104 protein-coding genes and 1 tRNA gene (1 of these 105 running past the window's edge) are annotated in these 115,343 nt (G+C 34.8%); 56 read left to right on the forward strand and 49 right to left on the reverse strand.

The features are described from left to right. The first annotated feature begins 270 nt into the window (after positions 1-270). Complete coding sequence (locus EKL95_RS06190) at positions 271-498, forward strand: hypothetical protein (protein ID WP_126563785.1); 228 nt, start codon at positions 271-273, stop codon at positions 496-498. A gap of 43 nt (positions 499-541) precedes the next feature. Here EKL95_RS06190 and EKL95_RS06195 read toward each other — a convergent pair whose 3' ends face one another. The 3 genes from EKL95_RS06195 to EKL95_RS06205 form a co-directional block, all read right to left on the reverse strand. Further along, complete coding sequence (locus EKL95_RS06195) at positions 542-1,066, reverse strand: hypothetical protein (protein ID WP_126563786.1); 525 nt, start codon at positions 1,064-1,066, stop codon at positions 542-544. 321 nt (positions 1,067-1,387) lie between these two features. After that, entirely contained in the window at positions 1,388-2,590 is a 1,203-nt protein-coding gene (locus EKL95_RS06200) for a pyridoxal phosphate-dependent aminotransferase (protein WP_126563787.1), read from the reverse strand. A gap of 99 nt (positions 2,591-2,689) precedes the next feature. Continuing rightward, positions 2,690-3,784: a fatty acid desaturase family protein gene (locus EKL95_RS06205; protein WP_126461676.1), complete on the reverse strand. Its 1,095-nt coding sequence runs from the start codon at positions 3,782-3,784 to the stop codon at positions 2,690-2,692. Between the two features lie 106 nt (positions 3,785-3,890). On the opposite strand from EKL95_RS06205, the gene rsmG reads away from it, so the two are divergent. Then, a complete protein-coding gene (gene rsmG, locus EKL95_RS06210; protein ID WP_126461679.1) occupies positions 3,891-4,520 on the forward strand; it encodes a 16S rRNA (guanine(527)-N(7))-methyltransferase RsmG in 630 nt (209 codons plus the stop codon). Positions 4,521-4,591: 71 nt separating this feature from the next. Here rsmG and EKL95_RS06215 read toward each other — a convergent pair whose 3' ends face one another. After that, entirely contained in the window at positions 4,592-8,143 is a 3,552-nt protein-coding gene (locus EKL95_RS06215; RefSeq protein WP_126563788.1) for a PAS domain S-box protein, read from the reverse strand. Positions 8,144-8,489: 346 nt separating this feature from the next. Between EKL95_RS06215 and dnaG the strand changes: the two genes are divergently transcribed. Continuing rightward, positions 8,490-10,472 carry a DNA primase gene (dnaG, locus tag EKL95_RS06220; RefSeq protein WP_126461690.1) on the forward strand — a complete coding sequence of 661 codons (1,983 nt, stop codon included), beginning with the start codon at positions 8,490-8,492 and terminating at the stop codon, positions 10,470-10,472. Between the two features lie 142 nt (positions 10,473-10,614). Here dnaG and EKL95_RS06225 read toward each other — a convergent pair whose 3' ends face one another. Both EKL95_RS06225 and nadE read right to left on the reverse strand, forming a co-directional pair. Next, on the reverse strand, positions 10,615-11,244 hold the full coding sequence (locus EKL95_RS06225) for a response regulator transcription factor (protein ID WP_126461693.1): 630 nt from the start codon (positions 11,242-11,244) through the stop codon (positions 10,615-10,617). A 94-nt stretch (positions 11,245-11,338) separates the two neighbouring features. Beyond that, a complete protein-coding gene (nadE, locus tag EKL95_RS06230; protein ID WP_126563789.1) occupies positions 11,339-12,142 on the reverse strand; it encodes an NAD(+) synthase in 804 nt (267 codons plus the stop codon). 100 nt (positions 12,143-12,242) lie between these two features. Here nadE and gldB point away from each other — a divergent pair, with 100 nt between their 5' ends. Together gldB and gldC are read left to right on the forward strand one after the other, a co-directional pair. After that, positions 12,243-13,199: a gliding motility lipoprotein GldB gene (gene gldB, locus EKL95_RS06235; protein WP_126461699.1), complete on the forward strand. Its 957-nt coding sequence runs from the start codon at positions 12,243-12,245 to the stop codon at positions 13,197-13,199. Beyond that, positions 13,199-13,534 (forward strand): gliding motility protein GldC, encoded by a 336-nt coding sequence (gene gldC / locus EKL95_RS06240; RefSeq protein WP_126452671.1) that lies wholly within the window; start codon positions 13,199-13,201, stop codon positions 13,532-13,534. The genes gldB and gldC overlap by 1 nt, the downstream gene beginning before the upstream one ends. An 82-nt stretch (positions 13,535-13,616) precedes the next feature. On the opposite strand, the gene yihA is transcribed toward gldC, so the two are convergent. Together yihA and EKL95_RS06250 are read right to left on the reverse strand one after the other, a co-directional pair. After that, positions 13,617-14,237 carry a ribosome biogenesis GTP-binding protein YihA/YsxC gene (gene yihA / locus EKL95_RS06245; RefSeq protein ID WP_126461702.1) on the reverse strand — a complete coding sequence of 207 codons (621 nt, stop codon included), beginning with the start codon at positions 14,235-14,237 and terminating at the stop codon, positions 13,617-13,619. A gap of 25 nt (positions 14,238-14,262) precedes the next feature. Then, positions 14,263-15,042 carry an alpha/beta fold hydrolase gene (locus EKL95_RS06250; protein ID WP_126461705.1) on the reverse strand — a complete coding sequence of 260 codons (780 nt, stop codon included), beginning with the start codon at positions 15,040-15,042 and terminating at the stop codon, positions 14,263-14,265. Between the two features lie 378 nt (positions 15,043-15,420). Between EKL95_RS06250 and mraZ the strand changes: the two genes are divergently transcribed. The 16 genes from mraZ (at position 15,421) to thiL (ending at position 33,771) form a co-directional block, all read left to right on the forward strand. After that, positions 15,421-15,894, forward strand: coding sequence for a division/cell wall cluster transcriptional repressor MraZ (mraZ, locus tag EKL95_RS06255; protein ID WP_126562845.1), 474 nt, complete (start codon positions 15,421-15,423; stop codon positions 15,892-15,894). Then, positions 15,869-16,777, forward strand: coding sequence for a 16S rRNA (cytosine(1402)-N(4))-methyltransferase RsmH (gene rsmH / locus EKL95_RS06260; protein ID WP_197037212.1), 909 nt, complete (start codon positions 15,869-15,871; stop codon positions 16,775-16,777). The genes mraZ and rsmH overlap by 26 nt, the downstream gene beginning before the upstream one ends. Positions 16,778-16,882: 105 nt before the next feature. Continuing rightward, entirely contained in the window at positions 16,883-17,230 is a 348-nt protein-coding gene (locus EKL95_RS06265; protein WP_126452681.1) for an FtsL-like putative cell division protein, read from the forward strand. After that, entirely contained in the window at positions 17,221-19,224 is a 2,004-nt protein-coding gene (locus EKL95_RS06270; RefSeq protein WP_126461714.1) for a peptidoglycan D,D-transpeptidase FtsI family protein, read from the forward strand. The genes EKL95_RS06265 and EKL95_RS06270 overlap by 10 nt, the downstream gene beginning before the upstream one ends. Beyond that, positions 19,221-20,684 (forward strand): UDP-N-acetylmuramoyl-L-alanyl-D-glutamate--2,6-diaminopimelate ligase, encoded by a 1,464-nt coding sequence (locus tag EKL95_RS06275; protein ID WP_126563790.1) that lies wholly within the window; start codon positions 19,221-19,223, stop codon positions 20,682-20,684. The genes EKL95_RS06270 and EKL95_RS06275 overlap by 4 nt, the downstream gene beginning before the upstream one ends. Before the next feature lie 98 nt (positions 20,685-20,782). Beyond that, complete coding sequence (gene mraY, locus EKL95_RS06280) at positions 20,783-22,012, forward strand: phospho-N-acetylmuramoyl-pentapeptide-transferase (protein WP_126461720.1); 1,230 nt, start codon at positions 20,783-20,785, stop codon at positions 22,010-22,012. 1 nt (position 22,013) lies between these two features. Then, entirely contained in the window at positions 22,014-23,345 is a 1,332-nt protein-coding gene (gene murD / locus EKL95_RS06285; protein ID WP_126461723.1) for a UDP-N-acetylmuramoyl-L-alanine--D-glutamate ligase, read from the forward strand. Between the two features lie 72 nt (positions 23,346-23,417). Then, positions 23,418-24,707: an FtsW/RodA/SpoVE family cell cycle protein gene (locus EKL95_RS06290; RefSeq protein WP_126461726.1), complete on the forward strand. Its 1,290-nt coding sequence runs from the start codon at positions 23,418-23,420 to the stop codon at positions 24,705-24,707. Between the two features lie 41 nt (positions 24,708-24,748). Continuing rightward, positions 24,749-25,852 carry an undecaprenyldiphospho-muramoylpentapeptide beta-N-acetylglucosaminyltransferase gene (murG, locus tag EKL95_RS06295; protein WP_126563791.1) on the forward strand — a complete coding sequence of 368 codons (1,104 nt, stop codon included), beginning with the start codon at positions 24,749-24,751 and terminating at the stop codon, positions 25,850-25,852. 51 nt (positions 25,853-25,903) lie between these two features. Next, entirely contained in the window at positions 25,904-27,253 is a 1,350-nt protein-coding gene (murC, locus tag EKL95_RS06300; protein ID WP_126562848.1) for a UDP-N-acetylmuramate--L-alanine ligase, read from the forward strand. Then, positions 27,240-27,962, forward strand: a complete 723-nt coding sequence (locus tag EKL95_RS06305; protein ID WP_126461735.1) for a cell division protein FtsQ/DivIB — start codon at positions 27,240-27,242, stop codon at positions 27,960-27,962. Before murC ends, EKL95_RS06305 begins: the two co-directional genes overlap by 14 nt. A 6-nt stretch (positions 27,963-27,968) precedes the next feature. Further along, positions 27,969-29,357 carry a cell division protein FtsA gene (gene ftsA, locus EKL95_RS06310; RefSeq protein WP_126461738.1) on the forward strand — a complete coding sequence of 463 codons (1,389 nt, stop codon included), beginning with the start codon at positions 27,969-27,971 and terminating at the stop codon, positions 29,355-29,357. Between the two features lie 51 nt (positions 29,358-29,408). After that, positions 29,409-31,352 (forward strand): cell division protein FtsZ, encoded by a 1,944-nt coding sequence (gene ftsZ, locus EKL95_RS06315; protein ID WP_126563792.1) that lies wholly within the window; start codon positions 29,409-29,411, stop codon positions 31,350-31,352. Positions 31,353-31,619: 267 nt separating this feature from the next. Continuing rightward, positions 31,620-32,069 (forward strand): GatB/YqeY domain-containing protein, encoded by a 450-nt coding sequence (locus tag EKL95_RS06320; protein WP_126563793.1) that lies wholly within the window; start codon positions 31,620-31,622, stop codon positions 32,067-32,069. Between the two features lie 71 nt (positions 32,070-32,140). After that, positions 32,141-32,214 (forward strand) — tRNA-Arg (locus EKL95_RS06325). A 510-nt stretch (positions 32,215-32,724) separates the two neighbouring features. Beyond that, the gene (gene thiL / locus EKL95_RS06330) at positions 32,725-33,771 is read left to right on the forward strand and encodes a thiamine-phosphate kinase (protein ID WP_126563794.1); all 1,047 of its coding nucleotides are present in this window, start codon (positions 32,725-32,727) and stop codon (positions 33,769-33,771) included. A 61-nt stretch (positions 33,772-33,832) separates the two neighbouring features. Here the strand turns inward: thiL and EKL95_RS06335 are convergent, their stop codons facing one another. From EKL95_RS06335 to EKL95_RS06350, 4 genes are all read right to left on the reverse strand, one after another. Then, positions 33,833-34,528, reverse strand: a complete 696-nt coding sequence (locus EKL95_RS06335; protein ID WP_126563795.1) for a response regulator — start codon at positions 34,526-34,528, stop codon at positions 33,833-33,835. Positions 34,529-34,552: 24 nt separating this feature from the next. After that, positions 34,553-36,457, reverse strand: a complete 1,905-nt coding sequence (locus EKL95_RS06340; RefSeq protein WP_233589389.1) for a tetratricopeptide repeat-containing sensor histidine kinase — start codon at positions 36,455-36,457, stop codon at positions 34,553-34,555. 224 nt (positions 36,458-36,681) lie between these two features. Further along, positions 36,682-36,867: a hypothetical protein gene (locus EKL95_RS06345; RefSeq protein WP_126563796.1), complete on the reverse strand. Its 186-nt coding sequence runs from the start codon at positions 36,865-36,867 to the stop codon at positions 36,682-36,684. Positions 36,868-37,041: 174 nt separating this feature from the next. Then, the gene (locus EKL95_RS06350; RefSeq protein WP_126461756.1) at positions 37,042-37,854 is read right to left on the reverse strand and encodes a LytR/AlgR family response regulator transcription factor; all 813 of its coding nucleotides are present in this window, start codon (positions 37,852-37,854) and stop codon (positions 37,042-37,044) included. Positions 37,855-38,326: 472 nt separating this feature from the next. On the opposite strand from EKL95_RS06350, the gene EKL95_RS06355 reads away from it, so the two are divergent. Next, a complete protein-coding gene (locus EKL95_RS06355) occupies positions 38,327-38,863 on the forward strand; it encodes a DUF3575 domain-containing protein (protein ID WP_126461759.1) in 537 nt (178 codons plus the stop codon). 52 nt (positions 38,864-38,915) lie between these two features. Here the strand turns inward: EKL95_RS06355 and EKL95_RS06360 are convergent, their stop codons facing one another. Further along, a complete protein-coding gene (locus EKL95_RS06360; RefSeq protein ID WP_126461762.1) occupies positions 38,916-40,457 on the reverse strand; it encodes a glycine--tRNA ligase in 1,542 nt (513 codons plus the stop codon). Between the two features lie 97 nt (positions 40,458-40,554). Here EKL95_RS06360 and EKL95_RS06365 point away from each other — a divergent pair, with 97 nt between their 5' ends. Both EKL95_RS06365 and EKL95_RS06370 read left to right on the forward strand, forming a co-directional pair. After that, positions 40,555-41,238, forward strand: a complete 684-nt coding sequence (locus EKL95_RS06365; RefSeq protein WP_126563797.1) for a ComF family protein — start codon at positions 40,555-40,557, stop codon at positions 41,236-41,238. Positions 41,239-41,568: 330 nt separating this feature from the next. Then, positions 41,569-42,177, forward strand: coding sequence for a superoxide dismutase (locus EKL95_RS06370; RefSeq protein ID WP_126461769.1), 609 nt, complete (start codon positions 41,569-41,571; stop codon positions 42,175-42,177). Between the two features lie 352 nt (positions 42,178-42,529). On the opposite strand, the gene EKL95_RS06375 is transcribed toward EKL95_RS06370, so the two are convergent. The 4 genes from EKL95_RS06375 to EKL95_RS06390 all read right to left on the reverse strand — a co-directional run bounded on the left by EKL95_RS06375 (position 42,530) and on the right by EKL95_RS06390 (position 47,751). After that, positions 42,530-44,428, reverse strand: coding sequence for an amidophosphoribosyltransferase (locus EKL95_RS06375; RefSeq protein WP_126563798.1), 1,899 nt, complete (start codon positions 44,426-44,428; stop codon positions 42,530-42,532). Positions 44,429-44,560: 132 nt separating this feature from the next. Then, positions 44,561-45,484 carry a PfkB family carbohydrate kinase gene (locus tag EKL95_RS06380; protein WP_126461778.1) on the reverse strand — a complete coding sequence of 308 codons (924 nt, stop codon included), beginning with the start codon at positions 45,482-45,484 and terminating at the stop codon, positions 44,561-44,563. Between the two features lie 144 nt (positions 45,485-45,628). Then, a complete protein-coding gene (locus EKL95_RS06385) occupies positions 45,629-46,165 on the reverse strand; it encodes an ankyrin repeat domain-containing protein (protein ID WP_126461781.1) in 537 nt (178 codons plus the stop codon). Positions 46,166-46,227: 62 nt separating this feature from the next. Further along, the gene (locus tag EKL95_RS06390) at positions 46,228-47,751 is read right to left on the reverse strand and encodes a catalase (RefSeq protein ID WP_126563799.1); all 1,524 of its coding nucleotides are present in this window, start codon (positions 47,749-47,751) and stop codon (positions 46,228-46,230) included. A 96-nt stretch (positions 47,752-47,847) separates the two neighbouring features. Between EKL95_RS06390 and EKL95_RS06395 the strand changes: the two genes are divergently transcribed. Then, a complete protein-coding gene (locus EKL95_RS06395) occupies positions 47,848-48,786 on the forward strand; it encodes a hydrogen peroxide-inducible genes activator (protein ID WP_126563800.1) in 939 nt (312 codons plus the stop codon). Positions 48,787-48,789: 3 nt separating this feature from the next. On the opposite strand, the gene rnhA is transcribed toward EKL95_RS06395, so the two are convergent. Both rnhA and EKL95_RS06405 read right to left on the reverse strand, forming a co-directional pair. Continuing rightward, complete coding sequence (gene rnhA, locus EKL95_RS06400) at positions 48,790-49,263, reverse strand: ribonuclease HI (protein ID WP_126461787.1); 474 nt, start codon at positions 49,261-49,263, stop codon at positions 48,790-48,792. After that, a complete protein-coding gene (locus tag EKL95_RS06405) occupies positions 49,260-49,835 on the reverse strand; it encodes a phosphoribosylglycinamide formyltransferase (protein ID WP_126554676.1) in 576 nt (191 codons plus the stop codon). The genes rnhA and EKL95_RS06405 overlap by 4 nt, the downstream gene beginning before the upstream one ends. A gap of 176 nt (positions 49,836-50,011) precedes the next feature. Between EKL95_RS06405 and EKL95_RS06410 the strand changes: the two genes are divergently transcribed. From EKL95_RS06410 to EKL95_RS06435, 6 genes are all read left to right on the forward strand, one after another. Next, on the forward strand, positions 50,012-50,248 hold the full coding sequence (locus EKL95_RS06410) for an acyl carrier protein (RefSeq protein WP_007137004.1): 237 nt from the start codon (positions 50,012-50,014) through the stop codon (positions 50,246-50,248). Positions 50,249-50,426: 178 nt separating this feature from the next. Further along, a complete protein-coding gene (fabF, locus tag EKL95_RS06415; protein WP_126461793.1) occupies positions 50,427-51,680 on the forward strand; it encodes a beta-ketoacyl-ACP synthase II in 1,254 nt (417 codons plus the stop codon). 6 nt (positions 51,681-51,686) lie between these two features. Further along, a complete protein-coding gene (locus EKL95_RS06420) occupies positions 51,687-52,427 on the forward strand; it encodes a ribonuclease III family protein (RefSeq protein WP_126461796.1) in 741 nt (246 codons plus the stop codon). A gap of 113 nt (positions 52,428-52,540) precedes the next feature. Beyond that, positions 52,541-53,029, forward strand: a complete 489-nt coding sequence (locus tag EKL95_RS06425) for an IPExxxVDY family protein (RefSeq protein WP_126461799.1) — start codon at positions 52,541-52,543, stop codon at positions 53,027-53,029. A 5-nt stretch (positions 53,030-53,034) separates the two neighbouring features. Next, positions 53,035-54,465, forward strand: coding sequence for a pyruvate kinase (gene pyk, locus EKL95_RS06430; protein WP_126562657.1), 1,431 nt, complete (start codon positions 53,035-53,037; stop codon positions 54,463-54,465). Positions 54,466-54,813: 348 nt separating this feature from the next. Beyond that, the gene (locus tag EKL95_RS06435) at positions 54,814-55,596 is read left to right on the forward strand and encodes an alpha/beta fold hydrolase (RefSeq protein ID WP_126563801.1); all 783 of its coding nucleotides are present in this window, start codon (positions 54,814-54,816) and stop codon (positions 55,594-55,596) included. Here the strand turns inward: EKL95_RS06435 and EKL95_RS06440 are convergent. The 7 genes from EKL95_RS06440 to EKL95_RS06470 form a co-directional block, all read right to left on the reverse strand. Then, complete coding sequence (locus EKL95_RS06440; RefSeq protein WP_126554682.1) at positions 55,593-56,264, reverse strand: ATP-binding cassette domain-containing protein; 672 nt, start codon at positions 56,262-56,264, stop codon at positions 55,593-55,595. The genes EKL95_RS06435 and EKL95_RS06440 overlap by 4 nt on opposite strands. Then, positions 56,261-56,500 carry a hypothetical protein gene (locus EKL95_RS06445; RefSeq protein WP_126461807.1) on the reverse strand — a complete coding sequence of 80 codons (240 nt, stop codon included), beginning with the start codon at positions 56,498-56,500 and terminating at the stop codon, positions 56,261-56,263. Before EKL95_RS06445 ends, EKL95_RS06440 begins: the two co-directional genes overlap by 4 nt. Before the next feature lie 66 nt (positions 56,501-56,566). After that, entirely contained in the window at positions 56,567-59,344 is a 2,778-nt protein-coding gene (locus EKL95_RS06450) for a PD-(D/E)XK nuclease family protein (RefSeq protein WP_126563802.1), read from the reverse strand. Positions 59,345-59,407: 63 nt separating this feature from the next. Beyond that, positions 59,408-60,760 (reverse strand): OmpA family protein, encoded by a 1,353-nt coding sequence (locus EKL95_RS06455; RefSeq protein ID WP_126562663.1) that lies wholly within the window; start codon positions 60,758-60,760, stop codon positions 59,408-59,410. Between the two features lie 112 nt (positions 60,761-60,872). Then, a complete protein-coding gene (gene kbl / locus EKL95_RS06460; RefSeq protein ID WP_126554690.1) occupies positions 60,873-62,066 on the reverse strand; it encodes a glycine C-acetyltransferase in 1,194 nt (397 codons plus the stop codon). A 47-nt stretch (positions 62,067-62,113) separates the two neighbouring features. Then, entirely contained in the window at positions 62,114-65,704 is a 3,591-nt protein-coding gene (locus EKL95_RS06465; RefSeq protein WP_126563803.1) for a UvrD-helicase domain-containing protein, read from the reverse strand. Positions 65,705-65,876: 172 nt separating this feature from the next. Continuing rightward, entirely contained in the window at positions 65,877-66,332 is a 456-nt protein-coding gene (locus tag EKL95_RS06470) for a DinB family protein (protein ID WP_126452751.1), read from the reverse strand. Between the two features lie 75 nt (positions 66,333-66,407). Here EKL95_RS06470 and EKL95_RS06475 point away from each other — a divergent pair, with 75 nt between their 5' ends. From EKL95_RS06475 to nadD, 5 genes are all read left to right on the forward strand, one after another. Further along, the gene (locus tag EKL95_RS06475) at positions 66,408-66,758 is read left to right on the forward strand and encodes an arsenate reductase family protein (protein ID WP_126452753.1); all 351 of its coding nucleotides are present in this window, start codon (positions 66,408-66,410) and stop codon (positions 66,756-66,758) included. After that, the gene (locus EKL95_RS06480; RefSeq protein ID WP_126563804.1) at positions 66,758-67,645 is read left to right on the forward strand and encodes a DMT family transporter; all 888 of its coding nucleotides are present in this window, start codon (positions 66,758-66,760) and stop codon (positions 67,643-67,645) included. Before EKL95_RS06475 ends, EKL95_RS06480 begins: the two co-directional genes overlap by 1 nt. Before the next feature lie 184 nt (positions 67,646-67,829). Then, on the forward strand, positions 67,830-68,690 hold the full coding sequence (locus tag EKL95_RS06485; RefSeq protein ID WP_126554698.1) for a YicC/YloC family endoribonuclease: 861 nt from the start codon (positions 67,830-67,832) through the stop codon (positions 68,688-68,690). A gap of 29 nt (positions 68,691-68,719) precedes the next feature. Continuing rightward, positions 68,720-69,295 (forward strand): guanylate kinase, encoded by a 576-nt coding sequence (gene gmk, locus EKL95_RS06490; protein WP_126461828.1) that lies wholly within the window; start codon positions 68,720-68,722, stop codon positions 69,293-69,295. Positions 69,296-69,382: 87 nt separating this feature from the next. After that, positions 69,383-69,994, forward strand: a complete 612-nt coding sequence (gene nadD / locus EKL95_RS06495) for a nicotinate (nicotinamide) nucleotide adenylyltransferase (protein WP_126563805.1) — start codon at positions 69,383-69,385, stop codon at positions 69,992-69,994. Here the strand turns inward: nadD and EKL95_RS06500 are convergent, their stop codons facing one another. Then, a complete protein-coding gene (locus tag EKL95_RS06500; RefSeq protein WP_126562674.1) occupies positions 69,995-70,891 on the reverse strand; it encodes a LysR family transcriptional regulator in 897 nt (298 codons plus the stop codon). Between the two features lie 86 nt (positions 70,892-70,977). Between EKL95_RS06500 and EKL95_RS06505 the strand changes: the two genes are divergently transcribed. The 4 genes from EKL95_RS06505 (at position 70,978) to EKL95_RS06520 (ending at position 74,469) form a co-directional block, all read left to right on the forward strand. Further along, positions 70,978-71,742, forward strand: coding sequence for a type 1 glutamine amidotransferase domain-containing protein (locus EKL95_RS06505; protein WP_197037211.1), 765 nt, complete (start codon positions 70,978-70,980; stop codon positions 71,740-71,742). A gap of 4 nt (positions 71,743-71,746) precedes the next feature. Beyond that, entirely contained in the window at positions 71,747-72,910 is a 1,164-nt protein-coding gene (locus EKL95_RS06510; protein ID WP_126563806.1) for an iron-containing alcohol dehydrogenase, read from the forward strand. Between the two features lie 309 nt (positions 72,911-73,219). Next, positions 73,220-74,215 carry an NAD(P)H-dependent glycerol-3-phosphate dehydrogenase gene (locus tag EKL95_RS06515; protein ID WP_126461840.1) on the forward strand — a complete coding sequence of 332 codons (996 nt, stop codon included), beginning with the start codon at positions 73,220-73,222 and terminating at the stop codon, positions 74,213-74,215. A gap of 38 nt (positions 74,216-74,253) precedes the next feature. Then, a complete protein-coding gene (locus EKL95_RS06520) occupies positions 74,254-74,469 on the forward strand; it encodes a hypothetical protein (protein WP_126461843.1) in 216 nt (71 codons plus the stop codon). 228 nt (positions 74,470-74,697) lie between these two features. On the opposite strand, the gene EKL95_RS06525 is transcribed toward EKL95_RS06520, so the two are convergent. The 3 genes from EKL95_RS06525 to EKL95_RS06535 form a co-directional block, all read right to left on the reverse strand. Beyond that, positions 74,698-75,105 (reverse strand): hypothetical protein, encoded by a 408-nt coding sequence (locus EKL95_RS06525; RefSeq protein WP_126461849.1) that lies wholly within the window; start codon positions 75,103-75,105, stop codon positions 74,698-74,700. A gap of 78 nt (positions 75,106-75,183) precedes the next feature. After that, positions 75,184-76,203 carry a phenylalanine--tRNA ligase subunit alpha gene (gene pheS, locus EKL95_RS06530; RefSeq protein WP_126563807.1) on the reverse strand — a complete coding sequence of 340 codons (1,020 nt, stop codon included), beginning with the start codon at positions 76,201-76,203 and terminating at the stop codon, positions 75,184-75,186. Between the two features lie 83 nt (positions 76,204-76,286). Further along, positions 76,287-76,643: a hypothetical protein gene (locus tag EKL95_RS06535; protein ID WP_126461854.1), complete on the reverse strand. Its 357-nt coding sequence runs from the start codon at positions 76,641-76,643 to the stop codon at positions 76,287-76,289. A 146-nt stretch (positions 76,644-76,789) separates the two neighbouring features. On the opposite strand from EKL95_RS06535, the gene EKL95_RS06540 reads away from it, so the two are divergent. After that, positions 76,790-77,293 (forward strand): CvpA family protein, encoded by a 504-nt coding sequence (locus tag EKL95_RS06540; protein ID WP_126554714.1) that lies wholly within the window; start codon positions 76,790-76,792, stop codon positions 77,291-77,293. Positions 77,294-77,544: 251 nt separating this feature from the next. Here the strand turns inward: EKL95_RS06540 and rpe are convergent, their stop codons facing one another. The 4 genes from rpe to EKL95_RS06560 all read right to left on the reverse strand — a co-directional run bounded on the left by rpe (position 77,545) and on the right by EKL95_RS06560 (position 84,318). After that, positions 77,545-78,207 carry a ribulose-phosphate 3-epimerase gene (gene rpe / locus EKL95_RS06545; protein WP_126563808.1) on the reverse strand — a complete coding sequence of 221 codons (663 nt, stop codon included), beginning with the start codon at positions 78,205-78,207 and terminating at the stop codon, positions 77,545-77,547. 474 nt (positions 78,208-78,681) lie between these two features. Beyond that, positions 78,682-79,545: an RNA polymerase sigma factor RpoD/SigA gene (locus EKL95_RS06550; protein WP_007137700.1), complete on the reverse strand. Its 864-nt coding sequence runs from the start codon at positions 79,543-79,545 to the stop codon at positions 78,682-78,684. Between the two features lie 216 nt (positions 79,546-79,761). Then, complete coding sequence (locus tag EKL95_RS06555; RefSeq protein ID WP_126563809.1) at positions 79,762-82,329, reverse strand: DEAD/DEAH box helicase family protein; 2,568 nt, start codon at positions 82,327-82,329, stop codon at positions 79,762-79,764. Between the two features lie 63 nt (positions 82,330-82,392). After that, positions 82,393-84,318, reverse strand: a complete 1,926-nt coding sequence (locus EKL95_RS06560; RefSeq protein ID WP_126563810.1) for a DNA methyltransferase — start codon at positions 84,316-84,318, stop codon at positions 82,393-82,395. A gap of 368 nt (positions 84,319-84,686) precedes the next feature. On the opposite strand from EKL95_RS06560, the gene EKL95_RS06565 reads away from it, so the two are divergent. Beyond that, complete coding sequence (locus tag EKL95_RS06565) at positions 84,687-85,364, forward strand: DUF433 domain-containing protein (RefSeq protein WP_126563811.1); 678 nt, start codon at positions 84,687-84,689, stop codon at positions 85,362-85,364. Further along, complete coding sequence (locus tag EKL95_RS06570) at positions 85,364-85,771, forward strand: hypothetical protein (RefSeq protein WP_126563812.1); 408 nt, start codon at positions 85,364-85,366, stop codon at positions 85,769-85,771. The genes EKL95_RS06565 and EKL95_RS06570 overlap by 1 nt, the downstream gene beginning before the upstream one ends. Before the next feature lie 153 nt (positions 85,772-85,924). On the opposite strand, the gene EKL95_RS06575 is transcribed toward EKL95_RS06570, so the two are convergent. The 4 genes from EKL95_RS06575 to EKL95_RS06590 all read right to left on the reverse strand — a co-directional run bounded on the left by EKL95_RS06575 (position 85,925) and on the right by EKL95_RS06590 (position 89,876). Then, positions 85,925-86,551: a hypothetical protein gene (locus tag EKL95_RS06575; protein WP_126563813.1), complete on the reverse strand. Its 627-nt coding sequence runs from the start codon at positions 86,549-86,551 to the stop codon at positions 85,925-85,927. 115 nt (positions 86,552-86,666) lie between these two features. Next, complete coding sequence (locus EKL95_RS06580; RefSeq protein WP_126452801.1) at positions 86,667-88,808, reverse strand: polyribonucleotide nucleotidyltransferase; 2,142 nt, start codon at positions 88,806-88,808, stop codon at positions 86,667-86,669. Positions 88,809-89,041: 233 nt separating this feature from the next. Beyond that, the gene (gene rpsO / locus EKL95_RS06585; protein ID WP_066079886.1) at positions 89,042-89,308 is read right to left on the reverse strand and encodes a 30S ribosomal protein S15; all 267 of its coding nucleotides are present in this window, start codon (positions 89,306-89,308) and stop codon (positions 89,042-89,044) included. A gap of 112 nt (positions 89,309-89,420) precedes the next feature. Next, entirely contained in the window at positions 89,421-89,876 is a 456-nt protein-coding gene (locus tag EKL95_RS06590) for a GAF domain-containing protein (protein ID WP_126461863.1), read from the reverse strand. 77 nt (positions 89,877-89,953) lie between these two features. Between EKL95_RS06590 and xrtF the strand changes: the two genes are divergently transcribed. The 7 genes from xrtF to EKL95_RS06625 all read left to right on the forward strand — a co-directional run bounded on the left by xrtF (position 89,954) and on the right by EKL95_RS06625 (position 95,731). Then, the gene (gene xrtF, locus EKL95_RS06595; protein WP_126461866.1) at positions 89,954-90,499 is read left to right on the forward strand and encodes an exosortase family protein XrtF; all 546 of its coding nucleotides are present in this window, start codon (positions 89,954-89,956) and stop codon (positions 90,497-90,499) included. After that, positions 90,480-90,923, forward strand: coding sequence for an exosortase F system-associated membrane protein (locus EKL95_RS06600; protein ID WP_126461877.1), 444 nt, complete (start codon positions 90,480-90,482; stop codon positions 90,921-90,923). Before xrtF ends, EKL95_RS06600 begins: the two co-directional genes overlap by 20 nt. Before the next feature lie 523 nt (positions 90,924-91,446). Further along, positions 91,447-91,716, forward strand: a complete 270-nt coding sequence (locus EKL95_RS06605; RefSeq protein ID WP_126563814.1) for a hypothetical protein — start codon at positions 91,447-91,449, stop codon at positions 91,714-91,716. A gap of 213 nt (positions 91,717-91,929) precedes the next feature. Further along, on the forward strand, positions 91,930-92,334 hold the full coding sequence (locus tag EKL95_RS06610) for an HYC_CC_PP family protein (RefSeq protein ID WP_126563815.1): 405 nt from the start codon (positions 91,930-91,932) through the stop codon (positions 92,332-92,334). A gap of 71 nt (positions 92,335-92,405) precedes the next feature. Continuing rightward, positions 92,406-94,418, forward strand: coding sequence for a TonB-dependent receptor plug domain-containing protein (locus EKL95_RS06615; RefSeq protein ID WP_126554722.1), 2,013 nt, complete (start codon positions 92,406-92,408; stop codon positions 94,416-94,418). 15 nt (positions 94,419-94,433) lie between these two features. Beyond that, positions 94,434-94,778: a metal transporter gene (locus EKL95_RS06620; RefSeq protein ID WP_317125142.1), complete on the forward strand. Its 345-nt coding sequence runs from the start codon at positions 94,434-94,436 to the stop codon at positions 94,776-94,778. Between the two features lie 272 nt (positions 94,779-95,050). Then, positions 95,051-95,731 (forward strand): DedA family protein, encoded by a 681-nt coding sequence (locus EKL95_RS06625; protein WP_126461885.1) that lies wholly within the window; start codon positions 95,051-95,053, stop codon positions 95,729-95,731. Positions 95,732-95,803: 72 nt separating this feature from the next. Here the strand turns inward: EKL95_RS06625 and groL are convergent, their stop codons facing one another. The 11 genes from groL to EKL95_RS06680 form a co-directional block, all read right to left on the reverse strand. Continuing rightward, complete coding sequence (groL, locus tag EKL95_RS06630) at positions 95,804-97,432, reverse strand: chaperonin GroEL (protein WP_126452813.1); 1,629 nt, start codon at positions 97,430-97,432, stop codon at positions 95,804-95,806. A gap of 59 nt (positions 97,433-97,491) precedes the next feature. After that, positions 97,492-97,767, reverse strand: a complete 276-nt coding sequence (groES, locus tag EKL95_RS06635; protein ID WP_126554724.1) for a co-chaperone GroES — start codon at positions 97,765-97,767, stop codon at positions 97,492-97,494. 140 nt (positions 97,768-97,907) lie between these two features. Continuing rightward, positions 97,908-98,255 carry a preprotein translocase subunit SecG gene (gene secG, locus EKL95_RS06640; protein WP_126554726.1) on the reverse strand — a complete coding sequence of 116 codons (348 nt, stop codon included), beginning with the start codon at positions 98,253-98,255 and terminating at the stop codon, positions 97,908-97,910. A 3-nt stretch (positions 98,256-98,258) separates the two neighbouring features. Next, entirely contained in the window at positions 98,259-99,110 is an 852-nt protein-coding gene (locus EKL95_RS06645; RefSeq protein WP_126563816.1) for a tetratricopeptide repeat protein, read from the reverse strand. A 103-nt stretch (positions 99,111-99,213) separates the two neighbouring features. Then, positions 99,214-99,717, reverse strand: coding sequence for an LptE family protein (locus EKL95_RS06650; protein ID WP_126461894.1), 504 nt, complete (start codon positions 99,715-99,717; stop codon positions 99,214-99,216). Positions 99,718-99,808: 91 nt separating this feature from the next. Next, the gene (locus tag EKL95_RS06655; RefSeq protein ID WP_126461897.1) at positions 99,809-101,065 is read right to left on the reverse strand and encodes a sigma-54 interaction domain-containing protein; all 1,257 of its coding nucleotides are present in this window, start codon (positions 101,063-101,065) and stop codon (positions 99,809-99,811) included. A gap of 88 nt (positions 101,066-101,153) precedes the next feature. Then, positions 101,154-102,599: a tRNA (N6-isopentenyl adenosine(37)-C2)-methylthiotransferase MiaB gene (gene miaB / locus EKL95_RS06660; protein ID WP_126563817.1), complete on the reverse strand. Its 1,446-nt coding sequence runs from the start codon at positions 102,597-102,599 to the stop codon at positions 101,154-101,156. A 161-nt stretch (positions 102,600-102,760) separates the two neighbouring features. Continuing rightward, entirely contained in the window at positions 102,761-103,546 is a 786-nt protein-coding gene (locus EKL95_RS06665) for a hypothetical protein (RefSeq protein WP_126461903.1), read from the reverse strand. Between the two features lie 23 nt (positions 103,547-103,569). Then, on the reverse strand, positions 103,570-104,301 hold the full coding sequence (locus EKL95_RS06670) for an MIP/aquaporin family protein (protein ID WP_126563818.1): 732 nt from the start codon (positions 104,299-104,301) through the stop codon (positions 103,570-103,572). An 18-nt stretch (positions 104,302-104,319) separates the two neighbouring features. Next, positions 104,320-105,816 (reverse strand): glycerol kinase GlpK, encoded by a 1,497-nt coding sequence (gene glpK / locus EKL95_RS06675; protein ID WP_126554734.1) that lies wholly within the window; start codon positions 105,814-105,816, stop codon positions 104,320-104,322. Between the two features lie 32 nt (positions 105,817-105,848). After that, the gene (locus EKL95_RS06680; protein WP_126563819.1) at positions 105,849-107,432 is read right to left on the reverse strand and encodes a glycerol-3-phosphate dehydrogenase/oxidase; all 1,584 of its coding nucleotides are present in this window, start codon (positions 107,430-107,432) and stop codon (positions 105,849-105,851) included. A 146-nt stretch (positions 107,433-107,578) separates the two neighbouring features. On the opposite strand from EKL95_RS06680, the gene EKL95_RS06685 reads away from it, so the two are divergent. The 6 genes from EKL95_RS06685 to gldM all read left to right on the forward strand — a co-directional run. After that, on the forward strand, positions 107,579-108,343 hold the full coding sequence (locus EKL95_RS06685; RefSeq protein WP_126461915.1) for a DeoR/GlpR family DNA-binding transcription regulator: 765 nt from the start codon (positions 107,579-107,581) through the stop codon (positions 108,341-108,343). A 341-nt stretch (positions 108,344-108,684) separates the two neighbouring features. After that, the gene (topA, locus tag EKL95_RS06690) at positions 108,685-111,213 is read left to right on the forward strand and encodes a type I DNA topoisomerase (RefSeq protein ID WP_126563820.1); all 2,529 of its coding nucleotides are present in this window, start codon (positions 108,685-108,687) and stop codon (positions 111,211-111,213) included. Between the two features lie 66 nt (positions 111,214-111,279). Then, positions 111,280-112,431, forward strand: a complete 1,152-nt coding sequence (locus tag EKL95_RS06695; RefSeq protein ID WP_126563821.1) for a formimidoylglutamase — start codon at positions 111,280-111,282, stop codon at positions 112,429-112,431. A gap of 127 nt (positions 112,432-112,558) precedes the next feature. Continuing rightward, a complete protein-coding gene (gene gldK / locus EKL95_RS06700; RefSeq protein ID WP_126562701.1) occupies positions 112,559-113,962 on the forward strand; it encodes a gliding motility lipoprotein GldK in 1,404 nt (467 codons plus the stop codon). Between the two features lie 41 nt (positions 113,963-114,003). Beyond that, on the forward strand, positions 114,004-114,651 hold the full coding sequence (gldL, locus tag EKL95_RS06705; RefSeq protein ID WP_126461927.1) for a gliding motility protein GldL: 648 nt from the start codon (positions 114,004-114,006) through the stop codon (positions 114,649-114,651). A gap of 46 nt (positions 114,652-114,697) precedes the next feature. Next, a protein-coding gene (gene gldM, locus EKL95_RS06710; protein ID WP_126562703.1) for a gliding motility protein GldM crosses the window boundary here: on the forward strand, positions 114,698-115,343 show its 5' portion. The gene runs 899 nt beyond the window's last position; only the first 646 of its 1,545 coding nucleotides appear in the window; its start codon is at positions 114,698-114,700; its stop codon lies off the right edge, out of view.

Here is a 115,343-nt window from a genome sequence, read left to right on the forward strand (position 1 = left end):
AAACCTAATTTTAAATACAATAAATAGCTGTAAATCAAAACAATAAAACCTTAACTTAATGACATTGGGGTCACGCCGAGTGATTGGATCTCTGAATTAAATTTTATTCTCTTCTTTTCTTGATTTATATTTTTAATGGAATTAATTATTTAAATTAGTGCACCAGTTATAAAACTAAATATTACCCAAATACTAGTTCTTTTATGTAAATTATAAAATTTCATATCAAATCTGATAATTTTTTCATTAAATTTAAAAAAAACAATTATAATGGAGTTCGAAGAAGTAACGCGATATTTAAAAGAGAACCTTAAAAGATTTGAAGAACAACATCCAAACAATATATTTGTTATCTCACCTTATCTACATAAGGATTTGATTAACTATATATGTGCAATTAATGAAAAAGGGATGCAATATGTAGATGTTAAAGATTATTCTTCTGATCAGGAATTTGGTATCCAAGCATTCCTTATTCAATCGATTAATGTTTTCTAAATTCCCATACTAATGCTATTGAGATTTGTAAAAATGATTGAAACTAACTATTTGTTTTTAAAATAATACCATCAATCATTTTTGAAAACTGGTCGTAAATTTCTTTAAACGTAGTGTCCTCTAAGTTTTCGAATATCAATTTATCGTTATGAGTATTAAAACTTTCACGATTAGATATTAAACATGAAATTTCAAGGTCAGGTTGAAAAATATAATTTTTTTCTCTTATAATATATTTTTTTCTGAATTTATCTGTTTCTGTTCTAATTATTGTCGTAAGCGCTACATCTTTTTCGAATTCATCTATAATAAGTTTATCAGTTGGGTTGTATTTACTCCTACTTCGTTCAGACATTAATATAATTGTATCTCCTTCGTTATCTTTGATTTTATCAATTAATTCTTTTACTTTAATTGAATTGTTAATTTTAACTAATTCTTGGTTAAGTGATGTGATTTCAGATTTTTTTTCTGTCTCAATTCTTTTTCTTAATTCTTTTTCACCATCTGCTTGGCTAGAATAGTATAAAATCGCCAAAATAACTACTATTAAAACGAATGAAATCATATAATTAGGTTTAATGTCCTATAACAAACAACTTTTGTTTATCAAATTTTTTATAATCAAAAATTAAAAATAGTGAATTTTTTATATAAATTACTACAATTGATAGCTTGAATGCTAATTAGTATTTTGGCAGGGTTTGCGTGAGGGATTAAAGTGAAAATCCTTTGTATTCCCGCAGCGATAGCGAAGGTAATAAAAAAGATTGCAACGGATAGCCCGACCCGCCTTTTCTGCGGGGCATGCCCCAAAAAAAATAGTTTAAAATTTAAAGCGTTAAAACTTTAAACCTTAAACTATTTTAAACTTTAAACAAATTTTATATTATGCAGGAACCTCAGTAAGAGCCACTGCTTCTTTGATTCGGCGTAAGGCTTCAATTAGCAATTCTTCGCTTGTTGCGTAAGAAAAACGGATACAGTTTGGGTTTCCAAAAGCGTCACCGGTTACGGTTGCTACATTGGCTTCGCCCAAAAGATACATAGAGAAATCATTGGCATCTTTGATAAACGTTCCTCTTAGTGTTTTTCCGAAGAAAGAAGAAACGTCTGGGAATACATAAAAAGCACCTTCGGGAACGTTGATTTTTACTCCTGGAATGTCTTTTAGCAATCCAACGACTAAATCTCTACGGCTATGGAAAGCGTCCACCATGTGTTTTAGAACACTTGGATCAGCATCAACAGCAGTAATGGTAGCACGTTGTGCAATACTATTGGCACCGCTTGTTACTTGACCTTGAATTTTTGTACACGCTTTTGCAATGAATTCTGGTGCGCCAATATATCCAATTCTCCAACCTGTCATGGCGAAAGCTTTGGCTACTCCATTTACGGTAATTGTTCGTTCTAACATTCCTGGGATGGATGCGATGCTGCAAAAAGTTCCGGAGAAATTGATGTGCTCGTAGATTTCGTCGGCAACAACATAAATGTTTGGATATTTCTCTAAGACTTTTGCCAATGCCGTTAATTCTTCTCTGTTGTACACCGATCCGCTTGGGTTACAAGGGGAACTGAACCACATCATTTTTGTTTTTGGTGTAATTGCTGCTTCTAATTGTTCTGGTGTGATTTTGAAATCCGTATCTACAGAAGTGGGTACTTCTACAGGAACTCCGCCTGATAATTTTACGATTTCGAAATACGAAACCCAGTAAGGAGCCGGTAAAATTACTTCGTCACCGTCGTTTAGCATTACTTGAGCAATGTTGTATAAGGATTGTTTTGCTCCGGTTGACACTACAATTTGAGAGGGTTTGTACTCTAAATTATTGTCTCTTTTGAATTTTCTGCAAATGGCTTCTTTTAATTCAGCATATCCTTCTACTGGAGAGTAGGTGCTGTAATTTTCGTCAATCGCTTTTTTCGCCGCTTCTTTGATGAAGTCTGGCGTATTGAAATCTGGTTCGCCTAAGCTTAAACTGATAATGTCTCTTCCTTGTGCTTTTAATTCTCTGGCCAAAGCTGCCATTGCTAATGTTTGAGATGTAGATAAATTGTTTATTCTATCGGATAATGGATTCATTGTAATAGGTTGTAGTTAGTTTATTAGTATATATACACTGTAAAGATGCAATGTAGAGATGCACTGCAGAGCATCTCTAGATGTTGTGATTTTGAATGATTATGTAAGTTCTGGTTTCATTCCCAATTCTTTCAAATGCTTAAAATGAGCAATAACAGCACTTCGCATCGTTTTGTATTCGTAATACGGCAAGTTGCATTCTTGGGCGGTTTGCTTTACGATACTCGCAATTTTTCCATAATGCACGTGACTGATATTTGGGAAAATATGGTGCTCTATTTGGTGGTTTAATCCACCGGTGTACCAGTTGACAATGGCATTTTTTGGTGCAAAATTGGTGGTGGTAAACAATTGGTGAATCGCCCAAGTGTTATCCATTTCTCCTAATTCATTAGGAGAAGGATTGGTCGTTTCTTCGACAACGTGTGCTAATTGGAATACAACACTTAATATGAGTCCTGCGGTATAATGCATGAGGAAGAATCCAATAAGAACTTTCCACCATGTGATTCCAATAACGATTGGTAACACGATCCAAATAGAAACGTAAATTATTTTAGTGATAATTAAAGTGGTCCAAAGTATTTTTGGGCTTTTTGCTTCTCCGTAAGATAATTTTCGCTTTAAATAGCTTTTCATCTGCTTGAAATCAGTTGTAATAGCCCAGTTGAACGTTAATAATCCATATAAAAATACCGAATAATATTGCTGAAAACGGTGAAAATTATACCATGTTGCTTCTTTTGTAAAACGGATTACTCGCCCGGCATCTAAATCCTCATCGTGACCTGGAATGTTTGTGTACGTATGGTGCAAAACATTATGTTGAACTTGCCAGTTGTAGACATTTCCTGCCAGAACATAAATAGTTCCTCCCATAAATTTATTGACCCAGTGTTTATTGGAATAGGAGCCATGATTTCCATCATGCATGACATTCATTCCCACTCCAGCCATTCCAATTCCCATAACAATTGTTAATAGAAGATGTGCCCAAAAAGGCATACCTAATGTCAGAATTAAAAAATAAGGCGCCAGGAAAACCGTAATCAAAATGATAGTTTTTAAATAAAGTTTCCAGTTTCCAGTCTTTTGGATGTTGTTTTCTTTAAAGTAAGTATTTACCCGTGAGTTAAGTGTTCTGAAAAATTTCAGGCTATCTTGTTTTGCAAATGTTGGTAGCGTATCTGTCATAAAAAAATCAATAAAGGTCAAAGGTAATTATTATAAATTTTTGGATATACAAAATTGAGATAAATATTTTAACTCTAAAGTATTACTTTTGTTAAAAAATTAAAAGATGAATGAGATTCTGAAGCATTTTCCTAATTTAACGGATATTCAAAAAGAACAGTTTGAAAAATTGGATTTTTTATACCATGATTGGAACGAAAAAATAAATGTTATTTCCAGAAAAGATATTGATGCCTTATACACCAAACATATCTTGCATTCGTTGGGGATTGCCAAAATCATACAATTTGAACCGGGAACGTATGTCCTTGATGTGGGAACAGGAGGTGGATTCCCTGGAATTCCATTGGCGATTCTTTTTCCGGAAACGCGTTTTTATTTGATAGATATTATTGCAAAAAAAATAAAAGTGGTTCAGGCTGTTGCCGAGGGATTGGAATTAAAAAATGTTAAAGCTGAGCAAATGCGAGCAGAGAATGTAAAAGGAGATTTTGATTTTATTGTGAGTCGTGCCGTGACCAATATGCCGGATTTTGTTTCTTGGGTGAAAACCAAAATCAAAAAGAACAACAAACACGAATTGAAAAACGGAATTTTGTACTTAAAAGGAGGCGATTTAACTGAAGAATTAAAAGATTTTCCTAAAGCGACGGAATATAATTTAGCTGATTTTTTTGAAGATGAATTCTTTGAAACAAAGAAAGTAGTCCACGTGCCGTTGAAGTTTGTGGTTTAGAAACATAGAATAATTTTGTCTCAAACGGCTTTTTTTCAGGAAATAGGAATCTCTGCTGGTTGAGATTCCTTCTAATTGTGTACTGGAAATTCAAGGGTTACCTTAGTTCCTTTTCCTAATTTGCTTTCAAGTTGAATTGTTCCTGAGTTTTTTTCTGTAAATGTTTTTACGATATAGAGGCCTAATCCAGTTCCTTGGATTCCATCGGTATTACTGGCCCTAAAAAAAGTATTGAATAATTTTGGTTGATCTTCGGCTGGAATTCCAATACCTAAATCAATAATCTCTAAACAAATAGTTTTTTCGATGACACATAAATTTAGCTCAATATCACCAAAGCCTTCTGAATATTTAAAGGCATTGTTTAATAAGTTGAAAATAGTATATTCCATCAGTTTTTGATCTGCCATAACTCGAAAATTATCGCCTTTGATGGAGGTTTGAACTTTTCTTCCAATTAATTGATCGGGATAACTTATTTCGATCACATCCAGGCAAATTTGTTTTAAATCAAATTCGGTAGGATCGAAATTCGTTTTTCCGGAGTCCTCTTTTGAGATCGTTAGCACGGCATTCATCAATTGAACAATGCGATCAATTTCTTCAATAATACAATCAATTCTTTTTTGCAAACGGGGAGCATTTTCTATTTTTTCATGTTCTAAGTAAAGACTTATTAGTTCAGCACTAGTTCTGATGGTTGTCATAGGCGTTCTGAACTCATGTGAAATTGTGGATACTAAATTCGTGCGAAGATCATTTAAATCGCGTTCTTTCAGTAATGCTTTTTCAATTTTTTCTTCGGCTTCTTTTTGGGTGGTAATTTCTCTGTTTGAGGAATGAAAGCTAATTGTAACACCATTTTCTTTAACTAAATTGGCCTTAATTTCAAACCAAATATAATCGCCGCTTATGTTTCTAAACCGGATCTGAATTGCTATGTCTTCCATTTCTGTTAGAAAGCCTATGATGTGACTTTGAAGTTCCTCAATATCGTCAGGATGGGCATAATCTACAGGAAATTTCCCTATTAAAGATTGTGGGGTGTATCCTAATAGTTTTTCAATAGAAGGAGAAACGTATTTGAAAGAGGTGTCTGTATTATGCAAGCAAACTAAATCAACGGTGTTATCAGCTAAAAGACGGTATAAATTTTTAGCTTTGTTGAGCTGAATGGTTTTGATCCTGTTATTTTCTTCGGATAATATTTTGTTTTGTTTTTCAATCCTTTTCCGATCTGTTATATTGATCATCTGGAAAATATGACGCTTCGTTTTGTTTCGACTGCTTTTAATTATTGAAGCAGATATATACATCCAAATGACAGATTTATTTTTATGAATAAATCTTTTTTCTAAATTGAAATTAGAGATTTTTCCGGAATTTAATTGCTCTTTCAAAATAAAATCATTTTTTAAATCTTTTGGATAAGTTATTTCTTGAGAGGTTAAGGACGCAAATTCCTTTTTAGAATAGCCTAATATTTCACAAAGTTTTTCATTGACTTCTACAAAATTATCATCAATGTCTATTAACGCCATTCCTGCTGCCGAATATTCAAAAGCATCTTTAAACTGTTCTTGGCTTTGTTGTAATTCATCTTTGAGTATCTTCTCCTTAGTGATCTCTTGCATTGCACCAATCATCCGTATGGCTTTACCTTCATTGTTTCGAATGATTATGGCCTTGTCATTTACGAATCCATAGGAAGTATCTGTTTTTTTATAACGATACTCATGGGACCATACATTATTTTGACTTTTAACAGCCACATCTAGACTTTCAAAAACAGCTTTTTTCTCATCCGGATGTAAAAAATTATTAAGCAAACTAGCTGCTAGTACATTTTTCTTAAATGTATAACCAAAAAGCGTTTTAAACCCATCTCCGACATAAATTTTGTCAGTGGTCAAATCCCAATCCCAAATGGCATCAAAAGTAGCCTTGCTAAAATAAGAAAAGCGCTCGTTACTTTCTTTTAAAGCATCTTCTGCTTTTTTCTGTGCCGATATGTCAATAAAGGAACATATTACGAAAAGTAATTCATTGTGTTTTCCAAGTACGGGTACGGCATCAACCAACAACCATACTAAATTTTTAAGTGTGGGATTATAGACTCCCATAATGACATTGTTTATTGGCTTTAGTGTCTGGATTGCTTGAGGGACTGCATGATCCTCCACTTTAAATAAAGTACCGTCAAGATGAATTGTCTTCCAGTGCTCGTCGTAGGATGTTTTTCCAAGTAATTGGTCTTCTGTGAGTCCTAGCATTTCGCAGGCTGCTTTGTTGTTTTCTAATATTTCTGAGTCAGGGCCTTGGACTATAATTCCCACAGCTATATTGTAGATTATACTTTTAGTAAGCTGTCTGCTTTTAATAATTTCTTGCTGGGTTTTTTTACTTTCAGTGATATCTACACCAAATCCTATCATCATTTCTAGGGTTTCATCTTCATGAAAAACAGGAGTTAGTTTTCGGGTATGATAGGTTTTTGTGCCATCAAGATGTTCTATAGTATCCTCCCACTCAATTGTATTCCTGGATTCTATGGCTTCTAGAAAATGGATGCGTCTTGTTTTTGCAAAGGCATCATCTCTGCCAGTATGTTTTGCATATTCAAAATCGTTTTTTCCTATAATGAATTTTCGTAGCTCCTCTTTTTTTATAGCGGCTGGATTTAAATACGTGTAGGTATGACTGCTGTCAAAAACGGCGACATCCGTTGGGAGCCTGTCCAATATTTTTTCATAAAATTCTTTTTGTAATACTAGCTTTTGTTGAATTTCAATATACTCCGTAATGTCTCTACAGTTTCCTATAAAAATTGGCAGACCATTTTTTTGAGATAATTTTAAACGTGTGGAATGCCAAACATAATAACCTTCTTGATGAAGAATTCTATAGGTAAATTCACTTTCGTTTTTTCCGGTTTCAATTGCTTCACTTAAATAAGTTTTACAATTTTCTAAATCGTCAGGATGTAAAAAAGAAGTATTGCTTTTGTCTAAAATATCTTTATTCTCATAGCCTAGGTATTTAGTCCAGTTGTCTGAAGCATAGGTGATTATTCCTTCTAGGTTAAGCTCGTAAGTAATTTCTTTTGAATTGTCAATAAATAATTGAAATTGAGTGTCCTGTTCTTTGATTGTTTTTTGTAAGCTCTGGTTTTCAATATGTAATTTTAATAAAGATTGGATTTGTAGCACAGTATATTTTAGATGTTTTAACTGCATTACAGAAAGCTCTCTAGGGCTAGTATCCATAATACAAAGAGTTCCAATGACTAGATTTTCATTAAAACATATAGGGAAACCCGCAAAAAAAGCTATTAAATTTAAATTTTCGGGAGGAGCATCAATGTCTTTATTAATGTCTGAGATAATTTTAATTTTATTTTGCTGGATGGTATTCTCATTAAGTGCAATAATAGTAGGAGAGATGGGAATATAATCAAAACCTATTTTTGTAACTATTATGGGACTAATAGAGTCTGTTAATGAAATAAATGCAAGAGGCATCTCGCATACCTCGGATGCAAATAATAAAACCGTATTGAATTCCTCTTGAATAGTTCTGTTTTCAAATAATTCGCTTATTTTTTTCTTGTCAAATACAGGCATAGGTTCTTGGTGTAATTGATTAATTAACAATTATTTTGCATCATAGATATAGGTTTTTTAAAGTAATTGTTTCTTTATCAATAAGTTGTAATGTAGATTGGGGGGGGGAATCAATTACAAAATAACGTCTAATTTATTAAATATAAAAGAATGTTAAAAACTAATAACTTTTTTAACTGATTTAAAATGATGATTTAGCGCGTTTCTTTGATTTGTAAAACATTAATAACTTCTTAAATTATCAAATGGAATGATTTATGAGTTTAACTAGGAGTTGATTTTATTTGTACTAACAATAATTTTTCAGGTTAAACTTTGTAACTTTGGATTTCAAAAAATAATAGATTTGATCACAAAAGCTACTATAGATACTGTTTTCGAAACTGCTCGGGTAGAGGAGGTTATCGGTGATTTTGTGCAATTAAAACGCGCAGGGAGTAACTTCAAAGGGCTTAGTCCTTTTTCGGAAGAGCGTTCTCCATCGTTTATGGTTTCCCCAGCAAAGGGAATCTGGAAAGATTTTAGTTCTGGAAAAGGAGGGAATTCAGTTGCTTTCTTAATGGAACACTCCCATTTCACTTACCCGGAAGCCATACGGTATTTAGCCAAAAAATACAATATAGAAATTGAGGAAACCGAGCAAACGGATCAAGAAAAAGCCATTACGGATGTACGGGAAAGTATGTATTTGGTATCGGAGTTTGCAAAAAGTTATTTTCATAACACCCTGTTCAATTCTGAAGAAGGCAAAGCAATAGGGTATTCTTATTTTAAAGAAAGAGGATTTACTGCGGATACAATTAAGAAATTTAGTTTGGGATATTCCCCTGAAAGTTGGGATGCCTTTACCAAAGAAGCCTTAGGGAAAGGTTATAAATTAGAGTTTCTAGAAAATACCGGACTCACAATTCCCAGAGATGACAGGCCTTTTGACAGGTTCAAAGGTCGCGTTATGTTTCCTATAGAAAGTATGTCAGGTCGAGTACTTGGTTTTGGAGGCAGAATTCTTACCAACGATAAAAAAGCGGCAAAATACTTGAATTCACCGGAAAGTGAAATTTACCATAAAAGTAAAGTGCTGTATGGTATTTTTCAGGCCAAACAATCAATAGCCAAATTAAATAATTGTTATTTAGTCGAAGGATATACTGATGTAATTCAGTTCAACCAATCCGGAATTGAAAATGTGGTTGCTTCCTCAGGCACGGCGCTTACACCAGATCAAATCCGTTTAATAAACAGATTGACAAAAAATATCACAGTGCTTTTTGATGGTGATGCCGCAGGTTTACGGGCTTCTGTGCGTGGAATTGATCTAATTTTAGAGGAAGGAATGAATGTAAAAGTGTGTACGTTTCCTGATGGGGAAGATCCGGACAGTTTTGCAAAAAAAACATCTTATGAAGCGTTAGTTTTATACTTAGAGAATAACGCAAAAGATTTTATTCAGTTCAAAGCCTCTCTTTTGATGAATGAAGCGAAAAATGATCCCGTCAAAAAAGCAGATCTTATACGGGACATGGTCGTCAGCATTTCGAAAATTCCGGACAGGATTCAACGAGAAATTTATATCCAGGAATGTTCCAGAATAATGGATATTTCAGAGCAGGTTTTACTAAGCACTTTGGCGCAATTAGTCCAAAAAGACGGTATCGAAATTGAAAAAAAACACAAACAAAAGCAATTGCAGAATGCCTTTGACTATGTTAAAAATGACGATACTGTCCAGACTGATAAAGTAGATTCACTGTATCGATTTGAACGTAAAATAATTGAAATCCTATTGCTTTATGGTAACAAGACGGAAAAATTTGAAGAAGTTTTATTAAAGTCAAATAGCGACGGAGAAATTGTGGACGTTACCGAAATAAAAGAATTAAAAGTTTTTCAGAAAATATATTTGAGTTTGCAAGATGATGAAGTAGAATTTGCAAGTCCTATATTTAGAGATATATACAAAAATTTAATCGATTATTATTTGCAAAATGAGGACTCTGGGCTTGATAAATATATAAATCACTACCAGTCAGGTGTTCCTGATGAAGTAACTAATATTATAATGGAAGAGGAAAAAAATGTTTTGCACAATTGGACTGGTCAAAATATTTTCCCTAAAAGTAAAGAAGAAATGTTAAATCAGGATGTTTCGGACACATTGCTTACTTTACGATGGTTTCTGCTTAGTGAGATTATTGAAGAGTTGAAAAACTCCGTTTCTAACGATCCGGAATCAGATAATATGGAGTCATTGTCTTTAGCAATGAGTTATATAGAGTTGCGAGGTAAGTTTTCAAAAAAATTAGGGCGAGTTGTGGTACGATACCATTAAAGGCTACACAATCTATAAATCAAAAAGCGCTGTATCTCTGAAATTTGATACAGAGATACAGCGCTTTTATTAATTGTAATGAATCAACATGTAATCCATTCTTTTTTTTAAATTGCCTAGACGTGGTTAGGCCTCAATGGTATTAAACGATTTCTAACGTTTTTGCTTTGTTTACTAAATCTACTAGATTAGTAACATTTAGTTTTGTTAACAATCGCAATTTGTACGTACTAATCGTTTTTTCATTTAGTTTAAGAATAGTCGCGATCTCGTGGTTTTTCTTTCCATCACTTAGATAACGCAAAACCTCCACTTCCCGGTTGGAAAGCTTACGATACAATCTTTCACTCTTGCTTTGTTTTGCAATTAAGGCTAAATTTTTCTTTACAGTCTCATTCATGATTATTTTTCCTTGGTGGACTTTAACAATCGACTGACCTAAGGTTTCTAGTTTTTCAGATTTGTGCACAAAGCCAGATACTCCGGCTTTAATGGCATTTGGCGCATAAATCTGTTCTGAAAGACCACTGAAGATAATGATTTTAGTTTTTGGAAAATTTTTCAAAAGTGCTTTCACTTCAAAAATACTGGAAAGACCTTCCAGTTCCAAGTCTAATATCAATACATCAATGTCTTTTGTTAAAAGTATATCCCGTACCATCAAAAAGTTACCAACATTGGCTACTATTGATATCTCGGCATTGTCTTTAAAGTAAGATTTTACTCCAAAATGCACAACGGGGTAATTGTCGGCTATACATACTTTAATCATGATTTTAGTTTTTTAGAATTATTTATTATTGGAAATGTAAAATTAATAAATAAATTCTGTAATTAATTGTAAATCAATATAAAATATCATTTCTTTAATCTTTTGGGATAAAACAAACTGGTATTGCGGTCATTTTATGTTGATTATTAGTGTTTAATCGTTTGTAGATTTCAAAAACAATTTTGTCTCTTCCGGTAAAATTTTTGATTGATTTTCCAGCGTGATCTTCTGCCATTGCCCACTCTAGCTCATTATAGCTGGCGCCTAATTGATCTTCATCGGTTCTTTCATCTCCAAATAATCCGTCGGTGGGCGGTGCTTTCAAAATAGAATCTGGAATTTTTAAATAGTTGCCTAAAAGATAGACTTCTGACTTCATTAAGTCGGCAATAGGGCTTAAATCAACACCTCCATCGCCATATTTAGTATAAAAACCAACGCCAAAATCCTCTACTTTATTTCCCGTTCCGGCAACTAATAAACAATGAATGCCTGCAAAATAATACAATGTGGTCATTCTTAAGCGAGCTCGGGTGTTAGCCAGGGATAGGTTTACTTTAGAAATATCTGAATGATTACCGGGCACTATTTTTTTGAAACTCTCAAAAACAGATGTCAAATCAGCTTCCACGCTAGTTACGTTAGGGAATCTTTTTTTTAATTGTTCGATATGTTCCCGGCCTCTTGTTACATGGCTTTGCGCTTGATGGATGGGCATTTCAATACATAAAACCTGCAGTCCGGTCTGGGCGCATAGTGTAGAGGTTACCGCTGAATCAACTCCCCCTGAAATCCCAATAACAAATCCGTTCACTTTAGCATTTTCAGCATATGTTTTTAACCAATTTACAATAAGAGTATTTATTTTTTCGACGGGTAGTGCCCTTTTTTTAGTCATAATAGTTTACGTTTTAAAAAGTAGGAATGTATATTTGCACACTAAATTAGTTGCAGATGGGTTTCCTTAAATTCTGTGGTAACAAATTTAATTAATAATTATGAAAATAGATCTGTTGTCCCTCGTCTTTTGCCTCTTTTTTTTGTCATGTGATAAGAAAAGTAAAGTAGAGAATACTATTGCTGCAATTCCTGTACAAGTAAAATTAGAACGATTTGATATAATATTTTTTGAAACGCCACCAAAAGACTTAGAGAAAATAAAAAAAGAGTTTCCTTTCTTTTTTCCTCCAGGAAATGACAACAGCGTTTGGCTGAATAAAATGCAGGATCCAATCTGGAGAGAATTATATACGGAAGTACAAAAAAAATATGCTGATATTGAACCGGTAAAAGAAGAATTAGAAGGTGTGCTTAAGCATATTAAATACTATTTTCCTGAAACAAAAATACCAAAAGTGATTACCGTAATTGCTGAGATGGACTATAATAATAAAGCCATTTATGCAGACAGTCTGGTTATTATCTCACTTGAATTGTATTTAGGGAAAGACCATAAATTTTATCAGTTTCCCAATTATTTAAAACAAAATTTTGAACAAAGACAGATTGCACCAGATGTAGTTTCGAGTTTTTCAACACGTAAAATTCCTCCTGTTTTAGATAAGGATTTGCTGAGTCAGATGATTTATTGTGGAAAACAATTGTATTTAAAAGACTTGCTTTTGCCAAAGTATACAGAAGCCGAAAAAATAGGGTATACGCCAGAGCAATTATTATGGTGTCAAGAAAATGAAAGTTACATGTGGCGTTATTTTATTGAGAAAGAATTACTTTACAGTAACGATCAAAAGTTAATTCCACGATTTATAAATCCAGCACCATTTTCTAAGTTTTATCTGGAAATAGACAATGAATCTCCAGGCCGGGTTGGTGCCTGGATCGGTTGGCAAATAGTGCGATCCTATATGAATAATAAGGACGCAGGTATTGCAGATCTGTTAAAAAAAGATGCGAAAGAAATATTTAAACAATCAAAATACAAACCTAAAAAGTAATGTCAAATACACACACCTCAGAAATTAAGTTTCTAATCGAATTAGATGAAAATAAGGTTCCGGAAAAATTAATGTGGACCGCTAAAGATGGCGGAGTTGAGCTGGAGGAAGCCAAAGCAATAATGTTGTCTATTTGGGATAGCAAAGCAAAAGAAAGTATGCGCATTGATTTGTGGACGAAGGAAATGCCGGTAGATGAAATGAAAATTTTCTTTCACCAGACTTTAGTAGCAATGTCTGAAACTTTCAAGCGTGCTACTGATGATGAAAAAATGGCGGATACGATGAAAGATTTTTGCGATTATTTTGCTGAAAAATTGGAACTCACAAAGTAAATTTTTGTGTTGTTTTGCAAAAAAAAATCCCAAGACTAAAGTGTAGTTTTGGGATTTTATTGCAATGCTCTTAGATTGTTTTCTAAAACTGGCTGTTGTTTTTAAAAACTTCCTGATTTACTTCTTCAATGTAATTTAATACGTCCTCTTTTCCGGTAGATTCAGTCGCTGATGTGACAAAGTAATGCGGCATTTCGGCCCAGTTATTCGCAAACATTTTCTTTTTATAAGCGGCTACGTGAGAGTCTATTTTTACCTTGCTGATTTTGTCCGCTTTCGTGAAAACTATACAAAAAGGAATTTCGCTTTCACCCATATACGACATGAATTCAATGTCGATAGTTTGTGCTTCGTGACGAATATCAATCAAAACAAAAGCACAAACAAGTTGCTCTCTGGTCTCAAAATAATCAGTGATGAATTCTTGAAAAATAGATTTTGTTTTTTTAGAAACTTTAGCATATCCATAACCGGGTAGATCGACAAGAAACCAATTGCTGTTAATTAAAAAATGATTAATCAATTGGGTTTTCCCTGGTCTGCCGGATGTTTTAGCTAATTTTTTTTGGTTGGTCAGCATATTTATCAAAGAGGATTTTCCTACATTTGATCGACCTATAAAAGCATATTCCGGTAAAAAGTCTTTTGGACATTTTGCCACATCAGAGTTGCTAATAACAAATTCGGCGGTATTAATTTTCATTTTTGCTAGGTATAAAATTCTCCTTTTACGATTTGTGTACGGATAAATGAGTGTTTGTAAGCCACTCCTCAAGTAAGCGATTGAATTCCTCCGGATGTTCCATCATGGCCGCATGACCGCAGTTATCGATCCAATATAAAGTAGAATTAGGTAATAATTTATTGAACTCTTCTGCTACATCTGGAGGGGTGACTTTGTCATTTTTCCCCCAAATAAGACAGGTTTGAACATGCATTTTAGGTAAATCTTTTGCCATATTATGGCGAATGGCACTTTTTGCAATAGTCAGTGTTTTGATCAATTTCATGCGGTCGTTAACAGACTCGTAGACTTCGTCTATAAGTTCTTTAGTCGCAACTTTTGGATCATAAAATACATCTTCTGCTTTTTTCTTAATGTATTCATAGTCCCCCCTTTTTGGGTAGCTATCGCCCATGGCACTTTCATAAAGACCTGAACTTCCGGTTATTACAAGACCGGCTACTTTTTCAGGATACATTTTAGTGTGGTACAATGCAATATGGCCACCAAGTGAATTTCCTAAAAGGATAACACGATCTAATCCTTTAAAAGTGATGAAATCCTTGACATATTTTGCAAAACTTTTCACGTTAGTTTTTAAAATATTTTGAGTATATATCGGTAAATCTGGAATAATTATTTTATATCCTCTTGTAGAAAAGTAGCTGGCAACGGTATCAAAGTTGCTAAGTCCCCCCATAAGTCCGTGTAAGATTACGATTGGAGTTCCTTCACCAGCTTCATAATAGCTGTATCTGCCTTCTTTTTTGTAGTGTTTTTCCATTTTTTGTAAATGCGGATTTTCAATTTTGACAAATATAGGATTTAATAAATAAAAATGGATTTTTAGAACAATTTTTAATTGTAAAATTATCCCACTTTAGATAAAATTTAGTTATTTTTTTTTAGGATTTAGCAACAAATTTCTATGTAAATGCCTTTTATTTTTACATCAAAAAAATTAAATTTCATTGGTTTTGGCAGTCTTTTTTCTATAACGATCTCTTTCTTACAAATTAAGCAGAATGGGTTAATGGCCTGATTGTCCAAAAAGTAAGGGTTTTTGTTTGAAAGTGGTTAAACTTATTAACAAAGTGGGGTATAGTGGTAGATAGTGGTAATATTTTTTATATTTTTGCTCAACATCATTTAATATTTTTTCTTGGATACAATTATTGGAACATATGAATGTAAAGTTGATGCTAAAGGAAGGGTGCTGTTGCCGGCGCCTTTGAAAAAGCAATTGGCACCTTCACTTCAAAACGGATTTGTTTTGAAGCGTTCCGTTTTTCAGCCCTGTCTGGAGTTATATCCCATGGAGGAGTGGAATGTAATGATGCAAAAAATCAATAAACTCAATCGATTTGTAAAGAAAAACAATGACTTCATCCGCAGGTTTACTGCAGGCGTAAAAGTGGTTGAGATCGATGCATTAGGACGATTATTGGTACCTAAAGATTTAGTAGTTTTTGCCAGTATTACAAAAGAGGTAGTGTTTTCGTCAGCCGTAAACATTGTGGAAATTTGGGATAAAGAATGGTATGAAAAATCAATAAATGGGGAAGATGTTGATTTTGCAGATTTAGCAGAGGAAGTAATGGGAAATATAAATGACAACGACGATGGAATATCATAATCCGGTTTTGCTTCAGGCATCAGTAGATGGTTTAAATATTAAGCCAGATGGCATTTATGTTGATGTCACTTTTGGGGGTGGCGGTCATTCAAAAGAAATTTTGAAAAGGCTAGGGCCGGATGGAAAGTTGTTTGCTTTTGATCAGGACGAAGATGCATTAGCAAATGCTTTGCCGGACGAAAGATTTACGCTGATTAACGAGAATTTTCGTTTTGTAAAGCGGTTCTTGCGTTTTTACGGTGTGAAAAGTGTGGATGGTATCTTAGCAGATTTAGGTGTTTCATCGCATCAGTTTGATGTTCCGGAAAGAGGGTTTTCGACTCGTTTTGATGCCGATCTGGATATGCGAATGAGTCAAAAAAATGATTTGAATGCCTATAAAGTGGTCAATGAATATGATGAAGCAAATCTAAAAAGAGTGTTTTTGGATTATGGCGAATTGAAAAATGCTCCTGTTTTGGCAAGAACAATTGTAGAGGCAAGAGAGCTGCAACCAATCAAAACAACAGATGAGTTGAAAGCCGTTTTGGCGCGATATTTACCGGAAAGAGTTCGAAATAAAATATTAGCCCAAATATATCAGGCCATTCGAATTGAGGTAAATCAGGAAATGGATGTTTTGAAAGAGTTTTTAGAGCAATCTCTGGAAATATTAAATCCAGCAGGGAGATTAAGTGTAATATCCTATCATTCCTTAGAAGACAGATTGGTAAAAAGATTTATCAAAAACGGAATGTTCGAAGGAGAGCCGGAAAGAGATTTTTTTGGTAACTTTTCTGTTCCTTTTAAAACCATTGGTAAACTAACAGTTCCGAATGCCGAAGAAATAAAAGCAAATAACAGAGCGCGAAGCGCAAAATTAAGAATTGCTGAAAAAATATAATCCCCACCCGGCCTCCCCAAAAGGGAGGAGCCAAACAGGAAAAATAAATATTAACTTTTAATATCTCGGCTCCCTCTCCTTTGGAGGGGGTCGGGGAGAGGACAAATGAAAAACGGAGTGTATAGCATATTGAAAGCGAAGTTTCTTATTGATGATGATGCTGTCAAAAACTGGCGGTTCATTGTTTTTATCCTTTTGTTAGCTATTGTTATGATTGCAAATACTCAGCGATTTGAGCAAAAAGTATTTAAAATTACGGAGCTCACCGGACGGGTTAAAGAGTTGCGTTCCGAATTTGTAGATCGGCGGTCTGAGTTAATGAAATTAAAAATGGAATCAACGGTTTCTGAAAAAATGATAGAAAAAGAAATCTTTCCTTCAACAGTTCCGCCAATTAAAATAAAAGTTAAAAAAGAAGAAGATAAAAGCTTCTTTAAAAAATTATGGCAGTAGAAGATAAATACATATCCTACAGAATTTATCTGGTCGCATTTGGAATTTTCCTGATGGCGATCGCGATAGCCGTAAAATTAACAAATATTCAATGGGTAGAGGGTGATTATTATAGAAAATTAGCCAAACAAAGAACCGTTAAAAATTTTATTATTCCGGCCAATAAGGGGAATATTTATTCTGCCGATGGAAGTCTTTTGGCTACATCAATTCCAAATTATGAAATACGCTTTGATGCACTTGCTTCAAAAACAGAATTATTTGAGAAGAATGTGAAACCATTATCAGACTCTTTGGCTCTATTGTTAGGGAAATCAGCAAATTATTTTGAAAATGAATTAAGAAAAGCCCGGGGCAATAAAAACAGATATTATTTAGTGGCCCGAGATTTAAGTTATACAGAATATGTTAGAATCAAAGGGTTTCCTTTATTTAATCTTGGTGCTTATAAAGGAGGAATTATTGTAGAACAGGAAACCATAAGAGAGCATCCTATTGGAAAAATTGCAGAACGTACTGTAGGGTATGAGCGAACATCAAACGGGCAATCGCTGGATGGAAAAGGAATCGAATGGGCTTTTAGGAACTATCTAAATGGTAAAGACGGCAAAATATTAAAACAGAAAATAGCCAAGGGACAGTGGAAACCCATACGTGATGTTAATGAAGTAGACCCTCAGGACGGCTATGATGTTATATCAACAATTGATGTTTATATTCAGGATATCGCACATCATGCTTTGCTTAAACAGTTGGAATTGTATCAGGCAGATCATGGTTCTGTAGTGGTTATGGAAACTAAAACGGGTCATGTGAAAGCAATTTCTAATTTAGGAAGAGCAAAAGACGGAACGTACTACGAAACCACTAATTACGCAGTAGCGGAGTCTCATGAACCGGGTTCTACCTATAAATTAGCGGATTTGATGGCACTTCTGGAAGATAAAAAAGCGGATACCAGTTCTGTTTATGACAGCAAAGGAGGAGTCGTTGTATATTCAGGTAAAAAAGTGCGTGATTCCCACAAAGGCGGTTATGGAAAAATTTCTTTAGCAAGAGGTTTTGAACTTTCGTCTAATACCATCATGGTTCAGGCGGTGTATGAAGCGTACAAAAATAACCCGTCGCAATTTGTCAATCATCTTAATGATTTTGGATTAAACAAAACTTTAGGACTCTCCATCAAAGGGGAGGGCGTGCCTTATATCCCTCAGCCAGGCGATAAAAACTGGTCAAATATTTCGCTTCCTTGGATGGCTTTTGGATATGGAGTCCACATAACTCCCATGCAGACACTGGCATTTTATAATGCGGTTGCCAATGATGGGGAAATGGTAAAGCCTCAATTTGTTTCTGAAATAAAAGAATGGAACAGAACCATCAAAAAATATGAGAAAGAAGTTTTGAATCCAAGAATTTGTTCCCCACAAACTATTTCCAAATTAAGGGCAGTTCTGGCAAATGTTGTCAAAAAAGGAACGGCTTCTAAATTATATTCAAAAGATTTTTCGATGGCAGGAAAAACAGGAACAGCGGCGGTGAATTACGGAAAGGCTGGAGGAACTGGAAAATATTATGCGTCGTCTTTTGTGGGTTACTTCCCGGCAGACAAACCAATGTATTCTTGTATAGTTGTGGTGCATAAACCAAGTACAGCGCTAAATAATTATTACGGTGCGGATGTGGCTGGTCCCGTTTTTAAGAGAATCGCACAAAAAATATTTACCGATGCCCCTTCGACAAATGAAATTAAAAATTTAGATAGAAAGATACCAAAACAAGAAAATAATTATGATTCTTATTTTGTGAAATCTCAGAACAAACAACAGTTTATACCCAATGTAAAAGGAATGCCAGGAATGGATGCTGTTGCTTTATTAGGAAATTTGGGAGTCAAAGTAAAGGTCGTAGGAGTTGGAAAAGTGAAAAAACAGTCGCTTGAAGCAGGTCAAAATATTCTAAAAAACACAACGATACTATTGGAATTATCATGAGTATACTAAAAGACATATTATACAAAGTAGCCATTGAAGCCGTAATGGGTTCGACGGATATTACTGTAAACAAAATAGATTTCGATTCTAGAAAAATTGAGTCTAACGATGTTTTTGTAGCAATTCGTGGGTCAATATCAGACGGTCATGATTTTATAGGAAAAGCAATCGCATTAGGAGCAGTTGCGGTGATTTGTGACACATTTCCGGAAATTATTGAAAAAGGAATTACGTACGTTCAGGTAAAAGATACGAATTCAGCCTTGGCATTTATGGCCTCTAATTATTTTGGGGATCCTTCTAAGAACCTGAAATTGGTTGGAATTACAGGAACAAACGGGAAAACCACAATTGCTTCTTTGTTGTATCAATTGTTTAAAAAGGCAGGGTTTAAAGTGGGATTGCTCTCAACAGTTAAAATTTTAGTTGATGATATTGAATATAAAGCCACACACACGACTCCGGATTCGATTACTATAAATTACTATTTGAATGAAATGGTCAAAAATGGAGTCGACTATTGTTTTATGGAAGTCAGTTCTCATGGTATTCACCAAAAAAGAACCGAAGCCTTGCATTTTGTAGGGGGTATTTTTACTAATTTGTCTCATGATCATTTGGATTATCATCCAACGTTTGCAGAATATAGAGATGTAAAAAAGGCCTTCTTTGATAATTTGCCTAAAACTGCCTTCGCATTATCGAATATTGATGATAAAAATGGGCAAGTAATGTTACAAAATACAAAAGCCAAAAAATGTACGTATGCCTTAAAATCGTATGCGGATTATAAAGCGCAAATCCTGGAAAATCAATTGTCCGGTTTGTTGTTGAAAATAAACGGAAATGAAGTTTGGGTTAAGCTGATAGGAACATTTAATGCGTATAATTTAGTAGCTATTTATGGAGCGGCAGTCGAATTAGGAATGGAAAGTCTGGAAGTACTTCGTTTATTGTCGGATTTAGAAAGTGTTTCGGGACGTTTCCAATTTATTGTTTCTGCTTCAAATATTACCGCTATTGTAGATTATGCCCATACGCCGGATGCTTTAGAAAATGTACTAAAAACCATCAATGACATTCGCACCAAAAATGAACAGTTGATCACCGTTGTGGGGTGCGGTGGTAATAGAGACAAAAGCAAGCGCCCTATTATGGCCGGAATTGCCGCTGAATGGAGTGATACAGCAATTTTCACTTCGGATAATCCAAGAAATGAAAATCCGGAAGTGATTATCACCGAAATGGAACACGGTGTAGCCGCTCAAAACTATAAAAAAGTGCTGTCAATAACCGATAGAAAGCAAGCCATAAAAACCGCATGTCAATTGGCACAGCCCAACGATATTATTTTAATTGCTGGGAAAGGGCATGAGACGTATCAGGAAATAAATGGAATTCGCCTTGATTTTGATGACATGGAAATAGTTAAAAAAACACTAGGCCAACTGGGAAAATAAAAGTTTAACCGGAGTAACTGTTTATTTGTTTATGGGAATATCCAAATAACCGATTAACCAAATAACCAAAAAAAGATAAACCAAATAAACAAAGAGATATGCTATACTATTTATTTGAATATTTAGACAAAACACTTGACGTTCCGGGAACCGGTGTTTTTCAGTACATCACTTTTAGATCTGCATTAGCATTGATGCTTTCGTTGTTGTTATCAACAATTTACGGAAAAATTATAATTCGCTTTTTGCAAAGACAGCAAGTGGGTGAAACCGTGCGAGAGCTTGGTTTAGCTGGTCAGAACGAAAAAGCGGGGACGCCGACCATGGGTGGATTAATCATTATTTTTGCTACGCTGGTACCGGTATTATTATTTGCAAAATTGCATAATATCTACATTGTGTTATTGATTGTTACCACGCTTTGGATGGGGACTATTGGTTTTATAGATGATTATATTAAAATTTTCAAAAGAGACAAACAAGGATTAAAAGGAATATTTAAGGTTGTTGGTCAAGTGGGTTTAGGTCTCATTGTGGGAACCGTCTTGTATTTTCATGCCGGGGTTACAGTGAGAACGGATATTGGTAAAGCCAATGTTTTCAAGGCTTCTACTGAAAATGTAGTTTTTCAAGCGCCGCTCGAAGAAAAATCAACTGCAACAACGATTCCTTTTTTTAAAAATAATGAATTCGATTATGCGGAACTATTAGCATGGACTGGGGAAGGATATGAAAAATGGGCTTGGTTGATTTTTATTCCGGTTGTTATTTTTATTATCACCGCTGTTTCTAATGGAGCTAATTTGACTGATGGAATAGATGGTTTGGCAGCAGGAACATCCGCGATTTCAGTATTGGCACTGGGAATATTTACGTTTGTTTCGGGAAACATTATTTTCTCTAATTATCTGAACATCATGTATATCCCTAATTCAGGGGAAATGACAGTCTTTATTGCGGCTTTTGTTGGATCGTTAATCGGGTTTCTTTGGTACAATTCGTATCCGGCATCTGTTTTTATGGGTGATACAGGAAGTTTAACAATAGGCGGAATTATTGCAGTTCTGGCAATTGCAGTCCGTAAAGAAATGCTGATTCCTTTATTGTGCGGAATTTTTCTTGTCGAAAATTTATCTGTGATTCTTCAGGTCAGTTATTTCAAGTATACCAAGAAACGCTTTGGCGAAGGCCGAAGAATATTTTTAATGTCGCCTTTGCATCACCATTATCAGAAAAAGGGCTATCACGAAAGTAAAATTGTGACCCGGTTTTGGATTGTTGCCATCATGCTGGCCATTTTGTCAATCGTTACTTTAAAATTAAGATAACATGAGGCTAGTAATTTTAGGTGGAGGCGAAAGCGGTGTTGGCACTGCTATTCTGGGTAAGAAAAAAGGATATGATGTTTTTGTGTCTGATTTTGGAAAGATAAAAGAGAATTACAAAGAGGTTCTTCTTATTAATGAAATAACCTGGGAAGAGCAGCTGCATACGGAAGAATTGATTTTGAATGCTGATGTGGTGATGAAAAGTCCCGGAATTTCGGATAATTCTCCAATTGTAAAAAAATTAAAGGAGAAAGGAATCTCGGTAATTTCTGAAATTGAGTTTGCTGCTCCTTACACTGAGGCTACCATTATAGGGATAACTGGGAGTAACGGAAAGACCACCACTACAATGCTGACACATCATTTGCTAAAAGCAGCGGGGCTAAATGTAGGATTGGGGGGCAATATAGGAAAGAGTTTTGCCTGGCAAGTTGCTGATAATAAATATGATTTGTATGTGCTTGAATTGAGTAGTTTTCAGCTGGACGGGATTGAAAATTTCAAACCGCATATTGCCATAATTACCAATATAAGCCCGGATCATCTGGATCGATATAATTATAAATATGAAAATTATATTGACGCAAAATTCAGGATTACGATGAATCAGACTCAGGAGGATTACCTCATTTACGATGCGGATGACGAAGCCATCAATGAATGGTTCAAAACACACACAACAAAGGCGAAATTAATTCCTTTTTCATTGACTAAAACATTCAACGAAGGAGCTTATATACAAAACAACAAAATGGAAATAAAGATTAATCAGGAAGAGTTTACAATGGACACCGAACACATTGCTTTAGAAGGGAAACATAACATGAAAAACGCAATGGCAGCAACTTCTGTGGCAAAATTAATGCAAATAAGAAAAGCTACAATTCGGGAGAGTCTTTCTAATTTTCAAGGAGTAGAACACCGTTTAGAAAAAGTTTTTAAAATCCAAAACGTGCAGTATATTAATGATTCTAAAGCAACGAATGTGAACGCTACTTTTTTTGCATTAGACAGTATGAATGCTCCTACGGTATGGATTGTGGGCGGGGTTGATAAAGGAAATGATTACAATGAATTGATGTCCTTAGTGCGTGAAAAAGTTAAAGCGATTATCTGCCTTGGTGTGGATAATAAAAAGATAATTGATGTTTTTGGGAATGTGGTTGACATGATGATTGAAGTGTCCAGTATGGATGATGCGGTGAGAATGGCACAACGAGTATCAGAAAAAGGAGACGTAGTGTTATTGTCCCCGGCATGTGCCAGTTTTGATTTATTTGAAAATTATGAGGACAGAGGAAATCAGTTTAAACTAGCCGTTAGAAATTTATAGAAAAAAGGTTTTAGGTTCTAGGTGCTAGGTTTTAGCGCCAAAATCCAAAACCAAAAAAAGCCAAAACCAAAAATGAAGCAACTAATAAACAATTTGAAAGGAGATAGAGTAATTTGGTCATTCGTGGCTTTATTGGCTTTGTTTTCCTTTATGCCTGTTTTTAGTGCGAGTAGTAACTTGGCCTATCTTGGTCGGGGAACCGGAAATACATTGGGCTATTTAGTCAAACATTTGGCTCATATTTGTATTGGTTTTTTAATTATTTACTGGGTTCATAAAGTACCGTATCATTATTTTCGGGCTATTTCTAAAGTAGGATTGCCCGTTGTTTGGGTTTTATTAGCCTACACCTTGATCAAAGGAACAGTTATTGCCGGCGCTAATGCCAGTCGATGGATTCAGGTTCCGTTTATTGGGGTCACGTTCCAAACGTCAACATTGGCCTCAATAGTGTTGTTTATTTTTGTAGCGCGGTACTTGTCTAAAACCAGAGAAGTCCCTATTACTTTTAAGTCTTCTATTTGGGAGCTTTGGACGCCGGTATTCATTACCTTAATGTTTATTTTGCCAGCTAATTTCTCAACAACGGCATTGATTTTTTCGATGGTATTGATGTTGGTTTTTATTGGAAAATATCCTATCAAATACATTGCAGTCATTCTGGGTTCAGGAATTGTATTTCTGGCCTTTTTTATTCTGCTTTCAAAAGCGTTTCCTGATTCGAAATTTTTTAGTAGGGTAGGAACTTGGGGAAACAGAATTGAAAGTTTTACCACAGATAAACCAGAGGAAGACGATTACCAAATTGAAAAAGCGAAAATTGCAATTGCATCCGGAAAAATATACGGATTAGGTCCGGGGAAAAGCATTCAAAAGAACTTTTTGCCACAATCTTCTTCTGATTTTATTTTTGCAATTATTGTAGAAGAATATGGGCTCATTGGAGGTTTAGGCGTGCTTACACTATACTTATTGTTGTTGTTCCGATTTGTTATTGCTTCACACAAAGCCACCACGCTCTTTGGGAAATTAGTCGTCATAGGCTTGGGTTTCCCAATGATATTCCAGGCCATGGTCAACATGGCTGTTGCTGTAGAATTATTACCGGTCACTGGACAAACATTACCCTTGATTAGCAGCGGAGGAAGTTCTATCTGGATGACGTGTTTTGCCCTTGGAATCATTATTAGTGTGACCAAAAAAGAAGAAGAGATCGTACAAGAATTGAAAGAAGCAGCCAAAAGGGAAGAAGCACTTCAGAAATTAATCGATAGGGAACTAGAAGAAGAAACAGTGGTTGAGGAATCCTATTCTATTGAAGATAAAGCGAAAAATCCATTGCAGGCAGTTTTAAATAAATAAGTTGTTTTATAAAAACACAATAACGCAGTAATTGATTGAAAATGAAACAGTATAAATTCATATTAAGTGGAGGTGGAACGGGTGGGCATATCTATCCGGCAATTGCTATTGCTAATGAATTGAAAATTCGTTTTCCGGACGCTGATTTCCTTTTTGTAGGGGCCAAAGATAAAATGGAAATGCAAAAAGTACCTCAGGCAGGCTACAAAATAATAGGGTTATGGATTGCAGGATTACAAAGACGATTCACCTTTGATAACACTCTTTTTCCAATAAAACTGATTAGTAGTTTATTGAAATCACGTACTATAATCAAACAATTTAAACCAGATGTAGTAATAGGAACAGGTGGTTTTGCCAGTGGACCGTTGTTACAGATAGCAGCGCTTTGCGGAATTCCAACACTGATTCAGGAACAAAATTCCTTTCCAGGAATTACCAATAAATTGTTAAGCAAAAGAGCCAATAAGATTTGTGTGGCTTACGAGAATTTACAGCGATTTTTTCCGAAAGAAAAAATGATTTTGACTGGAAATCCAGTGCGTCAGGATTTAATTGATATTGACAGTAAAAGAGCGGAGGCAATTCGCTATTTTGATTTAGATCCCAATAAAAAAACGCTTTTGGTATTAGGAGGAAGTCTTGGTGCAAGAAGAGTAAATCAGTTGATTGCTAAAGAAATTCTAACTTTTTCAGCCCATAATGTACAAGTGATCTGGCAATGTGGGAAATTGTATTTTGAGGAGTATAAATATTGTCAAGAAAATGAAAACATACAAATTCATTCTTTTATTGACCGGATGGATTTAGTATATGCAGCAGCAGATTTTGTGATTTCCCGGGCAGGAGCATCTTCTGTTTCGGAATTATGCATTGTTGGTAAACCGGTGATTTTTATCCCTTCGCCTAATGTTGCAGAGGACCATCAAACTAAAAATGCGCAAGCTGTAGTAGATCAAAATGGAGCAATTCTGCTTAAAGAAAATCAACTGGACACACAATTTAGTGTTGTTTTTGAGTCCTTGGTCAATGATCCGGAAAAACAGAAAGAACTTAGTGAAAACATAAAACAGTTGGCTCTGCCAGAAGCAACAAAACAAATTGTAGATGAAATAATTAAATTAGTCCAAATCCGAAAGGCATAAAGTCAAATGACTTTAAAACTTTAAGGCTTTAAGACTTTAAGACATAAAAAAATGAACTTAAATCAAATACATAACGTCTATTTTATAGGGATTGGAGGAATCGGGATGAGTAATCTGGCTCGTTATTTTCGCAATTTGGGAAAGCAAGTTTCGGGTTATGATAAAACGCCTTCTATTCTTACTACGGAGTTAATTGAAAGTGGAATTTCAATTCATTTCGAAGACAGTATTGATTTGATTCCAAAAGATTTTTATCTAGACAATACACTGGTAATTATTACTCCGGCTGTTCCTAAGACGCATTCTGAGTGGAATTTTTTTGTAGAAAGAAATTACCAAATCAAAAAAAGAGCCGAAGTTTTAGGGTTAATTACAAAAGACACCTTTTGTTTTGCGGTTGCCGGAACACATGGTAAAACAACTACATCAGGAATTTTAGGCCATCTTTTGTATGAAAGTGGTGCTGATGTTACCGCGTTTATTGGTGGAATAGTCGAAAATTATAATTCAAATTTAATAGGAAGCGGTTCAACCGTGACTGTAGTTGAAGCGGATGAATTTGACCGTTCCTTTTTGCATTTGCATCCTAATATTGCATGTATTACCTCAATGGATGCGGATCATTTAGATATTTATGGAACCAGTGAAGCAATAGAAGCTTCTTTCATTGAATTTGCTTCTAAAATAGAAGATAAAAACAATCTTTTCATAACAAAAGAATTGCCATTAGAAGGCATCACTTGTGCAGTAAACGAAGCGGCTGTTTACAAGGCATTTAATGTTAGAGTAGGAAACGGCAGTTACGTTTTTGATGTGCAAACGCCTACCGAAATAATTAGAGATTTACATTTTGGTTTACCGGGAAGACATAATTTAATGAATGCATTAATGGCTATTGCAATGGCTAACTTATTCGGCACCCCAACCGATGCCATTGCAAAAGGCATTGCATCATTCAAAGGAATAAAAAGAAGGTTTTCGTACCAAATAAAAACGGATAGAAAAGTATATATAGATGATTATGCGCATCATCCTACAGAGATAAATGCCGTGCATCAAGCAGTCAGCGAATTGTATCCAAATCAAAAAGTATTGGCTGTTTTTCAACCTCATTTGTTTAGTAGAACCAGAGATTTTGTGGATGATTTTGCTAAAAGTTTATCCGCCTTTGATGAGGTTGTTTTATTAGATATTTATCCGGCTCGTGAATTGCCAATGGAGGGTGTTAACGCACAATGGTTGATGAGTAAAATGACTAATAACCATAAAAAAATAGTTTCTAAAGAGGATTTAATTCCAACAATTTTAGCAAGCGGTGCTACTGTAATAGTAACAATTGGAGCAGGAGATATTGGAGAATTAGTACCAATCATAAAAAAAGCGATACATGAAAGTATTTAATTGGACCAATATTAGATTATTGCTCATGGTTGTGGTAGTGATTTTTCTTTTTTCGTTTACATCAGATCGAAATAAAAATAGAAAACTGTCTAAATCTGTCGTTGTTTTTGTAGGGGATAACGCTCCTTTTGTGCGGCAAGAAACGGTTGATAAATTGTTAATAGAAAATAAAAAAGAGGCATCAAGCATTCAAAAAGTTAATTTAGATTTGAATAAGTTGGAATCCACTCTCGATGCACATGCGATGATTGAAAAATCACACGTATTTGTAACCATTGACGGGGTGTTAAAAGCAGTAGTCAAACAAAAAAAACCTATTGCTAGAGTTTTTGGTGATGAAGGTTCTTTTTACATTGATTACGAAGGGAATAGAATGCCGTTATCAACTAATTTTACAGCAAGAGTTCCGCTTGTTTCAGGGAGAATAAATAAAAACAACAACGAAGATTTAACTAGTTTACTTCGCATGATTTATGAAGATGATTTTTTGAAAAAAAACATCATTGGAGTTCAAATTATGCCAAATGGAAGCTTAAAAATGTTAAACAGAAATTTTGACTATCAAATAGATTTTGGTAAATTGATACATGTAGCGCATAAATTTAAAAATTATAAAGCTTTTTTTCAAAAAGCGGTTTTAGACAGTTCGTTGTATAAATATAAGAAAATTGACCTCCGATTTACGGAACAAGTAGTTTGCACTAAATAATAGATAATGGAAAAAGAGAATATTGCAGTAGGTCTAGATATTGGGACAACTAAAATAGTTGCCATGATAGGCAAGAAGAATGAATATGGCAAACTAGAAATTTTAGGTGTAGGAAAATCTAAAAGTTTAGGTGTAGCAAGAGGCGTGGTAAATAATATTACTCAAACCATACAGTCAATACAGCAAGCGATTCAAGAAGCCGAAAATAATTCAGGTTATAAAATAAAAGATGTAGTGGTAGGAATCGCGGGACAACACATCCGCAGTATTCAGCATACTGATTATATCAGTAGAAGCAATCCCGAAGAAGTAATTGGAGGGAATGACATTCAGCTTTTGATTGATCAAGTAAATAAATTGGCCATGTTGCCAGGGGAAGAAATCATACATGTTTTGCCGCAAGAATTTAAAATTGACGGACAATCCGAAATCAAAGAGCCTATAGGAATGTATGGCGGACGATTAGAGTCTAGTTTTCATGTTGTAGTGGGGCAAGCTTCATCGATACGTAATGTAGGCAGATGCATTCAAAGTTCCGGAATCGAATTATCAGGTTTAACATTAGAACCATTGGCTTCAGCAGATGCCGTTTTGAGTCAGGAAGAAAAAGAAGCTGGAGTTGCATTGATCGATATTGGTGGAGGAACAACAGATTTGGCTATTTTTAAAGATGGTATTATTCGTCACACAGCGGTAATTCCTTTTGGTGGTAATGTCATTACGGAAGATATCAAAGAAGGATGCTCGATTATTGAAAAACAAGCTGAATTGTTGAAAGTTAAATTTGGTTCTGCTTGGCCAGGAGAAAATAGAGACAACGAAATTGTTTCCATTCCGGGATTAAGAGGCAGAGAACCAAAAGAAATTTCGTTAAAGAATCTTTCCAAAATAATTCATGCGCGTGTTGTTGAGATCGTAGATCAAGTATTTACAGAGGTAAAAGCATACGGTCATGAAGATCCTCGCAAAAAGCTAATTGCAGGGATAGTGCTGACTGGCGGAGGTGCCCAATTGAAACACATCAAGCAATTAGTAGAATACATTACTGGGATGGATACCAGAATTGGATATCCAAATGAACATCTAGCAGGGAATTCTGACGAGGAGATTTCAAGTCCTTTGTACGCAACAGCTGTTGGGTTAGTAATGAAAAGTATTGAGAATAAATCACAGAGTGCAGTTAGAAAAGATGCTGTAGAGCAACCAAGAACATTGGCTTACAGGGCAGCCGCGGCTGAAAATCTTGTGTATGAAATTCCTGAAAAAGAGGAAGAGGAAGGGGAAGAAGGTCAGAATTCAAAAGAAAAACAGAATTCTACCGTAAACAGAATACAGAAAAATTTCTTTGATCGTTATGTTGATAAGATTAAAGACTTTCTGGATAATGCAGAATAGACAGTAAAAACATTCACAAGAATTAATAATAAATATCAAAAACCAAATAAAATGATGAGCAACTCAGAATTTGGAAGTATTTCATTTGATTTACCAAAAAACCAATCAAATGTAATCAAAGTTATTGGTGTAGGTGGAGGCGGAAGTAACGCTATCAATCACATGTTTAAACAAGGGATCAAAGGCGTAGATTTTATCGTATGTAATACGGATTCTCAAGCTTTACAGAGTAGTTCTGTGCCTAATAAAATTCAGCTAGGAGTACACTTAACCGAAGGACTTGGTGCAGGAGCAAACCCGGATGTTGGACAGCAATCAGCTATTGAAAGCATTTCCGAGATTGAAAAAATGTTGGATCGCAATACTAAAATGGTATTTATCACAGCCGGAATGGGTGGTGGTACTGGTACGGGTGCTGCACCAGTAATTGCACAATTGGCTAAAGAAAGAGACATTCTTACGGTGGGTATTGTGACTTTGCCTTTCTTGTTTGAAGGGAAAGTGCGTCAGGAACAAGCCTTAATTGGTATCGAAAAATTACGCAAACAAGTCGATTCTTTAATTGTTATCAATAATAATAAATTAAGAGAAGTATATGGAAATCTTGGTTTCAAAGCAGGGTTTTCAAAAGCAGATGAAGTTTTGGCGACAGCCTCAAGAGGTATTGCCGAAGTAATTACGCATCACTACACCCAGAATATCGATTTAAGAGATGCGAAAACAGTATTGTTTAATAGCGGAACGGCTATTATGGGATCTTCTGTTTCTTCAGGTGAAAACAGAGCTAAGGAAGCGATTATCGCCGCTTTAGATTCTCCTTTGTTGAATGACAATAAAATTACAGGTGCCAAAAACGTATTGTTGCTTATCGTTTCTGGAACTAATGAAATTACCATTGACGAAATAGGAGAGATTAATGATCACATACAAGTGGAAGCAGGCCATAACGCTAACATTATCATGGGAGTTGGTGAAGATGAATCTCTGGGAGACGCTATTGCTGTGACCATTATTGCCACAGGATTTGATATCGAACAACAAAACGAAATTGTAAATACAGAACCAAAAAAAATAATACATACACTAGGGGACGAACAGCGAAGTGTTCATAATCTAACCAACAAGACAGTTGCTGCATTTGATTTGAATATGGAATCACCATCGACTAATTCAAATGAGAGAGTTATTTTTGATTTATTAGAAGATACAGTAGCTGCTCCTGAGCCAGTGGTAACGGTGCCAGTCATTAATAACGAAGAACTAATCGTTATGTCTGAATTTATCAAAAACTTAGATGTGACTTTTGAAATTGTTTCTCCAATAACAGATATTGATTTTACAATCACATCACCTGTCGCCGAGGTTAAAGAGCTAAAGACTATTCAGCCAAAAGCAGTAGAAAGACAGGAACAAACTACATTCTCCTTTGATCTGCCACTTTTTAAAACAGCGCCTGTAGTTCCGGTAGAGGCCAGTAAAATTTTATTTGAATTGACTCCAGAAATGAGTGATATAAGAGTAAATGAAGCCGTTCAATTTGTTCCGGTAACGGAATTGACAGATAACGGAATCATTAAATATTCTCTTGAAGAATATATGGAGCCAGAAAATGATTTCATGGCAAAACCAGTAGCGAAAACTCCAGAGGTTGTAATTCCGGAGGAATTAAACATTACCATGAAACAAGTTGACAGCGCAGCGCTGGTTCCAGTTGACTTTCAAGCAATTTCGCCTACTGAAATGACTATCGAAGAATCATTGCGAATGAGAGCGGATGAAAGAAGGAAAAAATTAAAAGAATTCAATTATAAGTTTCATAACAATGTCTCTAAAATTGAAGAATATGAAAAAGAACCGGCTTACAAAAGATTAGGAATAGACATTTCAAACCATCAAGCTAATAATACGAATTCTAGAATTTCTGTAGGAACGGATAGTAATAATGATTTGCAGCTGCGTTCAAATAATTCATACTTACACGATAACGTGGATTAATGAACTCAAAATAAACTAAGTAACCCGAAAATTTAATTTGATTTTCGGGTTACTTTTTTTGTGTAATCTGAACAAGGCAATTTGTTGTTAATTCCAGTAAATTTTTTTAAATTTGTCGGGCATTAAAAAAGCGGTTGTTTCAAGTCCCGCAAAAAAAGCAGGAGCCTTTACTACCCTTTCGAACATTCAGAAAAGTAGTGGTTTTATAATGAGCATTTCAATAATCGATTTGATAAATAATCGATTAATAAATAAACACTAAATATTATGAGTTTATCAATACACATCATGGACGAAATTAAAACAGCCATGAGAGCCAAAGACACAGTTGCTCTAGAAGCCTTAAGAGCTATTAAATCTGAAATTTTACTAGCGCAAACCGCTACAGGATCAAAAGAAGAAATCTCAGAGAATGATGAAATAAAATTGCTTCAAAAATTAGTAAAAACCCGTAAGGATAGCGCTAAAATTTTTACAGAACAAAATCGTTTGGATTTGGCTGAACCAGAATTAGCACAAATAGCAGTAATAGAAAAATTCTTGCCAGCACAATTAAGCGAAGCAGAAGTAGAAGCTGTAGTAGCAAAAATCATTGCCGAAACTGGTGCCGCAGGCATTGCAGCAATGGGAAAAGTAATGGGATTGGCCGCAGCACAATTAGGTGGAACTGCTGAGGGGAAAACGATCTCTACTATAGTTAAAAAATTATTGACATAGATTTATGATTTAAGAGCAACAGTTTTATATATAGGATATAAAACTGTTGCTGAATAATCTGAAATAATATTGACTGCGTAGTTCAACTGGATAGAATATCAGATTTCGACTCTGAGGGTTGCAGGTTCGAACCCTGCCGTGGTCACTTTAATACCCTGTTTACAGTACTTAACAAACATTTTAGTTAACATTTAGTTAGCCATTTTAAAAAACACTCATTTTCTGGGTGTTTTTTTAGTTCATATAAGTAACTGAAATAAATTAAAATTCCCCTCTAATATTAAAAAAAAATCTGATTAATCAACTATTAATAGAATTTAATTAAATAATGTTTACACGCACGTAACAGATAATGCAATATTCAATATAATTCTATTGATTGATTTTATACACGCGTAACAGATAGGTGCAAACCTTTATTTTTACGCTTGTTTAATTTGAATTTAATTAGGTAATGCAAAAAAATCGCTCATCTCTGAACGGTTGTTTTTACATCATAAGTGAATTTTCAATTATGCCCAACGGGTAACGATATCAAATAATTTCATTTTGTCCGATTTAAGTATTTGAAAGTTCGAATGAAATTAATGAAAATTGGAACAAATCAAGGCGAATATTTCTTTGTATATTTGCAACCTCAAAAATAATTTAAATAATGATCGAAGATAAAAACCCACAACGCACAAGTATTGCTCAGTTAGGCGAATTTGGATTGATTGCCCATTTGACAAAAAACTTCAAAATCAATCAGCCTTCAACTTTAAAAGGAATTGGCGATGACGCCGCTGTTTTGGATTTCAAAGATAAAAGAGTAGTAGTTTCGACGGATTTATTGATAGAAGGTGTGCATTTTGATTTGGCATACATGCCCTTAAAACATTTGGGCTACAAAGCGGTAGTGGTCAATGTTTCTGATATTTGCGCCATGAATGCTAAACCCACGCAAATCACGGTTTCAGTAGCAGTCTCTAATCGTTTTCCTTTAGAAGCTTTGGATGAATTGTTTGCAGGAATTACGCATGCTGCAAATGAATACAATGTAGATGTTATCGGTGGGGATACGACTTCCTCCCAGAAAGGGTTAATCATCAGTATAACTGCCATTGGCGAAGCAGATGAAAATGAAATCGTGTATAGAAATGGTGCCAAACAAACAGATTTATTAGTCGTAACTGGCGATATTGGGGCTGCTTATATGGGGTTGCAAGTTTTGGAACGCGAAAAGCAAGTGTTTCAGGTGAATCCAAATTCACAACCGGATTTAGATGCGTACACATATTTAATTGAACGACAATTGAAACCGGAAGCACGCAAAGATGTTCGTACTCTATTGCACGCTTTAGAAATAAGACCAACTTCAATGATTGACATTTCAGATGGATTATCGTCTGAGATTATGCATTTGTGCAAACAATCTAAGGTAGGGTGTAATTTATACGAAGACAAACTACCAATTGATCCAACATTTATTAATGTTTGTGAAGAATTCGATATCGACAGTACCACTGTTGCCATAAACGGAGGCGAAGATTATGAATTGCTTTTCACTATTGCCATGGACGATTTTGAAAAAATCAAAGGGAATCCAAACTTTACAATCATTGGGCACATGACACAAGAAAGCGAAGGCGTTCATTTAGTGACTCGTGCCAACACGAAAATAGCATTGAAAGCTCGTGGTTGGGATGCTTTGAGTGAATAGAAATCTCTTTAAAACAAATAAAAAACGACACCTATTAAGTGTCGTTTTTTATTTGATAAAATTAAAATAGCAATCCTTTGTTTTTAGCTTCCTGGACTAAATCAATATCGCTTCCATGTTCTATTTTTAATAATTCTTTTAAATTCAGTTTGCGTTGCTCAATTGCGCCAAGTGAAATTGGAATATATTGTGGAATGTCATTCAGCTTGGTTCCTTTTGATATATGAAACAAAATATCTTTATCAAATTGATCAATTTCTATTGTATTTTCCTCTGCCTGATTCAACATTTTTAAAACGGACTGGCTGTAATATTTTTCGTTTTTTATAACCTTATCGAAAGCAAAAATTAATTCATCAAAAGTTAAATCGTTTTTTATAACCAGTCCACTTGGATTTATTGTTTTGATAATGGTTTTTATCTTCAACAATTCGGTATACATGGTTAGTAATATAATTTTGCAGTTTGGCATGTATTCTAATATTAATTTTGCCAAATCCTCGCCGGAATAAATATTTTTTTCTTCATAAGGCGGCATACTAATATCTAAAAAAGCAATGTCAAATGGCACAACAGCTGGATTGGTAATAATATGGTAGGCTGATTCGCAATCTTTTGCTTTAGTTATAAAAAACTCGAATTCCTCCGGATTATACCTCGTAATTGCATTTTTATATCCTTCTATTATAAAAGGATGGTCGTCAACTATTAATATTTCATTCTTTGTTTTTACTGTATCAACGGAATCATTAGCCATTTTGTATAAGTTGTAAGATTGTTTTTATTCTATTGGGGTGGTAACCGTTATAATTGTTCCTCCTTTTTTTGAGGATTGTATGTCAAAGATACCATCGCATTCTTTGGTCCGAAAAAGTATGTTTTGCAGACCAATGCCTTTTTTAGCTGTTTTTATATTAAAACCAACACCATTGTCACTAATTTTTAAAATCAAATGATCTTCTTCTTTTCTTAGTTCTATTTTAATGGTATTAGCATTAGCATATTTATTACTGTTTTGGAGTGCTTCCTGCAGAATACGGTATAAATTGATTTTTAGCGAGTTACTTACTAGTTCCCATTTTATAGCTGGATCAATACTTGAAATTAATTTTGATTTATGAGTCTTTTTTTGGTCTTCAAATAAATTATTAACTATGGCGACGAAGTTATTAATTAATTCTGATTTTTCTCTATTCAAGTCATGTGAAATTTCTCGAATATCCTGCTCAATATTTTTTAATTCTATTAAATAATTATTTCTCTTTTCCACAGCAGTCCCGTCAACAATCTTATTCAAGCTGTCCAAGTTAATTCGCACTCCAAATAGTCTGCCTAAAACGCCGTCGTGTAATTCGCGTGCTACTCTTTTCTTTTCCTTAATTCTATTTATTTCAATCGTGTTTTGTTGTGTGATCATTAAATTATAGATCTCTTCATTGGCCATTTGCTGTTGTTGCTTGAATAACAATTCTCTGTTTTTTGCTTTTTGGGTTCTAATGACAAAGGAAAATAAACCAAGCATTGCTAAACCACTAAAAATATAGACTAAATTCCTGTTTTGTTGTACTAAGTCCTTATTCTCGTTTTTTATTTCCTCTGTTTCGTATTCGATACGGGTAAATTTATTACCCATTTTACGTTCTGATTTTTGTAATTTCTCGCTGACTTGAATGTATTCGTTTCCATAAACTGCAGCGTTTTGTGGCTCTATAATTGATAATTGCTTCAGCGAATTTAAAACATTACGATAATTGTTTGTTTTTTTGGATAATTCAAGGGCTTGTTTGGCAAACTGACTTGCTCGTAAAGTTTCATTCTTTGAAATGAAATATTCGGATAAATTTATTTTACTGGCTATGACACCCGTAGTAAGTTGTAAACTATCTCTGATTTTTAATGACCGAAAGAACAAACCTGGCAACCCTTCCTTTTCATTAAGCTTGAATTTAGAATACGCTAAATTATTCAATAACATGGCGTATAATGATGGCTTATCTTTAAATACATTTTTTTGATCTAGTCCTTTTTGAAAATATATTTTCGCCTGCTTGTAGTCTTGCGTCTTAAGGTGGAGGTAACCAATGTTATTGTAAGAAGTCGCTTTTGGCTGATAAAAAGAGGCCATTAACTCGTCATCAATACTGGCTAAAGCTCTATTGTGATACCTCATGGCATTTTTATAATCCTCTAGTTCATTATAAATTAATCCTAATAAATTATAAGCTTCATACAAGATGTCGCTTTGGTCAGTATTCTTTATGATTTTTAAAGCTTTAGAAGCTGCTTTTTCAGACCCTAATAAGTCATTTTGATTAAATTGTAAATTAGCTTTTATTATTATAGTTTTTGCGACGTTATAATTGTCGTTTAACTCAAAATACATTTTTTCTGCTTTATTATAATAAAAGAATGAACTATCCGGAATGCCTTGAGAGTCATAATAATCTCCTAAATAATTATTCCCTTTTGCCATACTAAATGCATCTTGCTTCATTTCAGCTTTTTCAAGTACCAATCGCACTGTTATTATATACTCCTTCCAATTTGCTAAGTTATAATAGCGATTAGCAATCTTGAAGAGGTTTACACGATATAAAGAATCATTTTCTTGTGGAGTTATGACTTGAAGTGCTTTTTTTACGTATTTTTCTCGTTGCTCAGACGGTAAATCAAAATCGTTGGACAATAAAAAATATGTAGAAAGGCTATCTTTAGAATCTAAAGTAATTTTATTTGGAGTATTTTTTTGAGTACATCCACAAAATAAAAAAATAAAAAAAAGTGTTGTATATATAGGATGTTTCAATAGTAAAAAGTTTTACCATCAAAAATAAGAAAATAAACGTATTAGCATAAAAAAAGCTGCCAAAAATTTGACAGCTTTTATAATTTAAAAAAAAATATATGTGGTTAGTCCATTTTTTTGTTTCCACCAGCAGAACCATTTCCAACAAGATTTAGTTGTACGTTTTCAATTTTGAAAACTTCTGCTTTGTTATCATTTTTTGTTGTTGAAGTAATTTCTTCATTTGAAGTAAATGAAGTTAATACCATTACTAAAGAAAATAATCCGATTGTTAAAATTGCTTTTTTCATAATTTGGGAATTTTATATTGTTGTTTGATTTTACTTTTCTAGAACCACATTAGCGTGGAATTCTTTTGTAAATCTACACAGACAACTTAATTTTTTCCTACAAAAAAAAGGGTATATGGTAGAACCTGCCCGAATGATAGTGAATGGGTATTAAATCCGGGTGAACGGACAATTTTAGATTTCTAAATAATTTCCGTTAGCAAATTCAGAGATAATAAGGTCGATGTTTGTCTTGTAAGACTTAGAAAAAGGAAGTTTTACGGTACTGTTTTTTATGTAACACACAGAATTTCCGCTGTGAATTCTGGAAATATAGTTCCTATTTACAATATAACTGTTGTGAATCCTAATAAAGGGATATGACAATACCCCTTCAAAATGTTTCAATGTTTTAAAAGCCGTAATCATTTCCCCGTTATTTAAATGAATGTCCGTTGAATTATTATCGGCTCTAAGGTAACAGATGTCTTTTGCATCAATATAGCGATAATCCCCATATGATTTAATGCACAAAGTGAGTGACTGGCCCTGATGTACTGTTTCAGGTTGTGGCAGGAACGTTGGCTTTTCTTCAAGGATGATCGATTCATTTAAAGCAACCTCGCTTTCGACTTCCGATTTATTTAATTTTAAAATCAATTTTATTACATCGATTGGTACCAGTGGCTTTAATAAATAATCCATCACTTCATATTGTATTGCTTCAAAAGCCAACTCTTTTTTACGGGTGGTAATAATAATTTTAGGAATTATTTTTAGGTAACGGTGCAATTCATTGATCAATGCCAAAGACAAATTGCTAGTTGTATCAACAGGATCGATTTCAAGAAAAACTAATTGTGGCGTATGTTCTAAAATTAGATGTAGTCCATCAGTATAATTATTTGCGGAGGCCACAAAAGTTAGTTCTGAAAAACCATCAGCAATGCCTTTTGTTTTCAAAACACTTTCTTGATTGTCGTCAATAATAATGTACGAATAATTCATCAATTGCTTTTCCTGGGATTGTTAAGCATTACATCCGATTTCCAAAGCAAAATATACTTTGGTTTATTAAATTAGGTGGGGTGTTTTAGCAATTTAATGAAACAATAATATCAAAAAATGACTAAAATACTTGTGTTTAACATTCTAAAAATAAGCATTTAACTATTTTTTTATAGGTCTTGTTAATATGTTTTTAACAAATGTTGATACATTAAGATGAAATGCAGATTTATCCGATTAAGAACATGATTACTGTTTTAATAGACGTTTGAATTTAAATTCATTTCGTAAACACCTCTAGTTGTCAGCATAAAAACTTTCCTAAAGTGAAGCTGTTACTTGTTGTGCTGATGATTCAAAGAGTATGAATGTCGATTGATAATAACTTTGTCCGAATTAACCACCAAAAAGTAACTGTTAAAAATATTTTTTTTAAAAATTTATCTTACTTTTATTCCAAAAAACAAAAACTATGAAAAAATTATTTGTCTTAATTTGCTTAACTTCTTCTTTATTTGGTTTTAGCCAAGAAAAAGAAACAATCGATTTTCAAAGAAATGAATTAAAAGGGAATGCGCTATTTTTAGTTCTAGGAGCGGTAGAATTAACTTATGAACGACTAATTAATGAGGATACTGGATTAGGAATTTCACTCTTTTTTGTGGCTGAAGATGAATTTGACACTAACTTTAGTCTTACTCCATACTACCGCGCTTATTTTGGAAAAAAACCAGCTGCTGGATTTTTTGTAGAAGGTTTTGCAATGTTAAATTCATATATAGATCACGGCTACACAACATACTATTACGATAATGGAACGACAATAACTAATTTTGTAGCAGATGAAGTAGGAGCTGATTTCGCACTTGGTTTTGGTCTTGGATCCAAATGGATTCATAGAAAAGGATTCGTCTTTGAATTTAATGCTGGAATAGGACGCAATTTATTTAGTGATAATAGTCCAGAGATAGTAGGACGTGGCGGAATAACGTTAGGATACCGATTTTAAACAAAAAAGCTTCTCAATCGAGAAGCTTTTTTTGAATATAGACTACAAATAATTATATTTTCATCAGCCAGTTTTTCATTGAAACTTCATTTTCAATAATAGATTTTAAATCTGCAATCGCTACACGGTCTTGTTTCATCGTGTCTCTGTGACGAATAGTAACCGTTTGATCTTCGATAGTTTGATGATCTACTGTGATACAAAACGGCGTTCCAAGCGCATCTTGTCTTCTGTAGCGTCTTCCTACGGCATCTTTTTCATCATACGTCACATTAAAATCCCAACGCAAATCGTCAATGATTTTATGTGCGATTTCTGGCAATCCGTCTTTTTTTACCAATGGCAAAATTGCTGCTTTAGTTGGAGCCAGAACCGAAGGTAATTTCAAAACAGTTCTTGTGGAGCCATCTTCTAATGTTTCTTCTTTTAATGAAGTGGCAAAAACAGCCAAAAACATTCTGTCTAATCCAACTGAAGTTTCCACTACATAAGGAACGTAATTCTGATTTAATTCAGCATCAAAATATTGTAATTTTCTGCCGGAAAACTGCTCGTGTGCTTTCAAATCAAAATCAGTTCTGGAGTGAATTCCTTCTAACTCTTTGAATCCAAACGGGAAATTAAATTCAATATCAGCCGCTGCATTGGCATAATGGGCTAATTTTTCATGATCGTGAAAACGATAATTTTCTCTTCCTAAACCAAGTGATAAATGCCATTTCAAGCGGGCTTCTTTCCAGAATTCATAATGCTTCATTTCATCGCCTGGACGCACAAAAAATTGCATTTCCATTTGTTCAAACTCCCGCATACGAAAAATAAACTGTCGGGCTACGATTTCATTTCTAAACGCTTTTCCAGTTTGTGCAATCCCAAAAGGAATTTTCATTCGTCCTGATTTTTGAACATTTAGGAAATTGACAAAAATACCTTGTGCCGTTTCCGGACGCAAATATAAATCCATTGCTGTATCTGCGGATGCGCCTAATTTGGTACCAAACATCAAGTTAAACTGACGCACTTCGGTCCAGTTTCTGGAACCCGTTTCCGGACAAGCAATCTCCAGTTCTTCGATTAATGCTTTTACATCTTCCAAATCTTCATTTCCTAAAGAACGTCCCAATCGTTCCAGAATTTCTCTCTCTTTGGATTTATACTCTATAACGCGAGGATTTGTAGTCACAAATTCCTGTTCATTGAAGGTGTCACCAAAACGCACTCTTGCCTTTTCGATTTCCTTGATTGCTTTTATGTTGAGTTTTTCAGCATAATCTTCAATCAAAACATCGGCTCTATATCTTTTTTTTGAATCTTTGTTGTCTATCAATGGATCGTTGAACGCGTCTACGTGACCCGATGCTTTCCAGGTAGTTGGGTGCATCAATATAGAGGCATCAAGACCTACAATGTTATCGTTCATTTGAACCATGGCGCGCCACCAATATTCGCGTATGTTCTTTTTTAATTCTACTCCGTTTTGTGCATAATCATAGACTGCACTTAAACCATCGTAAATTTCGCTTGACGGAAAAATAAATCCGTACTCTTTTGCATGCGAAATTACATTCTTAAATAAATCTTCTTGTTTTGCCATAATACTGCAAAAATATAAAAAGTGAACTTAAAAAAAAGGAAATTGTTAAAGATTGAAGCATTGTTTTGTCTATTTTTATAAATAAATCCCTGATTACATGTTTGAAAGCATTATTAATCTTTTTTTTCCAAAGGTCTGTTCCGGTTGCAACGCCTTTTTAATTGCGAACGAAAATGTGATTTGTACGGTTTGCAGACACGATATTCCGTTGACCAATCATCATTTGAATCCAGAGAATGATGCTTTCAAAAAATTTTACGGACGAATTCCTGTCGTGCATACTTCTGCTTTGTTTTATTTTCATAAAAAGGGAATTGTCCAAGTGCTTATTCATAATTTGAAATACAAAGGACACGAAGAAATAGGAACAATTCTTGGGGAATGGTACGCCGAGGATTTGAAAAACATTGAATTATTAACAACTGTAAATGAAATTATTCCAGTTCCATTGCATCGAAGGAAACTAAAAGAAAGGGGATACAACCAAGTTACTGCTTTTGGAAAAGCACTTTCCACTAGTTTAAATGTAGCTTACAATGACTCACTTTTGATTCGGAATGTGTATTCAAAAACGCAATCCAAGAAAAATTTACTAGGCAGAACGGAAGGAATCGAATCTATTTTTGATGTTTCCTTTACTGAAAAAAATCACAACAAACATTTCCTTTTAATTGATGATGTTATTACAACCGGAGCCACCTTAGAAGCTTGTTCCCGGGCTATACTTAAAATACCGGGTGCAAAAATCAGTATTGTTTGTATGGCGATGGCGCAGTCGTAATTTGGATATTTCGGTTCCAAAACATGTATTTAAAACAGAATGATACCTTAAAGCACAGTCGTTTTTTAGCCCTGATTACTTCACCTAACTTTTACTCTTATAGGAGTTCAGTGAACTTTGTTTGAAGTAAAAATCCTTTTTATGCGCCTTTTCGGTGGATAAAAGATTGGAACAGACGAAGTAAATAGCTTCTGAAAACAAGTATGTTACAACTCTAAAGAGCACACTATTGATTAATTTAATGAAATTATAACGAAATAGAATTTCTATTTCCAAAGTTAAATGATTAAATTTGGATAAAATATTTATAAATCATTAAACAATCATATTATGGCTTTTGAATTACCACAATTACCTTATGCGTATGACGCATTAGAACCTTATATTGATGCCCGCACGATGGAAATTCATCACTCGAAACATCACAATGCGTATACTACCAATCTTAATGCTGCTATCGCAGGAACGGATATGGAAGGAAAGACGATCGAAAATATTTTGATTAATCTTGACATGAAAAACATGCCTGCTCGTAATAACGGTGGTGGTTTTTACAATCATAATTTGTTTTGGACGGTAATGACGCCAAATGGTGGCGGACTTCCAACTGGAGATTTATTGGCTGCAATTGAAGCTGCTTTTGGAACTTTTGAAGAATTTAAAGCATCGTTCAGCAAAGCTGGAGCAACTCAATTTGGTTCTGGATGGGCGTGGCTTTGTGTTCATAAAGGAGGTAAAGTTGAGGTTTGCGGAACTCCTAACCAAGACAATCCATTAATGCCAGGCATAGGTTGTGGCGGAACTCCAATTTTAGGAATGGATGTTTGGGAACATGCTTATTATTTGCATTATCAAAACAGAAGACCAGATTATATCGAAGCCTTTTTCAATGTAATTAACTGGACGGAAGTGGCGAGAAGATTTGCTTTAGAGAAATAGTCTTTTAAGAGAATAGAATATAGAGAATAGACAAAATAACTTAAAAGTTAATTTGTCTATTTTTTTATGCCTCATAGATTGTCCACACTTTCTATCAAAAAAGACGAATAAACTCTTGGCTATTCGTCTTTTTCTATTTTCTTTATTCTGTTCTCTTTCTTCTATGCTCTTTTTTCAGACTTCATTCCAATAAAAAAGGTGGAATCTCTTCCACCTTTTTTGCCCCAAATTTACCATAACCTTAACCTACTAATGTTATGGTGATTCAAATTTATACTAGTTGTTACTACCCTTACAAATAAATTAGATGAATAACATGGAAAACCGATTAAAACCTTATCAGCACCAATTATTAGTATGCTCTAGCATCTTTCCCCTCATAAAAATTCATAAAAGCCCTATTAACGACTCTATTTCCTCCTGGCGTTGGATAATCACCCGTAAAATACCAATCCCCTAAATTTTTAGGACAGGCAATATGCAAATCTTCTACCGTTTGGAAAATGATTTTTACCTCGGCCTTTATCTCCGGTGAGCTTAACATTTGTGCAATTTTATCCGAAACCTCTTGCGGTTGAAAAGGCGCATATATTGCTGTTACATAATTGATAACTTCGGTGTCATTGAAGTTTTCCTGTGCTTTACATTTCACATATACCTCATCAACAATATGATACATGTTTCTTTCTTTTAGCAATTCTAAAGCGGCTTTAAAAGCTACTAATCCTTCTAGTTTTGCCATATCAATACCGTAACAATCCGGATACCGTATTTGCGGTGCAGAGGATACGACGACAATTCTTTTTGGATTCAAACGATCCATCATTTTGATGATACTCATTTTCAGGGTTGTACCTCGAACAATACTATCATCGATAATTACTAAATTATCCGTTGGCTTTATGACGCCGTACGTAACATCATACACATGGGCAACCAAATCATCACGGCTGCTGTCCTCTGTAATAAACGTTCTAAGTTTTGCGTCTTTAATCGCTACTTTCTCCGTACGAATTTTGACAGAAAGGAGTTCTTGTAATGATTCCTTAGTTAAGGTATTTCTATTTTGAAGAATATAATTGTTCTTTCTTTGATTCAGAAAATCTTGAGCTGCTTCCACCAATCCGTAGAAAGACGTCTCGGCAGTATTTGGAATATAAGAGAAAACCGTATTGTCTGTGTCTTGATCAATTGATTTTAACACCGCCGGAAGTATCAATCTTCCTAATGTTTTTCTTTCCTGATATATTTCAGCATCACTTCCTCTTGAGAAATAAATTCGTTCAAAAGAACAGGCTTTTTTTACTGTTGGAGGAAGAATCTCTTCCATGGAAACCGTACCGTTTTTCTTAATTATTAATGCAGTTCCAGGTTCTATTTCTTGAACTTTTTCGAAAGGCACATTGAAAACGGTTTGTATAACCGGTCTTTCAGAAGCAACAACAACTACTTCGTCATCTTGATAAAAATAAGCTGGACGTATCCCGGCAGGATCTCTAAAGACAAATGAATCACCGTGACCTAAAAGTCCAGCCATAGCATATCCTCCATCTAAATTTTTAGAAGAACGTCTCAAAATTTTAGCAATATCCAAGCGTTCGGCAATTACAGGAGAAGCTTCTCTTTTAGACAAACCTTCTTCTTTACAATCCTGATACAACTGCATCACTTCTTTGTCCAGAAAATGTCCGATTTTTTCCATAACCGTAACCGTATCTGCCATTTCTTTTGGATGCTGACCCAATTCTACCAAATTTTGAAAAAGTTCTTTCACATTGGTCATATTGAAATTCCCGGCCAATATCAGATTTCGATGCATCCAATTGCTTTGACGCAGAAATGGATGAACGCTTTCGATACTATTTTTCCCAAAAGTTCCATAACGCACATGACCCAAAAACAATTCGCCTAGGTAAGGAATATTCTCTTTTTGAAGCGCTACATCATCCGCATATTCAGGATGAGCTGCCATCTCTTCATTTATTCTTTCATTTATTTGTTTAAATACATCTTGAATAGGCTGCGAATGGTTTGATCGCACGCGACTTATGTATCGCTCACCAGGTTCAACATCCATTTTAATACTTGCAAAACCTGCTCCGTCTTGCCCGCGATTGTGCTGCTTTTCCATAAGGAGATACATTTTTTGTATTCCGTAAAAAGCCGTTCCGTATTTCTCTTTGTAAAATTCAAGCGGTTTGAGTAGTCTAACTAGTGCTATTCCACATTCGTGTTGTAAAGCGTCGCTCATTGTGTTGTTGTTTGTTGTTGTGTTATTCTAAAAAATGAATTGGACTGATTTATATGTGGGCAATAATCAAACCAGTTTGGTATCTCTTATATTTTTTTAACAAAAAAACCCCGTTTCCGAGGTTTCCATGTATTATAATTCTATGTCAAACTGTGTCAATGATTTAAATTGTTTTAATCTGGACACAACTTCCTCTTTATCTAAATTAACCATCCGTTCCGTTCCAAATTTCTCCACACTAAATGAGGCTAAATTAGAACCGTATATAACCGCATTTTTCATATTCTCAAAAGAGATGTTTTCACTCTGTGTTAAATATCCTGCAAAACCTCCTGCAAAAGTATCTCCTGCTCCTGTTGGATCAAAAACTTCTTCTAATGGCAGTGCTGGCGCAAAGAAAACTTCTTTATTGTGAAACAAAAGTGCTCCGTGTTCACCTTTTTTAATTACTACATATTTAGGCCCCATATTATGGATCTTAGCGGCCGCTTTCACTAAAGAATATTCTCCCGAAAGTTGTCTTGCTTCTTCGTCATTGATTGTAATCACATCAACACGTTTCATCACATCCAATAATTCAGGCAAAGCACAATCCATCCAAAAATTCATAGTGTCGAGCACCACTAATTTTGGTTTAGTTTCCATTTGGTCAATTACGCTACTTTGTACTAATGGATGTAAATTTCCTAACATTACTATATCGGCATTTTTAAAATTCTGAGGGACTTTCGGTTGAAAATCACCCAAAACATTAAGTTCCGTTGCTAATGTATCTCTTGAATTCAAATCGTTATGGTAAAGACCGCTCCAAAAAAACGTTTTTCCACCTTTTACTACTTCAAGTCCAGAAATATCAATGTTTCTTGCTGTCAATAAATCTAAATATTCTTGTGGAAAATCATCGCCAACGACAGAAACTATGGCAGATTGTAAATTAAAAAAAGAAGCCGAAAGTCCTATATAAGGTGCAGCTCCACCTAAAATTTTATCCGTTTTGCCAAAAGGCGTTTCTATAGCATCAAAAGCAACGCTTCCAACAATCAATAATTTATTCATTTATGTAGTTTCAAATTAAGGCGCAAAGATAGGGTATAACTTGTGAAGTTGCAAAGAGTCTGAGGTGTAAAATTTTGCCAAATTAAGAGGTAGTTTTAGACTAATTTACGCCATAATTATTAGAGTTGTTATCCTTATTTGAATTTATGATTTAACCAAAATATTTTTATTTAATAAGTCAATAATAGCCTCATTTTCTTGGTTCACCGCATAATCCAAAGCTGTTTTTCCAAAAATGTCTGTTTGATGCGTATTAATTTTATAGTTCAACAAAATTTCCACACATTTTTCCTGACCAAAAGTGGCAGCAAAAAATAACGCATTTGCCTTATTGTAATTTATTATGTCTGGACTTGCTTTGTGTGCCAATAACAATTCTGCTAAGGAAGAATACCCTTTAAAGCACGCACCCATCAAAGCGGAATTGCCGGAGGAATCCTGAATATCTAAATTTGCTTTTTGCGAAATCAAATACGTTGCAACCTCATAATTATTATTGTAAACCGACAGAATAAGCAAACTATAACCAGAGGAATTTAATAAATTTATATCATTCCCTTCCTGTACAAATTTTTCAATCGTTTTTAGATCATTGGTCCTTGCCGCCTCAAAAACATCTCTGTTTTGCGCATTCAAAAAACCAGAAATTAAAATCAATAAGGTGAAAATTATTTTTTTCATTTTTTTAAAATTTAAATAGTAAAGGAGCGCTAAAAACGCTCCTTTATTAAGTTTCCTTACAATTATTGCATCATTAAAGATTCTAATTCTTTACGATCCATTTTAAGCTCTTTTGCTAAACGCATTCCGTATTCTCTATCCGCTTGATAAAAATGAGCAATCATCTTAGCAACAATTACTTTGTTTTTTACTTGTTTTAAAGCACCTGATAAATTAAAAATTAATGCATCTTGATCTTTCTTAGAAAAAGAACGGTACAAATCTCCCGCTTGTGTAAAATCATTTGGTTTCGAAATTTTTGACTGTGCAGTAGTTACGTTTGCAAATTCTGATTTTGAATACTTGAATTTTGCATCATCCTTTACCTCCGGTTTATTTGTTGAAGGCTGATAATTTACATCACCAGTTTGAGGGCGCAACGACATATACCCATTTTCATTGTAGGTGTTCACTCCGTTTTTAGGCATGTTTACTGGAATTTGTTGAAAATTCCCTCCTAAACGATGGCGTTGTGTATCAGTATATGAGAACAATCTCCCTTGTAATAATTTATCTTCTGAAGGCTCAATACCTGGAACTAAAATTGCTGGCGAAAAAGCGGCTTGCTCTATTTGTTGAAAATAATTTGATGGATTTTGATTCAAAGTCATCGTTCCTACTTTTATCAGTTTAGCAATTTTTTCAGGCCAAATTTTAGTAGGATCAACAGCATTAAAATCCAAAGCCAAAAAATCTTCTTTCTTCAACATTTGAACATACAAATCCCATTTTGGAAAATTTCCTTTTTCAATTTCATTGCGCAAATCCAAAGTAGCATGCTCAATTTGTGTGGATTGAATTGCATTAGCTTCGGCTTGCGATAAATTACGTACTTCTTGTTGCGGAACCCATTTGTATTTTACGTAGGTTACTTCGCCTTTCGCATTTACCCATTTGTAAGCATGTACTCCATTTCCTTCCATTTGGCGAAAATTAGCAGGGATTCCATAATCAGAAAATACCCAAGTAAACATGTGCGTTGATTCTGGTACATTGGAAAAGAAATCGAATGCTCTGTTCGGATCTGATGCGCCATTTGTTATTGGGGACGGTTTAAAGGCATGAACCATGTCTGGAAACTTCATTGCGTCACGGATAAAGAAAACGGGCAAATTGTTTCCTACTAAATCATAATTTCCTTGTTCAGTATAAAATTTAACTGCAAAACCTCGAGGATCACGGTACGTTTCCGGAGAACCTGCCTGATGTATTACCATTGAGAACCGAACCAATAATGGTGTTTTTTTACCCGCTTTATTTAAGAAATCTGCCATCGTAACATCCGAAAAATCAGAGGCAGCAACAAATTCTCCAAATGCACCAGTTCCTCGAGCATGAACCACTCTTTCCGGGATACGTTCGCGGTCAAATGTAGCTAGTTTTTCAATCAAATGAATGTCTTCAAGCAGGACTTGTCCATCTTGTCCAATTGTTTTTGAATTTTGATTGTCTCCTACTGGAGCTCCGGAATTTGTTGTCAACGTTTGACCTAATGTTAGCTGAGTTATCAATATCGCTATTGATAAGACTAATGCTTTTTGTTTCATAAGATTATTTTTTTATTTAATTCATGCAAAAATATCGACAAAAATCATATTGACATAACTGAAATTTTATATCTTTGTTATAGACAATATCTATATATGAATATCCAACAATTAGAATATATAATTGCAGTAGATCGCTTAAAAAATTTCACTAAGGCCGCAGAGTATTGCAATGTAACTCAAGCAACATTGAGCGCAATGGTCAAGAAATTAGAGCAAGAGCTTGGAATAGTGATTTTTGACCGAAAGAAAAATCCAACTGAAACAACCGAAATTGGAATAGAAACTATTGAAAATGCAAAAAAAGTAGTTCTTCATAGCCAGCTTTTAAAAGACAACGCCAAAAAGAGTATTGGAAAAATTGAAGGAAAAATTAGAATTGGAATCATCCCGACAATAGCAAACTCTTTACTTCCAAAAATTTTAAAACCTATTTTAGAAAACTTTCCTGACTTAAAACTAGAAATTTTAGAACAAACAACCAACTCCATTACAAAACAGCTGAAAGAAGGGCAACTTGACATGGGAATTGTTGCGACACCTTTACATGACACTGAAATTGAAGATATCGTGTTATTTTATGAAACTTTAATGGTGTATGGCGACATTGACCCGGTACAGAACTATATTTTACCCGATGAAATTAGAAATCATAAAATCTGGCTTTTGGAAGAAGGTCATTGCCTTAGAGAACAATTTATTAAATTATGTTCTTTAAAGAAAAAAGAAAAAATGGTTGAAAATTTAAAACTTGAAGCAAGTTCTTTTGATACTTTATTGAATATGATTGACGAATTTGGCGGATTAACTTTGATTCCCGAATTATATTACAACACCCTTTCTACCGAAAGAAAAAAACAAGTCAGTTTTTTTAACGCTCCTATTCCGGTTCGTGAAATGAGTATTATTTACCACCGTCCTTATGCAAAAATCAGAACCATTGAAGCGCTAGCCAAAATCATTCACAGCACAATAAACAAAGATTTGATTTCAAATAAATATAAAAAAAGCGAATTAGCAATTACTCAAATATAATAATCACTCACAAGTACTTTCGTAAAAAGCATCTATAGAAAGTTGTTTTTGCATTGAAGCCATAACAGCTAAGGCATCACATCTTTCGTTTTGGACATGATTGTTGTGGCCTTTGATCCACTTAAAATCTACTTTGTGTTTTCTATATACAATTAAAAATCGTTTCCACAAATCAGCATTTTTCCGGTCTGCAAAACCTTTTTTTTCCCAACCCAAAACCCATTTTTTTACTACTGAATCTACCACATATTTAGAATCCGAAATCACCAAAACGGTAGTATTAGGATTTTTTAGCTTTTCGAGACCTACAATTACTGCCAACAACTCCATTCTGTTATTAGTGGTTCGACGAAAACCTTCATAGAATTCCTTTTTATAAGGTTTTCCTACCCATTCCATAACAACGCCATAGCCACCGTTACCTGGATTGCCTTTAGCAGCACCGTCTGTGTATATGTGTACGTCGTGAGAATTCAAAATTCAAAATTATGAGTTAATAATCTTTCAATCACTTCCGGAAAATACTTTTGTTCCAATTCATGAATTTTTTGGGCAACTTCTTCTGGAGTTTCGTGCCCTGATAAAATTATTTTTTTTTGAAAAAGAATATTTCCTTCGTCATAATTTTCATTAACATAATGAATGGTAATTCCGGTTTCTTTTTCATTATTTTCTACAATGGCTCGGTGAATATTCATCCCGTACATTCCTTTACCACCATATTTTGGCAACAAGGCAGGATGTATGTTTATGATCTTATCCGGATAGGATGTGATGATATTTTCAGGGAATTTCAATAAAAAACCAGCCAAAACAATCAGATCAGGCTGAATTGTATTTATTTTATGTAATACTTCCCCTTCAATAAATTGTTCTTTAGTAAAAATATTCGTTGCAACACCATGGTTTTTTGCTTTGTCAAGCACCTTGGCGATGGAGCTGTTTGCAAAGACTGCTTGAACCGTTGCAAGTTTAGATTTTGCAAAATACTTTATGATGTTTTCAGCATTAGTACCCGATCCAGAAGCAAAAACGACAATTTTTTTCATAACCTAGCTTGTTTTAATGATGCAAAAAAAGGGATAAAAAATGAAAATAAATAACATTGTGGCAGCTTTGTTAAAATAAATTTCATAATTTAGTTGTCACATTTATTAACTAAATAGTTGTTTTCAAATAAAGTTTTTTATTTTTGCCAACAAATTAAATTCTAAAATTAAAGATTATGTCAGACATTGCATCAAGAGTAAAAGCGATTATCGTAGACAAATTAGGTGTTGACGAAAACGAAGTTGTAACAGAAGCAAGCTTCACTAATGATTTAGGAGCTGACTCATTAGACACTGTTGAGCTTATTATGGAATTCGAAAAAGAATTTGACATTCAAATTCCAGATGATCAAGCAGAAAACATCGCTACTGTAGGTCAAGCAATCTCTTACATCGAGGAAGCAAAAAAATAATAAATACGCACCCGTTTACAATCTTGTAAGCGGGTGTTATTATTATTTTGAAATTAAATTCGAGATTGGATTTCAATCAAAAAGATATTTATTGTAATACCCATGGCTCTTTTTGTAAAAATACAGTAAAGAAAGCATGGGTTTTATTTGTTTAAAGATAACAAAAAATAAAGAATTTATGGTATTAAGACGAGTTGTTGTAACAGGTTTAGGTGCTCTTACTCCTATTGGAAATAACATTCAAGAATATTGGAATGGACTTATTAATGGCGTTAGTGGAGCAGCACCAATAACTTATTTTGATGCTTCAAAATTTAAAACTCAATTTGCGTGCGAATTGAAAAATTTTAATGCTGAAGATTTCTTAGACAGAAAAGAAGCCAGAAAAATGGATCGCTATGCGCAGTATGCTATGGTTGCCTCTGATGAAGCGGTTGTAGATGCCGGTTTCAATTTTGAAAAATTAGACAAAGACAGAGTAGGTGTTATCTGGGGCTCTGGAATTGGAGGATTAGAAACTTTTCAAATTGAAATGTTGAACTTTGCTGCAGGTGATGGTACTCCTAAATTTAATCCTTTCTTTATTCCAAAAATGATTTCGGATATCGCAGGAGGACATATCTCTATAAAATACGGATTCAGAGGTCCAAATTTTACCACTGTTTCTGCTTGTGCTTCTTCTACAAATGCTATTATTGATGCTTTCAACTATATAAGATTAGGTCATGCTGATGCTATGATAACCGGAGGCTCTGAAGCTGCGGTGACAATAGCCGGAATGGGAGGCTTTAATGCCATGCATGCTTTATCTACCAGAAATGACGATCCTAAAACCGCTTCAAGACCAATGGATAAAGATCGAGATGGTTTTATCTTAGGCGAAGGAGCTGGCGCATTAGTCCTAGAAGAATACGAACACGCTATTGCTCGTGGAGCAAATATTTACTGCGAAATTGGCGGTGGCGGAATGTCAGCTGATGCCTACCATATTACGGCACCGCATCCTGAAGGATTAGGCGCTAAAAATGTAATGTTAAACTGTTTGAGAGATGCCGGTTTACAAGCAACTGATGTAGATGGTGTGAATATGCACGGAACCTCTACGCCACTTGGTGACATGGCAGAATCTAAAGCAATACTTCATGTTTTTGGGGAACATGCTTACACGATGAATTTAAATTCGACTAAATCTATGACAGGCCATTTACTTGGTGCAGCCGGAGCAGTAGAAACAATTTCTTCGATACTTTCCTTAAAACATGGACTAGTGCCACCAACAATAAATCATTTCACAGATGATGAAAATATCGACGCTAAACTAAATTTTACGTTCAACAAAGCTCAGAAAAGAGAAATGAATGTAGTGATGAGTAATACTTTCGGTTTTGGAGGTCACAATGCTTGTGTACTAGTAAAAAAATTAGAAATCTAATTATAAATGCGTATAATTAGAAAAATATTTTCAAAATCCCGTTCTCCAGAAGACGGGATTTTTTTTGATTCTATTCAGAAAATTTTAGGATTTGCCCCTTTAAATCTTGATTTTTATAAAAAAGCATTCACCCATCGTTCCTCTAATCGCCTTGATATTTTAGGAAATCCAATCAATTACGAACGGTTAGAATTCTTGGGAGACGCAATGTTAAGCTCCGTTATTGCGGCTCATCTATTCAATAAAGCACCCGCTGGGGACGAAGGATATTTGACTAAAATGCGTTCTAAAATTGTGAGTAGGGAGCATTTGAACGAATTAGGGAAAGACTTAAATTTAGTGCAATACATAGAAAGCAAAGTGCCACTTCAGCATTTTGGCGAGAACATCCATGGTAATATTTTTGAGTCATTGGTGGGAGCGATTTACTTAGACCGAGGTTATGTATATTGCGAAAAATTCATTCAAAAAAGAGTAGTAGTGCCTTATGTAGATATTGCAAGACTCGAAGGAAAAGTAATCAGCTACAAAAGTCTGGTGATAGAATGGTGTCAAAAAGAAAAAAAAATATTTCATTATGATATTTTTGAGGACAATGCCATTGACGGGCAACGTCTGTTTGGTGTAAAACTTAGCATTGACAATAAAGTGATTGCTAAAGCAAGAGCCACATCAAAAAAGAAAGCAGAAGAAAAAGCATCCCAACGCGCTTATTTTGCATTTCAAGAAAAAATGGACAGAAAATAATTTAATATACATAAAACTATATCGTTTTCGTTTATAAATTAACAAAAACATCACCTTTTGAACGGTCAATACTTCGATAGAAATACTATATTTACATCTTATTTTTTCATGAAATGGCTATTCTTAAACTTGATCTGGGCGAATTTGACGAAATAGATTACTATCTTATTGCGATTCATACTTCATTAGAGGACTATCGTTTGGCATTTTTTATTAATCAAATGCTGCCTGTGAATCTTAGTAAAAGTAAAAGTGAAATTCAAATTAATATTAAAGAAGGAGAAACAGGTTTTTCCAGATTTTATTATGAAGACATCGAAAGCGGTATTTCTTGGAATTTGATTCAAAATAAAAATGAGGTCATCCAGTATAATAAAGGAAATAACCAAAATCTATTTTCTAACGTGTCCATGGAAGTTTCAACAAAAGTCTTTTTACTTCCTGAATTTAAAAAAGTAGATTATTTTTTAAAAATAGAACATCACGAAGATGCCATAAACGTGTCCCAAACGCAGCTCCTATTAAATACCATAAACAGCATATCTACTGTTTATATAGTAGATACAAATAAAATAAAATCTAAAAACAATTTAATTTTTTAATACAAATGCTTACAAACAAAAAAACTAAAATTGTAGCCACACTTGGGCCTGCATGCAGTACAAGAGAGATCATAAAAGACATGATCGAAGCTGGTGTAAATGTGTTCCGAGTAAACTTCTCGCATGCGGACTACAATGATGTAAAAGAAAAAATAAGCCTTATACGAGGTTTAAATGAAGAGTTTGGTTATACAACTGCGATTCTTGGCGATTTACAAGGGCCAAAACTTCGAGTAGGAGTTATGGAGGAAGGTGTCGTCGTACACGATGGGGATCTAATTACATTTACAACTGCCGAAGATATTCTTGGAACTGCTAAGAAAGTATTCATGAAATATCAAAACTTTCCAAATGATGTAAATCCTGGAGAAAGAATTTTGCTTGATGATGGTAAACTCATTTTCGAAATTGTGGAGACGGATAAAAAATCAGAAGTTATAGCAAGAGTAATTCAAGGTGGCGAATTGAAATCAAAAAAAGGAGTAAATTTACCTAATACAAAAATATCCCTACCGGCAATGACCGAAAAAGATATTGCAGATGCCATTTTTGCCATTGGCCAAAATGTAGATTGGATTGCCTTATCTTTCGTGAAAACACCACAAGATTTACAAGAATTACAAGAATTAATCGCCAAACATTCAGAACATAAAATTCCAATTATTGCCAAAATCGAAATGCCGGAAGCACTAGAAAACATTGACAAAATTGTTGCTTATTGTGATGGTCTGATGGTTGCCAGAGGAGATTTAGGAGTAGAACTTCCTGCTCATGAAGTACCGTTAGTTCAAAAAGAACTTATTCGCAGAGCCAAAACGGCTAGAATTCCAGTTATTGTTGCCACGCAAATGATGGAAACAATGATTACGTCTCTTACACCAACTCGTGCCGAAGTAAATGATGTTGCTAACTCCGTTATGGATGGTGCTGATGCCGTAATGCTTTCGGGAGAAACAGCAACTGGAAATTATCCGGTTCAGGTAATTCAAAAAATGACTCAAATCATTGAAGCTGTAGAAGATTCACCGCTAATCCAAGTGCCACAAAATACGCCACAGATAAAAACAAAACGATTTATCACTAAAACAATTTGTCACCACGCTGCCTCCATGGCTAATATAATCAAAGCAAAAGCAATTTGTACTTTGACAAATAGTGGGTATACCGCATTTCAAATTTCTGCATGGAGACCAAATGCACACATTTTAGTGTTTACCTCAAATAAGAGAATCCTTACTCAGCTTAATTTATTATGGGGTGTAAAATCTTTCATGTACACTAAAGATGTAAGCACAGATGATACCGTAACGGACATAAATGAAATTGTAAAACAAAAAGGCTTTGTACAAAAAGGAGATTTCCTTATCAATTTAGCAGCAATGCCTATTAAGGAAAAGGGGATGGTAAACACCCTGAGAGTTTCTGAAATAGAATAATAAAACATTCTCATTATGTATTAAAAATCCGTCTGGTTCAATCAACAGACGGATTTTTTGTTGAAAACACGGTAAAGAATTGATTTTCAATACGTAAATTACAATTGCACTTTGCTTATTGGGTTATGACAGATTTGTCTCGATCTAAAATTGCTATTTTGCTTTTTATAGTTAGTTCTAAATAGTACACTGATTGTGTATCTTTGTTCGCGGATTACGGGGCTCCTTATTTTTAAGTTTTGTCAGGCGCAAATAAACAACATTTGTTGCATTTGAACGAAAGGGCGGAAATGTCTTTTTTATAAAGTTACATTAATTAGCTGAATCTAGTACTTTAAACAAAAAACCTTGAAACAAATTCTCTTTAAAAATACCAACATCTCCTATTCCGATACCGGGAAGGGAACCGCTATTGTCTTACTTCACGGTTTCTTGGAAAATAAAGGCATGTGGGATTTTTATATTCCGGAGTTTGCTAAAAAAAACCGCATCATCACCATTGATTTATTGGGACATGGCGAAACGGAATGTTTGAGTTACGTGCAAACGATGGAGGATAATGCTGATGCTGTGCACGCTGTTTTATCGGAACTACGCATCCGTAAAGCCATTTTTGTAGGGCATTCTATGGGCGGTTATGTAGCTTTGGCTTTCGCCGAATTGTATCCGGACACGATAAAAGGATTGGTTTTATTAAACTCGACCGCAAGAGCCGACAGCGAGGAACGAAAAACAAATAGAGATCGGGCTATAAAAGCAGTAAAACAATCTTTTGTCAATTTCATCTCACTTTCTATTGCAAATTTATTCAGTGAAAACAACAGAGAGCGCCTTTTATCAGTAATTGAAAGCGTAAAGAAGGAAGCTTTAAAAACACCCCTTCAGGGAATCGTTGCCTCACTGGAAGGAATGAAAATACGACAAGACAGAGAAGTGTTGTTGCATTTAGCATCTTTTCCTAAACTTTTGATTCTGGGCGAAAAAGACCCGGTTCTAAATTACGAAGAAACCAAGGAACAGATAGAAGGCACAGCCATGAAACTGGTGACTTTTCCGGACGGACACATGAGTCACATTGAAAACCAAGACGAATTGTTGAACGTATTATTAGCTTTTTTCAAAAGCATCTAAATCATTCCAGGTTTCAAATACCCTTTTTCCACCAATTCGCTTTTGTCTTTTAAATGGTACATTTTTCCTTCTTTCATCAACGCCAGTTTTGTGGAGACTTTTATCACATTTTCATAATTATGATCCGTGATAATAATGCCTTTTGTGCTGGACATTGCAGTGATTAATTCATTAATTTTTTCAATCATTATGGGTGATAAGCCATTGTATGGTTCGTCTAGTAAAGCAAATTTCGATGCATTATTCAGGATTAATTTAATTTCTAAATACCGTAATTCTCCGCCAGATAAATGTTTTATTTTTTTCTCTATCATCGATTGAATCATATCGTCAGCATAAAAATCCTGTAATTTATCTTTGGCAATAGCCAATTGAATAGTCTTTTTTATCGAAAATGAATTTGGAATAAAATTATCTTGAGACAAATAACTGATTTCGTTTAGCAAATCACTAGTTTTTGATTTCACGACGCCATCTACCCGAACAAATTTAAAATCAGCAGTTACAATTCCGAAAATGATTTTTAACAAGGTCGATTTCCCGGAACCATTTCTTCCTAAAACCCCAATAATATCAGCAGTTTCACATCTCAAATACACATCAGAAACTATACTTTTCCCCTCATATTGTTTTTGGATACTATCTATTTCTAAAATATTTTTAGTCATACGAATTTCAATACTACATTAATGACTAAAATCAGCATTAGCGAAAAAACAAAATTCATCAGAAAACCATAAATGAATAGATGCAATTTAGAGATTCCGTTGTTGTAATAAAACAGATATTCGTTTTTAGCATTCACTTCTTTTATCAAAAGGCTAATGAAGAAACCAAAAATAATAAGGGCGTATTTGAAGGTTTCAAATCCGCCAAAAACCCATGCTAAAGTGCTTATTGACATGTTAATTGTTAAGGTGCTTTTGTAAAATTCGAAGATATTGGCTAGTTTTCTGATTGGGAATTTTGTTTAAATTAGTTTTTCTTCAAAAGGAATGTTTTCATCTAAAATTTCGCTTAATAAAAGAACCATTTGCTCTAAATAATTACCTAATATTTCTTCATTTATAATTGCATTTATTTCGTTGATTTCTTTAAAATTAAACGCAAGAAAACCTGCTTTTAAATTCTTAAAAGAAATTATTCCTGCTTCAATTGGTTTTCCTTTAGCGTCATGCTCATACATATAAGCATACGCCAGCACCTGAATGATTTTGTCGCTTTTAATATCTTCAGTAAGTCCTTTCCATGATTTCAGTGTAACGCTTGCTTTTTCTACTTTTCCGGTTTTATAATCGATAATTCGAATGAGTCCGTTGCGCTCTTCAATCCGGTCTACATTTCCTTTTATCAATACCGGAAAAGGCAAATTAGGATGATTTATAATTCGCTCGAATGTTTGTTCCAAAGCTATAATTTTTATTGCATCACCATTCTTGATACTTTCCAGTTCCACTTTCAGGAAATTCGAAACATTGCGCTTGGCGACTTCAAATGCCAGCAAATTTCTACCCTTTTTGATTTCACCTTCTTTGTACACCAATTTGAATTGTTTCAAAACCTCTGTATCTATTTGTTTGAAACAATTTAGAATATCACTTTCTGATATAAATTTATCAATGAAAGGCTCGTATAAAACTTTCAAAGTTTCGTGGATAATAGTTCCCAAGGTATTCAAGGCAATATTTTCCTCTACTTCTTCTACTTCGCTGATGCGTAAAATCTTCTGGAAATAAAACTGAATTGGATTCCGGATATAACTCGTCATCGCCGATGGAGAAAACCCTTTTTCGGCTATTTCTTTCAATCGCAGCATAACACGTTCTGATTTTGGAATCACCATAGGCTGACACGCTGTTTCGGGTAGCAGGGCATTATAAATTTCGTGAGTCAGCGTATGATTTTTTTGTTTTTCGACTTCCAGTTGCGTGATGAATCTGCTTTTTTCTCCGGCATCCAATCCTTCACTCTCGGTATTATAAATTAAATAAATGTTCTTTGCTCTTTGTAATAAATGATAGAAATGATAGGTGTAAATTGCATCTTTTTCTTTGAATGTGGGTAAGCCCAATTCGCGTTTTACATCATAGGGGATAAACGAATTTTGCGATTTTCCGGCCGGGAATTTCCCTTCATTCATCGAAGTGACAATAACGGTTTCAAAATCTAATACACGGCTTTCTAAAACGCCCATAATTTGCAAACCATTGAGCGGTTCTCCTTCAAATGAAACCTCGGCCAAATCAATAACTTGTTTATAAATGGCATAAAGAGTTTCGATTTTATCGATATGTTCGTGCTTTGAATAATAATTAATTAGTTTGTTAATGACTTTAAAAATAGCAAAAACAAAAGCTTTGGTGATTTTTTCTTCTTCGTTGTCGTTGCTTAAATTTCCTTTGATGGTTTGCAATAATTTTGAAATGGTCTCTAAAACTGGAATCGAACCCTTTTCCCATTTTTGGAATAATAAAAGAAATATTTCACTTGGAATTCCATTCAATTCCATCAATTTATGATGCGTAATAAAAGTATAATTATTTTGGTTAATGGTTTGGACTAGCGCGCTGGTTTTTGCGTATGGTTCCACCAAAGGGTGGGTTAAAATATCTAAGATATCTTTGTAGTATAAGACATAGCTTTTAGCATTTCTGGACAATGCATTTGTGTGCATTTTGAATAATTTAGCAGTCAAAATCTGCGCTGGATTGTTCTTGCTGGAATATCCCATCGTAATATTCAAAGCGCCAACACTTGAGGGTAATGAATATAAAAGCGGTACCAAAAGATTTTCTTCGCCCAGAACCACAGCAACTTTATCTAGCGTTCCATCAGTCCCTAGGCTTTGTGATTCATTGATGATATTCTCGATAATACTCCCGGCTATTTTGGCTTGACCAATTGTTTTGGGTGTGCCAATGACCTGAATGTTTTTAGTTTGAGAAAAATCATTTACAATCCATTCAAACGGATGTAATTTATAATGTTTCCAGTTTTCTTTAAAACGTCTTACAAATAAACCAGCATCATGATAGGGATCATTGAGAAAGGTTTGGTCTGCGTCCCAATATATTTTGGCTTGATCAGAAGCGATGAGGTGTTGGATTATTTTTTCTTCGGCTGCATTCAATGCATTAAAACCCGCAAAGACGAATTTTTTGTCATGTAGGGAATTCGAAAAATGATTTATGTTATGCACTGCTTCACGATAGATTAATCCTTGATAGCCGATTCCCTTGTTCAGTAAATGAGCGTACAATGATTGATAATAGTTGGGCAGTAGTTTCCAAAAATCAATATATTTTTCTAATAATGCCGTTTTGTTTTCTACTTCAATTCCCCATTTTTTGATGTCTTCAATGTCTTTCAGATAGGAAAGAACATGGGATGGATCTAGTAAATAGCGGTCAATTTCATTGAAGTCCTGCAGGAGTGTTTTGGCCCAATTGGCAAATAATTCAAAGGATTGTTGATTTGCTGTCGCGGTAATAGATAAATACACTTCATAGAATTCGAATAATAATTCGATAGGATCTATAGTGCGGATACCAGCTATGTTTTGAACAAAATCCTCAACACTTATAATTTCGGGTGAAATTATGTTGGTTGCGACTTGTTTCTTTAAGGCTTCAATCAGGAATATTTTAGCTCGTTTGTTTGGTAAAACAACAATCGTATTGGAAAGAGTGTCAGCGTATTTTGCGATTAAAACCGAAGCTATTTTATCTAGAAAAGAAGTATTTGTCATTTTATAAAAATAAAAAAAACGCCTCGATAAATCGAGGCGTTTTCTAAAAATTTTTGAACAATATTATTTTTGCAATAACAATTCAGTTCTTCTGTTTTTAGCTTTACCTGCAGCAGTTTTATTTGTTTCAACTGGAGTGCTTTCGCCAAAACCAACAGTATTTAAGTTTTCAGCTTTTATTCCTCTTTCGATCATAGCTTCTTTAACGATACTAGCTCTATCTTCAGAAAGTTTTTGGTTGTATTCATCTGAACCATCGCTATCTGTATGTCCTTCAATGCTAAATTTAGCATTTGGATAATTTTTTAGGATTTCTGCCATTGCATCTAATCTAGCTGGAACATCTCCAGTTTTGAAAGTTGCTTTACCAGAATTAAAGTAAACTGCTCTAGCTTGAATTTTAAGATTGTCTAAAGCTTCAGTAGTTACTTCAGGACATCCTTTGTTGCTAGCTGGGCCAGCAATAGTAGGGCACTCATCATCTTTGTCTAGAACACCATCTCCATCAGTATCTGGCCATGGGCATCCACCGTTTTCTTTAGGACCTGCAACTGTAGGACATTTGTCATCTTTATCAGCAACACCGTCTCCATCTGTATCAGGACATCCTTTTAATTCTTTAGGACCAGCTTCATTTGGACACTCATCTTCACTGTCTTGAATTCCGTCTCCATCTGTATCAGGACATCCGTTGAATTCTTTTAAACCAGCAACTTCTGGACAAGCATCATCTTTGTCATATATTCCATCACCATCTGTATCTTTTCCACCAAATTTGAAGATAATACCAGCAGAGTGTTGAAAATGAGATGGAGCATCAGGAGTTCTAGAAACATCTACTCTATCACCAAAAGATTTTTTGTATCTAGTTGCAAGTTCGAAACCAACATTTTCGGAAAACCATAAAGTTAAACCAGCACCTGGGTTTAAAGTTCCAAAACTACTGTCTCCAAAGAATGTATATCCACCACCAATAGAAAGAGATGGGTCTATAACTTTAGATTTAATTAAATTCATGAAGCTGTATCTTATCGTAGCATCAACACCATAATACATTAAATCACCAGGATTAGTGACAAGATATCCTCTGGAGTCATGACCTACAGCACCTGGAGCAAAAGTTACAAACTTATCAATTTTGTTTACAGATCCAGTAAGACCAAAAGAGAAATTATCTCCTACGTATTTTGAGACACTTAAATACGATACAGAAGGTAGGACGTTCCAGTTTGTTTTCGCGTCAAAAGGTTGCGAAAAATGACGGTCTAGCCAATTATTTCCTCCACCAGCACTAGTTCTAGTGTCTACGGCATTTGCTCCAAAAGAGATTGCCCATGGGTTGTTACTGTCTTGTGCGTGAGAACTTAAACCCATCACCATCATCGCAGCAACTAAAATTTTGTTAAGATGTTTCATACTTAATTTTTTTAATTACAATTTAGTTAATTACAAGCAAAAATAGGACGTAATTTTTAAACTACAAAATATTATGTTAAAAAAAACCTACAAACAAGGCTAAAAGTGCGAATTATATAACATTTAACTCTTTTCCTACCGCTACAAAGGCATTTATTGCCTGATCTAAATGCGCTTTTGTATGTGCCGCAGAAAGTTGTACTCTAATTCTTGCTTTATCTTTAGGAACTACTGGAAAAAAGAAGCCTATTACATAAATTCCTCTTTTTAATAATTCATTTGCCATAGTTTGAGACAATTTTGCATCATATAACATCACCGGTACTATTGCAGAATCCCCATCAATGATATCAAAACCTGCTTTTTTAATCCCATCTCTAAAATAATTAGTATTCCATTCTAGTTTGTCTCTAAGTGTTGTATCTTTTTCTAAGAGTTCAAAAACCTTAATGGAAGCTCCAACGATTGCTGGTGCTAAGGAATTTGAAAATAAATACGGTCTGGAACGTTGACGTAATATTTCGATAATTTCTTTTTTAGCGGTCGTATACCCGCCCATGGCGCCACCAAGTGCTTTTCCTAAGGTTCCTGTAATAATATCTACTCTTCCCATGACTCCTTTTAACTCAAGTGTCCCTTTTCCGGTAGCACCAATAAATCCAGCAGCATGGCATTCATCAACCATAACCATTGCGTCATATTTATCGGCCAAATCACAAATTTTATCCAACGGAGCTACAACGCCATCCATGGAGAAAACACCATCCGTAACAATTAATTTGAAACGGGTACCGGCTTCTGTAGCCTTAATCAGCTGCTTTTCCAGGTCTCCCATATTGCTATTTTCATAGCGATATCGCGTCGCTTTACACAAACGAACACCATCTATAATAGAGGCATGATTTAAACTATCCGAAATAATACAATCCTGATCTCCTAATAAGGGTTCAAAAACACCTCCGTTTGCATCAAAAGCGGCCGCATAAAGAATGGTATCTTCTGTGCCATAAAACTCAGAAATCTTTTTTTCCAAAGTTTTATGAATGTCTTGTGTCCCACAAATAAAACGCACCGATGACATTCCAAAACCATGCGTATCAAGAGCGTCTTTTGCAGCCTGAACAACTTCTGGATGGGATGACAAGCCAAGATAATTATTGGCACAAAAATTTAAAACCGTTTCTCCTGTCGAAATGGTTATTTCTGCATCTTGTGGTGAGGTGATAATGCGCTCTGATTTGAAGATTCCATTGTCTTCTATTGTTTGTAATTCTGACTGTAAATAGTCTTTAATTTTTCCGTACATTTTTTATGTTTTTAAAATTCAATTTTGCGAATAATTCATTTTTTAGGCTACAAATTTACTACATCGATTTCTTTTCCTATATAAATTAGTGCTTTTTTTACCACTTTATACCCCATTAATTCAATTGCATTTTGATATTTTTCTAATTGTAAGTGGTATTTAGGATTATGTGTTCCTGTTTTATAATCCAACAGCAACACTTCTTTATTTTTTGTCAAAACCATTCGGTCCGGTTTTATAGTCTTTCCTTCCTTTTGAATAATTGTTTGTTCATTCAGTACCTCATTCCCTTCCGAAAAATAATCGGTTAGTTCTGTATGAGTGACAATTTCCTGTATGGTACTGTAAACGGCTTCCTTTTGTTTAAAAACGATGAGTCCGTTTTCGATCGCTTTTGTTATAGCTAAATCTATATCGTTTTTCGTTTTCACAAAAGATAAAATCTCATGAATGACGTTTCCATAGGCAATGGCTTCCTGTTGTTGTGTTCCCCACATCAATGCTTCTCTTTGTGCAATTTTGATGTTTTTTGGATTCAAAATTTCCAAAACTAACGGAATTGTTTTGGAGGTATCAATGTGTTTTTTTTCTTTTGATAATTTAGCGATATCCCCAAAATCATATTCCAATTTATCGGTATCGAATTCCCCTTTACTCTCTAAATAATTAATAAAAAAAGCACACATATTATTTTTTGGAACTTCCCCTTTACTGGATAAATTCATATTTGAAATCACATACAACTGTTCCTCCGCTCTGGTCAAAGCCACATAAAGCACATTGATATTGTCTAATAATTCTTCCTGTTTCTTTTGATTGTAAATCTCAGCCGCTTCCTCTCCAAATCCTTCTACGGCGCTATTGTTATCAATTAATACTTTTGACAGGCCAAAAATTCCTCCTTCAGCATTGAGCCACAATTTATCTTTTGGTTTCCTGTTGTAATCTTCCTCTGCAAATGGCATAATGACTACCGGAAACTCCAATCCTTTTGATTTATGAATTGTCATAATCCGAACGGCATTATTTCCTTCTGGTGAAGGAATACTAAATTTTTGTGCATTTTTATCCCAGAAATTTAAAAAGTCAGAAATTCCTGCTTGGTTGCGAATGTCACGTTCCAGAACTATGTCTAAAAAATATTGGACGTAGGCATTCCCCTCCCTAACCTTCCCCGAAGGGGCAGGAGCCGACACCGATAAGTTGGAGTCTTGAATTTCTTCTCGTTGAATTAATTCTTCTTTTATTCGTTTTAAAACTTCCGAAATATTCTTTATAACCTGTTCATTGGTAAATCGAATGACTTTATACCCTAATTTATTCAGGGTAATTGTTCTATTATTATCTAACTGAACCTGCTCTTCGGTAAAATGATAATCCTCATCCACTTCAACAACCAGTTTTTTCGATAAACAAACAAAATGAACAATAAAATCAGCTATCAAATGGTGTTGCCTGAATTTATAATCTTCAAATGATCTAGATTTAAACTCCATCCAAAGAATTTTCTCAGCATGTATTGATTCAATAAGATGGAATTTATCCTTACGATTAACCACTTCGTCATCCTTTTCTTTGGAGAGGGCCGGGGAGAGGAACTTTGCAATAATAACCTCCACCGCTTCATACAATGATTTTTTTCTAATGTCTTGAAACGACAATGAAATATTAAAACTCACCAGCCAATTTTCGAAATCCGTTTCCTGAAACAATGCCATTCCTTTGGCAATGAAATCAGCAACAGGTAATCTGTCCTGAATATGCGTTCCTATATAGTAAAGGAAATTCGCCTTAGCTTCTAAATCAGCGTTGTTTTTCAGGTATTTTAATAAATGAATAATCAATCGTACTTCAGTAGCATTTTGAATCATTAACGTTTCCGAGGATAAAAGCGGTATTCTTTGCTCTGTCAAATAGTTCGCAATCGCAATTCCCTGACTTCGTTTCCGGGTAAGAATGACAATATCTTTGTATTCAAATCCTTTTTGAATTACTTTTTGAATCGTATTCAGCGTGGCCAAAACATATAAATCAGTTTTATCTAAAGCTTCTTCGTCTCCAGAAGCTTCCGGATTATCATTTGTTTTCTCTACTTTTGGGATAAAAGAAATATTCACATAACCTCCTGTTTTGTCATTGGTTTTTTGGTGGCTGTGATTTTCATACAACTCTTTGTAATCTAAATGAGCAAATTCACCGGACAACAATTTAAAAAATTCATTATTAAATTCGATTACCTGCGAATAACTTCGGTAATTTTTATCAAGATGTTCAAGTTTTTTATCAGGATTATTGAACGGGTTTTGATCTTTACTCAATTCAATAAACTGTTCGGCTTTTCCGCCGCGCCACCTGTAAATAGACTGTTTGGGATCGCCCACAATCATCAAGGTTCCTTTTTCTCCATAATCATCCTGTCCGGAAAGGGCATTATCAATAAGCGGAATCAGGTTTTGCCATTGCATCTCCGAAGTATCCTGAAATTCATCGATAAAAAAATGGCGGTAGCGTTCCCCCAATCGTTCGTATATAAAAGGCGCCGGCTGGTTTTGAATTTCCCTATGGATTATGGCATTAAATTCTGAAATGGAAAGTACATTTTGTTCACTTTGTGTTTTGGCTAATTCATTACTTACCGTATTTAATAAGGAAAGTGGTGTAATGTTTTTCAGGAAGGCTTTATAGAAATGGATCTTTTCGAAAGCTTTGTAAACTTTGTCTAAAAATTGCAATAAATCTGGAATTATGTTTTCAATAATCGCACGATCTTTTGCCGTTTTATTTATGGCTATATCTTCCAACTTACGAAAAATTTTATTCTTCGGATTGAATTTTCCCTGTTGAATACTATTGATATGATTGGGAAAAGTTCCTCTGGAAAAAGATTTTACATCAATTCCATTGGTGTCAATTAATAACAAGGCCGCTGTTGCAAAAACAACAGTCTGTTTTTCTAAATCTTTACTGGCTTCTACTAATTTCTTTTTTATTGCAACGAACTCAGCGATGGATTTATCCTGAAACTGCGTGATTTCGTTTCTGTTATTTTCATTGAGGATCAAACGGCCTGTCTCTAGAATTTCACGGGAAATATCCCAAGATTTATCATCGTCAGTTTTTTCCATCGTGAAATCGATGAGCAGTTTTGTCAACGTTTCATCTTCACCGGCCTGAGCAATTATAGCATCTACAGCCTCAATTAATAAATTTTCAGTGTCCAGGGTGACTTCAAAAGTCATGGGCAAATTCAAATCATGCGCAAAGGCCCGAATTACCTTGTGGGTGAATTTATCAATCGTAGAAATATCAAATGCAGCGTAGTTATGAATAATATGCTTGATAATTTGCTGTGATTTAGTTTTGATTTCGAGGATCGAAAGTTCTGTATCTATTGCTAAATCCTGCATCAAGTCCTGGGCTTTGTGACTGGGCTCGTCTTTTGCAAATTCAGAAAGACTACCCACAATTCGGCTTTTCATTTCGTGCACCGCTTTGTTGGTAAACGTAATAGCCAGTATAGTGCGATAGGCATCATTTTTTTTTGCAACAAGAATAATCTTGAGGTACTCTTTGACAAGCGCATAGGTTTTTCCGGATCCAGCTGATGCATCGTATATGGAAAATGAAGGTCTTTGCATGTTGCTATTATTATACGCTGTGAGTTATACAAATTACTACTTTTTTTATAAAAAAGAATCCTTTTTTGGTATTCAAGTACAAAAAACCAAACTGCTTGTGCTTCCTTTTCAGGGTTGTGTCTTAATGAAAAATAAAGCAAGTAACAGGGAATTTTTCTTTTGCCAAAAGAGATTAAATAAATTTTCTAATGCTCATCATAATCCCAATGTGAAGCCCTTCATGAAAATCATTGAAAGCCATTGCATCTTGAGCACTTTCTAGCGTATACCCTGTTGATGTAGGATATTCAGTGAAGTTTTTGAAGTTTTTATTTTCAAAATCAAGTTTAGTTTGATTGATAGTTTCAAATAACAAATCCTTCATTTCGGCTAATTCTTCTTGTGTTGCAATATGTTCTGGCTTAGTTCCTTTTTTATATTTTTCTACCATTTCCTCAGAAACCATCATCGGTAAACCCGATAATTTATACACTAATACTTGCTGTGTCACTATTATATGACCGATGTTCCAAATCAGGTTATTGTTGAATCCTTCCGGAATCGTGTTAAGTTGCGCTAAAGTATATCCTTTTAAAAACTGTGAAACTATTTTTCGGCTGGTTAAAGTAATGTCTAATATTTGATTCATTTTTTTATTTTTTGATAAAAATAATCATTTTCCGTGTCAAATGAATTTTCTTTGCACAAAGAAATTGCTATTTATATGGACATAATATATTATCTCGCTTCTTGCGACACCTGCAGAAAAATCATAAAATCACTTCCTAAAGAGCATGATTTTAAGTTTCACGACATCAAACAAGATCCAATTACTGTTGCCGAATTAGAACGAATGCGCGAACTTTCCGGAAGTTATGAAGCGCTTTTTAGCAAAAAAGCACAACTGTACAAATCGATGGATTTAAAAAATAAATCCTTGACCGAAGACGATTATAAAAAATACATTCTGGAACATTACACGTTTTTGAGTCGCCCTGTATTTATCATCAAAGACAAGATTTATATCGGGAATACCCAACAAAATATGTTGCAGGTAATGAAAGCCTTGGCATAATGTCCAAAAGAAATCTTGCACTAATTGGTGCCACAATTGTTTCCATAATTTACGGAGTCACGTTTACTATTGCCAAAGATGTCATGCCGTTGTATATTGATGCCTATGGTTTCATCTTGTTGCGCGTAGGCGGTTCAATGATTTTGTTTTGGATCTTTTGGCTTTTTATGCCGAAGGAAAAAATTGCCATCAATGACTTTCCCCGAATTATTGCCGCAGCTTTCTTTGGCGTAGCATTTAATATGCTTACATTTTTCAAAGGATTAAGCCTTACTTCGCCTATTAGTGCTGCAGTTATCATGGTTTCGACACCAATGATTGTGTTGACGCTTTCGGCTATTATCATGAAGGAACGCATGCAAAAACGAATGGTTTTTGGGATCATACTTGGTCTGATAGGGACTGCTTTTCTTATTCTGTACGGAAAATCCATTGGCAGCGCCACAAACGCTGGGTTGGGAAATTTTCTGGTATTGGTCAATGCTATTTCCTATGGATTTTACCTGATTATCGTCAAGAAATTAATGGATAAATACAATGCGTTTACGTTTGTAAAATGGATTTATTTATTTGGATTTATTATGGTTTTGCCTTTTGGCTGGAGTCAATTTCAAACGGTGGACTGGGCTTTGGTTCCCATGGATATTTGCTGGAAAATTGGATTTGTTGTCGTCATTTCTACATTTCTGACCTATTTGCTTAATTTGCTTTCGATGAAAGAATTAAAACCAACGACGGTTGCCGTTTTTATTTATTTGCAACCGCTATTTGCCACTATTTTTGCGATAAGCTTGGGCAAAGACGAATTGAGTTTGGTAAAAATTGGTTCGGCAGTTTTGATATTTATCGGCGTTTATTTAGTGACACAGAAAAAGAGTGTGCAGTAATCAGCTGTTAGTGTTCAGCGCCTAAATTGCAGGTTATTGTCTTTTATAACGTTCGTTGGGCTATTTATATCAACTCAAAAATTAAAATTTGATTACTAAATATGTACTTATGCCGAGTCACTGTTTACTAAAAACGGACCACTGACCACTTTTTTAGTATCTTTGACCTCTTTTAGAAAATTATATGATACAATCAATGACGGGTTTTGGTAAAGCTACTTTGCAATTACCAACCAAAAAAATCACGGTAGAAGTGAAATCTTTAAACAGTAAAGGTTTGGATTTGAATGTGAGAATGCCTTCGCTGTACCGCGAAATGGAATTGGGTTTACGCAACCAAATCGCACTTAAGCTGGAAAGAGGCAAAGTAGATTTTTCTATTTTTATCGAAACTACCGCCGAACAAACTTCTACGAAAGTAAATGTGCCCATTGTAAAAGGGTACATCAATCAGTTAAGAGAAGTGTATGCTGATGCAGATGAAACGGAACTGATGAAAATGGCGATCCGTATGCCGGACACCATGAAAATAGAACGTGATGAAATCGATGAAAACGACTGGGTGCAAATCCAAACCGTTATCGAAGAAGCCTTGCAAAACATCTTGACCTTTAGAAGAGATGAAGGAATGTCTCTTGAAAAAGAATTTCAATTGCGAATTGGCAACATTAGGCAGTATATGACCGAAGCTTTGGCACTTGATCCAGAACGTGTTCAGGCAATAAAAGACCGTTTGCAAACTGCAATTGCTGAACTTAAAGTGAATGTAGACGAAAACCGTTTTGAGCAGGAATTGATTTATTATTTGGAGAAATTAGACATTACCGAAGAAAAAGTACGTTTGACGAATCACCTGGATTATTTCTTGGAAACCATCAACGGAACGGAGGCCAACGGTAGAAAATTAGGTTTCATTACCCAAGAAATGGGACGTGAAATCAACACGATGGGTTCTAAATCCAATCACGCACAAATGCAGAAATTAGTCGTTCAGATGAAAGACGAATTGGAAAAAATAAAGGAGCAGGTATTGAACGTTCTATAATATAGATACTGAAATAAATTCAGCATAAAATGAGCACAGGAGGAAAATTAATCGTTTTTTCGGCACCATCAGGATCTGGGAAAACCACCATAGTTAGGCATTTATTAAGCAAAGAAGATTTGAATCTGGAGTTTTCTATTTCGGCAGCTTCCCGCGAACCAAGAGGCGAAGAAGTAAACGGAAAAGACTATTATTTCATGTCTACCGAAGACTTTAAAAAACACATCAAGAACGAAGACTTCTTGGAATGGGAAGAAGTGTACCGCGATAATTTCTACGGAACTTTAAAAAGTGAAGTGGAGCGCATCTGGGCAAAAGGAAAAAATGTAATTTTTGATATTGATGTCTCTGGTGGATTGCGTATCAAGCATAAATTCCCGGAAGAAACGTTAGCCGTTTTCGTGAAACCACCAAGCGTAGATGAACTAAAAAGAAGATTAAAGGAACGTTCTACCGAAAGTGATGACAAAATCAATATGCGCATCGCTAAAGCTTCTGTTGAATTGGCTACAGCGCCACAATTTGATGTGATTATAAAAAACTACGATTTAAATATTGCTTTGGAAGAAGCATATCAATTGGTAAAGAATTTTGTAAAGGATTAAAATATAACACAAAGAGGCACAAAGGAAATAATAGGCTCATACGAAAATTTTATAAACACTTTGTGAATCTTCGTGAAACAAAATATTATGAAAATAGGACTTTATTTCGGAACGTTTAACCCCATTCATATTGGACATCTCATCATTGCCAATCACATGGCCGAGCATGCTAATATAGACCAAGTATGGATGGTGGTTACGCCACACAATCCTTTGAAGAAAAAAAATACTTTGCTTGATGATTACCATCGGTTGCAAATGGTGCATCTTGCCACCGAGGATTATCTAAAAATCAAACCTTCGGATATTGAGTTTAAATTGTCACAGCCCAATTATACAATAAATACCTTAGTTCACTTGCAGGAAAAACATCCCAATTACGAATTCTCGTTAATCATGGGCGAAGACAATCTAAGGTCGTTGTACAAATGGAAAAACTACGAAGCTATTCTGGCGCATCACGAGATTTATGTGTATCCTAGACTCGAAACCAAAGGCCAAACCGGCGAAGCTATTTCTTTGGAAGTAGAAAATCTAACTTTCAAGAATCACCCAAAAATCCACCTGATTGACGCTCCGGTTGTTGAAATATCATCTACATTTATTCGGGATAATATCAAAAAAGGGAAAAATGTACAGCCTTTATTGCCCGCTAAAGTTTGGGAATGTATTGATCACAATAACTTTTATAAGAAGTAATTACGCCAGAATTCTTTTTAATTCCAATTGAATATTCTCAAAAACAGGACTCAAATTATCATTTTTACCGGATAACACATATACTTCTGTACTTGGCATTTGCTTGCTGTTCCACATCAATTGGATTTTATTTTCTGCTATTAAACTTTTTGCGTTTATATCCCAAACAACGGCTATTCCGGTATTTTTCGAAATTATTTCAAGCATTTCATACTCGGACGGAATGATATAATTGGGAATCATCGAGGGCCTTTTTTTACTAAAAACATGCAGCCAAAACAACTTTATATGCGGAATCTGTGCATTGTGGCTGAACCACTTTTGGTCGTTTAACCACTGTTCAGTTGCAGAGAAATTCTTTATTTTGATATTAGATTTTAACTCAGAAGCATCAATGTTATTGGAACCAACAATCACTTGTTTGATTTCGCCAACCTTTTTCTGAATGGTGTCAAACGTGTCATATTGTTTGGTAACAATAGCAAAATCGAGTTTTTTAGAATCGACCAATTCAAAAAGTGTGTCGTTCTCATGGAAACTAAAATCTATAAAATCAAATTCTGAAATTAAGGCATTTCCCAAACTGATCATCAAGTGTTTCGAGATGCCAATGGATATTAATCGATTCGCATCAAACGCTTTGGCACGAAAACCATTCTCCACATTTTCCAATCGGTCCAACGCCTCGATGATTAGATTATTGAGTAACTTAGCATATTCTGTTGGCTCCACACCTTTTGACTTTCGATTAAAAAGTTTATATCCGACATGTGCTTCCAACATTGATATTTGTTGACTTACAGCGGGTTGACTGATAAATAATTCCTTGGCAGCCAACGAAAAATTACCGTTTTTATAAACGGATTTAAACGTTCTGTACCATTCGAGATTAACCATGATATAAATATATTTATCACAAACATAATTTAAATTATTTTTACTAATAGCATATTCGCACTAAATTTGTAGAAACAAAATAAGAAATGAAGAAAATTGCATTCTTTGCCATTATAGCATTAACAGTAAGTTGCATTACAGCAACTGCACAAAATAAAAAAAGTATGAAAAAAGTATTATTTGTTGTTACGAGTCACGATAAACTAGGTAACACGGGAGAAAAAACAGGATTTTGGACAGAAGAACTTGCCGCGCCATATTATGAATTAGTAGATAAAGGAGTTGTTATTGATATTGCTACCCCGTTAGGAGGACAACCACCTATAGATCCAAAAAGTGAAGATCCATCTGCAGCAACTGAAGATACTAAACGATTTGATGCTGATACTGAATTATTGGCAAAACTGAAAAATACGCACAAATTAGCCGATGTAAAAGAATCGGATTATGATGCCGTTTTTTATCCAGGAGGTCATGGACCGTTATGGGATTTAGCCACGGATGAAAATTCAAGCGCTTTGATTGAAGCTTTTTATACGAATAATAAACCTGTCGCTTTTGTATGTCATTCACCAGCAGTGTTGAAAAACGTAAAAGTAAATGGGGATTTTTTGGTAAAAGGAAAAAAAGTAACCGGATTTTCTAATACGGAAGAGGAAGCTGTAGGCTTAACTGATGTCGTACCATTTTTATTAGAGGATGCGTTGCAAGCTAACGGGGCCAAATATTCAAAAATAGGGGATTGGCAACCGTATGCAGTAGAAGATGGCTTATTGATTACAGGTCAGAACCCGGCTTCATCTAAACTCGTTGCAGAAAAATTATTAAATCAATTGAATTTAAAAAAATAAAAACATGTTAAACTTCGAATTATACAATCCTACTAATTTAATTTTTGGAAAAGGACAAATTGAAAAACTTTCTACTTTAGTTCCACAGGGCGCAAAAATTCTTTTGGCTTATGGAGGCGGAAGTATTTTCAAAAATGGAATCCATGAACAGGTAATTAATGCTTTAAAAGGTTTTGAAATCGTCGAATTTTCGGGAATTGAGCCAAATCCACATTTTGAAACTTTGATGAAAGCAGTAGCAGTTATCAAAGAACAAAATATCGATTTTATCCTTGCTGTGGGTGGAGGTTCTGTAATTGACGGGGTAAAATTCATTTCGGCTGCTGTAAATTTTGACGGAAACCCAATTGATATTCTTCAAAAACGAGTGTTGACTAAAGATGTATCTAAAATTATTCCTTTTGGAACCGTTTTAACTTTACCGGCAACGGGAAGTGAAATGAATTCTGGCGGAGTTGTTACTATTGAATCCACACAGGAAAAATTATCATTTGGTGGTAGCGCCTTGTTTTCAAAATTTTCTATTTGCGATCCAACCGTCATTGAATCTTTACCCAAAAGACAATTGGAAAACGGAGTTGTTGATGCCTATACCCATGTTTTGGAACAATATCTAACCTATCCACATGAAGGATATCTTCAAGATAGAATTGCCGAAAGTATTTTACAGACCTTGATTCAAGTTGGTCCTGATGTTGTTGAGAATCCTAAAGATTATGCTTTGGCTTCTAACTTTATGTGGAGTTGTACGATGGCTCTAAATGGATTAATCCAGAAAGGAGTTCCTTCGGATTGGGCTACACACATGATTGGCCATGAATTAACCGCTTTGTACGGAATTGATCATGCTAGAACATTGGCGGTTGTAGGTCCAAATTTATACCGAGTGATGTTTGAAACCAAAAAAGGAAAACTGGCACAATACGGAAAGCGTATTTTCAATTTGACTGGAACCGAAGATGAAATAGCAAACGAAGCGATCAATAAAACAGTTGAGTTTTTCCATACAATGGGAATGGAGACTAAATTATCGGATTACACCAAAGACTATGATAAAACGGCTGATTTTATAGTAAACCGCTTCAAAGAAAGAGGTTGGCTGGGATTAGGAGAAAAAGAAAATATCACTTTAGAAAAAGTGAAATCAATTGTAGAAATGAGTTATTAATTCAAATAATCAGATTACCGATTGAAGTATTTTTAAATAAAAAGGCGTTCTCATTTTGTATGGGAACGCCTTTTAAAATTCAAATTATAACTAACTAATTCAATTCTGTTTTTTTGTTAAAACAGTAACTATAATAAAAGAATAACGGTATTAATGTGTTTATATTGTGTTTGAAAATCAAATGTTTTAAATTTAATTTAATATATTGTGATATTATTATTGAAAACCCCTGTGAATCCCAGATTTAAGGCGGTGCTTTTTTGGCTTGATTCATAGTTTTTAAGTACTTTTGATTAAATTCAATAAAAAATGACTGAAAACATAAAATTTGCAGTAATTGGTGGTGGTAGTTGGGCAACAGCCATAGCTAAAATGTTATGCGTAAATCTTACCGAAATTTCATGGTACATGCGCAATGATGCTGCTATAGAACACATCAAGACCTACAAACACAATCCAAATTACCTAAGTTCTGTTGAATTTGATACCCAAAAATTGAAGCTAACCAATGATATTAATGAAGCAGTAGCCTATGCGGACTACATTATCTTTGCTATTCCTTCCGCTTTTTTAGAGGGTGAATTAGAAAAATTGACTGTTTCGTTGAAAGATAAAATCATTTTTTCGGCTATAAAAGGGATTGTTCCTGAGACCAGTTTGATTGTAGGGGAACATTTCCATGTAAAATATGATATTCCTTATTATAACATTGGTGTAATCTCTGGTCCTTGTCACGCAGAAGAAGTGGCTATGGAGCGGTTATCATATCTGACAATCGCATGTGGCGATTCTGATAAAGCAAAAATTGTTGCCGATACTCTTGCTGGAAATTACATTAAGACTAAAATTACAGATGATATTATAGGAACTGAATATGCTGCGATGCTAAAGAATATTTATGCCATTGCTGCAGGAATGGCCCATGGACTGGGTTATGGAGATAATTTCCAATCCGTATTGATGAGTAATGGGATCAGGGAAATGAAAAAATTCATCAAGAAAGTCCATAAAATGAAGCGCAACATCAATGATTCTGCTTATTTAGGAGATTTACTGGTTACAGGCTATTCCGTTTTTTCGAGAAACAGAATGTTTGGTAATATGATAGGTAAAGGCTACACGGTGAAATCAGCAATGATGGAAATGAGCATGGTTGCTGAAGGATATTACGCTACTAAAAGTGCTTATAAGCTAAATCAGGCTTATGGTGCCAAAACACCTATTATTGATGCCGTTTATGAGGTTTTATACGAAGGAAAAGATGCGAAAACCATATTTAAGAAACTGACCGACAAACTGGATTAATTCTGCTATATATTTAATAATCAAAATACAATCATGTCATGAGTGAAAGATGGAAATATCAAATTAAAACTGGCGGAATTTGGGGTGTATTTATGACAGTTTTCAATGTGTTATTCGACATAAAAGAAATCCCTTTTTCAGTACAGGTTGCTACGCCTAATTTTTATATTCGAGCAGCTGCTTATATCGGTGTAGGGATTTTTGTTTTAGGTTATTTTACATGGAAATCCAAAGTTAAACAACAAAATCGCTAAATCATTTTTATGGGTAAAAGGTGGCGATTTCAGATTAAAAACGGGATGCGTTGGGGAATTATTCTTTCCCTAAGCTTGCTCGTTTTTGACTTATTCGAACGCTCTTTTGAAGATGCTTTTTTCTCCAAAAGAAACCTGTTCCGAACGCTTTATTTCGTCTTATTCGGAATATTTGTAATAGGATATTTAAATTGGAAGAAAAAAAATAAACGCGACAATAGTGCTGATTTATCTCACGATAATACCATCAATAAATAAAATAGGCACTTCTTCGACTGCTGATTCGCAGATGGATTGTGCTTTGAAAATGTATTTTTTATCGTATAGTTTGTCTCCGATAAAGAAAGTCAGCATGAATTCATTGTTGAGTGCTAAAACGCTTTTTTCAATCATTTCGATTTTCATTACTGAAACTGGCGGAACTGCTACAAAAGCGTGGCGCAAGAGGGATGTTTTTTTCATTTCACCGTTGATGGTTCCAAATGCCTTAGAAACAACCATGACGCTTTCGATTAAAAAGTCACTGTCATTTATTAAATAGGCGTACCATACTTTTTCCATGAAATCGTCGCTCCATTCTTGGACTGCAGCTAGGAATACGTTTTCTACTTCGGGGGTGATGATGTCGGATTTCATTTGATTGTTGAGTGATGATTACCGATTTTTGATTTCAGATTTAAACTTCTAAAATCAAAAATCAGTGCTCTTAAATTTTTATATACTTGATTTGAATTGTTCTAAGAAACGTACGTCATTTTCGTAGAACATACGGATGTCGCCTATTTGATACAACAACATGGCAATTCTTTCGATTCCCATTCCAAAGGCAAATCCGTTGTATTCCTCAGGATTGATGCCGCAATTTTTTAAAACGTTTGGATCCACCATTCCACAGCCCATGATCTCTAACCATCCGGTTCCTTTGGTTATTCTATAATCAGTTTCTGTTTTAAGTCCCCAATAAATATCAACCTCAGCGCTTGGCTCCGTAAAAGGAAAGTAGGAGGGACGCAGACGGATTTTTGATTTTCCGAACATCTCTTTGGTAAAATACAAAAGGGTTTGTTTTAAGTCGGCAAAAGAAACATCTTTGTCTATATACAGCCCTTCCACTTGGTGAAAAATGCAGTGAGAACGAGAGGACACGGCTTCATTACGAAATACCCTTCCCGGAGAAATGGTCCGAATTGGCGGTTTATTTTCTTCCATGTAACGTACCTGTACGGAAGACGTGTGTGTGCGCAACAAAATATCAGGGTTGGTTTGTATGAAAAATGTGTCTTGCATGTCGCGAGCCGGATGGTATTCCGGGAGGTTCAATGCGGTAAAATTATGCCAGTCGTCTTCGATTTCAGGACCTTCGGAAACATTGAAACCAATATTTGAAAAGATATCAATAATTTGGTTCTTCACCAATGAAATAGGATGGCGGGAACCGATAGTTATTGGTTCAGCCGAACGCGTGAGATCCCCGTAAAAACCTTTGGTTTCTTCTTTGTTTTCTAAAGCTTCCTGAAGGGTTTTTACTTTGTCTTCGGCAGATGCTTTGAGCAGGTTGATTACTTGTCCGAATTCCTTTTTTTGATCGTTAGGCACATTTTTGAATTCCGCAAAAAGGTCTTTTAAAAGTCCTTTGCTTCCTAAGAATTTGATTCGGAACGTTTCTAGTTCTGCTGGGTTTTGCGTTGAAAAAGCATTTGCTTCGCCAATATATTCTTTTATCTTATCTATCATTTTCATTCCAATAATTAATTATGCAAATTTAGTGATTTTTGTTGATAGGGACAAGTCACGACTGGCCCGTACAATAAATAATATCAATCAATAAGTTCCTTCTCCAGGAAATAATTCACAATGGCTTCTTTCATTAAAACGGATTGTTCTCCAGCTTTTAGCGGTGGTAATTCCTCTTTTACTTTGTAATGTGGCCAACCTTCCTCGTCAAAAAATTCAAATTCATAGAATCCATAAGGCTCTAATAACCTGCAAATCGCGATATGCATTAGGTTTAGTTTTTCGTCTTTCTTGTATTCGTTATGTACTTTCCCGAGTTCTTGTACGCCAATTAGATAAATAATAGCGTCTAAATCTAAATCTTCCCCTTGAGAAAATTGATTGGAAAGTATATTTACAAGCTGTTCCCAGCGTTCTTTAAGTTGTGTGTCTCTTGACATTTTTGTTGAATTATGAATTATGAGTCATGAGTTATTAATTCATTTGTCATAAAATTATTTTGCGCAAAGATAAGAACTTGAAAATTGACTATGGTAAAGAATAATTCTTTTATATTTGCTGTTTGATCGTTGCAAATTAATTAAGTATGGGATTTTTTGATATCATTTTGGGTGTATTGCTTGCTTTTGCTTTTTACAAAGGCCTTCAAAACGGTCTTTTTGTGGAGTTAGCATCACTAATTTCACTACTGGCCGGTATTTATATTGCAGTACAATTTTCCTCCTATATGCGGGATATTTTAGTGGGATTTGTCAAATGGAATCCTAATACCATTCAAGTAGTAGCTTTTGTTCTTACGTTCATTATTGTAGTTGTTGTGGTTTCAGGTTTAGGTAAATTCCTGACAGGAGTAGCTGATTTTGCTTTTTTGGGCTGGTTGAATGCTTTGGGAGGTGGTTTTTTCAGGGTGCTGAAAACTGTTTTGATTCTGGGTATTGTTTTCGCGATTTTCGAGAAGATTAACTACAACCATCTGTTGGCCAAAAAAGAGACGCTGGATAATTCTCTTTTTTATAATCCAATCCAAAAAACAGCTGGATTCATTTATCCTTCGCTACAGGAATGGTATGGTAGTTTGAAGAAAAAGTAAGTAGTAATGCGTTTTTAGTCGCAGTTTCAACCTTAAACCACAGGGACAAAATTTAGATGATTGGTCTTTTAAATCCGTAATTGTTTGTTTAAGCTTTTTCTATTTTGTCTTTAAAGCGCTCAATGAGTTTTTCAGAGCGTTCCTTTATAAAAGTTGCATTGACAGTGACAGCCTCTAGTTGGTTTTTGTAATTGCTATTTTCATTTTAAACCCGTCCCGATCTAATAACTATTGAATCGGGACTTTTAGTATTATAGGTTTGTCAATTTCTTCAGATCAGCAATTGTAGCTGTTGGATTTTCTGCTTTAAAAACATAACTTCCGGCTACCAGTACATCAGCTCCGGCTTCTACAAGTTGTTTTGCGTTTTTGTTGGTAACACCACCATCAACTTCTATAAGTGTAGTCGCCCCTTTTTTATGGATTAAATTTTTTAATTTTTTAACTTTTACGTACGTATTTTCGATAAATGATTGTCCGCCAAAACCTGGATTTACACTCATGATGCAAACCAAATCAATGTCGTTGATTACATCTTCTAGCAAGTCGATATTTGTGTGTGGATTAATGGCAACGCCAGCTTTCATTCCTTCGGCTTTGATGGCTTGCAGGGTTCTGTGAAGATGGGTACAAGCTTCGTAGTGTACGCTTAGAATATTGGCGCCCAATTCAGCAAAAGTTTTGATGTAGCGATCTGGATCTACAATCATCAAGTGAACGTCGATTGTTTTTTTTGCATGGCGGTTTATGGCTTCCAAAACGGGCATTCCGTACGAAATGTTAGGTACAAAAACACCATCCATGATGTCAATATGAAACCAATCGGCTTCACTGTCATTGATCATTTCGATATCGCGTTGCAGGTTTCCAAAATCGGCCGCAAGTACTGATGGTGCAATAAGAGTATTTTTCATTGTGTAGTTGTTTTATAGAGATGCACTGTAGTGCATCTTTACAGTTTGTGTTGTTTGTGCAAAAGTAGTTTTTTTGCAGCAATTGGTGAAAGTTTTTTTAGAAGGGACAACTCGCGAGTTGTCCGTACATTGCGCGTAAGGGATAGAGGCGGCATCCTCGTAGCGTAGCGGAGAGATACAGCCGATAGCCCGACCCGAAGTTTTTACGGAGGGTTACGCCATAGTAGTGAGAAATGAATGGTGAGAAGAATTTAGATTTTAAAAATATAACTCCTGATATCCGAGCCGAGCTAAGCGAACTGAATGGAGTTTTGCTTAAAAAAATAAAACTCCGGTAATCAGCCGGAGTTTCAATCATCAATCAAAAAACGAACAGTTAATCAGACCGTCGTTAGCTATTAGTCATAAGTTTAAAATCAAAAGTCATAATGTTGTAGAACGTTATGACTTTTGATTTTTAAAAAATTGACTGTTTTATCCTAAATAGGTTTTTAGTATTTTGCTTCTTGAAGTGTGTTTTAATCTTCGGATTGCTTTTTCCTTGATTTGACGAACACGTTCTCGAGTCAGGTCGAAAGTTTCGCCAATTTCCTCTAAGGTCATTGGGTGTTGATCACCAAGACCAAAGTACAAACGAACTACATCAGCCTCTCTTGGCGTCAATGTTTCTAGGGAACGCTCGATTTCGGTACGCAATGATTCATGGATTAATTCTCTGTCTGGATTTGGTGATTCGCCGGAACGTAAAACGTCATAAAGGTTAGAATCTTCTCCTTCTACAAGAGGCGCATCCATGGATAAGTGACGGCCAGAGTTTTTCATACTCTCTTTTACGTCATTTACGGTCATATCAAGTTCTTTTGCAATTTCCTCAGCAGAAGGTGGGCGCTCGTTAGATTGCTCTAATAAAGCGTACATTTTGTTGATTTTATTGATAGAACCAATTTTGTTCAAAGGCAAACGAACGATACGAGATTGTTCTGCCAATGCTTGTAAGATAGATTGACGAATCCACCAAACGGCATACGAGATGAATTTAAAACCACGTGTTTCATCAAAACGTTGTGCTGCTTTTATAAGTCCAAGGTTTCCTTCGTTGATCAAATCGGGAAGGGTTAATCCTTGATTTTGGTATTGTTTGGCTACAGATACTACGAAACGTAAATTGGCTTTCGTCAATTTTTCTAATGCTTTCTGGTCGCCGGCTTTAATTTTTTGTGCTAATTCTACCTCTTCGTCTGCGGTAATAAGGTCAACTTTACCAATTTCTTGTAAATACTTGTCTAATGAAGCGGTTTCACGATTGGTTACCTGCTTGGTGATTTTTAGTTGTCTCATGTTTTTTTGTCTCCTAAATTTTAAGTGTACAAATGATTATACGTATGAAGTTGCCTAAAAGTTACAATTGTTTTTAATTTTATTTAGGAAAGATTTTTAAGGGCATTCCCTGCGGTCGGGCTATACGTTGCAATCTTTTTATTTTTAAAGAAAAAATAAAAAGGATTTCCACTGCTATCCCTAATGCAACTGACGCTAGAATTGAAGACTATCGTTTCAAACCTCTAGAACGCTTTCTAATGATTTTTTAAAATCATTCTCCACTTTATTATTATAAAAAGGAACTCCAGTAATTCTATATCTATCGGTATTAATTTTTATGGTTCTTTTTTCTCCTTCTATTTCTTTAAGAAAATCTTCTTTCCATTTATCGTGAGAAATTAAATGCCCTCCTTTGGGTTCAATAAACACTTGAAATGTCAATTCTTCGCCTTCTTTTTGCTTGCAAAATAAAAGAAAGTCAGGTTCGAAAGCACGACCTAATTTATCAATGATTTTTATTTCTCTTTCATTTCTGATTAAAAATATATTATCAAATTTCTTGTTTAAAATTTCAAATCTCTTAGCAAACATTGTCACAAAATCTTTTTCTTCACTTGTTCCATAATTTGCATTGTAAACATACCACGGTTCGTTGGCCACTAGACTTTCTTGTCCATCTGCTCGCTCATCATTTTTATAAATTTTTAATGGCTTATCTCTAAAAACTTCGTGTACTTTCTTCTGAATATAATCGGATCCCTCATATTGCGTTAAATTTGCCTTTATCTCGATTTCAATTGCCGATAATAATCCTTTAATTGCTAGTAAATAGTCCTCATTTGAAATATTTTCTAGTCTCTTTTTAGTTCCTATAAAAGCAATTTCAAGATTGCCTAAATAGTCGTTGTCGTTGATAAAAAAACTTGTTGACGGAATATTTGGGAAGTATTTTGATAATTTATCGAAATGGAAAAATGGATTTTGTGCTAATGCATATCTAATAATATGTTGGTTTATTACCTCATTCAGCTTGACATCTTTTGCAGTATTCTTATCGTCAAAAATTTCAAAATCAGAACTAAACATTCCTGACATTCTTCCACTTCCCGAAGACAAAATGTACTCATAATTTTTTTTGACAACACCTAAATCGGCAAATGACTTCACATAAGCATAACTCTTCTCTTTTCGCCTATTAAAAATGACTGTTCCTGTTTTGTAAAAATTAGTTGTTTTGAAATCTTCCTTAAGTTCAAGAGAAAATTGAACAAAATCTTCTTCTTTCTCTGTACTTCCAAAATGTTCTAACGCTTTTTTGAGCTCTGAAATATACTTGTTTTCGTCTTTGGTATGATAATACAATTCTTCCAGAACCTTGAAATCATTATCTATCGCATCATCATATTTTCTTCTGTATTTATCCTGATCTATATCTAAAATAAATGGAAAATAACGCGCGCCTCTACCAATTAGTTGAGCTTCGGCGACGGTAGTTTTTCCAAACGTTTTATTAGAACCTCCTGAATTTTGCCCTTCGTATAATCGTACAATGTCAAACAAATTCAAAACATCCCAACCTTCATTGAGTTTTTGAACGGCAAAAATAGCTCGAATAGGATTGTTTGCATCTTCTAGTGTATTTAGTTTTATTTGATTGGCTTCGTTTTCTTTTTCATCATTGGCACTCAAACAATTTTCTGGACGAAAATTAGATTTTAATCTTTTAGCCAATTCATTTGACGACAAATGAATACTGTCAAAAAAAGAAAAAGCTTTTTGAACAATTGTTACCGTTGAGGTTTTCCGAATGGAATCAATACTACTTCCGTCTAAACTTTCTATCAATTGATGAAAATTTTGCTTGTTTTGTTCAGACTCCTTTATAGTTTGTTTTGCCTTGAAAAGTATTACAGGTTTTAAATTAATGTTTTGTTTGGTTGCCAATTCCTGTCGGTATTGATTGAGGATAATAGCTTGAATGACACGTTCCCTTTCATCATAATTAGACCGGATTAAATTGATTTCTTTTGAAAATTTGTCTAATCGAAACTGTTTTAAATCATATTTAAAGAGTACTTTATCTTCGTATTTTTTTACAATATCTGATTTTTCATAGTCCAATGTAGCTGTAAATTCTAACAGTATATTATTCAAGTCAGCCTGATGAATGTCTTCGATTAACTTTTCCCAACTTTGAAACAATTGGTTCTGGTTTTGCGTATTGGCATTATAATGATGTGCTTCATCTCCTAATAAAACTATCTTTCTGTTTTTAAAATCTTCTAAACTCAATGCGTTTTCTTTCTCGCTTTGCACTAAATCTGAATGCAATTTTTGAACAGAAGTAAAATGAATGTTGATATTTCTATCATCGGCTTCATCAAAATTTCGCACTTCTTTTACACATACTTTTTGACCATTGACAACAATATTTTGATTAAATAAATATTTACTCGCTGAAGCATTCAAGAAATTTTCTCTGGTTTTATCTAAAATGGTATTTGAATGCACAAAAAATAAAAAGTTACGATATCCTTTTTCGTACAAGTAGAGCATTAATCCAGCCATTATAAGTGTTTTACCACTTCCTGTCGCCATATTGTACATTAAATGAAATGGTTTTCTTGGCTTGCCTTCAAAATCTTCGTTATAGAAAAGTATAAAACGCTGAAAAGCTTCTTTTTGATAGTGTCTTTCTCCATAACCTGGTTTAAGATTATCGGAAATATAATTGGGTACTTCAATTTTAGTAATGGCTCTTTTGCCAAACTCTTTGATTAATGTATCGTATAAATAAGCCATAAATATTTGTTTTTACGTTCAACTCTGTCAGGGTTTTGAACCCTGGCAGAGTTTCTGACGAGACTATTTTTTGAGTTGATAAAAATCCTGTGTTACTTTTAATTCTTCAGCAGTACATTCAAAATCATTATCCTCTAAAGAAGAAAGATTCACATACAATTGATTTTTATCTAACAAAGCAATCAAAAGTTCTTGTTGCGCCGAAAATTCTAATCGTTTGAAGTCTTCTATATGTTTATCTTGTTTTTGAATAGCGATATTATAATTCAAAAAAGATTTGTTTTTCATTTCCTCCCAAATGACTAACAAAGTTTTGCTGTCTTTGGCTTCGAGTATTTTATCTATAAAAGTTTGATTGTATTTTTTGAGTTCTAAATAAGTGAAAGAACCACCCCCTTGCCAATTGACGGATTTTGAGATTCCGCCTTGTTCGCTCGTTATGACTTTTTTAAGACGTTCAACAGCAACTGTTTCTATATAATCTAATTGCTCAATACCAATATATTGTCTTTTCATCTTATGAGCTGTTGCGCAGGTTGTTCCACTACCAAGATGATAATCAAGTACAATGTCATTTTCTTCAGTTACAGCTTTTATTAAAAAGGCAATTAATGTTTCAGGTTTGGGATATGAATCAAAATTTAGCTTTAGAGAATCAATATGTTTTTTTGAATCTTCATTCGTTTCTACCCCAATAGCTTTTGACAAATAATTTTCGTCTAAAAATTTATCAGGTGCAATATTTGAAGCTATTTTTCTTTGATATCTAATTGAAAATAATAGTGTTTTAATTAAAAAATAGGTACCATTTGTAATCTCATTATCCAAAAAAGATTGCTGCCATTTAAATCTTCCCTTTAATTTAACTGTATTTTTGTTGAGTCCATTTTCTACAACTAAATCATCAATTAATTCAATTTTATCATAACTACCTTTTTTATAAATTCCATCAGTAATTTTGAATTGAATTAATCCGCTATGAAATTCCAATATTGTTATTGGATTACCACTATTTAATAATGGCGCATCGTCATTATCACTATTTCTTCCTTTATAACTTTTAGAAGTATTAATGATTTTTTCATAGCAGTGTATAAACTCAATATTTTTTCTTGATTTTTTCGATAATGTTGGTGCATTGTCAGTATTTTTCCAAATAAAGGTTTCTATAAAGTTTGATGAATTATAAACATCATCCATCAAAACTTTTAAATATCCTTGTTCATTGTCATCGCATTGAACAAATATTACACCTTCTTCTTTCAACAAATCCCTAGCAACAACTAATCTATTTCTCATGAAAGTCAACCAAGTAGAATGATTAAAATTGTCATTGTACTTAAATCCATCACTACCTGTATTATAGGGTGGGTCAATATAAATAAGCTTTACTTTTCCAGCAAATTCTTCTTTTAAAGAATGCAAAGCCAATAAATTATTGCCTTTTATAACTAAATTATCAGTTATTGTTCCTTGCTCATTTCTAGTAAAACCTTCAAATACTTTTTCTCCATCCGTAGTAAAAACTTTTGCATTGGTCAATACTTTTGGGTCTAGTAATTGATTAATTTCATCTTGTGCCAACACTTCATTAAAGAAAATTTCTTCCCGTTTGTCTTCTTCCCGGCTTTGTCCGCCTTCAAGAATACAATCTTTATAGGGCCAAACTAGAGCTACTTCATTTCGTTGCTTTAAGAATTTGCCGTCAATTGTTAGTCCTATTTTGTTTTTATAAGCCGTAAAACTATCGTTCAAGTAGTTTTTTTGCTCCATAAATTGGATAAACAAGGCTTGGTTAAAAACCAAAATGTCTTTTATAGGAATAAAAAAATGAGTTTTAATTTCGAGATTTTCCAGTAATAAGGAGATTAATTCTGTATCGCAATTTTGTGCTTTGCTAATGATGACCCATTTTTTTAAATCACCATCATCGGTTACATAATTGGGTTCATTTTTTAAGACTGCTTCGACCGTAGCGTATAGTTTCATGTTTTTGTTGGAGTAACAAAAAATAGGCGCAGGCTAATTGCAATGCTCGTATTCTGCGGGATTCGACGCCCGTACCTACAAAGCAAAGCAACGCCCACGCCTACGCGTGAACGTTAGCTTGAACTTCCCTGTAGGTATTATGAAGTGTCGAATTTTCAGAATACAGGTTCTTTCGCTAAACGCTAATTTTATATGTTGTTATTATCTATTTATCTTTTCAATACTGATTTTAGTTATGTAGCAAATATAGTTGATTAGAATTTATAAAAGAAAGGTATTGTTTTGCCATAAATAAGTTTGGTGCCAAATGCTAAATAAAATTTGACTTTAAAGATAAATCGTTAGATTTGTGTAAAATATTAGAAAATATGGAATTTGAAAATCATATAGAAATAGGTTTGGGGATTTTTACAGTTCCTGACATTGCGTCTATATTAAATTTAAAATATTCTAAAGTTAATAGCCTACTAAACGAATATTGGGATAAAAGATTTGCAAGCCAATATGGTGAAAAATATTCGTGGAAAGTTCATAACAGTAAAGCGGTAAGTTTTCACACTTTAGTTGAATTTTATATTTTTTTTCAACTAAAAGAAGTTGGTGTACCAACTCAAATGATTTTAGATGCACATAGTCAGCTCTCTAAACGATTTGTTACGGCTTTTCCTTTTGCAAGTTCTGAAATAATAGAAAAAATGACTTGTGCAGGAAAAAGAATTTTATTTGAGATTAATGAAAATGAAATTATAAATTTAGATGCTACAAAACAATTAAATTTAAAATTTATAAAACAATTTGCCCAAAATTTAGATTTTGATAAAAACAATTTGGCGAATAAATTTTATCCATTAGGAAAATCTAATAGTGTAATTGTAGATCCTCATCATCAGTTTGGACAACCAGTTATTAAAGACACCAATATTTATCCGCAAACAATTTATAATCTATATAAATCAAAAGAGACTAAAAAATTTATTGCAGAATCATACGAAATATCTTTAAAACAGGTTAATGATGCTATTGATTATTGTAAAAGCGTAGCATAATGACAAACATTTACATTGATGAAAATTTTTCACATCACCTTGCCGATGGCTTGAATATTTTTCAAAAACATTTAAATTCAAATGAAAAATTACAAATTCAAGTTCTGTCTATTAAACAAGTATTTGGAAAAGGAGTCAAAGATGAAGATTGGATTCCGTTAGTAGGAGAAGAAAGAGGAATTGTCATAACACAAGATTTAAGAATTCATACTACCAGACATCAAAATGAGCTATACAAAAAACACGGGTTAGGTGTTTTCTTTTTTAAGCCACCATCCACTGGGTTTAGTTTCTGGCAAATGGTTGAACAAATAATTAAGCGCTGGCCTGAAATTAAAAAAAAATCATCCGATAATAGACCCTTTGCTTTTAGAATTACACCAAATAAAATTGAAAAACTATCATAATAATTTATAGTTTTCTTTGTATCTTTGCATCCTATTAAGTGCCCTACTATTCATTTGCTTTAGTGCTGCACTATAAAAAAATAAGATAAACCCAGACTTGCTCTGGGTTTTTTATTGGTTAAATACAATGGTGATAATAATCTGTAACATTTTTTATTTTAAAAATCCGTTAGCTCTAATCTCTTTGTGAATTCGCGCAATATCTTCAGGGATTTCTCCAGAAATTAGCCAATTAACATCTAATTCATTATTAATAGCGGTGTGCATTAAAAAAGGGATGTCATAAATTAGTTTTCCTAATGTGGAAAGGTCTTCTTTGAAATCTAAAAAATAGTCCTCGTTAATAGCTTTTATTAAAAGTAAAATTTTAAAAGCTCGTGCAATTACATAGATGCACAACGTGTACGCTTTTGAATAAGGCACAGTTTCTATTCTTTCCCCGTTACTTGTTAAGAGTTGAATTAACATTTTAAGATTTAGGCTTATTTCACCAAACTTGTCTTTAGTTATTTTTACATGTTCATTAATGTCACCGCTTACATAGCGAATATCTTGTAATAAATACCCAACTGAATAAAAACTATTACTTAGGTGATTGATTTTTTTTAACATTGCTTTTTCAAAATCATTTCTCTTTTCATCCACGGTTTCGGTAGCGACTAATTCAAAATGAAGGCGATTAGTCAGATCTAAGTCTTTTTTTAAAAGTCGGAATATCAACTTGTCTTTTTCGGCACTTGGTAATTCTTCTATTGCTTTTTTGAATTCTTTAGAGAACATATTTTTAGTGATTTAGTATTCAAATGTAATACTTTCATGAATTAAACAAAAATCCCGTTTCAAATTCATGAAACGGGATTCCCTATAAATAAACCTTTAGTAAACTAAGATCTGATTACTCTTTTCTTTCCTCGCGAGGAGGTCTTGGTAAAAGTGCTTTTCTGGACACTTTTTCTTTTCTGGTTTTTGGATCCAGTCCAAGGTATTTCACCATAAAGACATCGCCCATATTGACCACATCCGAAACGTTTTCAGTGCGTTCCCAAGCTAACTCGGATACGTGTAATAAAACTTCGTTTCCTGGAACAGCTGTGTATTCTACAACGGCACCAAAATCTAGCATTTTGATTACTTTCACTTCGTAAGCTTCGTTCATTTGTGGTTTGAAAGTGATGGACTCAATTTTAGCCAATACCGCTTCAATTCCGGCAGGATCTGTTCCTAGAATTTCAATAACTCCTTGCTCATTTACTTCATTGATAACGATAGTAGTTCCTGTAGATTTTTGTAATTCTTGAATCACTTTTCCACCAGGTCCAATCAATGCACCAATAAAGTTGCCAGGAATTGTTCTTGTGATGATTTTTGGAGCATACGCTTTTACATCTGCTTTTGGAGCAGCTAAAACTTCTATAATTTTTCCAAGAATATGCAAACGACCTTCACGAGCTTGAGCTAAAGCTTCTTCCATGATGTTGTACGCCAATCCTTCAATTTTTATGTCCATTTGACAAGCGGTAATTCCATCTGCGGTTCCGGTTACTTTAAAATCCATGTCTCCTAAGTGATCTTCATCACCAAGAATATCAGACAATACAGCGAATCGGCCTGTTTTTTCATCAGAAATTAATCCCATTGCAATCCCGGAAACGGGTTTGGTCATTTGAATCCCGGCATCCATAAGAGCTAATGTTCCGGCACAAACGGTTGCCATTGAAGATGAACCATTTGATTCTAATACTTCAGATACAATACGAATGGTATAAGGACAATCAGCAGGAATCATGTTTTTCAAAGCACGTTGTGCTAAGTTTCCGTGACCCACTTCTCTTCTTGAAGTTCCTCTTAATGGTTTTGCTTCACCAGTAGAAAAAGGAGGGAAGTTATAATGCAAGTAGAATTTTTCTTCGCCTTGTTGTGATGGAGAGTCAATTTGGTTTGCTTCTCTGGAAGTTCCTAAAGTAGCTGTTGCCAATGCTTGAGTTTCTCCTCTTGTAAATAAAGCAGATCCGTGAACTGAAGGTAAATAATCAACTTCAGCCCAAATTGGACGAATTTGATTTGTTTTTCTACCGTCCAGACGTGTGCCTAAATCAAGGGTTACATTACGAACGGCTTCTTTACTGGATTTAGCAAAATATTTTGAAACTAAATCACCGTTTTCAGCTAATTCTTCCTCAGTAAACAATGCTTTTACAGCTTCTTTTGCTTCCGCAAATTGAGCTGTTCTTTCGTGTTTTGCTGTTCCTTGTTTTGCAATTGCATAACATTTGTCATAAGCTGCAGCATTTACTTTTTCATAAATAGCCACATCTTCTCTTTCTTGATCGTAAGTTCGTACTTCTTTTTTACCAAAAGCAGCAACTAATCGTTCTTGAGCAGCAATTTGAATTTTGATTGCCTCGTGCGCAAATTTAATCGCTTCAACCATTTCGGCTTCTGAAATTTCTTTCATTTCTCCTTCTACCATTGCGATAGATTCTTTTGAAGCGCCAATCATCATGTCAATATCAGACAATTCTAATTGAGTACGACTTGGGTTGATGATGAAATGACCGTCAACTCTGGCTACACGAACTTCAGAAATTAAAGTTGAAAAAGGAATATCAGATAAAGATAAAGCTGCCGAAGCGGCTAAACCGGCTAATGCATCTGGCATTACGTTTTCATCATGCGACATCAATTGAATCATCACTTGCGTTTCTGCATGATAATCTTTTGGGAAAAGAGGACGCAATACACGATCCACTAAACGCATGGTTAATATTTCATTATCACTTGGTCTTGCTTCTCTTTTAAAGAAACCACCTGGAAAACGCCCGGCGGCAGCAAATTTTTCACGATAATCTAATGTTAAGGGCAAGAAGTCAATTCCTGGGCTTGCTTTTCTGGCAGATACAACTGTTGCCAGCAACACTGCATTTCCCATTCGTACTTCTACGGCACCGTCAGCTTGTTTGGCTAATTTTCCGGTCTCGATTGAGATGCTTCTCCCATCTCCTAAATCGATAATTTCTCTTGAAACTTTTGGAATCATAATTGTATTTTCTTGATTAAACAATGGATTTTAGTTGTGTTGTAGTTATTTTGCGTAGTTAATGCTTAAAACCCAATGAAAAACGAAACTTTTTTATTTGTAAATACAAATTGGTATTTACCTTATAATGCGGTCTTAATTCTAATCCCTTTTGTGTCAGGATTATAAAATGAACTTTGGACGCGGAAATATAAAAACAAAAAGAGGCACTCTCGCGCCTCTTTACATATTGATTATTTTCTGATATTCAATACTTTGATAATTTCACGGTATCTGTTGATTTCTGTTTTCTTCAAATAATCCAACAAAGATCGTCTTTTACCTACTAGCAAGACTAATGAACGCTCTGTATTATAATCGTGACGATTTTTTTTCAAGTGCTCCGTTAAGTGGCTAATTCTGAAAGTGAACAAAGCAATTTGAGCTTCTGATTTTCCAGTGTTTGTTTTTTCTCCGTGTTTAGCGAAGATTTCTTCTTTAATCTCTTTAGTTAAATACATTCCAATATTTGTTTAATGATTTTTATGTATGCCTTACAGCTATTGTAAGACGGGTGCAAAAGTAAAAAATAATTATGAATTATGAATTATGAATTATGAATTATTTTAAATCTTAATACAATTTTGCAATTTCCTCATTCACAAAGGCTAAGAACTTTTCGTCTTCTTTTGTAAATGGATCTATGACATGGCTGTCAATATCAATTTGCCCTATGTTTTCTCCGTTTACAAAAAGGGGTACAACGATTTCTGATTTCACGGTAAAACTACAAGCAATATAATTATCTTGCGCTGCAACGTCAGGAACTACAAAGTTTTCGTTTGAAACAGCCACTTGTCCGCAAATTCCTTTTCCAAAAGGGATTACCGTATGGTCTGTTGCTGCTCCCACATAGGGTCCTAAGTGTAATGTTTTAGACTCGTGATTTGCAAAATAAAATCCTACCCAATTATAATAGGCAACAGAGTTACTAAGCAGCTCACAAATAGACAATAGTTTTTCGTCTCTTGACAACGTTGTATTTAATGTGATTTCGGTTACTTTTGGTTGTAGTTCTTGAAATGTCATGTTTTTTTATTTTTATTTGTACAAAAGTATTTAAAGCCAGTTTTAAAAATTACATAAATTTGTTAAAAAAATAGATTTTGAAAAAATATTTTATTCTCTACAAGCCTTTTTTGATTTTTCTAGGTACTTTTTTTTTAACTTATATAGTGCTGACTTTTTTGTATCAGCGTTTTCTTAATGGTTTTGAAGAAAATCAAATAGATTCTGTTACCAGAATGGTAAGTGAAAATACAGAGCAAGTGCTGCAGTTATTTAATGATGAATCTTCAATTGAAGAGAGCACTGCATCTCCTTATATGAAGTTGTTTTATAACCAGAAATATGTAGCCCGAATTGTAGAAGGATGTAATGCAATTAGCGTAATTATTTTGTTTATTTCATTTGTCGTGGCTTTTTCTGGAAAACTACTAACGACGCTGCTTTTTATCTTTGGAGGAAGTCTGTTTATTTATGTATTGAATGTTTTGAGAATAGCTGTTTTAAGCGCACTTATTTTTTATTTTCCAAAACAGGAACCCTTCTTGCACGGAGTTCTTTTTCCTTTGTACATTTATAGTTTAGTTTTTGTATTGTGGTTAATTTGGGTTCGTAAATTTTCAAGATATGCTTCAAAAGATTCTTAATAACAAAGTTCGTGTACTGCAATTCCTTTTTTTTGTTGTATTGCTGGTGCTTGTTCGTGCTTTTGAAAATCAGTTGTTTTATGATCCTTTTCTGGATTTCTTCAAGAAAGATTTTGCGAAGTTACCGTTGCCAAGTTTCAATGCAGTCCAATTATTTTATGGGCTATTGTTTCGTTATACATTAAATACCGCTATTTCATTGGGGATTATTTATGTGCTTTTTAAAGAAATAATGATGGTGAAATTCGCCTTTGTGCTGTATTATTTTCTTTTTATGATTTTAATGGTTGCTTTTTTCTACATCATCTATTTTATTTGGGGAAACCACAATTGGATATTGTTTTATATCCGTCGGTTTCTAATTCAGCCTATTTTTTTATTATTGTTTGTTCCTGGATTTTATTATCAGAAACAAAATAAGTAGTCTTTTTTGTTTGTCTTCAATGTCGATTTAAGTATCTGTAAATCAAATTTCTATTGCTATTAAAATAGTGAAACATTCTGACTATATAGCCTAATTTAATTCGGATAAACTTAAAAAATCACTGATCAAATCTGGTGCTAGCATTATGGCGGTTGACGCAATTTTACAGGCTATAAAAAAGCAGATGTATGAGGGTATTTCTACAAAATAAATCTACAAAATGGCTTTTTCATTATTGAAGAAAAAGCTGATTTTCATGTCACACGTTATAATTTAAGAGAAACAATTGGACTCTTAAGTACTGCAGTTTTTTTTTGAAAAATATATAGGACGAATTTTTTCGCGTAGCATTATAAATCAATAAATAATTTGACCTTACAAGGTAAATGTGTCTCGCATGAAATAGATGTGCTGGTCAAAAAAACGAAACGATCGCTATGGTCGAATGTAAGTATCATACGGGTCGAGAGGTTGCTACGGATGTGAAAGTTCCGAGGTATATTCGGTCTCGTTTTAAATCCTTTTGGATAGCGTTAAAATTCAGGAAGAAGACAGAATCTCCAAGATCCCATATATTATTGATACTTCAATGGGAATCAATGCACTGAATATTTTTTCTACTAATAAAAAATGGCACAAGTTACCGCTAGGAGAATGTGCTGAAATGAGTAAAATGTTTTCATTAGTTCCGGATTATGAGGAAGCCATGGAGGGGATTTGTAATAATTACAGTGGGGTATCACGCCGAAGGAACACGAGAAAGAAAATTGATACAAGGGGCAAAAGGAATTAATATTCGCGGGTAATATTATCCGGTAAAAGCAAAAATTCAGGAAATAAAAGGGTTGTCAGCGCATGGAGAAAATCAGCCACTGGATGAACTCTGTATCAAAGTCCAGGAAAAATATGGTTTTGACTGTAAAGTTCCTTTGATGGGACACGAACTTGAATTGTAGATTTTAACTTGAATTTAGCTTTTGGAGTTTGATTAAATCACTACTTTTGCATGATGAAATTCAAAGGACTTGTTAGTGTTCTTCTTGCTTTTTTTCTATTGGTTTCCAATGTAGGAGTAGCATTTAATCTGCGTTATTGCGGAAATGAAATTTCGTCTATTACTCTTAAAACTCCTGTTGAAGATCAAAAATTAGAAAAAAAATGTTGTAATGTTGTTGAAAAAAAATCAAATTGTTGCGAAGACAAAGAGGTTAATTTTCAAAAGAAGACTGATAAATTAGTCCAAAAAACAGTTTCTGCCGATACAGATTTTACATTTTCGATAAAAGAATGGAATCCTTATGTCTTTTCATTTATTTCAAATTTTCAAAACAGCAAATTTACGTCGTATTGTTTCGATACAAATGCGCCACTTTTTTTTAAATTATACCACCAATATATTTTCTACGCGTAGCTTTTAATGTTTTAGTAGAACTTGAATCACACTTTAGTGGTTTTACATTATTCTAACATTAAAAATCAATCATGCAAAAACAAATTTCAATATTTTTATTGTTTCTTTTATGTGCTTTTAATTCTTATTCGCAAGATACTTTGCAAGAGATAAAAATACAAGGCAGCAGCAAAAGTTTAAAAAAATCGTACAAACTAACAACTAATACTACAACACTGACAAGCAAAGAATTACTGAAAGCCGCTTGTTGCAATCTGGCAGAAAGTTTCGAAACAAATCCTTCAATTGATGTTAATTTTTCGGATGCTTTGACGGGAACGAAACAAATAAAAATGCTAGGATTGACGAGTCCTTACTTGATGATTACCGAGGAAAATATTCCTTCGGTACGTGGTGCTTCTCAAGCCTACGGGTTGTCATTTACACCAGGAACTTGGGTAGAAAGTATCCAAATTACCAAAGGTGCAGGAAGTGTTGTCAATGGCTTCGAAAGTATTTCGGGACAAATTAATACCGAATTAATAAAACCAATCAGCGATATTCCATTTTTTCTAAATGTCTATGGTTCGACAGATTCTCGATTTGAATTAAATACACATTTCAATACTAAAATTTCTGATAAATGGAGCAGTAGTTTATTTGTACACGGAAATACCAGAGTTGCAAAAAACGATATGAATGACGATGGCTTTCTTGATAATCCATTAGCAAAACAAATCAATGTTTTAAATCGTTGGCAATATACCAATGCCAAAAAAGGGTGGGTGAGTTTCATCAATTTCCGATATATGAATGATCAAAAACAAACAGGAGAATTAAATTTTGATCCGGATAGAGACAGGGGAACGACAAATTATTGGGGTTCCGAAATCAATACGGAACGTTTTGATGTTTCCGCTAAATTAGGCTATGTTTTTCCTGACATGCCATATCAAAGTATTGGTTTTCAGAATGCCTTTAACAGTCACGATCAAAACTCTTATTTTGGACTAAATCAATATAATATTGAACAAAAAAGTTATTATTCGAACCTGATTTTCAATTCGATTATTAATAATACAATGCATAAATTTTCTACAGGTCTAAACTTTACCTATGATAAATACGGTGAGTTTGTCAATGTGAATGATTACAGCAGAATTGATAACTCAGTAGGTGCTTTTTTTGAATATACGTATGATAATACGGAGAATTTTAGCGTAGTTCTAGGCGGCAGAATAGATAATCACAATCGTTTAGGGACTTTTGCTACGCCAAGATTACATGTGCGATACAATCCTTGGGAGAAAGGTGTTTTGCGATTTTCAGCAGGTAGAGGGAAACGAAGTGCTAATGTTTTTGCTGAAAACCAACAGCTTTTAGCTAGTTCAAGAACTTTTGAATTTTTAGATACCAAAGGAAAAATATACGGTTTAAATCCTGAAATTGCATGGAATTATGGATTGAGTTTTATGCAGGGTTTTTTGTTTTTTGGCAAAAGTGCTGATGTTGGTTTTGATTTCTACAGAACTGATTTTCAGAACCAAGCAATTGTTGATATAATGCAAAGTCCGCAACAGGTTTTGTTTTATAACTTGAACGGAAAATCGTATGCGAATAGTTTGCAAGTAGAATTTAATTATGAACCAATAAAGCGTTTTAATTTGAGAACAGCCTACAAATACTATGATGTTCAAACGGATTATTTATCAGGAACCTATCAAAGACCACTACAGGCAAAACATCGTTTCTTTGGAAATTTAGGATTTGAAACGCAAATATTAGAAGAAGGAAAACAATGGAAGTTTGATTATACGCTTAACTGGCTCGGAAAACAACAATTACCCAATACGTCAATCAATCCTGAAGTTGACAGGCTGCCTGAATTTTCACCTTCATTTTCTGTGATGAATATACAGGTTACACGATCTTTTTCTCCAACTTTCGAAATCTATATTGGCGGAGAAAACATTGGTAATTACAAGCAGGACAATGTTATCTTGGGTAATGAAAATCCATTTGGACCTACTTTTGACGCATCAATAGTTTATGGTCCAGTTTTTGGACAAATGTATTATGCGGGTTTACGTTTTAAAATTAAATAGGTTAAAAAAAATTAAATGATGAAAAATATAACACTAGTAATGTTACTGATTTTTGTTGGGTTTACGGTTCAGGCTCAAGAAGGGAAAAGCAAAAATGCTAAGGTTGAATTTCATGTGAGCGGGAATTGTGACATGTGCAAAAAGAGAATTGAAAAAGTGGCATTTAGTGTTTCTGGTGTGAAATCTGCCGAATGGCATATGGATTGTGGTACTTTATATCTGATTATAAACGAACAAAAAACGAATGTTCCAACAATTCAAAAAGCGATTGCGAAAGTAGGTCACGACACAGAGGGAGCCAGGGCTTTAAAGGAAGATTATGACAGTCTTCATGCTTGTTGTCAATATAAACGAAAATAATTTTAAAGAAACGCCAAAGTGAAAACTTTGGTTTTTTTAATGCCATACTTTAATTTTTTTTGAGTAAAAATTGTAGTTGTTAACTATGAAAAACGGTTATACACATAACTAAAATCAGGATTTTTATAAACAACTTTTGGCTGTAAATAATGTAAAGATAATTCTGCTACTTTAAATAGTTAATAAAACTTTAAAATAGTATCATAAATTGTGGTTGAGATATATTATCCGTACTTTCACGCACGAATAATTTTAGCATAAAACACCTTAGAATGAACGATTTTGATTGGAAGAATTTAATTGACCCACTTTTTTATATTCATTTTGATGTTAATGGAATTAAATTGGGTATTTATATAGTTTTATTTATTGTTTTTGCGGAGACGGGTCTTTTTGCAGGTTTTTTTCTGCCAGGAGATAGTTTATTGTTTTTGGCAGGAATTTACAGTCGCGAATTGATAGAGAATATTTTAGTTATCAATAACGATTTTCTAAATGTGGTTCTCTTATCCACACTTGTCGCATTGTCAGGAATTTTAGGAAACGTAGTAGGCTACTGGTTTGGTTCTAAAAGCGGGTATTATCTATACAACAAGGAAGATAGTTTTTGGTTTAAGAAAAAGTACTTGGTTCAATCAAAAGATTTTTTTGAAAAATACGGAGGTAAGGCAATTATTTTTGCTCGATTTCTTCCAATATTGAGGACTTTTGCACCAATAGTTGCCGGAATCGTTTCAATGGATAAGAAGAAGTTTATGTTTTATAATATTTTAAGTTCTTTTATTTGGTCGTTCACCCTAATTTTTGCCGGACATTATTTATATGGTTTTTTACTTGAGAATTATCAGATTGATCTAAAGGAGCATATCGAATTAATTGTATTGATTTTAGTAGGGATTACTGTTTTACCGGTAATTTATAAGTTTAGCAAAAAAGCTAAAGTTCAAGAATAAACAAATTATAACTCATAAAAAAACCGTCCCAATTTTTTATCGGGACGGTTTTTTATTTGAAAAGAATTGAGATTACATCATCCCTGGCATGCCGCCACCCATTGGGTTTCCACCACCATTATCTTCTTTAATATCAATTAAAGCACATTCAGTAGTCAATATCATTCCGGCAACTGAAGCTGCATTCTCTAAAGCTACACGAGTTACTTTTTTAGGATCAATAATTCCTGCTTTAAGCATGTCGACATATTCGTCTGTTTTTGCGTTATAACCAAAATCACCACTACCTTCAGCGACTTTTGCAACAACTACAGACCCTTCAAGACCTGCGTTTTCAACAATAGTTCTCAATGGAGACTCCACTGCACGAGATACAATTTGAATTCCGGTTGCTTCGTCAGCATTATCTGCTTTAATAGCACTAAGTGCATTTTTAGCTCTCAGTAAAGCAACTCCACCACCAGCAACAATTCCTTCTTCAACTGCAGCACGAGTAGCGTGAAGTGCGTCATCTACTCTGTCTTTTTTCTCTTTCATTTCTACTTCAGATGCAGCACCTACATAAAGTACAGCAACTCCACCAGCTAATTTAGCCAAACGTTCTTGCAACTTTTCTTTGTCATAATCAGAAGTGGTAGCTTCCATTTGACCTTTGATTTGGTTGACACGATTTTTGATCATATCCGCATCACCTGCACCACTTACAATTGTAGTATTATCTTTATCGATAGTCACTTTCTTAGCAGTACCTAACATTTCGATAGTTGTGTTTTCTAAAGTGTATCCTCTTTCTTCTGAAATTACAGTTCCACCAGTTAAAATAGCGATGTCTTCTAACATAGCTTTTCTTCGGTCTCCAAAACCAGGCGCTTTTACAGCGGCGATTTTCAAGGCTCCACGTAATTTATTTACCACTAGTGTAGACAATGCTTCCCCATCTACGTCTTCAGCAATAATCAATAATGGTTTCCCAGATTGTGCTACAGGCTCAAGAACCGGTAATAATTCTTTTAAAGAAGAAACTTTTTTGTCATATAAAAGGATGTATGGATTTTCTAGTTCTACCTCCATTTTTTCTGAATTGGTAACAAAATAAGGAGAAAGATATCCTCTGTCAAACTGCATGCCCTCAACAACATCAACATACGTATCTGTTCCTTTAGCTTCTTCAACAGTAATAACCCCTTCTTTTCCCACTTTTGCGAAAGCAGCAGCGATTAACTCCCCAATTACTTCGTCATTGTTAGCAGAAATTGAAGCGATTTGTTTGATTTTTTCAGAATCCGTACCTACTACTTTGGCTTGTTTAGCCAAATCAGCAACAATAGCATCAACTGCTTTGTCTATCCCGCGTTTCAAATCCATAGGATTGGCTCCGGCAGCAACATTTTTCAATCCTTCTTTTACGATCGCTTGTGCCAAAACGGTTGCAGTTGTAGTTCCGTCTCCGGCTAAATCATTCGTTTTAGAGGCTACTTCTTTTACCATTTGTGCGCCCATATTTTCTAGTGGGTCTTTCAATTCAATCTCTTTTGCTACAGTTACACCATCTTTAGTAACGGTTGGTCCGCCAAAAGCTTTTCCAATAATAACATTACGACCTTTTGGCCCTAGAGTTACTTTTACTGCATTTGCCAATGCATCAACACCACGTTTTAATCCGTCACGTGCTTCTATATCAAATTTTATATCTTTTGCCATTTTAAATTTTGTTTAATGTTTATTTGAAGGGACAAGTCACGACTTGTCCGTACTTTAATTTAGATAACTGCAAGAATATCGTCTTCACGCATGATCAAATAATCTTTTCCTTCTAGTTTCAATTCAGTACCAGCATATTTTCCGTACAAAACAGAATCACCAATTTTCACTGTCATAGTGTGGTCTTTTGTTCCGTTTCCTACAGCAACAACAGTTCCTTTTTGTGGTTTTTCTTTGGCAGTATCAGGGATGAAGATTCCTGACGCCGTTTTTGTTTCAGCAGCAACGGGCTCGATAAGGACTCTGTCTGAAAGAGGTTTAATGTTTAAATCCATGATTTTATATTTTTTAGTATTCAATATTAATTAATAAAGATGAAGATTTCAGAAATTGTGCCATCTTAATCAAACTGACACATTTTCTTATAAAAAATGCCAGCTTTGACAGGCTGGCATTTAGAATATGTAGAAGTGATTTATTTTACTGGATTTGTAGCTGCTGGTGTGTTTTGAGCAGGTACTGCTACAGGAGTAGTTGTGTTTGGTGCAGCGGTTCCCATATTGTCAATGATTTTAGAATCAGTATCACTTAATGTTCCTGTAAAGCTCAAGCTTGAAAGTAATATAAGTGCGATTAATATAGTTGCTAATGTCCAAGTGCTTTTGTCTAAAAAGTCAGTTGTTTTTTGTACCCCGCCTAACATTTGAGAACCACCTATTGTAGAGGATAATCCACCACCTTTAGGGTTTTGAACCATGATTACTACGATTAATAGAAAACAAACTATAGTTATTAAAACTAAAAAAATTGAAAATGTGCTCATTGTTTAATTATTATTATGTTGTAAAATCTTAATATCCGTTATGCGGTCTGCAAAGAAACTACTTTTTTCTGGATATTTCAAAATTAATATTTCATAAGCTTGTATCGCTTTTTGATATTTTTTTTGTTCCAAGTAAACTCGGGCTAAAGTCTCGGTCATCAAGTACGAGTTATCTGGTGCATTTAGGTCTAAGGATACTGAGGAAGCAGCGCCGTGTTTTACAGGAGAAATCTTTGGACTTGTTTCTATAAATTTATTGATTAAGTCTAATTTTTTTCTTTTCTCCTCGTCCATTGGAGCAGCCGGTTTTTTAGAATCCTCATTCTCTCTTTCTATAGGTTCTGTACGAGAGAGCTGTAGCCATTCTTGGAAGGAATGTTGTTCTTTTGCCGAAAAATCCAACGGTTTTCCAAGATCCATTTTTTCTGCTATTGGTATAGAATTCGTTTGGATTGGGGCGGTTGGAGAAGCTTCCTTTATTGAGGTAAGAATGGATTGTTCTAAAGGATTTAATTTGGGTTCTTTTTTTTCTTGAAACGAAATAATTTCACTTTCAACTACCGGAATGTCAAGGATTTCAAGTGCTTTTTTAGTAAAGAGACTTTTGTGAATTGAAGTAAAAACATCGGAGGTAATAAAGTCAAATAAAATGGATCTGTCCGTTGTATAAGCAGCCGTTATTTTTAAAGCACCATTGTATTTATAACTGTTCTCATTGTACAGGCCTTTTAGGTGAAGTGCTCTGGCGCTCTGAAAATAAGGAAATTCGTTTAATACTTTTTCCAAAGCTTCTGTTTGCTTTTGATGTACAACATCAGGTTTGTTAATCAAATAAGTATAATCAGTTACATTCATTTTTCAAGTGTTCGATGTTCAGTAATCAATGTTCAACAATCAGGCTTCAAGTTTTAGTATATTGCACTGAATACTAAAAACTGCCAACTGGATATTTCTTTATTTACCATTTAGCCAGAGATTCATTAAATATATCTTGTGTTATTCTTTCAAAAATATCTTTTAAAGCAGCATTCAAGGTTGCGCCTGTCAATTGTTGTTGTGCAGGATAATCAAAGAAAAAAGTAAATGGTTTTTCAAAATCATCTGTTTCTTTTTTCTTATTGGTAAAACGAACATTCACACGAATTGTCAAACGGTTTTGAGAAGCTTGCTGGTCTGCCGTTGCTGTCATAGGGCTAATTCTGTAATCAACAATTTCTCCTTCATAGGTTAAATCTGCACCATTTTGTACCAAGTTTAAATTGGTTTGATTCTGAATCAAATCTTGAAGTTCTAGTGTAAATGTCCGGTCAATTCCGGGTTCAATTAATTCAGCATTATTCTGAAAAAAGCCCACTTGAAATGTTTCAGCATCAATTTTCCCCGTCCCTGTAAAGTTGTAAACCGAGCAGCTGTTGATGCTTATTATAAGTACGGAGAGAAGTATACGTTTTAGATATTTCATTTTATTTTTTAAAAATTGCTTCGCCGGCTCACCAATGTTCGGGTCAAATATATTCATTTTCAATTAAACAAGTTGTATTTTTCGGACTACATTATAAATCAAATTGTTTGATTTTCCGGTATAAAGTTCTTTCGGAAATTCCCAATTCATCTGCAGCGGCTTTTCGTTTTCCTTTATTTTTTTCTAATGATTTCTTAATCATTTCTATTTCCTTTTGTTCCAGACGCAAGGTTTCCTCTTCTTCGACAGTTTCGGCAAAAAGATAAGTATCATCCCTTTCCTGATAATCGTTGTCATTGTTTTTTACAGCTATTAAAGTTGCTCTTGGTTCTTCTTCAAAATCAATTTCACTATCATTTTCCTTAGATCCATATATTTTCTTGATCAAGTTTTGATTTGTTTCCTGGACTTTAGAAACGCCATTCTGGATGAGTTCTAAGGTCAGTTTTTTTAAATCATTTAGATCGCTTTTCATATCAAAAAGTACTTTGTACAAAATTTCTCTTTCGGTACTAAAATCACTTTCGTTTTTTTGGTCTTTAATAACGGAAGGTAAATTGTTTCCTTGTACGGGTAAATAGGATTGTAATGTCACTGCAGATATCTCTCTGTTGGTTTCTAAAACGGATATTTGTTCCGCTACATTTCGCAATTGACGGATGTTTCCGCTCCAACGAAATTTTTGCAATAATTGCACAGCACTTTCATCCAGTTTCAAAGGCGGCATTTTATATTTATGGGCAAAATCAGCGACGAATTTCCTAAATAATAAGTGAATATCCTCTTTTCGATCGCGCAAAGGGGGCAAAGTAATATCCACCGTACTTAAACGATAATAGAGGTCTTCACGGAATTTCCCTTTTTCGATAGCATCAAATAAATTGACATTTGTGGCCGCCACAATTCTGACATTTGTTTTTTGTACTTGTGAAGAACCTACTTTTATAAATTCACCATTTTCAAGAACACGCAACAAACGCACTTGGGTGGTCAAGGGTAATTCGCCCACTTCATCCAGAAAAATAGTTCCTCCATCAGCCACTTCAAAATAACCTTCGCGAGTTCCTGTTGCTCCGGTAAAAGCACCTTTTTCATGCCCAAAAAGCTCACTGTCAATGGTTCCTTCTGGAATGGCGCCACAGTTTACAGCTATGTATTTTCCGTGCTTTCTGTGCGAAAGCGAATGAATAATTCTGGGAATATTTTCTTTTCCAACTCCGCTTTCTCCGGCTACCAAAACGGTAATGTCAGTAGGAGCAACTTGAATGGCTTTTTCTATCGCACGATTAAGCTTCGGGTCATTCCCGATAATCTCAAATCGTTGTTTAATATTTTGAACTGATTCCATATTGTTATTGCGAGGCACGAAGCAATCTCATTTATAATTACTTAAACTCTTTTATTTCTAATGAATTAAAAATTAGCCACTAATTTTATTAATTCATTTCACTCAAACCAACCGCTTTCCCTTTCAAAGTGCCGCTTGTACAACTTTCAACTTTAACCAAAACAAAATCCCCAATTTTATAATTCTCCTTTGGGAAAACTACGGTAGTACTTTGTGAATTTCTGCCGGAAAACTCCTCAGTCGATTTTTTCGAAACTTTTTCTACTAAAACTTCTACGGTTTGTCCAATGAATTCTTCACTGCGGAACCAAGCATGTTTTTGTTGTAAATCGACAATTTCTTGCAGTCTTCTTGCTTTTGTTTCATCGGTAACATCATCTTCCATTTTTCTTCCAGCCAAAGTTCCCGGACGTTCGGAATACGAATACATATACCCAAAATTATATTTCACATATTCCATTAAACTCAAGGTGTCTTTATGGTCTTGTTCGGTTTCTGTAGGGAAACCAGCAATCATATCCTGTGAAATGGAACCATTTGGAATAATAGTCCTGATTTTGTCAATCAAAGTCATGTACTCTTCACGCGTGTGCAAACGGTTCATTTCTTTCAGAATTCTATTGCTTCCAGATTGGACAGGCAAGTGAATGTGTTTGCAAATATTAGGATGTTTTGCAATCACGTGCAACACACTTTCATGCATATCCTGCGGATTAGAGGTTGAAAATCGAATACGCATTTTAGGAAAACCTACGGCTACCATTTCAAGGAGTTGGTCAAAGTCAACAGCAGTTGCTTTTTGCATTTTGGTAGCGTTCTCAAAATCTTTTTTTAATCCGCCGCCGTACCAAAGAAAACTATCCACATTTTGTCCCAAAAGTGTAATTTCTTTGAAGCCTTTGTCCCACAAATCCTGAATTTCTTTCATGATACTTTGTGGTTCACGGCTGCGTTCGCGTCCTCGGGTAAAAGGTACCACACAAAACGTACACATATTATCGCAACCACGAGTAATTGAAACCAAAGCCGTAATTCCGTTGCTCATCAATCGAACAGGAGAAATATCGCCATAAGTTTCATCCTTCGATAAGATCACGTTAATGGCATCACGTCCTTCTTCTACTTCTTGCAAAAGGTTCGGCAAATCTTTATAGGCATCAGGACCTACAACGAGGTCAACAATTTTCTCTTCTTCCAGAAATTTACTTTTCAAACGTTCTGCCATACAGCCCAAAACGCCCACTTTCATCTTTGGATTAATGCGTTTTACGGCATTGTATTTCTCCAGACGTTTGCGAATTGTTTGCTCTGCTTTATCCCGAATAGAACAGGTATTCACCAAAACTAAATCGGCTTCTTCCAGAATTTGCGTCGTATTATATCCGTTTGAGGATAATATAGAAGCTACAATTTCACTATCCGAAAAATTCATTGCGCAACCGTAACTCTCAATAAAAAGTTTCTTCGTGTTCTCGGGTTTGTTTTCTAAAACAAGACTTTCTCCCTGCTTGCTTTCTTCTATTATCTTTTCCATTGCATATTTTCAAAGTGCAAAGATAACGCAATTGAAATAAATATGACAAGATGTCAGATTAAGAATTAACACTATTTTGGGTTTTAATTTTGGAATAACGAAAACGTTCTTTTGTTTCTAAAAGAACGTTTTCGTTATCAAACCAGGTGTTGTTGTTGTAATTAGAACAATACCACACCCAATTGAATTCGGGCAATTTTAAGGGCTGGATTCCACATGGCTACTGCGGAAACAGGAAGTTTGTAATTTAGAATGTGAATGTTTTTATACGCCCTGATTCCGGTATTTACAATATCAAAATTACTGTTGGGATCATTTGTATATAAATGGGATTCTCCGTTTAAGGCAAATCCGGCTCCTAAATAGGCCTCTAAAGTAATTTTTTGATTTTTCAATAACGGATATCCTAATTCAACATAGGTGGAATATCTGTTTTTATAATCGAGGTTATTCATTAATTCACGATCATTACCGTAAAGCAGAAAATCAGCTTCTATCCGCAAAGGAAATCGGTCAGGAAATTGATAGGATGTTCTTAAGTCAAGAATGTGCGTGGTTGTTTTTCGATCGTAATTAAAAACGGCAGGGTTTTCAATATTTGTAGTATTGAATAGGTCCCATAAGGCGATTGAAAAACCATTTTTTTTGTATTGAATGTAATAATCAATTTCTTTGTACTCGCCATCAAACCCATTCCCGCCCCAAAGACCCACGGTTAGATTTCGTTTTTTGTCCAAAGCATAATGAATGTTTCCCATGGCAGTCATGCTTCCGTTGATAACCAGTCCTCTCCAGAGGTGGCTCGTTTTTAATTCTACATCAAAATCTAGTCGGTTCGTTTTTGTGTTTGCTACAGCTGCTGGAATGGTATCGGCAACAGGAGTTTCTTGGGCATATCCAGCTAGCCCTATAATAGAGATTATAGTGGTGAAAAATAATTTTCGCATGATTTTACTTTTAAAAAAGAAGGTTAGAGAAGTAACATATATAAGGTTGCGGCCAAACAGGAACCTATTATAGGGCCAACGATAGGAACCCAGGCATACCTCCAATCGCTGCTGCCTTTTATGGGTAAAATAGCGTGCATGATTCGAGGTCCCAAATCTCTTGCAGGATTTATAGCATACCCTGTGGTTCCTCCCAAGGATAATCCTATAGCCCAAACTAAAATAGCGACCGGTAAAGCGCCAACAGTTCCAAGTCCAATTGCAGCGCCAGTATCAGAACTCATGATCAGCTCTGGACCGGCAATATAGAATATCACGAAAATTAATACAAAAGTGGCGATGATTTCACTCATTAAATTGGAGGAGTAATTCCGAATCGCAGGTCCTGTGCAAAAACAAGCAAGTTTTCCGCCTTCATCTTCTGTGGCTGCAAAATGATCTTTATGGGAAAGCCAAACTAAAAAGGCTCCTAGCATAGCTCCAATGAATTGAGCCAAGATGTAGGAAGCAACCTGTGACCAGGCAAATTTTCCTATGAGTGCCAAGCCTATGGTGACAATAGGATTTAAATGCGCACCGCTAATCGGACCGGCAACAGCAACGCCTACAAAAACGGCAAAACCCCATGCTGTACTGATGACAATCCATCCGGAATTATTTCCTTTGGTTCCTTTAAGAACTACATTGGCAACTACGCCATTACCTAATAAAATCATTAGCATGGTACCGAGAATTTCTGCAATAAATGGAGTCATAATGTATGGTTTTAATGATTAATTTTCTATCCAGTTTCCAGCTCGGCCTACCGCTTTATCCCAGTTTTTTACCAATTCAGTGACAGTGTATCTGGGCATTTCGGGTGAAAATTCACGGTCTATTGTCCATTGTTTTTGTAATTCATCTACGCTGTCCCAATATCCAATAGCTAAACCGGCTAAATAAGCTGCTCCTAGGGCTGTTGTTTCTAATGTCTTTGAGCGAATCACTTTGAAATTAAAAAGATCCGATTGAAATTGCATCAATAAATTATTTGCAACTGCTCCGCCATCCACTCGTAGTTCTGTTCCTTTTTTTTCAAAATCGGCCTCCATGGCTTTTGCTAAATCATAGACTTGATACGCTATTCCTTCAAGAGTTGCTCTCGCAATGTGCGCGTTTGTGGTTCCTCTGGTTATCCCAACTATGGCTCCTCGAGCGTATTGGTCCCAGTAAGGAGCTCCTAGACCTGTTAATGCGGGAACAAAATACACACCTCCGTTGTCCGGAACGCTGGCTGCTAGTTCTTCAATTTCATGGGCAGCATCAATCATTTTAGCACCATCTCTTAGCCATTGTACGGCCGCACCACCCACAAAAACACTGCCTTCCAATGCATAAGTTGTTTTTCCGTTAATTTTCCAGGCTATGGTTGTTAATAAATTATTTTTAGAATAAACGGGCTTTTCGCCAGTATTCATTAGCATAAAACAACCGGTTCCGTACGTGTTTTTTACCATTCCGGGATTGATACACAACTGTCCAAAAAGAGCTGCTTGTTGGTCTCCTGCAACACCTGCTATAGGGATTTTTGTAGAAAACAGCGTGGTTGAGGTTACTCCATAGACCTCACTACTTTGTTTTATTTCTGGCAATATCGATTGCGGGATATCGAATAAATTTAATAATTCCTGGTCCCATTCTAAAGTATGAATGTTTAACATCATCGTACGACTAGCATTAGAAACATCAGTCATGAACATTTTACCTCGGGTCAATTTCCAAATAAGCCAAGTGTCGACAGTTCCAAAACACAATTTTCCTTGTTCTGCTTTTTCACGAGCCCCTTCCACATTATCTAAAATCCATTTTAATTTTGTGGCAGAAAAATAAGCGTCTAAAACCAGTCCTGTTTTTTCTTTGATCATATCTCCGTGCCCTTGAGCTTTCAATGCGTCACAATATTTTGCAGTTCTCCGGTCTTGCCAAACAATGGCATTATAAATTGGAATACTGGTTTCTCTATCCCAAACAATTGTGGTTTCTCTTTGATTGGTGATGCCAATGGCGGCGATTTCTTTTCCTGAGATTCCTACTTTTGCAATAACTTCAGCGGTTACGCTCATTTGTGAGGACCAGATTTCGTTTGGATCGTGTTCTACCCATCCTGGTTTTGGGAAAATTTGTTCAAAAGATTTTTGAGACACGTTGACAATTTCTCCATCGTGGTTGAAGACAATTGCCCTGGAGGAGGTAGTTCCTTGGTCAAGGGCAAGAATTAGTTTGTTTTTCATTTTGGGTGTTTTTATGTTAATAGAGTTGTAGATTATTTTACTTGAAATTCTGTTAAAAGGAAACCGTTGGCCAGAGTTCTAAATTCAGCTGTTTGAGCTTCGGCCCAAGGGGTGTCACGGCCTAATTCTTTGGCTAATAATTGAGCAACTTTTTCAGAAGAATCAATCGCTGCTCTGGCGTCTAAAAACAAAAGTCGCACGCGTCTGGCCAATACATCTTCAATGGTTCTGGCCATTTCGAAACGAATAGCCCAAGCCACTTCTGCCATGGTATAATCATAATCAGGATGTAGTTTCTCTTTTAATAAAGGCTCGTCTTCCTGTAATTTCAGTATTTTAGGAATGTCAGTTCCATAAATGTATAAATGATTCTCTCGGTCTGTTACGGAAGTTATTTTATTGCCGTGGATAGCGATGTGTTCCGTTTTACATCCTTTTTTAGGTAAATTATGGACTTTGATGGCTTTGCCAATAACGTCTTCAGCGATTTTTCGGTACGTAGTCCATTTTCCTCCGGTGATGGTGATTAATCCGGTATCCGAAACAATTATTTTATGACTTCTGGAAACTTCTTTGGTACTTTGCCCTTTTTTTTCTGGCGCTGCCAAAGGTCTTAAGCCTGCAAACACTGATAAAACATCGCCTCTTGTTGGTTTTTTCTCTAGAAATCTTTGAGCAGTTTCTAAAACGAAATCAATTTCTTGTTCCAAGGCAATTGGCTCCAGACTCGATTTTTTAACCAAAGTATCGGTGGTTCCTACCACAATTTTATCATGCCACGGCACTGCGAATAAAACGCGTCCGTCACTTGTTTTTGGAATCATTAAAGCATGTTCGCTTGGTAAGAACGATTTGTCAAAAACCAAGTGAATCCCTTGGCTTGGAACAATATATTTCTTGTATTCCAAATCATTCATTTTCATGATTGAGTTGGTAAAAACCCCGGTAGCGTTAATAACGGCAGTTCCGTTTAATTTATATTTGGTGCCGGTTTCTTTATCTTCAAATTCTACTCCCGTAACTTGGTTTTTATCGTCTTTCAATAAATTAATCACTTTCGAATAATTCAAAAGCGTAGCTCCTTTTTCAACGGCTGTTTGCGCAATGTTGATTGCCAAACGCGAATCATCAAACTGTCCGTCTTGATATACAACGCCGCTAACCAATCCTTTTTGTGTAATGGTCGGAAGCAATTCTATTGTTTTTTTTCTGGACACATATTTAGAAGCGCCTAAGCTTAATCGTCCGGCTAACATATCGTATATGGTTAATCCTATGGTATAGAAATAACCGCCCCACCAATTATAATTTGGAATCACAAAGGATTGGTTTTTCACCAAGTGACCAGCGTTTTGTGCCATTAGGCCCCTTTCTTTTAGGGCTTCGCGTACCAAAGCAATGTCTCCTTGTTCTAAATACCGAACCCCACCATGAACTAACTTTGTGCTTCGACTGGAGGTTCCTTTGGCAAAATCAATTGATTCCAACAGTATGGTTTTGAAACCTCTGCTAGCTGCGTCTAGCGCTATTCCTAATCCGTTAGCACCTCCACCAATAATAATTACATCCCAATTTTTGGTTTGTGTAAGTTGAATTAATTGTTCTGATCTTTTCATTTTATTGTTTTTATACCGTAACACAATATTTCGTTTTACAAACATAACGAAATAAATCGAAACAAAATGAAACTATTCAAAATAACCTGTTTTATTTTTTATTTCTAAAAGAATACCTATCTTTATTTCAATATTTAAACAGTAGTATGACTATAATTAATATCAGACAGGAACTAATAATAGAGGAATTAAATCAAAAAGGGTATGTTCATGTGGTGGAGCTGTGCGAAACACACAAGGTTTCGTCCGTAACCATACGGAAGGATTTGAGTTTCTTAGAAAGCAAGAATCTGTTGCATCGTACCCATGGAGGCGCCAGTAAACAGCCCATTTATGCGTTTGAAAGAAATGTAAGTGATAAAGAATTGCTTCAGGTAGAGCAAAAGAAGCTTATCGCAAGAGCGGCTTTGAGTTACATTAATGACAATGATTACATCATTATGGGCTCCGGGACTACGATTCATAATTTATCTAAAGTGATGGGGGGCTTTCAAAAATTAACTGTACTGACTCCTTCGCTTAAAGTTTCTTTAGAGCTCTGCAAACATTCGGAAATTGATACCATTCAACTGGGTGGTGATATTAGAAAAGCATCAACTTCAGTTGTGGGTGCTATTGCTGAAGGAATTTTGAGCCAGTTTTCCTGTAATAAATTATTTATTGGAACTGATGGGCTTCATTTAGAGTTTGGTTTAAGTACTTCAAATGCTATGGAAGCTCATTTGAATCAAGCGATGATTGATGTAGCCGAAAAAGTAATTGTTTTGGCCGATTCAACTAAAATGAATGTCAGGGGTTTTGGTAAAATCTGCAATGTAGAAAAAATTGATGTTTTAATTACCGATGAAGGTATCGATATCGAAACTAAAACGAAACTGGAAGAAATGGGGTTGAATGTCGTTGTTGTGTAAAAGGGCTTCTTTTAAGTTTTAAGTAACAATCATTGTATAATGGGGTGTTTTAAAATTAGAGAAAATGATGGAACAAGTTGATTTTAAGATACTATTGGCTATGTTTTTTATTTTGACTTTACGACTTTTAAACTTTTTACATACTTAATTGCAGTTGGATTTTAGGAAATAGATCATAAAAAGGCAGTATTTTTAATAAAACCGCAGTGATTTATTTTTTTTAAAGTATAGGATTCAAATCATTCAAAACTTGCAACTGAATGATTAAATTGACTTTTAAAATTTAAAAAACTTAAAATTTAAAAAAATCTTCTACTTTTGCCGACATAAACAATCGGAATATGGCAAAGAATTTAGTTATAGTGGAATCACCTGCAAAGGCAAAAACAATCGAAAAATTTCTAGGAGCAGATTTTCAGGTCGAGTCAAGTTATGGGCACATTGCTGACTTGCCGTCTAAGGAAATTGGTGTTGATGTAGAAAATGGCTTCAAACCCAAATACGAAGTTTCTGCTGATAAAAAAGCATTGGTTACTAAATTAAAAGGACTTGCTAAAAAAGCTGAAATGGTATGGTTAGCAAGTGATGAGGATCGCGAGGGAGAAGCTATTTCTTGGCATTTAGCCGAAGAATTAAAATTAGACGCGACCAAAACCAAGCGGATTGTTTTTCATGAAATCACTAAAACTGCAATTCTAAAAGCCATTGATAATCCACGAGAAATTGATTATAACTTAGTCAATGCGCAGCAAGCGCGTCGTGTATTAGATCGATTGGTAGGTTATGAATTATCTCCTGTACTTTGGAGAAAAATAAAGGGAGGGCTTTCGGCAGGCCGTGTGCAATCAGTATCAGTTCGTTTGATAGTGGAACGGGAACGGGAAATTCAAAACTTTAATGCTGTAGCTACGTATTCTGTTGTGGCAGAATTTACTAATGAAACCGGTAAAATATTCAAAGCCAAACTGCCTAAAAATTTCAATACTAAAAAAGAAGCCGAAGATTTTTTAAATAGAAATATAGGTTCTACATATAAGGTAGCCGATTTGGAGACTAAACCTACCAAAAAAACACCAACAGGTCCGTTTACCACATCAACATTGCAACAAGAAGCCGCTCGTAAATTGTATTTGCCGGTAGGAATTACCATGCAACTGGCGCAACGCCTGTATGAAGCCGGACTGATCACGTATATGAGAACGGATAGCGTGAATTTATCTAAAGATGCGATGGAAGCGGCTCAGGCTGAAATTATTAAATCCTACGGAAAAGAGTTCTCTAAACCTCGAACTTTTGTCAATAAAAGTAAGGGAGCACAGGAAGCACACGAGGCAATTCGTCCTACGGATATGTCCCGTCATACGGTAAATATAGACAAAGATCAAGCGCGTTTGTATGACTTGATCTGGAAAAGAACCTTGGCTTCGCAAATGAGTGATGCACAATTAGAACGTACTAACGTGAAAATTGAAGCGAATAATCATGGTGAAATATTCACGGCTTCCGGAGAGGTTTTGCTTTTTGAAGGTTTCTTGAAAGTATACCTTGAAGGGCATGATGACGATGAAGAAGAGCAGGAAGGCATGTTGCCGGCAATGAAAGTCAATGAAAAATTACAAAACAATTACATCTCAGCAACCGAAAGATATTCTAGAGCGCCTGCAAGATATACCGAAGCTTCATTGGTAAAAAAATTAGAAGAGTTAGGAATTGGTCGTCCGTCTACCTATGCGCCAACAATTTCTACGATTATCAACAGGAATTATGTAGAAAAAGGAAATCTGGACGGGCAAGAAAGAAATTACGTGCAATTGATGTTGCAATCCGGAAAAGTAGCAGCGAAGGTGCTGAAAGAAAACACCGGATCTGATAAAGGAAAATTAGTTCCTACAGATATTGGAACAATTGTTACGGATTTCTTGGTAAAGAATTTCGGAAATATTTTGGATTATAATTTCACTGCAAAAGTCGAAGAGGATTTTGATGAAATAGCGGAAGGAAATATTGAGTGGACTAAAATGATGCAGGAGTTCTACGATAAATTTCACCCTATAGTGAAAGATGTAGAGGCCAATGCAGATCGTGAAAGCGGGGAGAGAATTCTTGGAACCGATCCAAAAACAGGAAAGCCGGTTTCGGTTCGTTTAGGAAAATTTGGACCAATGGCTCAAATTGGTGCCGCTGATGATGAAGAAAAAAAGTTCGCGAGTTTGATGAATGATCAAAATATTGGGAACATCACTTTAGAGGAAACGCTGAATCTATTTTTATTGCCAAAAAATCTTGGAGAATATAAAGGCGAAGAAGTTGAGGTAAGTAATGGTCGTTACGGCCCTTATATTCGTCATGGTGCGGCTTTTGTTTCTTTGCCAAAAGGAGAAAATCCACTGGATGTTGATTTTGAAAGGGCTCAGGAATTAATCGATGAAAAGGCTATTGCCGATGCTCCAATTGCCGTTTATAAAGGCGAAGGTGTTCAAAAAGGCGTTGGTCGTTTTGGTCCTTTTATCAAATGGGATGGCTTGTTTATTAATGTAAGTAAGAAATATAATTTTGATGATTTGTCTCAAGTTGATATAGAAGCATTGATTGAAGATAAATTGCAAAAAAATATCGATAAAGTATTGCATAATTGGGAGGATGAAGGTATTCTGGTCGAGAAAGCCCGCTGGGGTCGCTCTGTAATCACCAAAGGAAAACTCAAAATTGAATTGAGTAAAGACGTAGATGCTGCCAAATTAACATTGGCGGAAGTCCAAGAAATGATTGCCAAAAAAACGCCTGCTAAAAAAGTAGCCGCCAAAAAAGCACCAGCAAAGAAAGCAGCTGTCAAAAAAACAGCCGTTAAGAAACCTGTCGCAAAAAAGTAATTAGTCACTAATTCCGGTTTCATCGCTCTTTGTTAAGAGTTGTGATTAAGGGAAAAAAATATAAAAATGGAATTTGATTTTCTAAAGCCCGTTGATGATGAAATCCTGGAATATATAAATGGATTGACTTCACAGCAACTGGGCGGTAAAATTGTGTTGCATACCCAGGAACAATTCCCTGATTTAAACAAGATTAAAATTGCCGTACTAGGTGTTTTAGAAAACCGAGGCAATGCCAATGCGGTGTCCACTGTTGATTTACTCTCGGTTAGGAAAGAATTATACGGATTATTTCCTGGAAACTGGGATGCATCTATTGCTGATTTAGGTGACATTCTAGCTGGAAACTCTACGGAAGATACCTACTTTGCCTTAAAAAAAGTAACAGCAAGTTTAATAAAAAAGAAGATTATTCCTATTGTTATTGGAGGTTCTCAGGATCTGACCTATGCTTTGTACAGAGCGTATGATGATTTAGAACAGATGGTGAATTTAGTTGCTATCGATAATAAGTTTGATTTTGGAAAAGAGAATGGACAGGCCTCGGCCACTTCTTATTTGACAAAAATAATTATAGACGAGCCGAACAATCTCTTTAATTATTGTAACATAGGCTATCAAACGTATTTTAATTCGCAAGAAGAAATAGATTTGATAGAGAAATTGTTTTTTGATGCCTATCGATTAGGGGAGGTTTCGAATAATATAGCTATATCTGAACCTGTTTTCAGAGATGCAGATGTGGTCAGTATTGATTTAAATGCTGTAAAATCATCTGATTCCGGCAATTTTAGTTCATTTGCACCCAATGGTTTTAACGGGAAAGAAATATGCGCGCTGTCACGATATGCAGGGATAAGTGATAAAGTTTCTGCATTGGGGATCTTTAATCACAATAATTCCGCACAAGAATCAGTGATCATAGCACAAATAATTTGGTATTTCATAGAAGGCTTTCATTATCGCTCGCATGAGTATCCTTTTGGAAGTAAAGAAAACTACTTGAAATATATAGTTCCCATGGAAGAAGAGGATCTTGTTTTTTATAAAAGTGATAAAACAGACCGATGGTGGATCGAAATTCCATTTATTTCAAATGTTAATAATAAATTAAAAAGAAACACGTTATTACCATGTTCTTATGAAGAATATTTAATGGCTTGTAATCAGGAATTGCCCGAAAGATGGTGGAAAGCGCAGAGGAAAAACATCATTTAGGATAATTTTATGCTTATTTATTCTTTTTTTATAAAATAGAGTTTGTTTAGTTTAAAAAAATTGTTTTTTTAAAAAATAATAAATAGGTTTACACCCTTAAAAATAATGAATATATAACCAAATTTATATGAAGAAGTTCATTGCATTTACGTCAATTTTGACCCTTTTAATTGGCTGTGGTAAATCAAGCGACAGAGGAGAACTAGTTGGTATTAATGGAGGGAAATGGCATCCGGAAAAACCTCTTGGAATGGCATTAATCCCAGGTGGCGCTTTTATAATGGGTAAGTCAGATGCTGATTTAGCCAATGTAGAGGACGCTCCAACAAAAACAGTTACGGTTCGCTCCTTTTATATGGATGAAACGGAAATTACCAATAGTGAATACCGTCAGTTTGTAGAGTGGGTAAAAGACTCTACAATGAGGGTGAGATTAGCAATTATGGCAGACATGAGCGGACAAACAGCTGATCCAACAGCTGCTAAGGGTAAAAATTCAGGAAGTATAGGTGACTTTGCTTTTAATGATTCGGATCCAGAGAAAATGACAGCCTATGACAAATACATGTATGATAATTATTATAGTGTAGGAACCGCTGACGATCCTTATGCCGGTAGAAAGCTGAATAAAAAAGTAAAATTAATAAAAGATACGAAACTATATCCGGATGAATATTATGCTGAAGTAATGGATTCTATGTATTTGCCAATAGAAGAATCATTCAACGGTCTTCGCACTATTGATGTTAATAAATTGAAATTCCGTTATTCTTGGATGGATATTCAGGCTGCTGCCAAAGCAAAAGACGGAAGACGAAAAGACTATATCAAAACCGAAGAAATAAATGTATATCCTGATACTAGCGTTTGGATTAAAGATTTTGCCTATTCCTACAATGAGCCAATGCATAATGATTATTTTTGGCACAAAGCCTACGGAGATTATCCTGTGGTAGGGGTCAAGTGGACTCAAGCGAAAGCATTTTGCGCCTGGAGAACATTATATAAAAACAGCCATATCAAATCAAAAAAGAAAGGACAAGACTTAATCAATTCTTTTCGATTGCCAACCGAAGCAGAATGGGAATATTCAGCCAGAGGAGGTTTAGAATCTGCTACTTATCCTTGGGGAGGGCCATATACTAAAAACGACAGAGGTTGTTTCTTGGCAAATTTCAAACCCAACAGGGGAGATTATGCAGCAGATGAAGCCTTGTATACTGTTGAAGCAAAATCGTATGAACCAAATGGTTATAATTTGTACAATATGGCAGGAAATGTTTCGGAATGGACCGATTCTTCTTATGATCCAAATGCGTATGAGTATGTATCGTCAATGAATCCAAATGTTCAGGATACTTCAAATAAACGCAAAGTACTGCGCGGTGGTTCATGGAAAGATGTTGCTTATTTCCTACAGGTAGGTACAAGAGATTATGAATATGCTGATTCAGCCAGGAGTTATATAGGTTTTAGAACCGTTCAGGATTACATGGGAGTTCAAACTACCGGAATCGGAAAAAAGAGATAATTAAAACAAACCAAATCTATTCATTTTTTAAAAACACTATTATGGCATTATTAAGTAAGAAAGCAATGAATTTCGCATACGGCATGGGAGCTGCTGTTGTAATCATAGGCGCACTATTCAAAATCACCCATATTGAATTTGGTTTTATTACAGGAAATTTAATGCTAACTATAGGTCTTGTTGTAGAAGCAGCCATTTTTGCGCTTTCTGCCTTTGAACCGGTTGATAATGATTTGGATTGGACTTTAGTATATCCGGAATTAGCTAACGGTCAGGCTAAACCAGCAACTAAAAAAGTAGAAACACCATCTGATGCACAAGGATTGTTGTCTCAAAAATTAGATATGATGTTAAAAGATGCCAAAATTGATGGGGAATTAATGGCTAGTTTAGGTAATAGCATCAAAAATTTCGAATCAGCAGCAAAGGGAATTGCCCCAACAATAGATTCTATTACATCTACTAAAAAATACAGCGAGGAGTTGACTTTGGCTGCAGCCCAAATGGAGTCATTGAACAGTCTGTATAAAATACAATTACAAAGCGCCTCCAGAAATGTACAAATTAATGAAGAAGTTGCTGAAAACAACCTAAAATTAAAAGATCAAATGCAGTCATTGACTTCAAACCTATCCTCTTTGAATAATGTATATGGTGGAATGCTTTCTGCAATGAATAATAAAGGATAATTAGTTTCAAACTATAAAAAAATATTAAACTAATTATTTAGAAAATATGGCAGGAGGAAAACTAACCCCTAGACAGAAGATGATTAACCTAATGTATTTGGTTTTCATCGCAATGTTAGCATTAAATATGTCCAAAGAAGTGTTGTCTGCTTTTGGATTAATGAATGAAAAATTTGAAGGGTCAAACGCTTCAGCTCAACAATCAAACGCTCAAATGTTAGCTGGATTAGATGCGAAAGCAGCGGAAGCAGGAGGCGAATTTGCTGCAGCGGCCATAACAGCTCATAAAGTAGAAGTGATAACAAAAAATTTTTACGATTATATTGGACAAATAAAAGCGGAAGTTTTAGTAGGAACCGAAGTGGATCCGGAGACGGGTAAACTACCGTATGAGGCTATGGACAAAGGAGATAATATAGATAATTTATGGTTCAGTCCCGCAGGTTACTCCGCTAAAGGAAAAGAAGTTATTTCAACAGTTGAAAAGTATAAATCGGACATGAAGTTGGCTTTGGGTGATAATAAAAAATTAGCGCCAATTTTATCTGAAGTTCAAGCTAAGTTTAGTTTGGCAGATGTTAAGAATAAAGACGGTATAGCGATACCTTATTTAGATTATCATTTTAAAGGCTTTCCAGCAGTTGCTTCTTTAGCTAAACTATCTGCTTGGCAGAATGATGTTAAAAAAGCAG

Origin of the sequence: Flavobacterium sp. LB2P53, assembly GCF_003970305.1 — a bacterium.
GTDB lineage: Bacteria > Bacteroidota > Bacteroidia > Flavobacteriales > Flavobacteriaceae > Flavobacterium.

Excerpts from the sequence above, each read along its gene's own strand:
- EKL95_RS06385 (WP_126461781.1), bottom strand. The coding sequence starts at position 46,165 with ATGAAAAAAATAATTTTCACCTTATTGATTTTAATTTCTGGTTTTTTG.
- EKL95_RS06350 (WP_126461756.1), bottom strand. The coding sequence starts at position 37,854 with ATGAATTATTCGTACATTATTATTGACGACAATCAAGAAAGTGTTTTG.
- EKL95_RS06465 (WP_126563803.1), bottom strand. The coding sequence starts at position 65,704 with ATGCAAAGACCTTCATTTTCCATATACGATGCATCAGCTGGATCCGGA.
- EKL95_RS06555 (WP_126563809.1), bottom strand. The coding sequence starts at position 82,329 with ATGGCTTATTTATACGATACATTAATCAAAGAGTTTGGCAAAAGAGCC.
- EKL95_RS06200 (WP_126563787.1), bottom strand. The coding sequence starts at position 2,590 with ATGAATCCATTATCCGATAGAATAAACAATTTATCTACATCTCAAACA.
- thiL (WP_126563794.1), top strand. The coding sequence starts at position 32,725 with ATGATCGAAGATAAAAACCCACAACGCACAAGTATTGCTCAGTTAGGC.
- glpK (WP_126554734.1), bottom strand. The coding sequence starts at position 105,816 with ATGAAAAACAAACTAATTCTTGCCCTTGACCAAGGAACTACCTCCTCC.
- EKL95_RS06375 (WP_126563798.1), bottom strand. The coding sequence starts at position 44,428 with ATGAGCGACGCTTTACAACACGAATGTGGAATAGCACTAGTTAGACTA.
- EKL95_RS06445 (WP_126461807.1), bottom strand. The coding sequence starts at position 56,500 with ATGTCAATAAGCACTTTAGCATGGGTTTTTGGCGGATTTGAAACCTTC.
- gmk (WP_126461828.1), top strand. The coding sequence starts at position 68,720 with ATGAGCACAGGAGGAAAATTAATCGTTTTTTCGGCACCATCAGGATCT.
- EKL95_RS06650 (WP_126461894.1), bottom strand. The coding sequence starts at position 99,717 with ATGAAATATCTAAAACGTATACTTCTCTCCGTACTTATAATAAGCATC.
- EKL95_RS06620 (WP_317125142.1), top strand. The coding sequence starts at position 94,434 with ATGATGAAAAATATAACACTAGTAATGTTACTGATTTTTGTTGGGTTT.
- EKL95_RS06665 (WP_126461903.1), bottom strand. The coding sequence starts at position 103,546 with ATGCGAAAATTATTTTTCACCACTATAATCTCTATTATAGGGCTAGCT.
- EKL95_RS06475 (WP_126452753.1), top strand. The coding sequence starts at position 66,408 with ATGGACATAATATATTATCTCGCTTCTTGCGACACCTGCAGAAAAATC.
- EKL95_RS06535 (WP_126461854.1), bottom strand. The coding sequence starts at position 76,643 with ATGTCAAGAGACACACAACTTAAAGAACGCTGGGAACAGCTTGTAAAT.
- mraY (WP_126461720.1), top strand. The coding sequence starts at position 20,783 with ATGCTATACTATTTATTTGAATATTTAGACAAAACACTTGACGTTCCG.
- EKL95_RS06645 (WP_126563816.1), bottom strand. The coding sequence starts at position 99,110 with ATGAATGTAACTGATTATACTTATTTGATTAACAAACCTGATGTTGTA.
- EKL95_RS06265 (WP_126452681.1), top strand. The coding sequence starts at position 16,883 with ATGAAAAACGGAGTGTATAGCATATTGAAAGCGAAGTTTCTTATTGAT.
- EKL95_RS06670 (WP_126563818.1), bottom strand. The coding sequence starts at position 104,301 with ATGACTCCATTTATTGCAGAAATTCTCGGTACCATGCTAATGATTTTA.
- EKL95_RS06420 (WP_126461796.1), top strand. The coding sequence starts at position 51,687 with ATGCGTATAATTAGAAAAATATTTTCAAAATCCCGTTCTCCAGAAGAC.
- EKL95_RS06205 (WP_126461676.1), bottom strand. The coding sequence starts at position 3,784 with ATGACAGATACGCTACCAACATTTGCAAAACAAGATAGCCTGAAATTT.
- EKL95_RS06580 (WP_126452801.1), bottom strand. The coding sequence starts at position 88,808 with ATGATTCCAAAAGTTTCAAGAGAAATTATCGATTTAGGAGATGGGAGA.
- EKL95_RS06525 (WP_126461849.1), bottom strand. The coding sequence starts at position 75,105 with ATGAAATCCGACATCATCACCCCCGAAGTAGAAAACGTATTCCTAGCT.
- miaB (WP_126563817.1), bottom strand. The coding sequence starts at position 102,599 with ATGGAAAAGATAATAGAAGAAAGCAAGCAGGGAGAAAGTCTTGTTTTA.
- EKL95_RS06355 (WP_126461759.1), top strand. The coding sequence starts at position 38,327 with ATGAAAAAATTATTTGTCTTAATTTGCTTAACTTCTTCTTTATTTGGT.
- EKL95_RS06335 (WP_126563795.1), bottom strand. The coding sequence starts at position 34,528 with ATGGCTAATGATTCCGTTGATACAGTAAAAACAAAGAATGAAATATTA.
- ftsA (WP_126461738.1), top strand. The coding sequence starts at position 27,969 with ATGGAAAAAGAGAATATTGCAGTAGGTCTAGATATTGGGACAACTAAA.
- EKL95_RS06450 (WP_126563802.1), bottom strand. The coding sequence starts at position 59,344 with ATGACAAATACTTCTTTTCTAGATAAAATAGCTTCGGTTTTAATCGCA.
- rpe (WP_126563808.1), bottom strand. The coding sequence starts at position 78,207 with ATGAAAAATACTCTTATTGCACCATCAGTACTTGCGGCCGATTTTGGA.
- EKL95_RS06410 (WP_007137004.1), top strand. The coding sequence starts at position 50,012 with ATGTCAGACATTGCATCAAGAGTAAAAGCGATTATCGTAGACAAATTA.
- EKL95_RS06290 (WP_126461726.1), top strand. The coding sequence starts at position 23,418 with ATGAAGCAACTAATAAACAATTTGAAAGGAGATAGAGTAATTTGGTCA.
- EKL95_RS06225 (WP_126461693.1), bottom strand. The coding sequence starts at position 11,244 with ATGATTAAAGTATGTATAGCCGACAATTACCCCGTTGTGCATTTTGGA.
- EKL95_RS06575 (WP_126563813.1), bottom strand. The coding sequence starts at position 86,551 with ATGTTCTCTAAAGAATTCAAAAAAGCAATAGAAGAATTACCAAGTGCC.
- EKL95_RS06455 (WP_126562663.1), bottom strand. The coding sequence starts at position 60,760 with ATGAAACATCTTAACAAAATTTTAGTTGCTGCGATGATGGTGATGGGT.
- EKL95_RS06480 (WP_126563804.1), top strand. The coding sequence starts at position 66,758 with ATGTCCAAAAGAAATCTTGCACTAATTGGTGCCACAATTGTTTCCATA.
- EKL95_RS06470 (WP_126452751.1), bottom strand. The coding sequence starts at position 66,332 with ATGAATCAAATATTAGACATTACTTTAACCAGCCGAAAAATAGTTTCA.
- gldC (WP_126452671.1), top strand. The coding sequence starts at position 13,199 with ATGTCAAATACACACACCTCAGAAATTAAGTTTCTAATCGAATTAGAT.
- EKL95_RS06505 (WP_197037211.1), top strand. The coding sequence starts at position 70,978 with ATGAAGAAAATTGCATTCTTTGCCATTATAGCATTAACAGTAAGTTGC.
- EKL95_RS06270 (WP_126461714.1), top strand. The coding sequence starts at position 17,221 with ATGGCAGTAGAAGATAAATACATATCCTACAGAATTTATCTGGTCGCA.
- groL (WP_126452813.1), bottom strand. The coding sequence starts at position 97,432 with ATGGCAAAAGATATAAAATTTGATATAGAAGCACGTGACGGATTAAAA.
- rsmH (WP_197037212.1), top strand. The coding sequence starts at position 15,869 with ATGACAACGACGATGGAATATCATAATCCGGTTTTGCTTCAGGCATCA.
- secG (WP_126554726.1), bottom strand. The coding sequence starts at position 98,255 with ATGAGCACATTTTCAATTTTTTTAGTTTTAATAACTATAGTTTGTTTT.
- rpsO (WP_066079886.1), bottom strand. The coding sequence starts at position 89,308 with ATGTATTTAACTAAAGAGATTAAAGAAGAAATCTTCGCTAAACACGGA.
- EKL95_RS06500 (WP_126562674.1), bottom strand. The coding sequence starts at position 70,891 with ATGGTTAATCTCGAATGGTACAGAACGTTTAAATCCGTTTATAAAAAC.
- EKL95_RS06615 (WP_126554722.1), top strand. The coding sequence starts at position 92,406 with ATGCAAAAACAAATTTCAATATTTTTATTGTTTCTTTTATGTGCTTTT.
- gldK (WP_126562701.1), top strand. The coding sequence starts at position 112,559 with ATGAAGAAGTTCATTGCATTTACGTCAATTTTGACCCTTTTAATTGGC.
- EKL95_RS06680 (WP_126563819.1), bottom strand. The coding sequence starts at position 107,432 with ATGAAAAGATCAGAACAATTAATTCAACTTACACAAACCAAAAATTGG.
- nadD (WP_126563805.1), top strand. The coding sequence starts at position 69,383 with ATGAAAATAGGACTTTATTTCGGAACGTTTAACCCCATTCATATTGGA.
- EKL95_RS06390 (WP_126563799.1), bottom strand. The coding sequence starts at position 47,751 with ATGAAACAAAAAGCATTAGTCTTATCAATAGCGATATTGATAACTCAG.
- EKL95_RS06405 (WP_126554676.1), bottom strand. The coding sequence starts at position 49,835 with ATGAAAAAAATTGTCGTTTTTGCTTCTGGATCGGGTACTAATGCTGAA.
- pheS (WP_126563807.1), bottom strand. The coding sequence starts at position 76,203 with ATGATAGATAAGATAAAAGAATATATTGGCGAAGCAAATGCTTTTTCA.
- EKL95_RS06695 (WP_126563821.1), top strand. The coding sequence starts at position 111,280 with ATGGAATTTGATTTTCTAAAGCCCGTTGATGATGAAATCCTGGAATAT.
- EKL95_RS06510 (WP_126563806.1), top strand. The coding sequence starts at position 71,747 with ATGTTAAACTTCGAATTATACAATCCTACTAATTTAATTTTTGGAAAA.
- EKL95_RS06600 (WP_126461877.1), top strand. The coding sequence starts at position 90,480 with ATGCTTCAAAAGATTCTTAATAACAAAGTTCGTGTACTGCAATTCCTT.
- EKL95_RS06380 (WP_126461778.1), bottom strand. The coding sequence starts at position 45,484 with ATGAATAAATTATTGATTGTTGGAAGCGTTGCTTTTGATGCTATAGAA.
- EKL95_RS06360 (WP_126461762.1), bottom strand. The coding sequence starts at position 40,457 with ATGGCAAAACAAGAAGATTTATTTAAGAATGTAATTTCGCATGCAAAA.
- EKL95_RS06515 (WP_126461840.1), top strand. The coding sequence starts at position 73,220 with ATGACTGAAAACATAAAATTTGCAGTAATTGGTGGTGGTAGTTGGGCA.
- EKL95_RS06190 (WP_126563785.1), top strand. The coding sequence starts at position 271 with ATGGAGTTCGAAGAAGTAACGCGATATTTAAAAGAGAACCTTAAAAGA.
- nadE (WP_126563789.1), bottom strand. The coding sequence starts at position 12,142 with ATGACTAAAAAAAGGGCACTACCCGTCGAAAAAATAAATACTCTTATT.
- topA (WP_126563820.1), top strand. The coding sequence starts at position 108,685 with ATGGCAAAGAATTTAGTTATAGTGGAATCACCTGCAAAGGCAAAAACA.
- gldL (WP_126461927.1), top strand. The coding sequence starts at position 114,004 with ATGGCATTATTAAGTAAGAAAGCAATGAATTTCGCATACGGCATGGGA.
- fabF (WP_126461793.1), top strand. The coding sequence starts at position 50,427 with ATGGTATTAAGACGAGTTGTTGTAACAGGTTTAGGTGCTCTTACTCCT.
- pyk (WP_126562657.1), top strand. The coding sequence starts at position 53,035 with ATGCTTACAAACAAAAAAACTAAAATTGTAGCCACACTTGGGCCTGCA.
- EKL95_RS06485 (WP_126554698.1), top strand. The coding sequence starts at position 67,830 with ATGATACAATCAATGACGGGTTTTGGTAAAGCTACTTTGCAATTACCA.
- EKL95_RS06565 (WP_126563811.1), top strand. The coding sequence starts at position 84,687 with ATGGAATTTGAAAATCATATAGAAATAGGTTTGGGGATTTTTACAGTT.
- EKL95_RS06195 (WP_126563786.1), bottom strand. The coding sequence starts at position 1,066 with ATGATTTCATTCGTTTTAATAGTAGTTATTTTGGCGATTTTATACTAT.
- EKL95_RS06655 (WP_126461897.1), bottom strand. The coding sequence starts at position 101,065 with ATGGAATCAGTTCAAAATATTAAACAACGATTTGAGATTATCGGGAAT.
- EKL95_RS06520 (WP_126461843.1), top strand. The coding sequence starts at position 74,254 with ATGAGTGAAAGATGGAAATATCAAATTAAAACTGGCGGAATTTGGGGT.
- EKL95_RS06625 (WP_126461885.1), top strand. The coding sequence starts at position 95,051 with ATGAACGATTTTGATTGGAAGAATTTAATTGACCCACTTTTTTATATT.
- EKL95_RS06395 (WP_126563800.1), top strand. The coding sequence starts at position 47,848 with ATGAATATCCAACAATTAGAATATATAATTGCAGTAGATCGCTTAAAA.
- EKL95_RS06250 (WP_126461705.1), bottom strand. The coding sequence starts at position 15,042 with ATGGAAAAACACTACAAAAAAGAAGGCAGATACAGCTATTATGAAGCT.
- gldB (WP_126461699.1), top strand. The coding sequence starts at position 12,243 with ATGAAAATAGATCTGTTGTCCCTCGTCTTTTGCCTCTTTTTTTTGTCA.
- murD (WP_126461723.1), top strand. The coding sequence starts at position 22,014 with ATGAGGCTAGTAATTTTAGGTGGAGGCGAAAGCGGTGTTGGCACTGCT.
- EKL95_RS06440 (WP_126554682.1), bottom strand. The coding sequence starts at position 56,264 with ATGACTAAAAATATTTTAGAAATAGATAGTATCCAAAAACAATATGAG.
- EKL95_RS06570 (WP_126563812.1), top strand. The coding sequence starts at position 85,364 with ATGACAAACATTTACATTGATGAAAATTTTTCACATCACCTTGCCGAT.
- EKL95_RS06305 (WP_126461735.1), top strand. The coding sequence starts at position 27,240 with ATGAAAGTATTTAATTGGACCAATATTAGATTATTGCTCATGGTTGTG.
- groES (WP_126554724.1), bottom strand. The coding sequence starts at position 97,767 with ATGGATTTAAACATTAAACCTCTTTCAGACAGAGTCCTTATCGAGCCC.
- EKL95_RS06345 (WP_126563796.1), bottom strand. The coding sequence starts at position 36,867 with ATGAAAAAAGCAATTTTAACAATCGGATTATTTTCTTTAGTAATGGTA.
- rsmG (WP_126461679.1), top strand. The coding sequence starts at position 3,891 with ATGAATGAGATTCTGAAGCATTTTCCTAATTTAACGGATATTCAAAAA.
- EKL95_RS06610 (WP_126563815.1), top strand. The coding sequence starts at position 91,930 with ATGATGAAATTCAAAGGACTTGTTAGTGTTCTTCTTGCTTTTTTTCTA.
- EKL95_RS06215 (WP_126563788.1), bottom strand. The coding sequence starts at position 8,143 with ATGCCTGTATTTGACAAGAAAAAAATAAGCGAATTATTTGAAAACAGA.
- EKL95_RS06540 (WP_126554714.1), top strand. The coding sequence starts at position 76,790 with ATGGGATTTTTTGATATCATTTTGGGTGTATTGCTTGCTTTTGCTTTT.
- EKL95_RS06560 (WP_126563810.1), bottom strand. The coding sequence starts at position 84,318 with ATGAAACTATACGCTACGGTCGAAGCAGTCTTAAAAAATGAACCCAAT.
- ftsZ (WP_126563792.1), top strand. The coding sequence starts at position 29,409 with ATGATGAGCAACTCAGAATTTGGAAGTATTTCATTTGATTTACCAAAA.
- EKL95_RS06550 (WP_007137700.1), bottom strand. The coding sequence starts at position 79,545 with ATGAGACAACTAAAAATCACCAAGCAGGTAACCAATCGTGAAACCGCT.
- EKL95_RS06590 (WP_126461863.1), bottom strand. The coding sequence starts at position 89,876 with ATGACATTTCAAGAACTACAACCAAAAGTAACCGAAATCACATTAAAT.
- EKL95_RS06370 (WP_126461769.1), top strand. The coding sequence starts at position 41,569 with ATGGCTTTTGAATTACCACAATTACCTTATGCGTATGACGCATTAGAA.
- EKL95_RS06275 (WP_126563790.1), top strand. The coding sequence starts at position 19,221 with ATGAGTATACTAAAAGACATATTATACAAAGTAGCCATTGAAGCCGTA.
- EKL95_RS06685 (WP_126461915.1), top strand. The coding sequence starts at position 107,579 with ATGACTATAATTAATATCAGACAGGAACTAATAATAGAGGAATTAAAT.
- EKL95_RS06425 (WP_126461799.1), top strand. The coding sequence starts at position 52,541 with ATGGCTATTCTTAAACTTGATCTGGGCGAATTTGACGAAATAGATTAC.
- murG (WP_126563791.1), top strand. The coding sequence starts at position 24,749 with ATGAAACAGTATAAATTCATATTAAGTGGAGGTGGAACGGGTGGGCAT.
- yihA (WP_126461702.1), bottom strand. The coding sequence starts at position 14,237 with ATGAAAATTAATACCGCCGAATTTGTTATTAGCAACTCTGATGTGGCA.
- EKL95_RS06320 (WP_126563793.1), top strand. The coding sequence starts at position 31,620 with ATGAGTTTATCAATACACATCATGGACGAAATTAAAACAGCCATGAGA.
- murC (WP_126562848.1), top strand. The coding sequence starts at position 25,904 with ATGAACTTAAATCAAATACATAACGTCTATTTTATAGGGATTGGAGGA.
- EKL95_RS06365 (WP_126563797.1), top strand. The coding sequence starts at position 40,555 with ATGTTTGAAAGCATTATTAATCTTTTTTTTCCAAAGGTCTGTTCCGGT.
- kbl (WP_126554690.1), bottom strand. The coding sequence starts at position 62,066 with ATGTACGGAAAAATTAAAGACTATTTACAGTCAGAATTACAAACAATA.